The organism is Klebsiella sp. M041 (genome assembly GCF_059759695.1).
Window position 1 is genome coordinate 1 of sequence record NZ_JCAXWU010000014.1, and the last position, 112,833, is coordinate 112,833.

The following is a 112,833-nucleotide window of genomic DNA, read 5'->3' on the forward strand; positions in this document are numbered from 1 at the left end:
AGCGCTGAACAAAATGACGAAAGCAGGTATGCCTGAAAGCGTGCGTATTGCCTGAAAACACAACCCGCTACGGGGGAGACTTACCCGAAATCTGATTTATTCAACAAAGCCTATGCTCTTCTTACATCTGCATGCCACGGTATGAGTAACGCACGCCTTTAATTTCTTCTCGCTTTGCAGGTACACGCCAAAGGGATTTATCGAAGTCAAACTCGTCCCAACGCGCGAAACGTAATTCACTGGAACGCACAAAAGTTAGTAAGGAAAGCTCGACAGCGGTCCATGTCATCACACGGCCACGATAAGCAGCAAGACGAGCAAGAAACTCAGGGAACCGGCTTGAGGGTAAAGCGGGGTAATGTCGCGCTTTGGATGTCGATAACGCACCGGCCATGTCATTTGCTGGATAAGAGTCGATGTAATCGTTCTGTACGGCATACCGCATAATGGCTGTGACGCGCTGTTGCAGGCGCTGAGCAACATCGTGTTAACCGCTGGCATCAACTTTTTTAATCGGAGCTAACAGGTGGCTGGTTTTGAGCTGGCGAATATCGGACGAACCGATATAAGAGAAGATATAAAGCTCAAGATAGCTAAGAATGCGCGATCGATGGTCTTCACTCCAGCGCTTGTTACTGGCATGCCATTCGCGAGCAATGGTTTCGAAAGTATATGCACCCGAATTCTCAGCCTGAGCTTCTTTCTGTTCGGCTTTTGGGTCAATGCCCTGTACTAACAGCTTTTTAGCTTCGTCGCGCTTGGCTCTTGCCTGAGCAAGCGTCACAGTAGGCCAAACACCAAAAGCAAGGCGATCTTCTTTTTTGTTTGAAGGGCGTCTGTATTTCATGCGCCAGTATTTAGAACCCTTGGCCGAAACCTCGAGATACACCCACCGCCATCGGCCATTTTGTAGTTTTTGTCTTTTGGTTTTGCGGTTTCGACCTGTCTGGCGTTGAGCTTTACTTGGGACACATTTCTAATCGAAGTTAAAATGCCCCCAATGGCATCCGGATTTCAACGGACAACCTCGGACCACTCAGGACATAAAAATCGCTGCAATCATTGATTTTTAAGGGATAATTAGACTTACTCAGAAGGTCTTGGAATAATACTTGGTGCCGAAGGCCGGACTCGAACCGGCACGTATTTCTACGGTTGATTTTGAATCAACTGCGTCTACCGATTTCGCCACTTCGGCACTGAAGGGGATGCGGAAACGTTCTGGATTATACCTGTCGGCGGCGGCCATGCAAGCGACAGCGTGTCGTCATTGCGCTAAGTGTTGAAAAAAACAGCGCTATCCTGCACGGCGTCACCTTTTACCGCCGTTCCATAGCGCGATGGCCACCAGCACCCCTCCTCTCACCCTCCCGCAAACCCAACCCCACCAGCCAGCCGTTCCCCCTTCCAGCTTAATAACACCTAAACCCCACTCACATTTATCTCAATTTTTTCTCACCTCACTCTCACCAGCATCCCCATCACAATCCCTCTCTCCCCAAACAAATCCCCACTATCCACTCCCCAACTATTCCCCCAACCCCACCCACCACCATTCCCATATATTCCAGAAAGTTTTAGACAATACCTTTTTGTTATTCACTCGCTCCGCAGCAGAATATTAATTTCATCAATATTTTTATAACTTTACATTAATGAAAAGTTTTCTTTTTGCCGTTTATTCCAGGATTTTCCTCAGGCGTGAAGGGTTCCGGTAAACACTATTTTTACTAGTCGCTGTACGAGTCTTGATGGACATATTCACTCGATGAATTAACTCAGGAGAATACTTGTGACGACGTTAAAACCTTTGCTGGCCCGCAACCGCAGCTGGGCGCTGCAGAAGTGTCAGCATGACCCGGACTATTTCGAAAAATGGGTCGACGGGCAGCGGCCCCACTCGCTGTGGATCGGCTGCTCCGACAGCCGCGTTCCCGCCGAGGTGCTCACCGGCAGCCAGCCCGGCGAGCTCTTTGTCCACCGCAATATCGCCAACATGCTCGATCCCGCCGACGACAACGTCATGAGCGTCCTGCAATATGCCCTCCACTACCTTGAGGTGGAGCGGGTGGTGCTCTGCGGCCACTACGGCTGCGGCGGCGTGCAGGCGGCGCTCTCTCTGCCCACCCTGCCGCTGGCGCAGGAGTCCTCGGCGCTGGCTCGCCGCATCGGCCAGCTGCGCCACACCCTGCATCACGAAATTGCGCAGATCGCCGATGGATGTGGTGTTGCGGCCTCCTCCGGCGCCAGCGCGGGCACCGACGCGGAGCGCTCTCGCCATGCGCTGGACGCCCTGGTGGAAGCCAACGTTCGCGCCCAGTTCGCCCGTCTGCTGGAGAGTGAGCCAGTGCAGACGGTGCTCGCCAGCGGGCGGCCGCTCAGCCTGCACGGCTGCGTCTACGATCTGGCTTCCGGCCATTTAACCACCCTCGTCGAACACCTCTCACCGCAGGAGCACGCCCCATGAACACACTTCGTCAGGACTCTCTCGCCGGCATCGTCGTCTTCCTTGTCGCCCTGCCGCTGTGCCTTGGCATCGCCCAGGCCAGCGGCTTACCGCCCTTCGTCGGCCTGCTGACCGGCATCATCGGCGGCCTGGTCGTCACCGCCCTCAGCCCCTCCCGCTTCGCCGTCAGCGGCCCCGCCGCCGGACTGGTCACCATCGTCGTCGCCGCCATCGAATCCCTGGGTTCCTTCTCCGTCTTCCTGATGGCGCTGGTGCTGGCCGGCGTGCTGCAGCTGCTGTTCGGCATTCTGCGGGCTGGGCGTTTTATCTCGCTGGTTCCCGCCAGCGTCATCAAAGGCATGCTGGCGGCGATCGGCATCCTGCTGATTATGCAGCAGATCCCCGTCGCGCTCGGCACGGCGGAAGAAACCGGGCTTGCCGATGTGGTTCAGGGCAATGCCGCTTTCTCCGTCACTGCGATTGCCGTCGCCGCGGGCGGCCTGCTGGTGCTCTGGCTCTGGGGCTCGCCGCTTATCCGTCGGGTGAAGAGCCTGCGCTGGATCCCCGGGCCGCTGATCGCCGTCCTGCTCGGCTGCGTGACCACCCTGCTGCTGACCCATTTTGCGCCGCAGCAGCTGGCCGCTCTGCCGCGGATTACCCTGCCGGCGTTCGGCAGCCTCGGCGACCTGCTGGGTGAGCTGGAGTCGCCGGCGTGGAGCGCGTGGCGCAATCCGTCGGTGTGGGTGGTGGCGGTGACCCTGGCGCTGGTCGCCAGCCTCGAAACCCTGCTCAGCCAGGAGGCGCTGAAAAAGCTGCGTCCGCAAAACCCGCCGCCTTCGCCGAACCGCGAAATGGTCGCCCAGGGCGTCGGCAACCTGCTCTCCGGCGTGCTGGGGGCGATGCCGATCACCGCGGTGATCGTCCGCAGCTCGGTGAACGTCAGCAACGGCGCGCAAAGCAAACTGTCGATCTTTATCCACGGCGTGCTGCTGTTGATCTGCGGCCTGTGGTTCAGCGGCCTGCTGACCCTGATCCCGCTCGCCAGCCTCGCCGCCGTGCTGCTCTATACCGGCTATAAGCTGGCGACGCCGCGGCTGTTCATCGAGCAGTTCCGCCAGGGGGCGGCGCAGTACGTCCCCTTCCTCGCCACCATCGGCGGGATTATCGCCTTCGGCATGCTGGCGGGGATCGGGATTGGTCTTGCCACCCAGATGGCGTTCAGCCTCTGGCGCAGCCATCGCCACTCGCTGCAGCTGGCGCGCTACGATGACCACTACGTGCTGCGCATCCAGCAGAATCTGACCTTTATGCACAATCCGCATCTGCTGGCCCTGCTGGCGAAAATTCCGGAAAAGAGCGTGGTGATCGTCGAGCACGACAGCGTCGGCTACCTCGACCCGGACGTGCAGGCGGTGCTGGATGATTTTGCCGAGAACGCCCCGCAGCGCGGCATCCGCCTTAATCAGTGGCCGCTGGCCAGCCGCTGACCTTAACGGGCGGCTGGTCCGCCCGCTTCGCTACCCCTCCGATTGCCAAGCGCCGGGGAATACCATGCTCTACACTTTCTGGGTTATCACGCCAACCCCAAGGAAATGAACATGAGCATCATTAAAAGCTACGCCGCCAAAGAAGCGGGCGCCGATCTGTCGCTGTGGGAATACGATGCCGGCGAGCTGCAGCCGGAAGATGTCGAAGTTGAGGTGGAATACTGCGGGATCTGCCATTCGGATCTGTCGATGATCGACAACGAATGGGGGATGTCGAGCTACCCGCTGGTGGCCGGTCACGAGGTGATTGGCCGGGTGGCGGCGCTGGGCAGCGCGGCGCAGGATAAAGGGCTGAAGATTGGCCAGAAGGTCGGCATCGGCTGGACGGCGCGCAGCTGCGGCCATTGCGACGCCTGCATCAGCGGCAACCAGATCAACTGTCTGGAAGGCTCGGTGCCGACCATTCTCAACCGCGGCGGCTTCGCCAATAAGCTGCGCGCCGACTGGCAGTGGGTGATCCCCCTGCCGGAGAGCATCGATCTGGCGTCCGCCGGCCCGATGCTGTGCGGCGGCATCACCGTCTTTAAACCGCTGCTGACCCACCACGTCACCGCCACCAGCCGCGTCGGGGTGATCGGCATCGGCGGCCTCGGCCATATCGCCATTAAGCTGCTGCGGGCGATGGGCGCGGAAGTGACCGCCTTCAGCTCCAACCCGGCGAAAGAGCAGGAAGTGCGGGCGATGGGCGCCGATCGCGTGGTCAACAGCCGCGATCCGGAAGCCTTAAAGGCGCTGGCCGGACAGTTTGACCTGATTATCAACACCGTCGCCGTCGACCTCGACTGGCAGCCGTACTTTGAAGCGCTGGCGTACGGCGGCAACTTCCACACCGTCGGCGCGGTAATGAAGCCGTTCCCGGTGCCGGCCTTTACCCTTATCGGCGGCGACCGCAGCATCTCCGGCTCGGCGACCGGTAACCCGTCCGAACTGCGTACGCTGATGAAGTTCGCCGGGCGCAGCAAGGTGGCCCCGACCACCGAGCTGTTCCCGATGTCGCAGATTAACGAAGCGCTGAAGCACGTTCGCGAAGGCAAAGCCCGCTACCGCGCGGTGCTGAAAGCCGACTTCTGATGGTTCTCTCCCGCCGGGCGGCCCGCTCGCCCGGCGTTTTTCCCGTCGCTTCATCAAACCGTCATCTCCCCGCCATGCCTCTGTAGTCATTGCTTCCCACAATCCGGGCTTCGATAAATGGCTGAACGAGATGCGCGTCACCATGAGAAAGACCTGGCTTCCCTGGCTGATCCTGTCGCCTTCCCTGCTGTTTTTACTGCTGTTTACCTGGTTCCCGCTGGGGCGTTCAGTATATGACAGCCTGTTTGATACCCGCATGGCCAGCGATGGCGCGCAGTACGTCGGGCTGGATAATTTCGCCCGCCTGTTTGCCGATAACGTCTTCTGGCAGTCGCTGGGCAATAACCTGCTCTATATCCTGCTGACGGTGGTGCCCGGGGTGACCCTCGCCCTCCTGCTGGCGGTCGCCCTGAGCGAGAACCATCGCGTCAACCGCTGGCTGCGCACAGCCTTTTTCTTCCCGATGATTATCCCGATGGTCAGCGCCGCCGCGCTGTGGCTGTTTATCTTTATGCCCGGCCTCGGCCTGCTCGACCACTATCTGGCGAAGCTGTTCGGGCCGATGAACAACAACTGGCTGGGGCGCAGCAACAGCGCGCTGCTGGCCCTGGCGCTGATCGGCGTGTGGAAGTTCGCTGGCTACTACATGCTGTTTTTCCTCGCCGGGCTGCAAAGTATTCCGGCCTCGACGCGGGAAGCGGCGCTGATGGAGGGGGCTACCCGCACGCAGGTCTTTTTTAAGGTCACGTTACCGCTGCTGCGCCCGACCCTGAGCTTTGTGATCACCACCGCGCTGATCTACTCCATCACCCAGATTGACCACGTGGCGGTGATGACCCGCGGCGGGCCGGACAACGCCACCACCGTGCTGCTCTATTACATCCAGAATCTCGCCTGGGATACCCACGACCTCGGCAAAGCCTCCGCCGCCACCTTCCTGACCCTGGCCGGGCTGTTCGCCTTCTCGCTGATTAACCTGAAACTGCTGGAGAAAGGAGCCCACTATGAGCGCTGACATCTCGCCGCTGCTGGTCCGCACGCCCGCCGCCGCCCATCCGCTGTGGTTGCGGCTGCGTCGCTCGTCGCCCTTTACGCTCACAGTATTAATGTGCTGCCTGGCGCTGCTGTGGATCAGCCCGTTTATCTGGATGCTGGCCACCTCGTTCAGCGCTACCACCTTCGGCGACGATATGGCGTCGCTGCTGCCGCGCCTGCCGCTGACCCTCGATAACTTCCGCGACGCCTGGAAAAGCGCCGACTGGCTGAGCCTGTATGTCAACACCATTATCTTCACCTTCGGCACCTTCTGCGTGCAGCTGTTGACCATCACCACCGCCGGGTACGTCTTCGCCTGCCACGAGTTTCGCGGCAAGCAGACGCTGTTTCTTCTGTTCCTGGTGCAGCTGATGATCATGCCGGTAGTGATGATGGTGCCGAACATGCTGACCCTGAAAACCTTCGGCCTGCTCAACACCCTCACCGGGGTGATGATGCCCTACTTCACCTCGGCGTTCGGCGTGTTCCTGATGCGTCAGGCGTTCCTCGCCATTCCGAAAGAGCTGGAGGAGGCGGCGCTGATGGAGGGCTGCCGCTGGTGGCAGGTGCTGTTCCGCGTGCTGCTGCCGATGTCCTGGCCGTCGGTGCTGGCCTTCGCCACCGTCAGCATTACCTACCACTGGAACGAGTACCTGTGGCCGCTGATGATGCTCAACGATCCCGATAAGCAGGTGCTGACCGTCGGGCTGGTCTCCTTCGCCATGGGCGCCGAATCCGGCGGCCAGTGGGGCACCATCGGCGCCGGCACGCTGATGGTCTGCCTGCCGCTGATGCTGGCGTTCATCCTTTTTCAGAAACAGTTCCTGCGGAGCTTCGGCTTCTCCGGGATCAAATAAGGAGTGATTCATGCTGTTAGCGCACATTTCCGATACCCATTTCCGCAGCCGCGGCGAAAAGCTGTACGGCTTTATCGACGTCAACGCCGCCAACGCCGAGGTGGTCTCCCAGCTTAACGCGCTGCGCGAGCGTCCGGACGCGGTGGTGGTGAGCGGGGATATCGTCAACTGCGGCCGCCCGGCGGAGTATCAGGTGGCCCGCCAGATCCTCGGCAGCCTGAACTATCCGCTGTATCTGATCCCCGGCAACCACGACGACAAAGCCCATTTTCTGGAGCATCTTCACCCGCTGTGCCCGCAGCTGGGCAACGATGCGCAAAATATGCGCTATGCGGTGGATGACTTCGCCACCCGCCTGCTGTTTATCGACTCCAGCCGCGCCGGCACCTCGAGGGGCTGGCTGACCGACGAGACCATCGGCTGGCTGGAAGCCCAGCTGTTCGAGGGCGGCGACAAACCGGCAACGGTGTTTATGCACCACCCGCCGCTGCCGCTGGGCAATGCGCAGATGGACCCGATCGCCTGCGAAAACGGCCACCGTTTGCTGGCGCTGGTGGAGCGTTTCCCGTCGCTGACGCGCATCTTCTGCGGCCACAACCACAGCCTGACCATGACCCAGTATCGCCAGGCGCTGATCTCTACCATCCCCGGCACCGTCCATCAGGTGCCGTACTGCCACGAAGACACCCGGCCCTATTACGACCTTTCTCCGGCCTCGTGTCTGATGCACCGCCAGGTCGGCGAGCAGTGGGTGAGCTACCAGCACTCGCTGGCCCACTACGCCGGGCCGTGGCTGTACGACGAAAACATCAGTTGCCCAACGGAAGAGCGCTAACCGCCATGCTCAGTCTGCAAAACATCAGTAAACGTTTCGACGGCAAGCCGGCGCTCAGCGCCCTGTCGCTGGATATTCACGAAGGCGAATTCGTGGTGCTGGTCGGCCCGTCGGGCTGCGGGAAAAGCACCCTGCTGCGCCTGCTAGCCGGCCTGGAGCCGGTCAGCGAAGGCCAAATCTGGCTGCATGATGAGAACATCACCGCCACCACGCCGCGCGAGCGCAACTTCGCGATGATCTTCCAGAACTATGCCCTGTTTCCGCATCTGTCGGTACGCGACAACATCACCTTCGGCATGAAGGTGCGCAAGGAAGAGAAAAGCAGCTGGCAGCCGCGGGTGGACAACGTGGCGCAGATGCTGCAGCTGGAGGCGCTGCTCGATCGCAAACCGGCGAAGCTCTCCGGCGGCCAGCGCCAGCGGGTGGCGATGGCCCGGGCGATTGTGCGTAATCCGCGGCTGTTCCTGATGGACGAGCCGCTCTCCAACCTCGACGCCCGCCTGCGCAGCGAAGTGCGCGACAGCATTATGGCGCTCCATCAGCAGCTGAAAACCAGCACCATCTATGTGACCCACGACCAGACCGAGGCGATGTCGATGGCCGACCGCATCGTGGTGATGAACGGCGGCCACGTGCAGCAGGTCGGGCGCCCGGAGTATCTCTACGCCAACCCGGCCAACCTGTTCGTCGCCGGATTTATCGGTTCGCCGGCGATGAACCTGCTGTCGCTGCCCTGCGCCAACGGTGAAGTACTGTTGGGAGAACAGCGTCATCCGCTGCCGCCGCGCCACCGGGATCAGACCCGCGTCTGGCTGGGCATTCGCCCGGAACATATTACCGACCGCGTGGAGGAGGGCCATCTGCGCCTGCCGGCCACCGTTCTGCAACGAGAACTGATGGGGGCCGACTACCTGCTCCACGTCAGCACCCCGATCGGCACCCTGCGCTTTAGCCGCCGCCACCGCGGCACGGTGCCGGAGAAAGGCGAGTCGCTACCGATCGGCTTCTCGCCTGGCGATGTGCATCTTTTTCATGCTGAGACCCAGCATAATTTACTGATGGAGTGTAATCATGTTTAAACCTCTTACGGTAGTCGCGGTTAGCCTCAGCCTCGCCCTGAGCGGCGCGGCGCTGGCAAAAGAGAAAATAGACTTCATGTTCCCGGCGCCGGTAGACGGCAAGCTGACCATGGAGATGACCCGCGTCATTAAGCAATTCAACGACTCCCAGCAGGATGTGGAAGTGCGCGGGATCTTCACCGGCAACTACGACACCACCAAGATCAAAGCCGAATCGGCGCAGAAGGCCGGCCAGCCGCCGGCGCTGGTGATCATGTCCGCCAACTTCACCACCGATCTGGCGCTGAAGGATGAGATCCTGCCGATGGATGAGCTGTTTAAATATGGCGATCAACAGGCCGGCGATTTTCTGCAAAAGGAATTCTGGCCCGCGATGCATAAGAACGCCCAGGTGATGGGCACCACTTATGCGATCCCGTTCCATAACTCGACGCCGATCCTCTACTACAACAAGACGATGTTCGATCGGGCCGGGATCAAACAGCCGCCGCAGACCTGGGCCGAGCTGCTGGCCGATGCCAAAAAGCTGACCGACGAGAGCACCGGCCAGTGGGGTATCATGCTGCCGTCGACCAACGACGACTACGGCGGCTGGATCTTCTCGGCGCTGGTGCGCGCCAACGGCGGGAAATACTTTAACGAAGACTATCCGGGCGAAGTTTATTACAACTCGCCGACCGCCATCGGCGCCCTGCGCTTCTGGCAGGATCTGATCTACAAGGACAAGGTGATGCCGTCCGGAGTGCTGAACTCGAAGCAGATCAGCGCTGCGTTCTTCTCCGGCAAGCTCGGGATGGCGATGCTCAGCACCGGCGCGCTGGGCTTTATGCGCGAGAACAGCAAAGACTTTGAGCTTGGGGTGGCGATGCTGCCGGCCAAAGAGCAGCGCGCGGTGCCGATCGGCGGCGCCAGCCTGGTGAGCTTTAAAGGCATCAACGAGGCGCAGAAGAAAGCGGCGTATCAGTTCCTGACCTATCTGGTGAGCCCCGACGTGAACGGCGCGTGGAGCCGCTTTACCGGCTACTTCTCGCCGCGCAAGGCGTCATACGATACGCCGGAGATGAAGGCCTATCTGCAGCAGGATCCGCGGGCGGCGATCGCGCTTGAGCAGCTGAAGTACGCCCATCCGTGGTACTCCACCTGGGAGACCGTGGCGGTACGTAAGGCGATGGAGAACCAGCTGGCGGCGGTGGTTAACGATGCCAAAGTGACGCCGGAAGCGGCGGTTCAGGCGGCGCAGAAGGAAGCCGACGCGCTGATGAAACCTTATGTGGATAAAACCGCGCTGGCGGAAGTGAAGTGACGCTTTACCCGTCATCGTCACCCTCTCCCTGAGGGAGAGGGGACGGTCCGGCGCCGGGGTTAAGATCCAGTCAGGCGGTTTGCAAGCGGGAACAGGGATTGAGAAAGGAAAAAAGCAGGCCATACCCGGTATGGCCTGAAAATGTCACAACGATTAGATCCCTGCCGTTTCGCGGATATATTTGCGCGCTTTGACGGCGTATTCGAAAGGATTGGCCAGGGCAGGATCCTGCTCGGCTTCCACCACCATCCAGCCTTTATAGCCAAAGTCGTCCAGCAGCTTGAACACCGGACGGAAATCGATCACCCCGTCGCCCGGGACGGTGAAGGTGCCTTTTTTCACGCCGTCGAGGAACGACAGGCCGTCGCGGCGCACCTGGTCGATCACCGGCGGGCGGACGTCCTTCAGGTGAACGTGGTTGATGCGCGGCAGATACTTTTTGAGGATCGCCAGCATCGGCGCTTCGCCGCCTTCGGAGTACCAGGCGTGGCCGGTGTCGAACAGCAGGAAGACGCGCTCGTCCACCAGCGACATAAACTTGTCGATTTCCGCAGTGGTCTGGATGCCGGTGCCCATGTGGTGGTGCAGACAGACCTGCATCCCCTTCTCCGCCGCCAGGCGACCAAGGGTGTTGTAGCCTTCCGCCACCCGCTGCCACTCTTCGTCGCTGAAGCACGGCTTCGCATCGCCGAGGATCGGTTTATCCAGCCCCTGAATGCTGCCGCTCTGCTCGGAGCAGCCAATCACTCTCGCGCCCATCGCATGGAGGAAGTTCATGTGATTGACGAATTCATCAATGGTTTTTTCCCGCTGGCCGTTAGCGAAAAAGGTGCTGAACCATGCGTTGCAGATCTGAATGCCGCGGATGTCCAGCATCGGCTTGAGAACCGCCGGATCGCGCGGATATTTGCTGCCGACTTCGCTGCCGGTAAAGCCGGCCAGCGCCATTTCGCTGACGATCTGCTGGAAGGTGTTTTCGCTGCCGAGCTCCGGCATATCATCGTTAGTCCAGCCGATCGGGGCGATAGCCAGTTTGACGTTATCTTTGTTCATAGTAGGGCTCCTGCCGCTGCGCCTTAGCGGCGCAGCAATTCACGTTCAATGAGTTCACGGGTTTCCACTGCCTGGTATTTCATTTTTTCCGGGTAGCCAAACAGCGAGGTGGCGACAATCGGCTCCCCGCCGACCTTGAAGGTCTGCTCGGCGAATTTCATTTCGCGCAGGGTGCGGAACAGCGCGTCGAAATCCACATCCCCTTCCCCGACGCCTACGTGCTGGTGCACCACGGCATCCACGCCCGGCGGGTTAACGATATAGCGGCAATGTTTCGTATGATTGCGGGTATCGGCAATCAGGACATGGGAGAGATCGCTCCCGGCATAGCGCAGCATGCTCGCCACGTCGCCGACGCCTTTGTCGTAGAAAAAGGTGTGCGGCACGCTGTAGACGTACTTCACGTTATCGCTGCGGAACGACTTCACGATATCGACGGTTTCATTGTTCTCTTCGCAGAAATCCCAGGGATGCGCCTGGATCTCCACGCGGATGCCTTCCCGCTCAAAAATCGGCAACAGCTCTTCCATCGAGCGATAGAACATTTCATCGCAGATCTCAGGCTGATTCGGATCGCCGGAGAACTCGGTGTTGATCACCTGAACGCCCATCTCCACCGCAATTTCCACCAGCCGTTTCCAGTTTTTCACCGCCGCCTGGCGGCGCAGTTCGTCCGGGCCGGACCAGCGGTAGACGCAGATAAACGACGACAGCTCAAGGCCGGTATCGCGCAGCGCCTGCTTGTACTCGGCCATGATCTCCCGGCTGGCGCGCGGGTGCTTGTAGAACGGGTTTATCTGTGGGTGCGGCGACTGTTCAATGTACTTGTAGCCCCACTCCGCTACCTGATGGACCATGCGGGTGATCCCGAGGTCCTTAATCACATCCACATCAAAGGCAATTTTCATCGTCGTTACCTGTGCAAAGAAGTTCCGTCGGCAAAGCGTGCTTAACGTTTGTAGAATGCCGGGCACTCAGGCAGCGTCACCTCAACCGGCTCGCTGGTTCCCTGCGCTTTAATGCAGGCGTCCGCCGCTACCGACGCCGCGTAGCCGTCCCAGGCCGACGGGCCGTGCAGCTGACCGGCTTTGACGTCGTTGATAAAGGCCTGCAGCTCGACGTCGTAGGCTTTGATAAAGCGGTCTTTCCAGTCGGTCAGAATAGCGGTCGACAGGCTGGCGGACTTGCGCATCTGGACGGCAGACGGCTCCGGCAGACGGGCAATCCCGGTCTCGCCGACCACTTCGCACTGGATGTCATACCCGTACTGGCAGTTCACGAACACCTCGACGTCGATCAGGGTGCCTTTTTTGGTTTCAAAGGAGACGATCTGCGGATCTTTCAGGCGCGCATGGGTGTGCGAGGTGGAGCGCGGGAAGCGCACCTGCACGGAACGGTAGTCATCGTTCAGCAGCCAGCGCAGCACGTCCAGCTCGTGGATCAGGGTGTTGGTGATCGCCATATCGGTGGTGTAGTTCTCGCCAACCGCCTGGTTGCGGTGGGCGCAGCGCAGCATCAGCGGCGCGCCGATATCGCCATCGTCGATCACTTTTTTCAGCGCCAGATAGCCTTCGTCGTATGGGCGCATAAAGCCAACCTGCACCAGGCGACGGCCGGCCTTCATTTCAGCATCGACGATACGGCGGCAGCCTTCCGCAGACATCGCCAGCGGTTTTTCGCAGAACACCGGCTTACCGGCGGCGATGGCGGCCAGGGTGTACTCTTCGTGGGTCGGGTCCCAGGAGGTGACCAGGATGGCATCGACATCGCTGGCGTTAATCACGTCGTGGCCGTCGGCGTAGACTTCCGCCTGCACGCCCGGCAGCGCGACCGCCGCACGGGCGTTGTCGGCATTGATATCAGACACCCCCACAACGGTGGCGCCCTGCAGAACCTGGGTGCAGCGACGGATGTGTTCTTTACCGATAGCGCCAGCGCCGATGACACCTAATTTGAGCGACATAATGGTTTTCTCCGTAAGTCTGTAGGATTCAGGGTGGATGTTCGTTTTAGTAATCACGCGCCTGGGCGCGCTTTTCATTAATCATTTGCGCAACTTTGCGGATCCGCTCTGAGAGCGCCGTCTGGGCGACCCCGACGTTCCACCAGCTGCCGTATTTGTGCACCATGGTCTTCGGCAGCACTTTAATATCAATCAGGGTGCTGACCGTTTCGCGGCGGGCGGCGTCCAGCGCGTGGCGCAGTTCGTCCAGGGTGGTGACGCGCCAGGTTTTGCAGCCGTAGCCGGCGGCGATGGTGGCGAAGTCCACCGGCACCAGACCGCCCTGCAGCTGGCCGGTTTCCGGCTGACGGTAGCGGAACTCGGTGCCGAAGCTGTCCATCCCGTGCTCCATCTGCAGGTTGTTGATGCAGCCGTTGGCCATGTTGTCGAACAGCACGACGTTGATCTTCGCCCGCTCCTGCAGGGAGGTGACCAGCTCAGAGTGGAGCATCATGAACGAGCCATCGCCGACCAGGGAGTAGACTTCGCTCTGCGGCTGCGCCAGCTTCACCCCCAGCGCCGCGTTGACTTCGTATCCCATGCAGGAGTAGCCGTACTCCACGTGATAAGTGTTTTCCGCGCGGTTGCGCCAGACGCGCTGCAGATCGCCGGGCAGGCTGCCCGCCGCCGCGACGATCACCGCCTCGGCCGGCAGCGTTTCATTCAGCACCCCGAGGACGCTGCTCTGGGTCAGGGTGGAGTCGGTGATCTGGCGGAACTCGCGATATACTGATTCGCGATCGAGATGATCGTCGATCTCCGGCACAAAGGATTTCTCCTGCCACACCGCCTGGTACACGCGCTGGGTCTCTTTTAACTGACGGCTCTGCACGCTCTCGATCTGCGCACCCCAGCCGGCCTGCCAGCCGCTGTCCGCCAGCGCCGCGTCGAGGGCGGTCATCGCTTCCCGGGCGTCCGCCAGCATGGCAATGCCGTCCAGCTTCCAGGCGTCGAAGTTGCTGACGTTAATATTCAGGAAACGCACCTCCGGGTGCTGGAAAATCCATTTCGAGGCGGTGGTAAAATCGCTGAAACGGGTGCCGACGCCGATCACCAGGTCGGCCTCTTTCGCCAGCAGGTTCGCCGCCAGACAGCCCGTCTCGCCGACACCGCCGACGTTCAGGGGGTGAGAAGAGACCACCGTCCCCTTCCCGGCCTGGGTTTCGGCAAAAGGCACTCCGTAGCGCTCGGCGAAACGGGACAGCGCTTCGCCCGCGCCGGAGTATTTCACCCCGCCGCCGCAGACGATCAGCGGTTTACGGCTGGCTTTGATGGCCGCGACGGCGTCCGCCAGCTGCGCGGCGCTGGCCGGGCGGCGGTCGAGACGGTGCACCCGGCGCGCAAAGAAGGATTCCGGGTAGTCCCAGGCTTCACCCTGTACGTCCTGCGGCAGGCACAGCGTCACCGCGCCGGTTTCCGCCGGGTCGGTCAGGACGCGCATGGCGTTGATGCAGGCGCTCATCAGCTGTTCCGGGCGGGTAATGCGGTCCCAGTATTTGCTGACCGCGCGGAAGGCGTCATTGGTGCTGATGCTGAGATCGTAGCTCTGTTCAATTTGCTGGAGCACCGGGTCCGGCTGGCGGGTGGCGAAGACATCGCCCGGCAGCAGCAGCAGCGGAATGCGGTTGGCGCTGGCGGTGCCGGCGGCGGTGATCATGTTGGCCGCCCCCGGGCCGATGGAGGAGGTGCAGGCGATAATCTGCCGGCGCAGGGCCTGGCGGGCAAAACCGGTGGCCGCGTGGGCCATCCCCTGCTCGTTGCGCCCCTGATAGACGCGCATGTCGCCGCTATCCTGCTCCAGCGCCTGCCCCAGCCCCAGGACGTTGCCATGGCCGAAAATCGCAAAAATGCCTTTCACGAACTTCAGCTCTTCGCCATCCACTTCCAGGTACTGGTTATCGAGGAACTTCACCAGCGCCTGCGCCGTTGTCAGTCTCAGTTTGCCCATGTTGCACAATCCTTATTGTTCAGTATTTGTGTGTGGCGTCGCGCCGATGCCGCCGGGGCCGTCGTTCACGTCACTGGAATACCTGTGGATTATAGGCAAACATTTTTTTCATTAAATACAAATACAGAAGAAATATTTCATTTTGCGAGAAGGATCAAACTCTCTACCCATTTCATACGTTTCACTTACATTCCTGACACGTTTTCGGGCGCTTTTTGGCCGCGCCAGACGGCAATATCCCCTTAAAAATCATAGGTAAATGGCTGTCGTTTGGCGTTTCATTTTCCTCAGGGTCGACAGAGGGGGCGATCCGCGCTAACGCGAGGCTCAGTGCGGCAGAGTGGTAGATCCCTCACACTTTTGGTTTTTTAATTTCGAACGAGTTTGCAAATGAAATATTTATTTCTCAAACTAAGGGTAACCAATAACCCTCAGGCTGTTCACGGAGTCGACGTCGGGATCCCGACCCTTCCAGGCAGCAGACACCAAAAAGGAAATCCTAGCTATGAATGCAGCAGTAAAGCGGCTCGACGTCATCTGTATAGGTCGGGTGGCCGTCGACCTCTATGCCCAGCAGATCGGTTCGCGGCTAGAAGACGTTGCCAGTTTCTCGAAATATCTGGGCGGCTCCTCCGGCAACGTGGCCTTTGGCACCGCGATTCAGGGGCTGAAATCGGCCATGCTGGCGCGCGTTGGCGATGAACACAACGGCCGTTTCCTGCGTGAAACGCTCAACCGCGCCGGGGTGGATACCGAGTATCTGATTACCGACAAATCCCGCCTGACCGCGCTGGTGATGCTGGGGATCAAGGATCAGGAGACCTTCCCTCTGATTTTCTACCGCGATAACTGCGCCGATATGGCCTTAACGCCTGACGACATTAGCGAGGAGTATATTGCCTCCTCCCGGGCGCTGGCGGTGACCGGCACCCACCTGTCGCACGCCAACACCCGCGCCGCGGTGCTGAAGGCGCTGGAGTACGCTCGCCGTCACGGCCTGCGTACCGCGCTGGATATCGATTACCGTCCGGTGCTGTGGGGGCTTACCTCGCTCGGCGATGGCGAAACCCGTTTCATTGAGTCCGGGCCGGTCACCAGCCAGCTGCAGGAAGTGCTGCATCTGTTCGATTTGGTGGTGGGAACCGAAGAAGAGTTTCATATTGCCGGGGGCAGCACCGATACCCTGACCGCGTTGAAAAATGTGCGCCATGCCACCAAAGCCACCCTCGTCTGCAAGCGCGGACCGATGGGCTGCGTGGTGCTGGAAGGCGACATCCCGGACAGCTGGGACCAGGTGCCGCTGCAGCAGGGCGTGCGCGTGGAAGTGCTCAACGTGCTGGGCGCCGGGGATGCCTTTATGTCGGGCCTGCTGCGCGGCTGGCTTAACGACGAGGGCTGGGAGCAGGCTTGCCGTTACGCCAACGCCTGCGGGGCACTGGTGGTCTCCCGCCACGGCTGCGCGCCGGCGATGCCGACCAAAATCGAACTCGATGACTACCTGCAGCGCGCCGAATCGGTGCCGCGCCCGGACGTCGACGAGCGCCTCAACCATCTGCACCGGGTGACCAGCCGCCGCCAGCAGTGGCCGGAGCTGTGCATTTTCGCCTTCGACCATCGCAAACAGCTGGCCGACCTGGCGCGGGAGACCGGGCGCGATGAAGCCTGCATTCCGCAGCTCAAGCTGCTGTTGTTGGCCGCGGCCGAAGCGGCGGCGCAGGAGGCGGGACTCGACCAGCGCAGCGGTATTCTGGCCGACGGCACCTACGGCCAGCGTGCGCTGAACGCCATTACCGGCAAGGGCTGGTGGATCGGACGCCCTATCGAACTGCCCAGCTCGCGCCCGCTGCGTCTGGAGCATGGCAACATCGGCTCGCAGCTGATCGACTGGCCGCTGGAGCATGTCGTCAAATGTCTGGTCTTCTATCACCCGGACGACCCGGCGGCGCTGCGTGAAGAGCAGGACGCTCTGCTGCTCGAGGTGTGGCAGGCCTGTAACAAATCAGGCCACGAGCTGCTGCTGGAGGTGATCCTCCCGGAAAATGGCCCGGACAAAGACGAGCGCCATTACCACACCATGCTGGAGCACTTCTATCAGCTGGGGATCAAGCCGGACTGGTGGAAGCTGCCGCCGCTCTCCAGCGCCAGCTGGCAGCAGATCACCGCCCTTATCGAGCACGAAGATCCGTGGAGCCGCGGGATCCTGATCCTCGGTCTCGATGCGCCTTCCGACAAACTGCGCGCCGGTTTCGCCGAAGCGGCCGCACACCCGATGATCAAAGGTTTCGCCGTCGGGCGCACCATCTTTGGCCAGCCGTCGCGGCGCTGGATGCAGGGCGAGCTCAGCGATGAGGCGCTGATAGAGGAAGTGAAACGCAACTACCTGACGCTCATTGGCTACTGGCGCGAAGCCCGCCGCTGATCCCCCAACGCCCGTCTCCGTCACCTTGCGGAGCGGGCGTTTTTCTGTTTCTTCGTGAAATGAATCGCGTATTTCGTCGCAATAAATGAAAAATTCGCTTCATTTGGTACACTGGAAGCCATATTCCTTCCATTTTCTCAGAGCGCACTCTATGGCCAATAACCCAACACAGCTGACCATCCTGCAGGATGAAATCAGGCGTCGCTACGATACGTTAAGCAAACGTCTGAAACAGGTCGCCCGCTATATCCTTGATAACAGCAATAGCGTGGCTTTCGATACCGTGGCCTCCATTGCGCAACAGGCGGATGTTCCCCCTTCCACGTTGATTCGTTTTGCCAACGCCTTCGGCTTCAGCGGCTTTAACGAAATGAAACAGATGTTCAAGCAGCATTTGATGGAAGAGACCGCCAACTATACCGAGCGTGCCCGTCTGTTCCGCCAGACCACCAGCGATGAGTCCAGCCCGCCGGAAACGCCGACGGAAATCCTCAATATGTTCACAATGGTGAACAACCAGGCGCTGCAGCAGCTGGCGATGCAGACCTCCAGCGATGAGCTGGAGCGCGCGGTGGCCCTGCTGGGTGAGGCGGAAAATATCTACGTCATTGGCCTGCGCCGGTCGTTCAGCGTCGCCTCCTATCTGACCTATGCGCTGCGCCACCTCGATCGCAAAGCCTTTCTGATCGACGGCCTCGGCGGCATGTTCACCGAGCAGCTGAGTCTGGTCGGCCCGAAAGACGTGGTGGTGGCGGTGAGCTTCTCGCCGTACGCCCGGGAAGTGGTCGAGCTGGTGGAGCTGGGCGCGCAGCGCAAAGCGCGGCAGATCGCCATTACCGACAGCCAGGTCAGCCCGCTGGCGGCCTTCAGCGATGTCTGCTTTGTGGTGCGGGAAGCGCAGGTGGATGGCTTCCGCTCGCAGGTTGCTTCCCTGTGCCTGGCCCAGACGCTGGCGGTTTCGCTGGCGCTGAACAGCAGTCAGGAGTCCGAGGCCAAGCAGAAGGCGTGAGATATGCCGCCTGGCGTCGGTTGCGCGGCGGCGCGGGATAAGCCGGCGGGGGATGCCGTAGGCCGGATAAGCGTAGTCGTTGTGGGCCGGATAAGGCGAAGCCGCCATCCGGCACAAAGGAGGTTGCGTGCCAGCGCTCATCGCCCGGCGGCGCTGCGCTTACCGGGCCTACGAGGTATGAGCCTGTGAGAGGACCCCGTAGGCCGGATAAGCGTAGCGCCATCCGGCACAAGACGGGTATGGCGCCAGAGGTGTCCTGCCCGGCGGCGCTGCGCTTGCCGGGCCTGGGGTATATGCGCCTGCGGGTCGCCGTAGACACTGTTTTCGGTTTGCAACTTTCCCGGCCAGACAACGCGTTTATCACGTGTAACTTCAGTGAAATTTGCGCTCCCGGTTAATCGTCTGCGTTATGCCTGGCATGGCGCAGGAAGCGCACAGGGGGCGGCCAGTCGCCGCCGCCCCCTGTCCCCCCGGGCTCCGGCCAGCAAAATCGCCGCTGCGCGGTCCCTTCGACTTATCCCGGCAGGCTTCGGGTCGGGCCGAGGCAGCGTCCGTGCAAAACACGGCCCTCAGCCCGCATCCATGCGGGCTGCCCCGGCCTTCCGGGAACGTCTCAGCGATTTTGAGGCCGTCAGCACCGGCAGTTTCAGTCGCGCAAGTGGGTAAATCAAGGACAGGTCGCACGAACCCTCCAGGCCGGGTCAGGCGCAGCCGCCACCCGGCAACACCACGGATACCGTGACTGATATCTTGCCCGTCGGCGCTGCGCTTGCCGGGCCTACGAGGTATGAGCCTGTGAGAGGCCCCCGTAGGCCGGATAAGCGTAGCGCCATCCGGCACAAGACGGGTATGGCGCCAGAGGTGTCCTGCCCGGCGGCGCTGCGCTTGCCGGGCGTGTGATATATGCGCTTGCGGGTCGCCGTAGACACTGTTTTCGGTTTGCAACTTTCCCGGCCAGACAAAGCGTTTATCACGTGTAACTTCAGTGAAATTTGCGCTCCCGGTTAATCGTCTGCGTTATGCCTGGCATGGCGCAGGGAGCGCACAGGGGGCGGCCAGTCGCCGCCGCCCCCTGTACCCCCGGGCTCCGGCCAGCAAAATCGCCGCTGCGCGGTACCTTCGACTTATCCCTGCAGGCTTCGGGTCGGGCCGAGGCAGCGTCCGTGCAAAACACGGCCCTCAGCCCGCATCCATGCGGGCTGCCCCGGCCTTCCGGGAACGTCTCAGCGATTTTGAGGCCGTCAGCACCGGCAGTTTCAGCAACAATGGTGAATAAATTAACGACAGGTCGTAAGAACGTAGGCCGGGTAAGGCGCCAGCCGCCTCCCGGCACAAAACGGCTCCGTACCCGCTGTCATCGCCCGGCGGCGCTGCGCTTGCCGGGCCTACGAGGTATGAGCCTGTGAGAGGACCCCGTAGGCCGGATAAGCGTAGCGCCATCCGGCACAGCCACGGGTACGGTGCCTGACTGCCCGGCGGCGCTGCGCTTGCCGGGCCTGGAAGTGAGATTCCGCGGAGCCTTTCGCGAAAAAACACCCGCAGCCCATAGACAAGAAGGCCGGTTAGCATCGCTAACCGGCCTTTTTTATCGGCGTCTGCGCGTCACGTTAGTCGTGGCGCGGATATTCCGGGGTGTTGATCCAGGCGTGGTCCTCTTCCCAGGTGAACAGCCATTTCCGATCCGGCCCGGCCATGACGTTCAGATAGTAACTGTCGTAACCGGCAATCGCCGCCACCGGATGGTAACCGCGCGGCACCATCACCACATCGTGGTTATAGGGCGCCATGCAGGCGTCCAGGCTGCGGTCGTCGGTGTAGACCCGCTGGAAGGCAAAGCCCTGCGGCGGATCGAAGCGGTGATAGTAGGTCTCTTCCAGCTGCGTCTCTTTGCCCGGCTGGGCGGTATCGTGCTTATGCGACGGCCACGAGCTGGTGGCCCCTTCGTCGGTGTAGACCTCGACCACCAGCAGGCAATCCGCCTCGGCGCTGTCCGGCAGAATATTATGCACCCGGCGCTGGTTGCGCCCTTTCCCGCGGTGCTCCACGCCGACGTCTTCCGGCCGAATCAGGCGTGCCGGGAAGCTGCCTTTGCCCGGCGCGCTGCACACCGCCAGCTCCAGATCGGAATCGGCGGTCACCTCGACCCGATCCTGCGGCGGCACGTATACCGACCACGGCGGGGTACGTTCAAACGGCGACATCCGTTTACCGAGATTCGGGAAATCGGCCTGCTGCGTTTTCACCGACGCCAGGCCAGCGACCAGCACCAGGCACAGCTCGCGATCGCCGCTCTCCAGCGTCACAGTCTGCCCTTTTTTCAACATCCAGACATCGAAGCCGATATAGCGCCAACCGGCGCTTTGCGGCGTAATGTGCTGGATCTGTCCCTCTTTTCGCGATTTAGCCAGTAACGACATGGCGCTCTCCTTCGCCGATTAACCTAACGTCGGCATGCTGAATTCAGATACGGTCTGCTGCCCTGCCGGCCAGCGTACGGTGGCGGTCTTCATGCGCGTGTAGAAGCGCACGCCGTCCGGCCCGTGGACGTTCAGCGCGCCAAACACTGAGCGCTTCCAGCCGCCGAAGCTGTGGAACGCCATCGGCACCGGGACCGGCACGTTCACCCCGACCATCCCCGCCTGCACGTCGTGGACGAATTCACGCGCGGTGTGGCCGTTGCTGGTGAAGACGGCGCTGCCGTTGCCAAACTCGTGGCTGTTGACCAGTTCGAGGGCGCTGTCATAGTCCGCCGCGCGCACAATCCCCAGCACCGGGCCAAAGATCTCTTCGCGCCAGATGGTCATCTCCGGGGTGACGTGATCGAACAGGGTGCCGCCGATATAATAGCCCGCGTCGTAGCCCGGCACGCGCAGTTTGCGGCCATCGACCACCAGTTTTGCCCCTTCGCTTTCGCCTTTATCAATATAGCCGAGCACTTTTTTCTGGTGAGTATCAGACACCACCGGCCCCATCTCGTTCTCTTCCTGGCCGCGCATGCAGCCCGGGCCCACTTTCAGCGCTTCCACCAGCGGCTTCAGGCGAGCGATCAGTTTGTCGGCGGTTTCATCTCCCACCGCCACCACCACCGGCAGCGCCATGCAGCGCTCGCCTGCGGAACCGAAGGCGCCGCCCATAATGGCGTTAACGGTGGCGTCGAGATCGGCATCCGGCATCACTATCGCGTGGTTTTTGGCGGCGCCGAAGGCCTGCACGCGCTTGCCGTGGGCGCTGGCGGTCTTATAGATATACTCCGCCACGCCGGAGGAGCCGACGAAGCTCACCGCCGCAATGCGCGGGTCAGTGTACAGCTGCTCGGCATCTTCATTGCTGCAGTGCACGACGTTAAACACGCCGTCCGGCAGACCGGCCTCTTTCAGCAGCTCTGCCAGACGCACGGCGGCCGTCGGCGCCAGCGCCGGCGGCTTGAGGACGAAGCTGTTGCCGCAGGCCAGCGCCAGCGGGAACATCCACATCGGCACCATCGCCGGGAAGTTGAACGGGGTGATCCCGGCCACCACGCCCAGCGGCTGCATCAGCGAGTAGCTGTCGACGCCGGTGCCGACGTCAGAGGAGTATTCGCCTTTAATCAGGTGCGGGATCCCGCAGGCGAATTCGACCACTTCCATGCCGCGGGTCAGCTCGCCCAGCGCATCCGACCACACTTTGCCGTGCTCGCTGACGATGATCCCCGCCAGCTCTTCCACGTGCTGCTCCAGCAACATTTTAAAGTTGAACAGCACGCGGGCGCGGCGCAGCGGCGTGGTGCGAGACCAGCTATCAAACGCATCGCGAGCAACCTGAATCGCCTCAGAGACTTCCTGCGCGGTCGATACCGTGACTTCGCGCACCGCTTTGCCCGTCGCCGGATCGTACACCGGCATCGTTTCGTTGCTGCTGCTGATAACGGTTTTCCCGCCAATAAAGTTTCCTGTGATCGTCATGTTCTCGCCTCATAGTGAAGAGGGCCAGCGCACGCCGGCCCGTCGCTGATTCTGCTGTGCTATAACCGTAGTAAAATGAAATTTATATTTCAACATTGTTGTGAAATGAAATTTCATTTTGGTGATAACAGTCGCATTTTCCGCTCACGCATCGCTTACGCGCTTTCCCCATCGAGCCGCGCCGCCTCGCGATACCTGGCTCCCGGTCCCGGTCGCTCCCGCCGCGGCAGCCGGGAATATTTTGCGAGGCAGCTCAAACAATCATCATTTTCATTCTTGCTTATTTTGGAATAAACGTTTTGACTGTTAGCCAATTGAACGAACCCAACCCTCTTCCGTCAGGAGTGTCCTATGGCCATCGCAATGCAACGTTTTTGTATTAACCGCAAAATCGCGCCAGCGCTCAGCATTGAAGCGTTTTTCCGTCTGGTGAACCGTCTGGGCCTGAATAAAGTCGAGCTGCGCAACGATTTACCCAGCGGGAAAGTGACCGACGATCTGAGCCATCAGCAGGTGCGCGAGCTGGCGGCGCGTTACCACATCGAGATCCTGACGATTAACGCGGTCTATCCCTTTAACCGCCGTAGCGAAGAGGTGCGGCAGCTGACCGAGTCGCTGCTGAAAGAGGCCCAGGCCATCGGCGCCAAATCGCTGGTGCTATGCCCGCTCAACGACGGCAACGAGGTGCCGGCCAGCGACACCTTAGGCGCCCTGCGCGACCTGGCGCCGCTGTTCGCCTTCTACGGCATCCACGGCCTGGTGGAGCCGCTGGGCTTTCCGCAAAGCTCGCTGCGATCGGCGCACCAGGCGCAGACGCTGATCCATGATGCCCGCGTACCGTTTAAGCTGCTGATCGACACCTTCCATCACCATCTCTACCCGCAGGCGGCGGACGAGTTCAGCCAGGTGGAGGTGGCGGACATCGGTCTGGTGCACCTCTCCGGGGTGGACGATACCCGTCCGCGCGAGCAGCTCACCGATGCCGAGCGCATCATGCTGACGCCGCAGGATCGCCTCGGCACCTGCGAGCAGGTTAAAGCGCTGGAAGCCCGCGGCTATCAGGGGGTATACGCTTTTGAACCCTTCGCCCCCGAGCTGGCGCAGTGGAGCGAAGCGGATATCGAGCGCGAAATTGAGCAGAGCATTGCGCTTATCCAGCGCCACTGCGCCTGAGGCCTCTCGCGACAGCGTGCGCGGCGCGTGACGATTTCCCCAACGCCGGACGACGAGGTTGCCTATAATCGTCGCAGGATAAATGGAGGAATCGATCATGAGCTCACCCCTGTTGATTGCGCGCACGCTGGATAACGCGCTCTATTTGCTGCCCGCGATGGCCAACCGCCATGGGCTGATCACCGGTGCGACCGGCACCGGTAAAACCGTCACCCTGCAAAAGCTGGCTGAGTCGTTCTCGGAAATTGGCGTGCCGGTATTTATGGCGGACGTCAAGGGCGACCTGACCGGCATTGCCGCCGCGGGGCAGAGCTCAGAGAAACTGCAGGCGCGGCTGGAGAAGATCGGCGTCAGCGACTGGGAGCCGCACGCCAACCCGGTGGTGCTCTGGGATATCTTTGGCGAGAAGGGCCACCCGGTTCGGGCGACGGTCTCCGATCTTGGCCCCCTGCTGCTGGCGCGCCTGCTCAATCTCAATGAGGTGCAGAGCGGCGTGCTGAACATTATTTTCCGCATCGCGGACGACCGCGGTCTGCTGCTGCTCGACTTCAAAGACCTCCGCGCCATCACCCAGTTTATCGGCGACAACGCCAAATCTTTCCAGAACCAGTATGGCAATATCAGCAGCGCCTCGGTCGGCGCCATCCAGCGCGGACTGTTGACTCTGGAGCAACAGGGAGCCGGGCACTTCTTCGGCGAGCCGATGCTGGATATTGCCGACTGGATGCGCGTCGATGCCAGCGGCAAAGGGATAATCAATATCCTCAGCGCCGAAAAGCTCTACCAGATGCCGAAGCTCTACGCCGCCAGCCTGCTGTGGATGCTCTCCGAGCTGTACGAGCGTCTGCCGGAGGCGGGCGATCTCGACAAGCCCAAACTGGTGTTCTTCTTCGATGAGGCGCATCTGCTGTTCAACGACGCGCCGCAGGTGCTGCTGGATAAAATCGAACAGGTGATCCGTCTTATTCGCTCCAAGGGCGTCGGCGTCTATTTTGTCTCGCAGAACCCGGCGGATATACCCGACGCCGTGCTCGGCCAACTGGGCAACCGCGTACAGCACGCGCTGCGCGCCTTTACGCCGAAGGATCAGAAAGCGGTGAAAACCGCCGCCCAGACCATGCGCGCCAACCCGGCCTTCAGTACCGAGCAGGCGATCCAGGAGCTGGGCACCGGCGAGGCGCTGATCTCCTTCCTCGATGAGAAAGGCAGCCCCTCGGTGGTCGAGCGGGCGATGGTTATCGCCCCCTGCTCGCGAATGGGGCCGGTCAGCGATGATGAGCGCAATGGCCTGCTGAATCACTCGCCGCTGTACGGCAAGTATGAAGAAGAGGTGGACCGCGAGTCGGCCTTCGAGATGCTGCAGCAAGGGGTGCAGGTCACTACCGAGCAGCAGTCGGCTCCGCCGGCGAAGGGTCAGCAGAGCGGGGATGACGATGGTCTGCTCGGCGGCCTGAAAGATATCCTGTTCGGCAGCACCGGCCCGCGCGGCGGCAAACGCGACGGTATCGTGCAGACCGCGGCGAAAAGCGCGGTTCGCCAGGTCACCAATCAGATCGTCCGCGGCATGCTGGGCAGTCTGCTGGGCGGCCGCAAGCGCTAAAAAAAAGCCCCCTCATCGTTGAGGGGGCTTACGTTCCGTAGCCGAGTTCGCTAGGCCTTGCGCATCATCAGCCAGAGGCTTATCAGGAAGAAGCTGGCGCTTGGCAACAGGGCGCCGATGATCGGCGGTATGCCGTACACCAGGGTCAGCGGGCCGAAAATCTGATCCAGCACGTAGAAGATAAAGCCGAAGCTAATCCCGGTCACCACCCTGACGCCCATCGGCACGCTACGCAGCGGGCCAAAGATAAACGACAGCGCCATCAGCATCATCACCGCCACCGACAGCGGCTGGAAGATTTTGCTCCACATATTGAGCTGGTAGCGTCCCGGATCCTGGCCGCTGGACTTCAGGTATTTCACATAGTTGTGCAGCCCGCTGATCGACAGCGCGTCCGGATCCAGGGCTACCACGCCGAGCTTGTCCGGCGTCAGGTTGGTTTTCCAGGTGCCGCTCACCATCTGCGACCCGGTCACCTGCTTCGGATCGGTCAGATCGGATTCATCCACCTGCGACAGGCGCCACACTTTATTCTCGCTATCGAATTTTGCCGAGGCGGCATAGCGCACCGACTGTAAACGACGCTCCGGGTTGAAGGCATAAATGCTGACGCCCCCCAGCTCATCGTTACCTTTTACCCGTTCGATATAGACAAAGTTATGGCCATCTTTCGCCCACAGCCCCTGCTGGGTGGAAAGCAGCGAACCGCCGTACATCTGCTGGGCGCGGTAGTTGCGCGCCATCTGTTCGCCCTGCGGCGCCACCCACTCGCCGATCGCCATGGTCAACAGCACCAGCGGGATCGCGGTTTTCATCACCGCCAGCGCCACCTGCAGCCGGGTGAAACCGGACGCCTGCATCACCACCAGCTCGCTGCGCTGGGCCAGCATCCCCAGCCCCAGCAGCGCGCCAAGCAGCGCCGCCATGGGGAAGAAGATCTGGATGTCTTTCGGCACGCTGAGGATGGTGTAGAGGCCAGCGCCCAGCGCATCGTAACTACCCTGCCCGGACTTTTTCAGCTGATCGACAAACTTGATAATGCCGGAGAGCGACACCAGCATGAACAGGGTCATCATGATGGTGTTGAAAATCGTCTTACCGATATAACGGTCAAGTACGCCAAACGCCTGCATCAGGCCGCTCCTTTATTAAAACGGGCGCGGAAGCGGCGCATCGGCACCGTGTCCCACAGGTTTAACAGCACCGCCAGCGCAAAATAGAGCAGGTTAATCGCCCACATCCAGATAGCCGGGTCCATTTTGCCTTTGCCGCCGTTCGACTTAATCGAGGTCTGCAGCAGGAAGAACACCAGGTAGAGCAGCATCGCCGGCAGCATCGACAGCACGCGGCCCTGGCGCGGGTTGACCACGCTGAGCGGCACCACCATCAGCGCCATAATGAAGACGGTCGCCACCAGCGTGAAGCGCCAGTGCAGTTCGGCGCGCGCACGATCGGTGTGGGTCTGCCACAGGGTGCGCATATCCATCTGTTCGGTGTCGTCCGGATCGGCGGCCACCGCCTGGTGGCCGATAATGGCCTGATAGTTATTGAAGTCGGTGATGCGGAAGTCGCGCAGCATCGCGGTGCCTTCAAAGCGGGTGCCCTTATTGAGGGTCACCACCTGCGAACCGTCTTTCTGCTGCGACAGCTCGCCGGAATCCGCCACCACCACGGAGGGGCGCGCGTTGCCTTTCGGGCGCAGCTGGGCAAGGAAGACGTCATGGAAGCGGTTGCCGTTCACGCTCTCGATAAACATGACCGCGTTACCATCGCTGGCCTGCTGGAACTGGCCCTGGGCCAGCGCGGCCATGCCGGGGTTGGCCTTGGCTTCCGCCAGCACTTCATCCTGATGGCGCGACGACCACGGCCCTGCCCACATCACGTTGACCGCCGCCACCGCGCCGGTGAACAGCGCGAGGATCATCGCCGCCTTGATCAATACGGCTTTACTCAGGCCGCAGGCGTGCATCACCGTAATTTCGCTTTCGGTGTACAGCTTGCCGAGGGTCATCAGCAGGCCAAGGAACAGACTTAACGGCAGGATAAGCTGCGCCATCTCCGGGATGCCGAGCCCCAGCAGCGAGAGCACCAGATTGGTTGGGATATCGCCATCCACCGCAGCGCCGAGGATCCTGACTAATTTCTGGCAAAAGAAAATCAGTAACAGGATGAATAGGATCGCCAACTGGCTTTTCAGCGTCTCACGAACCAGATATCTTATGATTATCACTATAAATACGCCCGTAAAAACCCGTTTTAGTGCAGGAAAATTGCTTGTTTCATGGCTTAAACGTCATTTATTCTCTTTGGTCGTCGAAAACGTCGCTAAGATTAAATGACTCATCGGTTCTGCATGTCAGGATCTTTTCTGACGAACCCAGGCCTTATTAACGTTAAGATTAACACGAAGTCACCGCAACAGCGGACATGAGTTACGAAAGCTTGCAATTATATACTCAATGGATTTCGAGTTGTAAGAAGGCAGCAGGGCTGTGGCCCCTGGCGCGCACAATGTGCCACGTCAGGGTAAGCAGGCGCAGCCGGCGCATCTGCAACTTGAAAGGCGACGAGTATAGCCGTAGCCACCACTGTTGTCTTTAAGATTCAGGAGCATAGTGCATGGAGTTCAGTGTAAAAAGCGGTAGCCCGGAGAAGCAGCGGAGCGCCTGTATCGTGGTCGGCGTCTTTGAACCACGTCGCCTCTCCCCCATCGCCGAACAACTCGATAAAATCAGCGACGGCTACATCAGCGCCCTGCTGCGTCGCGGCGAGCTGGAAGGCAAACCTGGCCAGACGTTATTGCTGCACCATGTGCCGAACATTCTGTCTGAGCGCATTCTGCTGATTGGCTGCGGCAAAGAGCGCGAACTGGATGAGCGTCAGTACAAGCAGGTCATCCAGAAAACCATCAATACCCTGAATGATACCGGTTCAATGGAGGCAGTCTGCTTCCTGACCGAGCTGCACGTCAAGGGTCGTAACAACTACTGGAAAGTTCGCCAGGCGGTGGAAACCGCCAAAGAGACGCTGTACAGCTTCGATCAGCTGAAGACCAACAAAAGCGAGCCGCGTCGCCCGCTGCGTAAAATGGTCTTTAACGTGCCGACCCGTCGCGAGCTGACCAGCGGCGAACGCGCCATTCAGCACGGGCTGGCGATCGCCGCCGGCATCAAAGCGGCGAAAGATCTCGGCAACATGCCGCCGAACATCTGTAACGCCGCCTATCTGGCCTCCCAGGCGCGCCAGCTGGCCGATACCTATAGCAAAAACGTTATCACCCGGGTGATCGGCGAACAGCAGATGCGCGAGCTGGGAATGAACGCCTACCTCGCCGTCGGCAACGGTTCGCAGAACGAGTCGCTGATGTCGGTCATCGAGTATAAAGGCAACCCGTCGGAAGACGCGCGCCCTATCGTGCTGGTCGGTAAAGGCCTGACCTTCGATTCCGGCGGTATCTCTATCAAGCCGGCCGAAGGCATGGACGAGATGAAGTACGACATGTGCGGCGCCGCGGCGGTGTACGGCGTGATGCGGATGGTTGCTGAGCTGCAGCTGCCGCTGAACGTGATCGGCGTGCTGGCGGGCTGTGAAAACATGCCTGGCGGTCGCGCTTATCGCCCGGGCGATGTTCTGACCACCATGTCCGGCCAGACGGTGGAAGTGCTCAACACCGACGCCGAAGGCCGCCTGGTGCTGTGCGACGTGCTGACCTACGTTGAGCGCTTCGAGCCGGAAGCGGTTATCGATGTCGCGACGCTGACCGGCGCCTGCGTGATTGCCCTCGGCCATCACATCACCGGCCTGATGTCGAACCATAACCCGCTGGCCCATGAGCTGATCGGCGCCTCTGAACTGGCGGGCGACCGCGCATGGCGTCTGCCGCTGGCCGACGAGTTCCAGGATCAGCTGGAATCCAACTTTGCCGATATGGCGAATATTGGCGGCCGTCCTGGCGGCGCGATCACCGCCGGCTGCTTCCTGTCGCGCTTCACCCGCAAGTACAACTGGGCGCACCTCGACATCGCCGGCACCGCCTGGCGTTCCGGTAAGGCCAAAGGCGCCACCGGTCGTCCGGTCGCGCTGCTGTCGCAGTTCCTGCTCAATCGCGCGGGTTTTAACGGCGAAGAGTGATTGCCGTCTGATGCCCGGTAGCGCTACGCTTACCGGGCCTACGGAAAGATGCCGTTTGTAAGCCGGGTAAGCGTAGCGCCGCCCGGCTTTACATTTAAATCCACAACAAGAAGCCCCATATATGAAAAACGCAACGTTCTATCTTCTGGACAACGAAGACACCGTCGAAGGCCTGAGCGCCGTCGAGCAGCTGGTGTGTGACATTGCCGCAGAACGTTGGCGCAACGGCAAGCGCGTCCTGATCGCCTGTGAAGATGAGCAGCAGGCGATTCGTCTCGATGAGGCGCTGTGGTCGCGACCACCGGAGAGCTTTGTACCGCACAATCTGGCGGGCGAAGGCCCGCGAGGCGGCGCGCCGGTAGAGATTGCCTGGCCGCAAAAGCGCAACAGCAGCCCGCGGGATATTCTGATCAGCCTGCGGCTTAACTTTGCAGATTTTGCCACCGCTTTCACAGAAGTGATAGACTTTGTCCCTTACGAAGAAAATCTGAAACAACTGGCGCGCGAACGCTATAAGGCGTACCGCATGGCTGGTTTCAACCTGAACACGGCAACCTGGAAATAATGGAAAAGACATACAACCCACAAGATATCGAACAGCCGCTTTACGAGCACTGGGAAAAGCAGGGCTATTTCAAACCGAATGGTGATGAAAGCCAGGAGAGCTTCTGCATCATGATCCCGCCGCCGAACGTCACCGGCAGTTTGCATATGGGTCATGCCTTCCAGCAAACCATCATGGATACCATGATTCGCTACCAGCGCATGCAGGGCAAAAACACCCTGTGGCAGGCGGGGACCGACCACGCGGGTATCGCTACCCAGATGGTGGTTGAGCGTAAGATTGCCGCTGAAGAAGGGAAAACCCGCCACGACTACGGCCGCGACGCCTTTATCGACAAAATCTGGCAGTGGAAAGCGGAATCCGGCGGCACCATTACCCGTCAGATGCGCCGTCTCGGCAACTCCGTTGACTGGGAGCGCGAGCGCTTCACCATGGACGAAGGCCTTTCCAATGCCGTGAAAGAAGTCTTCGTTCGCCTGTACAAAGAAGACCTGATCTACCGCGGCAAACGCCTGGTTAACTGGGACCCGAAACTGCGCACCGCCATTTCCGACCTCGAAGTGGAAAACCGCGAATCGAAAGGTTCCATGTGGCATATCCGCTACCCGCTGGCCGATGGCGCGAAAACCGCTGACGGTAAAGACTACCTGGTGGTCGCCACCACCCGTCCGGAAACCCTGCTGGGCGATACCGGCGTGGCCGTTAACCCGGAAGATCCGCGCTACAAAGATCTGATTGGCAAATTCGTGGTGCTGCCGCTGGTTAACCGCCGCATCCCGATCGTGGGCGACGAACACGCCGACATGGAGAAAGGCACCGGCTGCGTGAAGATCACCCCGGCGCACGACTTTAACGACTACGAAGTGGGTCGTCGTCACCAGCTGCCGATGATCAATATCCTGACCTTTGACGGCGACATCCGCGAAAGCGCGGAAGTGTACGACACCAAAGGCAATGAATCCGACGTCTACTCCAGCGAGATCCCGGCGGAGTTCCAGAAACTGGAACGCTTCGCGGCGCGTAAAGCCGTCGTTGCGGCGGTTGACGCCCTCGGCCTGCTGGAAGAGATCAAACCGCACGACCTGACCGTCCCTTACGGCGACCGCGGCGGCGTGGTTATTGAACCGATGCTGACCGACCAGTGGTACGTGCGCGCGGACGTGCTGGCCAAACCTGCGGTGGAAGCCGTTGAAAACGGCGACATTCAGTTCGTGCCGAAGCAGTACGAAAACATGTACTTCTCCTGGATGCGCGATATTCAGGACTGGTGTATCTCCCGTCAGCTGTGGTGGGGTCACCGCATCCCGGCATGGTATGACAACGACGGCAACGTTTACGTGGGCCGCACCGAAGACGAAGTACGCCAGGAAAATAACCTCGGCGCCGACGTGGCGCTGCGCCAGGACGAAGACGTGCTGGATACCTGGTTCTCCTCCGCGCTGTGGACCTTCTCCACTCTCGGCTGGCCGGAAAACACCGACGCCCTGCGTCAGTTCCACCCGACCAGCGTGATGGTCTCCGGCTTCGACATCATCTTCTTCTGGATCGCCCGCATGATCATGATGACCATGCACTTCATCAAAGATGAAAACGGTAAACCGCAGGTGCCGTTTAAGACCGTCTACATGACCGGTCTGATCCGCGATGACGAAGGCCAGAAGATGTCCAAATCCAAGGGTAACGTTATCGACCCGCTGGATATGGTTGACGGCATCACCCTGCCGGAGCTGCTGGAGAAACGTACCGGCAACATGATGCAGCCGCAGCTGGCGGAGAAAATCCGTAAGCGCACCGAGAAACAGTTCCCGAACGGCATCGAGCCGCACGGCACCGACGCCCTGCGCTTCACCCTGGCGGCGCTGGCCTCTACCGGCCGCGACATCAACTGGGATATGAAGCGTCTGGAAGGTTACCGTAACTTCTGTAACAAGCTGTGGAACGCCAGCCGCTTCGTGCTGATGAACACCGAAGATCAGGATTGCGGCTTCAACGGCGGCGAGAGGGTGCTCTCCCTGGCCGACCGCTGGATCCTCGCGGAATTCAACCACACCGTCAAAGCGTATCGCGAAGCGCTGGATAACTTCCGCTTCGATATCGCCGCCGGCATCCTGTACGAGTTCACCTGGAACCAGTTCTGCGACTGGTACCTGGAACTGACCAAGCCGGTGATGAACGGCGGCAGCGAAGCGGAACTGCGCGGCACTCGCCATACGCTGGTGACCGTGCTGGAAGGCCTGCTGCGCCTGGCGCATCCGATCATTCCGTTCATCACCGAGACCATCTGGCAGCGCGTGAAGGCCATCTGCGGGATCACCGCCGACACCATCATGCTGCAGCCGTTCCCGCAGTATGATGCCTCTCAGGTGGATGACGCGGCGCTGGCCGACACCGAATGGCTGAAGCAGGCGATCGTCGCCGTACGTAACATCCGTGCGGAAATGAACATCGCCCCGGGCAAACCGCTGGAACTGCTGCTGCGCGGCTGCAGCAAAGAGGCCGAGCGTCGCGTGAACGACAACCGCAGCTTCCTGCTGAATCTGGCGCGTCTGGAAAGCATTACCGTGCTGCCTGCCGATGATAAAGGTCCGGTCTCCGTGACCAAGATCGTCGACGGCGCCGAGCTGCTGATCCCGATGGCGGGCCTCATCAACAAAGAAGATGAGCTGGCGCGTCTGGCGAAAGAAGTGGCCAAAATCGAAGGCGAAATTGGCCGCATCGAAAGCAAGCTGGCTAACGAAGGCTTTGTCGCCCGCGCGCCGGAAGCGGTGATCGCCAAAGAGCGCGAGAAGCTGGAAGGCTACGCGGAAGCGAAAGCGAAGCTGATTGAGCAGCAGGCGGTGATCGCCGCGCTGTAATTGCTCGCGATAGAAAAAAGGCCGGAGCTTGCTCCGGCCTTTTTACATTACAGGAACGGCAGCATCGGAAAAAAACCGCCGCATAGTTTGTCAGATACCGTCGGCTGCGGTGGTGCCGCCGGCTGCAGATCGAGCGAATCGAACTCACCGACCATCGTCGTGTTTTCAGCAATATAGCGTAGCAAATCAATCTTGAACCAGGGATAGGCCAGCCCCAGCGTCAGCGGCGTGAGAAACGTCAACGCCAGTAAACGCGGAGCAAGACCGAAAAACGTCAGGGTGGAACGAAAATGAACGCTGTCCCCCAGCACCAGGTTATTCATCGCGTGATTACGTAAAGCCACACGAAGGTATGCCATGGATAACACGATACCGATAGTGAGGAATATATATCCCCCTAATATCGCCCCAAGATGTCGCAATGCCATAAACAGTGCCGAACCTTCACTGCACAGACCAAACATACAGCCCGTCAGCAGTTGAGCGAATGCGGAAAATAAAAAGCCAATAAAAATGATGATAAACGGCAACAAAATCGCCGTTGCCCATAAAAAAATCACCACACAACGCTTAGTACTCACATAAATATTAAATTTATTTTTGCCTAAGGTTGCGCCTTTGCCGATGAGATCAAGCCAGTGGCTGTAAACCACACCGCTGGTTATTGCCATAATAACTAGCGCCAGCAAAAGCAGAACAACGATCCCCAGCAGCATGCTATTTAGGCCATTGTAAAAGAGCCGACTTCCCAGCATGGCGAACACCACCGCTGTTAGCACGTATATCAGCAAAGGTAAGCCGAGCATAATCCACCATCCGCGCAGCAGATGACACTGAACCCCAAAGCGAATATTCGCGAAAGAGGTCATCGTCGCATGGTAGCTTAACCCCTTAATTATCATTACCGGCAGCAGGATAAGAAATGCCAGCGTCTCCAGCCCTTCGCTACCGGGAGAGAAAATGGCAAGCGCTAAGCTGAGTAAAACCAGCACGACAAATATCAATAGCCAGCTGAGTAAAATCGTGATACCGCGCCCGTGATAGGCAAAGCGGGCGCCATTAACCTCCATATTCTCACAAAGATAACGGCGACTCCGTACCCATGCCCATGGAATAAATAACCCACAAGTTATTACAGAAAAAATAATATTAACCAGACAAATAATAAAATAGCGCCCGGCCTGACCATGAAAAACAAAAGAATGGCCAGAACGCTGCAATTGCCCTGAAATCATACTCATAAAAAAGTCGTCCTTGTACTTTAAACCATATATAAAAATAATAAATAATGCGCATCGGCATTAAGCGAGCAGAATATATTATTTTGAATTTTCCCGGCAATACATTTCACGCGCACCTTGCGCCTGTAAACGAATAATGGTATTAAAGAAATATATGGTTATTTAAGCTAAAATTGAGTGATTCTATGAATCTTGCCGCGCCACAGACCTTTACTTTACGCCGTATCGCGGTACAGGATAACGCTGCGATAGCGGCCGTCATCCGCCAGGTATCCGCAGAATATGGCCTGACCGCCGATAAAGGCTATACGGTCGCCGACCCGAATCTCGATGAACTGTATGAGCTGTACAGCCAGCCGGGCTCCGCATACTGGGTGGTGGAGAAAGAGGGTGAAGTGGTTGGCGGCGGCGGCGTCGCGCCGCTCGCCTGCAGCGAGCCGGATATCTGCGAGCTGCAGAAAATGTATTTCATGACCAGCGCCCGCGGCCAGGGGCTGGCGAAGAAGCTGGCGCTGCTGGCGCTGGACTACGCCCGCGAGCAAGGGTTTAAACGCTGCTATCTGGAAACCACCGCCTTCCTGACGGAGGCGATCGGCTTATATGAGCATCTTGGCTTCGAACATATTGACGGTCCGCTGGGCTGTACCGGCCACGTGGACTGCGAAGTGCGGATGTTGAAAACGCTGTAACGAATCACTACCCTGGGCCTCCCCGGTAGCCCGGCTAAGCGTAGCGCGAGCCGGGGTATGTCCCGGATGGCACCGCTTGCACCTTACCCGTGCTCGCGGTGCCGTTTTTTTGTCGGGTGGCGGCTAACGCCTTACCCGACCTACGGCCCGTACCATGGCGAGCTGAAGCTCTCAACGCTATCTCTCCCCCCATGGCTACTGAGACTGCCGGCGTGAGTGGCGACCGGGGCGACGGGAGCCGAACAGCGTGGGCTACGCCGCCGCCGGCACGCCGCTGTGAAAGCGGAACTCGGCCTCCGGACGAAGGATCAGCGCCGCTTCCGCCTCGCCGAGCTGGCGGACCCGTTCGCTGATATCTTCTCCGGCAATCTTCTGCGCCAGATCCAGGTAGTCCTGATAGTGACGCGCTTCCGAGCGCAGCAGCGACAGATAGAACTTCTGCAGATCGTCGTCCAGCCACGGCGCCAGCGCCGCAAAGCGCTCGCAGGAGCGGGCCTCGATATAGGCGCCGCAGATAAGCTTATCGATCAGCATCACCGGCTCATGTGAGCGCACCTCCCGTCGCATGCCGCGGGCATAGTTGCTGGCGGTGATTTTGACGTAGGGGATATCGCGCGCCAGCATCATCTCCCGCACCTGCCAGAAGTGATGCAGCTCCTCTTTAATCAGCAAAATCATGCTGTCCAGCAGTTGACGGCCCCACGGGTCGTCGGTCTGCGGCATGGCGCTTTTGTTGATCCGCTTATGCAGGGCGACAAAATCCGGCTCTGGCCCCCGGCGGTAGGTGAAGTCTTCATACGGCTTCAGGCAGGCCAGCAGCTCGTCGGCGTCGGCTTTATCCGCGACGTAGCGACGCACCAGCAGCATGGCGTTCTGCGCCGCTTTCAGTTCGCACACCATATGGTCGGTCAGCAGCAGCGGCAGGTTTTCCGGCTTGCGGGCTTCGTCAATCCACGCCTGCGGCGTCGGGCAGTGCAGGAAGTTGATAATCGGGGAGAGTATCTGCGGGTAATCCATGGAGGTTCCTTGCTATACGGCGGCTGGCGCCGCCGTATCATCTACATCTTCTGCGACTTAGTGACGAACACCATCGTCGTCTTCATCGACAAAATCTTCGTCATCCTCGCCGTCTTCTTCACCGTTCGGGTCCTCATAGTAGGTGCCCCAACCGTCATACTCGACGTCAAATTTTTCTGCCAGCGTCATCAGCTGTTCCACCTGGGCATCGATCAGTTCTGCGTTCAGGGCGCATTCGCTCAGAATATCGCAGCAGATGACCACTTCACCCTCTTCCACTTCCAGCTCTTCGGGCTCGGTCACTTCGTAGCCCAGCTTAAACGCTTCCACCGCCACTTTCTCCAGGGTTTCGAAATCGTCTGCAGAGAGGTGATGCTCAATCGTGTACAGTGCGTCCGGATCGCTGCCATCTTCCAGCAGCTCTTCGATAATCAGACGCGTCTCTTCACGCTGTTCTTCCAGGTGTTCCGGGTTTGCCATGGCTCGTTCCTCATAATGTGCGGCAGTTATCCCTATTGTCACATACCGCCGTCATTGCCTCCACTTCTCAGTGAAAGATTTCGATCACAGACTTGCAAATGAATATTCATACATATAAATTGAATTTTAATTCAATTAGTGGCCTATGCCAGGTGAGGGAACCATGTCTGCGTTTTACCAGAAGCATTTTTTAAAGTTACTCGATTTTACGCCTGCAGAAATCACCGCCCTGCTCGAGCTGGCGGCAAAGCTGAAAGCCGATAAGAAAAACGGTATCGAAGTCCAGAAACTGGCAGGGAAAAACATCGCGCTCATCTTCGAAAAAGACTCAACCCGTACACGATGCTCTTTCGAAGTTGCCGCATACGATCAGGGCGCCCGCGTGACCTACCTGGGGCCCAGCGGCAGCCAGATTGGCCATAAAGAGTCGATCAAGGACACCGCCCGCGTGCTCGGACGGATGTACGACGGCATTCAGTACCGCGGCCACGGCCAGGAAGTGGTGGAGACCCTGGCGCAATACGCCGGCGTGCCAGTGTGGAACGGCCTCACCAACGAGTTCCACCCTACCCAGCTGCTGGCGGACCTGCTGACCATGAAAGAGCACCTGCCGGGCAAAGCCTTTAACCAGATGACGCTGGTCTACGCCGGCGACGCGCGCAACAACATGGGTAATTCGATGCTGGAAGCCGCGGCGCTGACCGGTCTGGATCTGCGCCTGGTGGCGCCCTCGGCCTGCTGGCCGGAGGCCGCGCTGGTGGAAACCTGTACCGCGCTGGCGAAACAGCAGGGCGGTAACATCACCCTGACGGAAGATATCGCCGCGGGGGTGCAAGGCGCCGATTTTATCTATACCGACGTCTGGGTCTCAATGGGCGAGGCGAAGGAAAAATGGGCCGAACGTATCGCCCTGCTGCGCGACTATCAGGTTAACAGTGCGATGCTGGCGCTGACCGGCAACCCGCAGGTCAAATTCCTCCACTGCCTGCCAGCGTTCCATGATGACCAGACCACGCTGGGCAAACAGATGGCTGCCGAATACGGCCTGCACGGCGGCATGGAGGTGACTGACGAGGTGTTTGAGTCGGCGGCAAGCGTGGTCTTCGACCAGGCGGAAAACCGGATGCACACCATCAAAGCGGTGATGGTGGCGACGCTGAGCAAATAGTCCTTCGCTCGCCGTCAAATCCCGGATCGCTTGGCGCGTATCCGGGATACCGCTCGTCAGGACGCTTTGTCACGCCATCAGCATCTTCACCACCGCTTTGCGCACCTTCGCCGGGGCGCCCACGGTGCACAGCGGTTTATGCACTTCGCCGGGATAAAACACCACAAAGTCCCCTTCGTTAAGAATCACCGTTTGCTCCTGCGCCCCCTCCGCCAGGAAAGCGATGTCTTTCTCCGCCAGCCAGTCGGTCTGCGGCTCTCCTGCCGGCAGGGTGCTGAAGGTCATCCCCTCGCTGCCGCGGAGCACAATCTGGATATCGAGATAGCGGGCATGATATTCCGCGCGACGCGCGGCCTGCGGCTCGGTGGTGTCCTCGGAAATCAGATAAAACAGGTTGTTGCCGTCGATATCATGTTTACCCAGCGGCGTCGCCTCGCTGACATGGGCGATAACGTGTTCGATAGCCTCGCGCAGCGCGGCAGGCAGCCATGGCTGCAGATGGTGGATATTGCCAATAATCATCGCTTACCTCGAATATAAAACAACATTTCATTTTTGCGTTTTATACCCCCATCGTCGCTGCCATACCAGTGCAGTTTCACGGTTCTTTGCGCTGGCGCACTTTTCTGCAGGCAAACGATTACCTGTTTGTGAATGAATCGCTTGATCGTCATAACGGTCTGCGTATAATGCCAGTCGTTTTGCCGGGAGGAAGCATGGCCAATTGCGTACGACATTCTGTCTTAGCGCGTCTCAATGCAGACGCTGGCCTGCCGTTTTTCTTTCCGTTGCTCATTGGATTCCCGAAGCCCCTTATTTAAGGGGCTTTTTTTTTGCCCAGGCGTCAGGAGATAAGCATGGCTAACCCGCTATATCAAAAACATATCATTTCCATAAACGATCTCAGCCGCGAAGACCTCGAACTGGTGCTGGCGACGGCGGCAAAGCTGAAAGCTAATCCACAACCCGAGCTGCTGAAGCATAAGGTTATCGCCAGCTGTTTCTTTGAAGCCTCGACCCGCACCCGCCTCTCTTTTGAAACCTCGATGCACCGCCTGGGGGCCAGCGTGGTCGGCTTCTCCGACAGCGCCAACACCTCGCTGGGCAAAAAAGGGGAAACGCTGGCGGATACCATCTCCGTCATCAGCACCTACGTTGACGCCATCGTGATGCGTCATCCGCAGGAGGGCGCCGCCCGTCTGGCGACCGAATTCTCCGGCGGCGTGCCGGTACTGAACGCCGGCGACGGCGCCAACCAGCACCCGACCCAGACCCTGCTCGACCTGTTCACCATTCAGGAGACCCAGGGCCGCCTCGAAAACCTCAACGTGGCGATGGTCGGCGATCTGAAGTATGGCCGTACCGTCCACTCCCTGACCCAGGCGCTGGCCAAATTCAGCGGCAACCGCTTCTACTTTATCGCCCCGGACGCGCTGGCCATGCCGCAGTACATCCTCGATATGCTGGATGAAAAAGGTATCGCCTGGAGCCTGCATAGCGCCATCGACGACGTGATGGCGGAAGTGGATATTCTCTACATGACCCGCGTGCAGAAAGAGCGTCTGGATCCGTCGGAATACGCCAACGTCAAAGCGCAGTTCGTCCTGCGCGCCGCCGACCTCGAAGGGGCACGCGCCAATATGAAGGTGCTGCACCCGCTGCCGCGCATTGACGAAATCACCACCGATGTCGATAAAACGCCGCACGCCTGGTACTTCCAGCAGGCCGGTAACGGCATCTTCGCCCGCCAGGCGTTACTGGCACTGGTACTGAATAGCGAGCTGGCACTGTAAGGGGAAATGAGAGATGACACACGACAATAAACTGCAGGTAGAAGCGATCAAACGCGGCACCGTGATCGACCACATTCCGGCGCAGGTCGGCTTTAAGCTGCTCACCCTGTTCAAACTGACCGAAACCGACCAGCGCATCACCATCGGCCTGAACCTGCCCTCCGGCGAGATGGGCCGCAAAGATTTGATTAAAATCGAGAACACCTTCCTGACCGACGAGCAGGTTAACCAGCTGTCGCTGTACGCCCCGCAGGCGACGGTAAACCGCATTGATGATTACGAAGTGGTGGGCAAATCCCGCCCGAGCCTGCCGGATCGCATCGACAGCGTGCTGGTGTGCCCGAACAGCAACTGTATCAGCCACGCCGAACCGGTTTCTTCCAGTTTTGCAGTGAAAAAACGCGCTGATGACATCGCACTCAAATGTAAATACTGCGAAAAAGAGTTTTCTCATTATGTGGTGCTGGCCAACTAAATGCGGTTGGTATTGGTGGTAGGCCTCCCTATAATGGCTACCACCCTACGCTTCGTCCTTCAGGCGGCGTCTGCGCCCGGCGGCACAGCGCTTACCGCCTGGCGGCCACCTGAATGATTTTGCGTAACATTACTCAGTTCATCTGGAGATAACATGAGCAAAACTATTGCGACGGAAAATGCACCAGCAGCGATTGGCCCCTACGTTCAGGGCGTTGACCTGGGCAGCATGATCATCACCTCTGGCCAGATCCCGGTCGACCCGAAAACCGGCAGCGTTCCGGAAGACGTATCCGCGCAGGCGCGCCAGTCGCTGAACAACGTGAAAGCCATCGTTGAAGCCGCAGGCCTCACCGTCGGCGATATCGTCAAGACCACCGTTTTCGTCAAAGATCTCAACGATTTCGCTACCGTTAACGCCACATACGAAGCGTTCTTCACTGAGCACAACGCCACCTTCCCGGCGCGCTCCTGCGTTGAAGTGGCGCGTCTGCCGAAAGACGTGAAGATCGAGATCGAAGCCATCGCCGTGCGTCGCTGATCGCGAACTCCGGCATGAAAAAAGGCAGCCCGCAGGCTGCCTTTTTTACGTGGGTCATCCGCAGACCTTCCCCTCACTGCCAGCCGTAGCGGCGGCTGTAGAAGCCTTTGACCGTTTGGGTCAACACCATATAGCCCGCCAGGATCGCCACCAGCCATGGGAAGTAGCTCAGCGGCAGGGCCTGCAGCTGCAGATAGCCCGCCAGCGGCGAGAACGGCAGCGCGATCCCCACCGCCATCACCACCAGGGTCATGGCGAACAGCGGCCAGGCGGCGCGGCTCTGGACGAACGGAATGCGCCGGGTGCGGATCATGTGCACGATCAGCGTTTGCGACAACAGCCCTTCAATAAACCAGCCGGACTGGAACAGGGTCTGCATCTCCACGGTATTGGCGTGGAACACCCACCACATCAGGCCGAAGGTGAGGATGTCGAAAATCGAGCTGATCGGGCCGAAGAAGACCATAAAGCGTCCGAGGTCGGCCGGGTTCCAGCGCTGCGGCTTGCGGATCTGTTCATCGTCGACATTATCGAACGGGATCGCCACCTGGGAGACATCGTACAGCAGGTTCTGAATCAACAGGTGCAGCGGCAGCATCGGCAGAAACGGCAGGAAGGCGCTGGCCACCAGCACGCTGAAGACATTGCCGAAGTTGGAGCTGGCGGTCATTTTGATGTACTTAAGCATGTTGGCGAAAGTGCGGCGGCCTTCGATCACCCCCTCCTCCAGCACCATCAGGCTTTTCTCCAGCAGAATGATATCCGCCGCCTCGCGGGCGATATCCACCGCGCCGTCGACCGAGATGCCGATGTCCGCCGCGCGCAGCGCCGGGGCGTCGTTGATGCCGTCGCCCATAAAGCCCACCACGTGGCCTTCGCGTTTCAGCAGCGTCACGATGCGCTCCTTATGCAGCGGCGCCAGGCGGGCGAAGAGCGTGGTGCGTTTCGCCAGCGCCGCCAGCTCGTCGTCGCTCATGGCTTCAATCTGGCTGCCAATCACCACTTCGCCGGCATCCAGCCCCACTTCATGGCACACCTTCGCCGCCACCAGCTCGCTGTCGCCGGTGAGGATCTTCACCGTGATGCCGCTGGCTTTTAACGCTTTCAGCGCCGGGGCGGTGGTCTCTTTCGGCGGATCGAGGAAGGCGATGTAGCCTTCAAGGATCAGGTCCGACTCATCGGCGCGCTGGTAGTCGCCTTCGCGGGCCGGCAGGTACCTGGTCGCCACCGCCACCACCCGCAGCCCCTGCCGGTTGAGGGTGTCAGTGACCCGGCGAATGCGGCGCAGCATGGTGTCGTCCAGCGGCACGATATCGCCGTTGTAGCGCACCTGGGTTGAGACGTTGAGGATCTCCTGCAGCGCCCCTTTGCAGATCAGCTGATGCGCGGCGTCCTCCTCTTTCACCACCACCGACATGCGGCGGCGTTCGAAATCGAAGGGGATCTCATCCACTTTCTGCCAGCGCGCCGCCAGCCCGCGGGCGGCCTCCAGTTCAACGCCCTCCAGCACCGCGGTGTCGAGCAGATTTTTCAACCCGGTCTGGTAGTGGCTGTTCAGCCAGGCGGCATGCAGTACGCGCTCGCTGACCTTGCCGGAGACGTCGGTATGGTTCTCCAGCACAATCTTATCCTGAGTCAGGGTGCCGGTTTTATCGGTGCAGAGGATGTCCATCGCGCCAAAGTTCTGAATGGCGTCGAGGTGCTTCACGATGACCTTTTGCTTCGACAGCTTTACCGCCCCGCGCGCCAGCGTCGAGGTGACGATCATCGGCAGCATCTCCGGCGTCAGGCCGACCGCCACCGACAGCGCGAACAGCGCCGCCTCCCACCAGTCGCCTTTGGTATAGCCATTGATCAGCAGCACCACCGGGGCCATCACCAGCATAAAGCGGATCAGCAGCATACTCACCCGGCTGATGCCTTTCTGGAAGGCGTTCGGCTCGCTCTCCTGCTCGCTGACGCGGCCGGCCAGTTGACCAAACCAGGTGTGGCCGCCGGTGGCGAAGACGATGGCTTGCGCCGAGCCGCTCACCACGTTGGTGCCCATAAAGCACAGGGTGTCGCACTCCAGCGGGTTCTGCTGCAGCGGATCGCGGCTGTGGGCCACTTTCTCCACCGGCAGCGATTCGCCGGTCAGCGAGGCCTGGGCGACGAACAGATCCCGCGCCTGCAGGATACGCAGGTCCGCCGGGATCATGTCCCCCGCCGACAGCCGGATGATGTCGCCCGGCACCAGCTGGTCGATAGGCAGCTCCAGCCAGCGGCTCTCCCCCTGCTCGTTGACCACCCGCAGCACGGTGGCGGTATTGCTCACCATCGCCTTCAGCGCATCCGCCGCTTTGGTCGAGCGCGCCTCCTGGATGAAGTTGAGCAGCGTCGAGATCCCCACCATCAGGGCGATCACCCCGGCGGCGAACAGATCTTCGGTGGAATAGGAGACGATGCCGAGCACCGTCAGCAGCAGATTGAACGGGTTGCGGTAGCAGGTCCACAGATGCACCCACCACGGCGAGGGCTTCTGCGCCGGGATCTGGTTGTCGCCGTGTTTGAGGATTTTCGCCGCCACTTCGCCTTCATTGAGCCCTTCAGGGTGGCTGTCAAAGGCGCGCCAGATCTCCTGGTCGTCCATCGCCGCCACGTCCAGGCACTGTTTGCCCAGCGACTCAGGAATGGGGCCGCTCGCCAGATGGCGGGCGTCCGGCAGCGGATCGCGCTGGACTAAACGGCGTGGCAGATGGCGGCTAAGCTGTGCGAACAGCTGCCGGGTATAATTTTTCAGCATAAACAGTCCCTCCGCGCTCGCGCAAGCGAACGCAGCGTTGCCGACGGGCGTAGCAAAACCTACCTGTCAGGCATGTTATTTTTATGGCAGGGACATCAAGGACGTCACTGCTTTACGCTTTCCGGTAAAGCAGTGTTAAACAGGCTTACCGGAAAGAAAGGTTGCTCCATCGAGGATGAGGAGTGGGATCGGGGTCCATAACTATCTCCGGTAATTGAATATAAACGGCGCGGATTATAGCGCCCTCGTTGAGGATTGTGTGGCAATAATGGCGATGATAAACCCGCGCAACTAAACCGAACGTAAACCAGACTTTGCTCATTGCGGTTTGGTTGAGTAGCATTAGGCTCACTTCTACCCACCCTGACGAGAATTCCGCATGCAGAACCGGCTGACCATCAAAGATATCGCGCGCTTAAGCGGCGTAGGGAAATCAACGGTATCCCGCGTCCTCAACAACGAGAGCGGGGTCAGCGAACGGACCCGCGAGCGCGTCGAAGCGGTGATGCAGCAGCACGGTTTCTCGCCCTCCCGCTCCGCCCGCGCCATGCGCGGCCAGAGCGATAAAGTGGTGGCGATTATCGTCACCCGTCTCGATTCGCTGTCGGAAAACCTCGCCGTGCAGACCATGCTGCCCGCCTTTTATGAGCAGGGTTACGACCCGATTATGATGGAGAGTCAGTTCTCCCCTGGGCTGGTGGAGGAGCATCTCGGCATGCTCGCCCGGCGTAATATTGACGGCGTGGTGCTGTTCGGTTTTACCGGCATCGACGAGGCGATGCTCGCTCCCTGGCGCGACACCCTGGTGCTGATGGCCCGCGACGCCCCCGGCTTCGCCTCGGTGTGCTATGACGACGAGGGGGCCATCACGCTGCTGATGCAGCGGCTCTACGAGCGCGGACATCGCCACATCAGCTTCCTTGGCGTACCGCACAGCGACGTCACCACCGGCGAACGCCGCCATCTCGCCTACCTCGCCTTCTGTAAAAAGCATCGCCTGACGCCCACCGCCGCCCTGCCGGGGCTGGGCATGAAGCAGGGGTATGACACCGTCGCCAGCGTGCTGACGGCCGAGACCAGCGCCCTGGTCTGCGCCACCGATACCCTCGCCCTCGGCGCCAGCAAATATCTCCAGCAGCAGGGCCGCGATGCGCTGCAGCTCGCCAGCGTCGGCAGCACGCCGCTGATGAAGTTTCTCCACCCGGAAATATTGACCGTCGATCCTGGCTATGCCGAGTCCGGACGCCGGGCCGCCCGGCAGTTGATCGAGCAGATCGCCGGCAGCGTCGATCCCCGCCAGATCGTCATTCCCGCCGCCCTCAATTAATCTCGTTCGGGCGATTTATGTGATCGTCGCCGGGTTTCGGGAACGTTCCCATTTTGCAAATCAAGCGGAACGGTTAGGATGCCCTCAAGGTAAAAACGGCATCTCTCCCCTCTGTTTTTGAGGCTTCATCATGAGCAAAGTAAACCAGCAGGACATCGATAAACTGATCGAACTGGTCGGCGGGCGCGGCAATATCGCCACCGTCAGCCACTGTATTACCCGTTTGCGCTTTGTGCTGAACGACCCGGCCATCGCCAGACCAAAAGAGATTGAGCAGCTGCGCATGGTGAAGGGATGCTTCACTAACGCCGGTCAGTTCCAGGTGGTCATCGGCACCGAGGTGGGTGATTACTACAAGGCCCTGCTGGCGACCACCGGTCAGACTTCCGCCGATAAAGAGCAGGTCAAACAGGCCGCGCGGCAAAATATGAAGTGGCATGAACAGCTGATCTCGCACTTCGCCGAGATCTTCTTCCCGCTGCTGCCGGCGCTGATCAGCGGCGGTCTGATCCTTGGTTTCCGCAACGTCATCGGCGACTTACCCATGAGCAACGGCCAGACGCTGGCCCAGATGCACCCGTCGCTGAAAACCATCTATGACTTCCTGTGGCTGATTGGCGAGGCGATCTTCTTCTATCTGCCGGTGGGGATCTGCTGGTCGGCGGTGAAGAAGATGGGCGGTACGCCGATCCTTGGGATCGTCCTGGGCGTGACCCTGGTGTCTCCGCAGCTGATGAACGCCTATCTCCTCGGCCAGCAGGTGCCGGAGGTGTGGAACTTCGGCCTGTTTACCATTGCTAAAGTCGGCTACCAGGCGCAGGTCATCCCGGCCCTGCTGGCGGGCCTGACCTTAGGCTTTATCGAGACGCGCCTCAAGCGCATTGTGCCTGACTACCTCTATCTGGTCATTGTGCCGGTCTGCTCGCTGATCCTCGCGGTATTCCTCGCGCATGCCATTATCGGTCCGTTCGGCCGCCTGATCGGCGACGGCGTGGCCTTCGCAGTGCGCCATCTGTTAACCGGCAGCTTCGCGCCGATCGGCGCCGCGCTGTTTGGCTTCCTCTACGCGCCGCTGGTGATTACCGGCGTCCATCAGACCACCCTCGCCATCGATATGCAGATGATCCAGAGCATGGGCGGGACCCCGGTGTGGCCGCTGATTGCGCTGTCCAACATTGCCCAGGCGTCGGCGGTGGTCGGCATCATCATCGCCAGCCGCAAGCAGAATGAACGTGAAATCTCAGTACCGGCGGCGATCTCCGCCTATCTCGGGGTCACCGAGCCGGCAATGTACGGTATCAACCTGAAGTACCGCTTCCCAATGCTGTGCGCGATGATCGGCTCCGGCCTCGCCGGCCTGCTGTGCGGCCTGAACGGCGTGCTGGCGAACGGCATCGGCGTCGGCGGCCTGCCGGGGATCCTCTCCATCCAGCCGAGCTACTGGCAGGTGTACGCCATGGCGATGGCCATCGCGGTGGTGGTGCCGATTATCCTCACCACCGTGGTGTATCAGCGCAAGTACCGTCAGGGCACCTTGCAGATTGTCTAACTTCTTCTTTCGGGGCGCCTTTGGCGCCCCTCGTTGCAGCAGGAAAGTACTATGAATCATCTCCCCCACTGGTGGCAAAACGGCGTTATTTATCAAATCTATCCGAAGAGTTTTCAGGATACCACCGGCAGCGGCACCGGCGACCTGCGCGGCGTCACCTCCCGCCTCGACTATCTGCAAAAGCTTGGGGTCGACGCCATCTGGCTGACGCCGTTCTACGTTTCACCGCAGGTGGATAACGGCTACGACGTGGCAAACTACACCGCCATCGATCCCTCCTACGGCACGATGGCCGATTTTGACGCCCTGGTGGCGGAAGCGAAGGCCCGCGGGATCCGCATCGTGCTGGATATGGTGCTGAACCATACCTCGACCGAACACGAGTGGTTCCGTCAGTCGCTGAATAAGGAGAGCCCCTACCGTCAGTTCTATATCTGGCGCGACGGCGAACCGGACGCCCTGCCGAACAACTGGCGCTCCAAGTTTGGCGGCAACGCCTGGCAGTGGCATGCCGACAGCGGTCAGTATTATCTGCACCTGTTCGCTATTGAGCAGGCGGATCTCAACTGGGAGAACCCGGCGGTGCGCGCCGAGCTGAAAAAGGTCTGCGAATTCTGGGCCGACCGCGGCGTCGACGGCCTGCGCCTCGACGTGGTCAACCTGATCTCGAAAGATCAGGCCTTTCCCTGCGATGCGGACGGGGATGGTCGCCGCTTCTACACCGACGGCCCGCGGGTGCATGAGTTCCTGCAGGAGATGAGCCGCGATGTCTTCACGCCGCGTCATCTGATGACCGTCGGCGAGATGTCTTCCACCTCGCTGGAACACTGCCAGCAGTACGCCGCGCTGGACGGCCGCGAGCTGTCGATGACCTTTAACTTCCACCATTTAAAAGTCGATTATCCCGGTGGGGAGAAGTGGACCCTCGCCCGCCCGGACTATGTGGCGCTGAAGGCGCTGTTCCGCCACTGGCAGCAGGGGATGCACAACCGGGCGTGGAACGCGCTGTTCTGGTGTAATCACGATCAGCCGCGCATCGTCTCGCGCTTTGGCGACGAAGGCGAGTACCGGGTGCCGGCGGCGAAGATGCTGGCGATGGTGCTGCACGGCATGCAGGGCACGCCCTATATTTATCAGGGCGAAGAGATCGGTATGACCAATCCGCACTTCAACAGCATCAGCGATTATCGCGACGTCGAGAGCCACAATATGTTTATCGAACGTGCGGCGCAGGGGCAAAGTCCGGACGAACTGCTGGCGATCCTTGCCAGCAAGTCGCGCGACAACAGCCGCACGCCGATGCCGTGGCATGGTGGCGAGAACGGTGGCTTTAGCGATGGCGAACCGTGGATCGGCCTTGGCGATAACTACCGGGAGATCAACGTCGAGGCGGCGCTGGCGGACCCTGATTCGGTGTTTTATGCCTATCAGCAGCTGATTACGCTGCGTAAAACCCTGCCGCTGCTGACCTGGGGCGATTATCAGGATCTCCTGCCTGACCATCCGTCGCTGTGGTGCTATCGCCGTCAGTGGCAGGGACAAACGCTGGTGGTCGCCGCCAACCTGAGCCGCGACCTGCAGGCCTGGCAGCCTGAGGACGCCCCGGGCGAGTGGAAGATGATCATCAGCAACTATGCCGAGACCACCCCGCGCCCGACCGGGCTGACGCTGCGGCCGTTCGAAGCGGTATGGTGGCTGCAGGCGTAAGGTGTCCCCTGCCCTCCCGAAATGAGAAGGTCATGCCTGGCGCCGGTGGCGAACGCCAGGCATTTTTGCTTATTTTCCAGCCAGATAAATTTACATTTATCGCCAGCGCCCATCATCCGTACTCTCACCTTTTTACCTTGTTCTGGGTCAATAAAATCGCAAACATCTTTGATGCAAATCACTACATATAGAACTTAAAATGCGCCCCGGCCCTACATGTTGTATTAATCGTCTATTATGTCACCATATCTTGTCGATGTCTGGCGGTGATGAGATGTGGATAAAACGGGCCGGATCTGAAGGCAAACAGCACGAGCCGTAGCGTACAGCGCCTTCGGGATAACCTCCGCCTCTGTGGATAACCTGTTCTATATATGGAGTGATCATGACACCGCATGTGATGAAACGTGATGGCTGTAAAGTGCCGTTCAAGTCAGAGCGCATTCAGGAAGCAATTCTGCGTGCAGCTAAAGCAGCGGGAGTCGATGACGCAGACTATTGCGCCACCGTCGCAGAAGTCGTTAGCCAACAAATGCAGGGCCGCGCCCAGGTCGACATCAACGAGATCCAGACCGCGGTGGAAAACCAGCTGATGTCCGGCCCCTATAAGCAGCTGGCGCGCGCCTACATTGAGTATCGCCATGACCGCGATAGCCAGCGTGAGAAGCGCGGCCGCCTCAATCAGGAGATCCGCGGCCTCGTCGAGCAGACCAACTCCGCGCTGCTCAACGAAAACGCCAACAAGGACAGTAAAGTCATCCCGACCCAGCGCGACCTGCTGGCCGGTATCGTCGCCAAGCACTACGCCCGACAGCACCTGCTGCCTCACGATGTGGTGATGGCCCACGAACGCGGCATGATCCACTATCATGACCTCGATTACTCGCCCTTCTTCCCGATGTTTAACTGCATGCTGATCGACCTGAAAGGCATGCTGACCCAGGGCTTTAAGATGGGCAACGCGGAGATCGAGCCGCCGAAGTCTATCTCTACCGCCACCGCGGTGACCGCGCAGATCATCGCCCAGGTCGCCAGCCATATTTACGGCGGCACCACCATCAACCGTATCGATGAAGTGCTGGCGCCGTTCGTCAGCGAAAGCTTTAACAAGCATCGTAAAATCGCCGAAGAGTGGCAGATCCCGGATGCCGAAGGCTATGCCCGCGCCCGTACCGAAAAAGAGTGCTACGACGCCTTCCAGTCGCTGGAGTATGAGGTTAACACGCTGCATACCGCCAACGGCCAGACGCCGTTCGTCACCTTCGGGTTCGGTCTCGGCACCAGCTGGGAATCGCGGCTGATCCAGCAGTCGATTCTGCGCAACCGCATTGCCGGCCTCGGTAAAAACCGTAAGACCGCGGTGTTCCCGAAACTGGTGTTCGCGATCCGTGACGGCCTGAACCATAAGTTCGGCGACCCGAACTACGACATCAAACAGCTGGCGCTGGAGTGCGCCAGCAAGCGCATGTACCCGGATATCCTCAACTACGACCAGGTGGTGAAGGTTACCGGGTCGTTCAAAACGCCGATGGGCTGCCGCAGCTTCCTCGGGGTGTGGGAAAACGAGAACGGCGAGCAGGTACACGATGGGCGCAATAACCTCGGCGTCATCAGCCTCAACCTGCCGCGCATCGCCCTGGAAGCGAAAGGCGACGAAGCCGCCTTCTGGGCGCTGCTGGACGAGCGCCTGCAGCTGGCGCGCAAAGCGCTGATGACCCGCATTGCCCGCCTGGAAGGGGTAAAAGCGCGCGTGGCGCCGATCCTCTATATGGAAGGGGCCTGCGGCGTACGGCTGAAAGCCGACGACGACGTCGCCGAGATCTTTAAAAACGGCCGGGCGTCGATTTCGCTGGGCTATATCGGTATCCATGAAACTATCAATGCGCTGTACGGCAACCAGCATATGTACGACAGCGAGGCGCTGCGCGAGAAGGGTGTGGCCATCGTCCAGCGCCTGCGCGACGCCGTCGATTTGTGGAAAGAAGAGACCGGCTACGGCTTTAGCCTGTACAGCACGCCGAGCGAAAACCTGTGCGACCGCTTCTGCCGTCTCGACACCGCCGAGTTTGGCGTGGTGGAGGGCGTGACCGACAAAGGTTACTACACCAACAGCTTCCACCTCGACGTGGAGAAGAAGGTCAACCCGTACGACAAGATCGATTTTGAAGCGCCGTATCCGCCGCTGGCTAACGGGGGCTTCATTTGCTACGGCGAATACCCAAACATCCAGCACAACCTGAAGGCGCTGGAAGACGTATGGGATTACAGCTATCAGCATGTGCCGTACTACGGCACTAACACGCCGATCGATGAGTGCTACGAGTGCGGTTTCACCGGCGAGTTCGAGTGCACCAGCAAGGGCTTTACCTGCCCGAAATGCGGTAACCACGACGCCTCCCGCGTTTCCGTTACCCGTCGGGTGTGCGGCTACCTCGGCAGTCCGGACGCGCGTCCGTTCAACGCCGGCAAGCAGGAAGAAGTGAAGCGCCGCGTGAAGCACCTGGGCAACGGGCAGATCGGTTAATTCCAGCTGGTTTAGCCCCTCCCCCCTCTCCCCAACGGGGAGAAGGGACCGGCTCCGTAGCCGTTTGGCCACTAAGGCGCCGTTCCCGGATCGCGGCGCAAAGCGCCTTATCCGGGCTACAACCGCGTATGCGGCTTTTCGTAGCCCGGGCGAGCGCAGCGACGCCGGGAGCCGTTCCCTTTACAAATGCACAGCACCTCCGTTTTCGCAAAGCCATTAGCGTCAGAGCAAGGCGGCAAACGAGGGAATCCCAAACAGCCAGGTGGGTTTCCTCAAATCAGTTGGCGCTGTAGCAAGGCGGCAAACGAGTAAGTCCCGGGGAGCTTACTGGAGTAAGTGACCCGGGCGAGCGCAGCCAACGCCGCTACATCGGCAAATGAGAAGAGGAAACAATGAATTACCATCAATACTACCCGGTAGATATTGTCAACGGCCCCGGCACCCGCTGCACCCTGTTTGTTTCCGGCTGCGTCCATGAGTGCCCCGGCTGCTACAACAAAAGCACCTGGCGGGTGAACTCCGGCATGCCGTTTACCGCCGAGATGGCCGACCGCATCATTGCCGATCTCAACGATACCCGCATCAAACGCCAGGGGATTTCACTCTCCGGCGGCGATCCGCTGCATCCGCAGAACGTCGCGGAGATCCTCAAACTGGTTCAGCGCGTGCGTGCCGAATGCCCCGGCAAAGATATCTGGGTCTGGACCGGCTATAAACTGGATGAGCTGAATGAGGCGCAGATGCAGGTGGTGAACCTGATCAACGTGCTGGTCGACGGTAAGTTTGTGCAGGATTTAAAAGACCCGGCGCTGATCTGGCGCGGCAGCAGCAACCAGGTGGTACATCATTTGCGATAGCGTTTAGAGCCGTTTATTCGCCTGATGATAAACGGCCGCTTTCTCTCTTTTGCCAATGGCAATAACGTAAACCACCACCACACTATCCCGTACTTGATACACCAACCGATAACCTGACGCCTTAAGCTTGATTTTGTAGCAATCCGGTTAATCACTCAGACTGGCCGATGCAATTCGCGGATTCTGCACAACCTGCTGGAGCTTATTTTTGAACTGTTTTTTGATCGTCTCGCCAAGCTTCTGCCATTCGCGCCAGGCACGCGGATCAAACGCCAGTTCATAGGTCATCCAGACTCACCTTCACCTCCGGCTGCGGGTTTTCCAGCCGCTCGCGGACGGTGCGTAATAATGCCGCTTCGCTATCGCTGATAGTCATACTTTTCACTGGCATGCGGCCATTTTCCGCAATGTATTGAAACAGCAGGCGCACCGCCTCCGTTGGCGTCATATCGAGTTTCTCCAGCACGGCATAAGCCTCTTTTTTGAGTTTATCGTCCAGTCGAACGTTGAGCGTGGCCATTATGCCTCCAGAAAGGGATATTTTGTAATGCATTATAGCATTACATTTGAATTACACTCGAATCTGGAAAACGCCTCTCAAAACCGGCTGACGCACTCCATCGCCACCGTTTTAAACTCATCGAAGCTGCGGGTCGCGGCGAGGCGGCTCATGGCGCGCTCGCGCAGGAAAGTCACGAAAATATCGTAGATCGCCATCGCCTCTTCATACTCGCGCTTGCTGATAGCGAGCAGGAAGATGATATGGGCGGTTTCATCACCCCAGACGATGCCCTGCGGGGCAATGACGGTATAGACCACCGTCTTTTTCGCCAGTAGCCCCAGGGAGTGCGGCAGCGCAATGCCATCGCCGAGCATGGTGCTGACAATCGCTTCACGCTCCACCACCGAAGCATGAAACTCGGCGTCAACAAAGCCTTCCTCCAGCAGCTGCTGACACAGCTCGGCGAACAGCGTTTGCTGATCCATCGGCGTATCGACTACCCGGAAGTGGGCGGCATCGAAGTACTTATTCAGCATCCATGGACGGGTACGGTCCACCAGCACCAGCTTGCCGATCTGATCCAGTTGATAGTCAGTGGGGAACGGCGCGATGGTCACTACCGGCTTGTCTTTTTCGCTGATCCGCACCGTGGAGATAACAAAATCCGCCTCGATCGCGTCCCGCTGTTCGTATTCGCGCTGGGAAATAGTGGCGGCGATCTCCAGCTGCGGATATTTGCGCTGCAGGATCGCCTCAATCATCCGCACCATCGCATTGCTGGTATCGCACACCAGCAGCACCTGCGGCTGACGCTGGTAGCCGATGTTGTAGTGGCGCTCCAGCCCGACGCCGATATGCAGCACCAGAAAGCCGATTTCGTTTTCGCTGATGGTGTACGGAGTATATTTGCCCCAGCTGGAGACCGCGGCGAGGGTCATATCCCAGGCCATCGGGTAGTGCTGTTTGATGTTATCCAGCAGCGGATTGGGGATCATGATCTGGTAGCGCACGCGGGTGATCATGGTCTTTATGTGGGTCAGCAGATCGGCGTGCAGCTGGGCATCGTCCAGCAGGTTGTAGTTATACTGGCTGTTGATGTAGCGCAGGATGTAGTTGACCAGCGCTTCGTCATCGTCGGCGCTGATGGTTTCCGGGTCCACCTCCTGTACCTGACGGGCGGCGATATGCACGCACAGCCACTCTTCTTCCGCTGGCGATAAAGGTTTTCCGGCCAGCCGCTGTAGCTCTCCCGCCAGATCGTGAGCGGCATCGCGGACGTTCTGCGCCACATCTTCAGCACTAAAATCCGCCAGTGGGTAGCCTTCGCTGACGCGACGCACCACCACCGCCCCGTACAGGCAGATAAAGCGCTCGCCGACGTCGGTGAGACGAATATGGCGGCGCGTGAGCGTCTCCTGCAGCACCGGCTCCAGCAGCGCAGGCACCTCCTCTGCAAAGGCCTCGGCGCCGATCGGCGGCGCGATACCGCCCTGCTGGGTTAGCTCCCACAGCAGGTCGGTGAGGCAGGCGCGAACCGATACCTCGCTACCGAACAGCTTCATGCCGTGGCGCGGGCGGGTTTCAAGGGTTAGCTGATAGCGCTGGAAGCGCTCGCGCACCTCGACCATATCGTTTTGCAGCGTGGCGCGGCTGACGAACCACTCATCCGCCAGGTCTTCCAGCTTGATCGAGAACGCCGACGTCAGAAAACGCACCAGCAGGAAAGTGATGCGATCCTGGGCGGTACGCGGGACATGCTGCGCCTTCGGCGCCGTCTCCTCCAGCGCCTGAAAGCTCGCCGGGTTATCAATTTTCAGCTGATAACCGCTGCCGCGGTTAAGGATAAACTGCGCGCCATACTGCGCCAGTAGCGCATTCAGGGCGGTAATATCGGCGCGCACGGTACGAGTGGAAACCGACAGGCGTTGCGCCAGCTCATCCTGCGGCAGCGTTTCATTCCGCAGCAGGGTGAAGAGTTGCGCTAAGCGTTGGTTGGGAAATCGCATGTCAGTTCCTTGTGGTTACGGCTCAGGGTTGGGCGGAAATCACCATCTGCGATGGGCTGCCGACCGGCGTGTAGTCTGAGACAAAGGTCAATTTGCCATCCTTCGGCGCCACGCTGAAGCGGGTAATATTATCGCTACGCTGGTTCATGACGTACAGCCACTGCCCCTGATTATCCAGGGTCAGCGTGCGAGGGTAATCTCCGCGCGTCCAGATATCCTCCTGGTGGCGCAGGCGGCCGTCGGCCTGCACCGTAAAGTGGGCGATGCTGTTATGCAGACGATTGGCGACGTACAGCTGTTTGCCGTCGTTGCTCAGCGCCAGGCCGGCGGCAAAGCTGGTGCCCTTATACTCTTTCGGCAGCGCGGAGACGGTTTTGCCTTCGCGCAGCAGACCGCTTTGCTGATCCAGATGATAGAAGGTCAGCGTCGACGCTTCCTCGTTAATCAGCCACAGACCGTCGCCCTTTGGCGTGAAGACGAAGTGGCGCGGGCCGGCTCCCGGCGACGAGGCGGCGATAAACGGCGGATCGTTCGGCGTCAGCTTGCCGCTGGCGCTATCCAGCCGATACTGATAGATCCGATCCAGTCCCAGATCGGTGGAGTAAACAAATTTCCCGCTGGGATCGGCGGCGATCATATGGGCGTGCGGGCCATTGTGATCGCTGATGGCGAAGCTGCCCTCGACGGCCGCCGCCGGGCGTTCGGCCCCTGCCGGGCCTTCATCCTGATGCCTGTCCACCGCCTCGCCCAGGCTACCGTCTTCTTTCACCGGTAGCACGGCGATGCTGCCGCTGACGTAGTTGGCCACCAGCAGCTGTTTACCGTTCGGCGTCAGGGAGAGATAAACCGGACCGGCGCCGCCGGAGGCGACCTGATTGAGTGCGGTCAGCTCGCCGTTCTTCTCAATGCGCCACGCCTGCACCACGCCTTTCTCCACCTCGCTGGCGGCATACAGCGTCTTGCCATCGCGCGAGACGGTCAGCTGCGCGGCGTTCGGCAACGAGCTCACCAGCGTCCTGTCACGTAGCGCGCCGGTTTGGCTATCAACGGTAAAGCGGTACAGACCTTCGCCATTGGGATTATAGGTGCCTACCCAGGCATAGTGAGTTTGCGCGGCGGCGGCGGCGGCAAACAGGGACAGTGAAGCGACAAGCAGATGACGAGCGACAGGCATAGCAACTCCTTGATGGTTCAGTGCGATAAGCTGCCCCTCACCCTTTGAGGGTGAGGGGCAAGGCCACTACTTCACTAACTGTTTGGTCATCTCCAGCAGCTGGCGAACATCGGCCGGGCGGGTGTTGCCGCTGGCCTTATCGATAATCGAGCTGTAGATATGCGGGATGATTTTGCTCACCCCGGCATCGAGGGCGATCTTCAGGATCTCGCTGTAGTTTTCCAGATCGATACCGCCGGTCGGCTCCAGCCAGAAATCGTGCGCGGCGCAGGCTTTGGCCACCGCCTCGAACTCGTCGCGGTGCTTCAGGCCGCCCATCGGGAAGTATTTGATGGAGCTGCCGCCCATATCTTTTAACAGCGCGATGGCGGTTTCCAGCGGCACAATCCCATCCGCCGCGCCGCTGCTCAGCGGGCCGGTGGAGATCTTCACCATACCCGGGGTGCCGGTGGGCGAGACCAGGCCGTTGACCACCGTTTCGTTCTGCCCGAGCAGCGCGCGGCTGGTGGCCACGCCGGTGAAGACCTGATTGACGTGCTGCGGCTGCACCTGGCGCGAAATCTCGCTCACCATCGCCGACTGATTCGGATCCCCTGCGCCCAGCCCGACGGAGAGGGCGTTATCAATCAGCTTCGCGTAGTCGCGCATATCGGCCACCGCGCTGGCGACGTCCGGGTAGTTTTTGGAGAGCACGCCGACCAGGACATGACCTTCCGCCGCGTCGTAGATTTCCCGGGCGTTGTCTTTGCTACCCGCCAGGACGTTCAGGCACACGCGGTCACGGTAAAAGTTTGGGGTCAGTTTCATGCTTGTTTCTCCTTGTTCAGAACTTCCGCGATACGGCGGGCGACTACCGCCAGCTGCTGGGCGTCAACGCTGCGGACATCGGCTTCGATAATGCCTTCATTCGCTTTATAGCCGCGGAAGTAGATGGCGTATTCGCCCTGCTTCAGCGCGTTAACCAGATCGCCGGTCTTCACGCCGGTCACCGCTTCGTCGAATTTGATTTCGGCGCGGGCGATATCGCGGCCGGCGCTGTCCCATACCACGCGGGCAGTGACGCCGTTGAGGGTATTGAGCTGTTCGATAAACGGCGTCATCTTCGCCACCATCTCTTCGCCGCTCTCTTTGCTTGCCGTCAGGTAGTGTTCAATGGCGCAGGTCAGGCCGAGGATCCCCTCTTTACCCACTTTCATCGCCCGGCCAATCCCCATCGACTGGCGTTTAACCCACTCGACGTACTGCGTTTTGCCGATCACCAGCCCGCTGGTCGGCCCTTCAATCGCTTTCGCGCCGCTGTAGATCACCAGGTCGGCGCCCATGCGGTAGTAGCCCTGCAGATCTTCCTCCGCCGCCGCGTCGACGATCAGCGGTAAATGATGCTGACGCGCCACTTCCGCGGCCTGCGCCACGTTGAGCATGCTTTTCTGCACGCAGTGGTGGGATTTGATGTAGAGGATCGCCGCGGTGCGCGGGGTGATCGCCGCCGCCAGCTGTTCGGCAGAGCATTCGTTGGCGTAGCCCGCTTCCACCAGCCTGCCGCCGCCCAGCGCCACCATGGTGCCGACCGGCGCGCCGAAGTTGACGTTGTGGCCCTTCGGCAGGACGATTTCGTTATGCTCTATCGGCGTGACGTGCAGGTTCTCCAGCAGCCAGTCGCTGTCTTTCACCAGCACCGCCGCTACCGACTGGGCAATCCCTGCCGAGGCGCAGGAGACCACGGTCGCCCCTTCCACGTCCAGCAGCCTGGCGATGTACTCGCCGGTTTTATTCACCAGATCTTTCATTTCAAAGTACTGGTTCATGCCGGCCATCGCGGCGTCCACCACTTCCGGACGCGGCGTGGAAACGCCCAGCGCCGTCATCCGGCCAGAAGTGTTAATAACTTGTTTTAAATGGTATTTTTCAAAAATCGAAGGCATGTTCCGCGCTCCCTTGTTCGGTCAGATAGCCTTTGCCCGCGCGGATCGCGGCCAGCGGCACCAAAATGTTGTCTGCCTGGAGGCTCTCTTTTTCGGCATCCACCAGCAGCGTTGGCTGGCGCTCCAGGCGAAATAGCGTGAGATCGGCGTCGAAACCCACTTCCAGCCGCCCTTTACGCGACAGGCGCAGCCCCTCGGCAGCGCTGACGGTCACGCAGGCAATCACCTGCGACAGGGTCATGCCGATGGCGAGAAATTTCGACATCACCAGCGCCAGCGAACGCACCGGGCCGTCGATGCGGTTACGGCAGTAAATATCCGAGCTGATGGTGTGCGGCAGAATGCCCAGCGCAATCGCCCGGCGCGCCACTTCAAAGCTGAAGCTGGCGGTACCGTGGCCGACGTCGAGGCGCACGCCGCGCTGCAGGGCGCGAGTAATCGAACTGCGCAGTTCGCCGGCAGGATTCAGAATGCGGTTCGGTTTGCCGTTATAGCAGTGGGTAATGATGTCGCCGCGGCTCAGCAGATCGGCGATTTCATCGAGGTTCGGCGGATTGTTGCCAATGTGCACCATCAGCGGCAGATCGCCGTTTTCCTGCTGAATCGCCTTGGCGCGCGCCAGCGGCGTAATGCCGTTTTCTCCCACCACGCTGCTGCTCATCCGCGCCTTCAGACCAACGATAAAATCGGGATGACGCTGCACCGCCTGCTTCACCGCCTCGGCGTCAATATTGGTCATATTGGCCAGTTCATTCTGGGCAATCAGCCCGACGCGGGAGATATTGAGCAGGGCATAGACTTCCGTCGCCGCTTTACGGGTCAGTTGATAGAACTCATCGACATCGTCGGCGCCGGTGCTGCCGGCATCAATCACGGTGGTGACGCCGGTGGCGATACCGACGCTGTCCGGCTCATCGTGATAAATTGGCGAATTCGGGTAGCAGTGAACGTGGGAGTCAATCCAGCCGGCGCTGACGTAGCTGTTGCCCTGCAGATCGAGGGTTTTGCGGGAGGGCGCGCTAATCTCGCCCAGCGCCGCGATTTTCCCGTCCTGAATGGCGATATCAGTCAGGGTATCGTCGACGAGGCGCGCGCGGCGCAGGAGTAAATCAAACATAGCTATCTCCTGATGAAAGAGTGTATCTGTTGCCGGATGGCGGCGTACCACCTTATCGGGCCTACCAATCGCGCTGACGTGTAGGCCCGATAAGCGCCGCGCCATCGGGCGATTAGCTAATCGCCACCGGGAAAATGGAGCCGAGGATCATCGCGCCGAGGATGGCGCCGCCGGTGATCGGTTTCTGCCAGATGTAGAACAGCAGGGCGCCAACCAGCGAGCCGATCCCGATAGGAATCGAGGCGGTCATTGCGCTGAGGATGATCAAGGGGCCGAGGAAGCGGCCGGAGGCATTACCGGCCCCCATCATCACGTCGGCGCCGTAGGTGGAGTCGCTCTGGTTGATGGTGAACTTACGCGCCAGAATGATGATGTAGCCCACCGCCAGGCCGAGGATCAGGCCGGTTGCCAGCGAGGCGGCGAAGTTCGCCACCGGGAAGACAAAGCCCGCGCCGAGCAGCAGCGCCGGGACGCCAAGACCGATCCCGGTCTGAATAGCGCCGCCGATATCGAGGATCCCCACCAGCGACCCTTCGATGATGCGGGCGAACAGGAAGCTGGCGCCAAACGCCGCCACCGCGCCGTAAACGCCGGTATCAATCCCCGACTTCAGCATCGCCACGAAGGCGACTTCGTTAAAGGCGCCGATGCCGTACAGGTAGTACATGTGGGTCCCGGCGAAGACGCCGGAGGAGAGCAGGCCAACGAAGATCGGGAACGACCAGTCGGCATACCAAAAACCTTTATTCTGTTCCATTATCAGGCTCCCGTTACTTGCCGCTGAGTGAGTTGTGGATCATGTCCAGCCAGTTCGGCACGGTCAGATGGAAGGATTCGATCATCTTCATGTCGAAGCCGCGGAAGAAGCCGCTGAGGACGAACAGGGCGACAATGGCCACCATCATCACTTTGGTGACCCGGTTCCAGCCGCTCTCTTCAACGCCTTTGCCGATCAGGATGCCCAGCACCAGCCCCGGTACGGCGTTGCCCATAATCAGCTGCGCCGCGCCGCCGAAGATAGTCGCCCAGAAGCCTGATTTTTTACCGGCGTCGATCGCCGCCAGCCAGAAGATCACCGGCATCACGGTGTTCACCAGCAGGTTTGCCGCCGGGACCAGTACCTTAACCGCGGTCACCTGCAGCGCTTCCGGTACGGACGAGGCGGTGAGGTTAAGGAAGGCGACGACGATCATGCCGATGATGCCGCAGGAGATGGCCATTTTTTTCGGATCGTGCAGCGTTTCGCCGACGTTACGATTTTTCAGCATTAGCACCGCCGCGCCCCAGTTGGGGATAATGCGGTGGTCAACATCCTGGGTGAAGGAGCCTGCTGCAACGGAAGAGGCCCAGGCGTTAAAGAAGAAACCGAGGCCAAAGGAGAAGTGGGAAGCCGGATCGCCCTCACAGGAGTTCAGCTCGCCCAGGGTTCGAAACGCCCCCATCCCCTGGGTGGTAGGGGCATGAAACATGCGTGCCGCTCCGGCGCCCACGCCGACGCCGACCAGGCCGCCGATGATAAGCGATTTTATTAATATTATCAGGAACATAGTCAGACCCTTTGCTAACAATCAGGTTTGCGTGACGAAATCCACTTTATCGAGATCGATGGCGGTCACGTTGACGGTGACGTCCAGCTCCACGCTGTAGGTCCGTCGTTCACGGCGCAAAAAGAAAAACAGGAAGGCCTCTTTTCGTACCGCTTCGCGCGCATGAACAACCGTCACGTCCTGTGGCTCAATACGCAGCAGAATGTGCGATGACGTTTTCATCACCGCAGCCTGCACATGGTTCAGGGCATCGGCGAAGGCCCGTGATTTGCTTTCGCCTTTGCCGGCAACCCTCACCGTGGTGGTGAATTGCTCTTTCATACTTATGCGCCGTATTTCTTTTTCCAGGCCTCTACCAGCCGCTCGCCCAACTCTTCTTTATCCATAAAGCCGAAGCCCAGCACGTTGCAGCCTTCGTTGATGGCAGTGACGCCCTCTTCCACGGAACGCATGCCGTATTTCGCTTTGTAGCCGTATTTGGTCTGGGCGGTGATGGCGCCGGCGCCGCCGCTGCCGCAGAAGGAGATGCCGAAGGTGGCGTTTTCCGCTTTCATCATGTCGCCAAGCTTCATGTCGGCAGCAACGCCAGGGACGACCACTGCACGTGCGCCGGCTTTCTCTGCGCCTGCGGCGACTTTTTGGCCTTTACCCAGACGGTCGCCAATAACTACGGTGATTTGTTCCATGTTTTGCTCCTTACAGGTTTTCTTTTGCGACTTCGAAATGGACGGAGAGCAGCCAGGCCTCTTCATCAGGCAGGTTGCCGAACTGCGCGACCACTTCGCGGGCCAACGTCATTGAATCTGGTGAAATCTCTTCGAACAGGCTGGCATCCACTTCCGGCAGCGGTTCCCCGCTGATTGACCGGTGGGCCATCGCCCGCACGTGGGAGGTCAGCATTTGCTCCTGAACGTCGTTAGGGACGATGCCGTGACGGCTTAACAGGGCAAAAACCTGCTGCAGCATCTTGTCAGCCAGGCGTTCGGTCTGCGCTGCCTGCTCCCCTACGTCGTGTATTACCGCTCCGTTATTCACTTCTGATACCCCGCTGATGTCTCTGGGAATCAAAGTAGCGCCGGGGGATGGGAGTTTGTAGCGAGTTGTTTTCCACTTCGAAGTGGAAAGGGAGACGGCAGGCGTGATCGACCCCACACATTCACTGGAAAAATGAAAAAACAGCAATTATGGCGTGAGACGTATCACAACAATGCGCGTGAATGCGCAGTCCGCGGCTGCGGAAAGGCCGGAAAAAGAGATCGAAAAGTGTGATATCGGTAGGCTTTCAGGCGGGAGACATCGGCTGACGCCTCCCGAAAACGGCAGTTAGCGGTACTTCTTATGGTAGGTGTTGCGGGTGGTTTTAAACTCCTCCGCGGCGGCCTGCGCCTCTTTCACCTTGCCTTCATTCGCCAGCTTCAGCGCGCCGTCGATCTGGCCGATCAGAATATCCAGACCGTGACGGTAATCTTTCATCTCAGCGCTGTCGGCCGCTTTGCCTTCCAGCTTCGGCGGCGTCTCTTTCTGGGCATCAACCGCGGCGGTACGCATCTTATTCAGCGCCGCTTTCAGTTCGCCGGCGTCGGAGGTTTTCTGTACCACTTGCAGATTTTCTGCCAGAGTGTCCATGTCTTCGCCCAGGTCGGCGAAGGCCGAGACTGAACCGAGCGCAAAAGCAGAGACAGCCAGCATCGCTAACATTTTTTTACGCATTGCTCACTTCCTTTTTATTATTTAAGCAAACAGGTGTTATTGCCCGGCGATTTTCATCTCCGGCAGCAGCACAGAACCGCACTGAATGTTGCTGCGCGTTTCAATATCATCGCCGATGGTCACGATATTACGCCACATTTCTTTCAGATTTCCTGCAATGGTGATCTCACTGACAGGATATTGAATTTCGCCATTTTCTACCCAGAAGCCGGATGCGCCGCGTGAGTAGTCGCCAGTGACGCCACTGACACCCTGCCCCATCAGTTCGGTAACCACAAGACCGGTGCCCATCTCTTTAAGCATCTTTGCAAAACTCAGGCCGCGGCCGTTGATGCGCCAGTTATGGATGCCGCCAGCGTGGCCGGTGCTTTTCATCCCCAGCTTGCGAGCGGAGTAGTTGGTCAGCAGCCACTGGGTCAGCACGCCGTCTTTGACGATATCGCGACGCTCGGTGCGCACGCCTTCGCTGTCGAACGGCGTGGAGGCCAGTCCTTTACGCAGGTGCGGATGCTCTTCAATGGTCAGCCACTCCGGCAAAATTTGTTTGCCCAGCGAATCGAGCAGGAAGGTGGATTTGCGGTATACCGAACCACCGGCAATCGCTCCGACCAGGTGGCCAAACAGCCCGGTCGCCACTTCATTGGCGAAAATCACCGGCGCCTTCATGGTCGACAGCTTACGCGGCGCGAGGCGCGACAGGGTGCGGCGGGCGCACTCTTCCCCGACCCATTCCGGGGACTGCAGATCCTCGATCGCCCGGCCAATGGTATAGGCGTAGTCGCGTTCCATGTCGCCGTCATCTTCCGCGATCACGCAGCTGGAAAGGGAGTGGCGAGTCGAACAGTAGCTCTGCAGCATGCCATGGCTGTTGCCGAACACTTTGATGCCGTAGTGGCTGTTAAAGCTGCCGCCTTCGGTGTTGGTGATGCGTTTATCGGTCTTCAGCGCCGCTTGCTCTGCGCGGGCGGCCAGTTCGATGGCCTCATCCGGGGAGACCTCCGCCGGGTGGAACAGGTCCAGATCCGGGGCGTCAAAGGCCAGCAGCTCTTTATCCGCCACGCCGGCGAAGGGATCCGGGGAGGTGTAGCGGGCGATATCCAGCGCCGCCTGCACGGTGCGGGCGATGGCGTCCGGGCTGAGATCGGTGGAAGAGGCGCTGCCCTTGCGGTTCTGGTGGTAAACCGTGATGCCTAACGCCCCATCGCTATTGAATTCTACATTCTCCACTTCGCCATAGCGGGTGCTGACGCCGATGCCCGTCGTCTTGCTGACGGAGACTTCCGCGCCATCGGATTTACCTGCCGCCAGTTCCAGCGCCGTGGTCACGGCCTCTTCCAGCGTCTTACGTTGCTGGGCAACTTGAGAGATCACTTTCATTGCTAATGCCATAATGTAAGAAGGAGTTAACTGAAGTCTAACAGAGAACCGTTTTTCAGTGCGCGCCTTAACTGGTAACATTAGCCTCTTTTTTTAAGGAGCCTGAGATGACAAAGCAGCCCGAAGACTGGCTCGACGACGTTCCCGGTGATGATATCGAGGATGAAGACGATGAAATTATCTGGGTCAGTAAGAGTGAAATTAAGCGTGACGCGGAAGAACTGAAGCGTCTTGGCGCGGAACTCGTTGACCTGGGGAAAAACGCGCTGGATAAAATTCCGCTGGATACTGACCTGCGCGACGCCATCGAACTCGCCCAGCGAATCAAAAAAGAGGGTCGCCGCCGCCAGCTGCAGCTTATCGGTAAGATGCTGCGCAATCGCGATGTCGATCCGATTCGTCAGGCGCTGGATAAGCTGAAAAACCGCCACAACCAGCAGGTTGCGCTGTTCCACAAGCTGGAGCAGATCCGTGACCGACTGATTGACGACGGGGATGACGCCGTAGCTGAAGTGCTGAACCTGTGGCCAGATGCTGACCGTCAGCAGCTGCGTTCCCTGATCCGCAATGCGAAGAAAGAGAAAGAAGGCAACAAACCGCCGAAATCCGCGCGCCTGATCTTCCAGTATTTGCGCGAACTGGCGGAAAACGAAGGCTAATTCCCGCCGCTTTTGCCGCACAAGTCACCCGGATGGCGGCGCGCTGCGCCTTATCCGGGCTACTCCGCTGTTTCCGGCGTTGTGCCGGATGGCGGCTACGCCTTATCCGGCCTACGAAAGGCTGCTTAACCTGATTTATCAAACGCTTGCTCAACACCGTAGGCCCGCGCAAGCGCAGCGCCGCCGGGCAAACTGTATCCGGCGCCGTTTCCGGCGTTGTACCGGATGGCGGCTACGCCTTATCCGGCCTACCTTCCCCAGCTACAACGCCAACATCGCGCCAGCAGGGGGTTCCCGCTGCATCTCCTGAGTCCCCCTAATCCGCACAACGATACTTTTGTTTATTGCCTCACCACCGCTGAATCGTTAAAGCTAAAAGCAATGCAGATCACATCTTGTGGTGATAATTAAGCATGGTTTAGCACAATAATACGACGATCATCGCATTTAACATCTTAAAAACGGCCACTTTCTCACCAGGTGAGGCGCTTCACATTTTAATCACCCCCATGCCGGTAGATTTCACACGTCAATGACACAATCGATTCAGCAAAAAGGGAATAAAATGAAAAAGACATTGGTTCTGACGGCTATCGCTCTGCTGGTTTCTGGCTCCGCCGCGGCAAAAACATGGGTGCTGACGAATGCTGAAGAGGGCATGGATAAAGGAAACTGGCAGATCGGCAGCGATCAGCTGAAGGTGAAAGACCATGCGTTCAGCATTGAGCAGAAAGTCCTGCACGGCGGCAAGCAGGAAGGCAGCAAAATCCTCACCATTCGCAGTAAAGACGGCCTGACCATCACCCTCAGCCCGACGCGCGGCATGAACTTGCTGCGAGTGGAAGGCTTCGGCAGCCGGATGGGTTGGGATTCGCCGGTCAAAGAGGTTGTTAACCCGGCGTTTATCAACCTGGAGAGTCGCAACGGGCTCGGCTGGCTGGAAGGGTTCAACGAAATGATGGTCCGCTGCGGCTATGAGTGGACCGGCCATCCGGTGACCGCGGACGGGCAAATTTATACCCTGCACGGCAAGGCAGGCAACACGCCGGCCTCTCTGGTGGAGGTAGAGGTGGCCGACAGCGCGCCGTATGAAATTCGCGTCCGCGGGCTGGTGAAAGAGAGCACCTTCAAAAAAGCCGATCTGCAAACCATGACCGAGCTGCGCTATATCCCGGGCAGCAACAGCTTCAGCCTGCACGATGTCTTAACCAATCACGCCGACTATCCGCATGATTACCAGATCATCTACCACAGCAACTTCGGCACCCCGATTCTGGAAGAAGGCGCGCGTTTCCTCGCCCCGATGTCCAGCATCAGCCCGTTCAATGATTACGCTAAGAGCGGATTAAAAACCTGGCAAACCTATCAGGGGCCGACCAAAGACTTTGACGAGATGGTGTTTAATATTCAGCCGCTGGCCGATGAAAATCACCAGACGCTGGCCGCCGTGGTCAACAAAGCGGGCGATAAAGGAGCCTCCATTCAGTTCGACACCCGCCAGCTGCCGGTCCTGACGCTGTGGAAAAACACCGACACCGTCAAACAGGGCTATGTCACCGGTATCGAGCCGGGGACCAGCTACGCCTATCCGGTGACCATTGAACGCGAGCAAAAACGCGTAAAACAGCTGCAGCCGGGCGCCAGCGCGCAGTTTGATCTGACCTACACTCTGCTGCATGACAGTGCCCAGGTGGCCGCCGTCGAGCAGAAAATCGCGCAGATTCAGGGCGACAATAAAGTGGCGGAGAACGACACGCCGATCGCCAAAGAGTAAACATACCCCAGCCGAACGCCCGGAGCGGTACGCCGCGCCGGGCTACGCCCGCCCCATCACCTCGCGCCCGAGATCCCGGGCAAACTGCTGATACTGTCGCTCATCGATCGGCTGCGGGTAGCTCAGCACCAGCAGCTCATGATCCGCGATGCCCTGATGATAGGTCGGATGACGATGCGCCCAGGGGTTAGCGTGGAATCCCATCGACTGATAAAAGCGCAGCCGTTTATGGGCGATCTCGCTGCTCAGCGGATCGATTTCCAGAATGGTCAGCGGCGCGCGCGTCAGGATCTGCGCCAGCAGCTGTTTACCATAGCCGCGGGAGCGCAGCGTATCGTCGATCGCCAAATGTTCGACATAACAGTAGCCGGCAAACTGCCAGCAGCCGCTGAGGCCGATAAATACGTCCTCATCGAACCACGCCTCCAGCGCGTAGTGCGCGTTGCTCAGCGCCTGACGTTTGGCCTCGCTTTCGCGCTGCTCGTGCCAAGGAAAGGCGCGCGCGTAGAGCGCGTCCAGCATGGCGAAATGGGGCGAGTCGGTAGAAAGTACGCTTTCGCGGGTAAGCATCACACCATCCCTGTTGGTAAAAACAAAACTGCCCTCACGCGGAGGGCAGTGACCGGAGGCGGGACGTTACTCTGTCGCGGCCGCTTTTTGCGCCAGTTTATCCAGCAGCTTTTGATGAATGCCGCCGAAGCCGCCGTTGCTCATCACCAGGATATGGTCGCCAGGATGGGCGGTTTTGACCACCATCTCCGCCAGGGTATCGACGTCGGCGCTCCAGTGAGCCGGCTGGACGCAGGCTTCCGCCACTTCCGCCACCTGCCACGGGATATGCTGCGGCTGCAGGAGGAACACCTCATCGGCGCGGCCAAGAGACGGCGCCAGATCGTCCTTGCAGACGCCCATTTTCATGGTGTTAGAGCGCGGCTCCAGCACGGCGAGAATGCGCGCGGTGCCGCCCACTTTGCCGCGCAGCGCCTGCAGCGTAGCGAGGATGGCCGTCGGATGATGAGCGAAATCGTCATACACGGTGACGCCGTTGGCTTCGCCGCGCAGCTCCAGGCGACGGCGGGCGTTGATAAAGCTGCCCAGCGCGTTCGCGGCATCCGCCGGCAGTACCCCGACGTGACGCGCCGCGGCAATGGCCATCAGGCCGTTATGCATATTATGCTCGCCGACCAGCGCCCACTTCACCTCGCCGACCTTTTCACCGTCGAACAGCACTTCCCACTGCGAGGCGTCAGCGTTCAGCTTATTCGCCTGCCAGTGGCCCTGCTCGCCCACCAGCTCCTGCTCGCTCCAGCAGCCCATCGCCATCACCTGCTTCAGGTTGATGTCGTTCTCCGGCAGGATAATTTTGCCTTTGCCCGGCACGATGCGCACCAGATGGTGGAACTGCTTCTGAATCGCCTTCAGGTCGTCAAAGATATCCGCGTGGTCGAACTCAAGGTTGTTGAGGATCAGCGTCCGCGGGCAGTAGTGAACAAATTTGGAGCGCTTGTCGAAGAAGGCGCAGTCGTATTCATCCGCTTCAATGACGAAGAACGGGCTGTCGCCCAGGCGCGCAGAGACGTCAAAATTGCCCGGCACGCCGCCGATCACGAAGCCCGGCTGGTAACCGCAGGCTTCAAGGATCCAGGTCGCCATGCCGGCGGTGGTGGTTTTGCCGTGGGTCCCGGCGACGGCCAGCACCCAGCGATCGCGCAGCACGAAGTCGTGCAGCCACTGCGGGCCGGACATATAGGGAATATTGTTTTCCAGCACCGCTTCAACGCACGGGTTGCCGCGAGTCATGGCGTTACCGATGATCACCAGGTCCGGCCGGGGCTCCAGCTGGCTGGGGTCATAGCCCTGAATTAAATCGATCCCCTGGTTTTCCAGCAGGGTGCTCATCGGCGGATAGACGTTAGCATCCGACCCCGTTACCTCATGACCGAGGGAGCGCGCCAGCATGGCCAGGCCCCCCATAAACGTGCCACAGATTCCTAAAATATGAATGCGCATTCGTCATTTCCTTCTCTTATCCGGGGCACATTTTACCCATATCCCGGGCCCTGGCGAAATGCATTTCAGGCGAATCTGTATTTTGCTGGCGCGATTCACTAGTGCGCACTTTTTTGATTCTTTGTTAAGATTGTTGCGTTCGTTTTACTCAACATAAAAATGCAGGGAACGAGTTATGAAAACGTTAGGTGAGTTTATTGTTGAAAAGCAGCACGAGTTCTCCCACGCCACCGGTGAGCTGACTGCTTTGTTGTCAGCAATAAAGTTGGGCGCCAAGATCATCCACCGCGATATCAACAAGGCCGGTCTGGTCGATATCCTGGGTGCCAGCGGTGCAGAAAACGTTCAGGGCGAGGTGCAGCAAAAACTCGATCTGTTCGCGAATGAAAAATTAAAAGCCGCACTGCGAGCACGCGATATTGTTGCCGGGATCGCCTCTGAAGAAGAAGATGAGATTGTCGTCTTCGAAGGGTGTGAACACGCCAAATACGTGGTGCTGATGGACCCTCTGGATGGCTCCTCTAACATCGACGTTAACGTCTCTGTTGGTACGATCTTCTCTATCTACCGCCGCGTGACGCCTGTTGGCACGCCGGTGACAGAAGAAGACTTCCTGCAGCCGGGTAACCGCCAGGTCGCCGCCGGCTATGTGGTTTACGGTTCCTCGACGATGCTGGTGTATACCACCGGCTGCGGCGTCCACGCCTTCACCTACGACCCGTCCCTCGGCGTCTTCTGTCTGTGCCAGGAGCGCATGCGCTTCCCGGAGAAGGGCAATACCTACTCCATTAACGAAGGCAACTACATCAAATTCCCGCAGGGCGTGAAGAAGTACATTAAGTACTGCCAGGAAGAGGACAAAGCGACGCAGCGTCCTTATACCTCACGCTATATCGGCTCGCTGGTGGCGGACTTCCACCGCAACCTGCTGAAAGGCGGCATCTACCTCTATCCAAGCACCGCCAGCCACCCGGACGGCAAGCTGCGCCTGCTGTATGAATGCAACCCGATGGCCTTCCTCGCCGAACAGGCGGGCGGTAAGGCCAGCGATGGTAAAGAGCGTATTCTGGATATTGTTCCGGAAAGCCTGCACCAGCGCCGCTCCTTCTTCGTCGGCAACAACCACATGGTGGAAGACGTCGAGAACTTTATTAAGTCGTTCCCGGACGCCTAAGCGCCCTGCCCACTCCTCCCGCGCCTGCGGGAGGATCCTCTCTCTTAGCGACTCCCCGCCCCGCTCACCCGCGTGACCGCCGCATTCTGCCGGTTTTCCCACAGCACGGTCAGCCCACGCTGCAGCGCGATAAAGATAAACAGCAAAATGCCGATGGCGATTTTGGTCCACCATGAGCTGAGGGTGCCGTCGAAGTTGATGTAGGTCTGAATCAGCCCCTGGATCGCCACCCCGAACAGGGTTCCCAGCACAGTGCCGACGCCGCCGCTAAGCAGCGTGCCGCCGATCACCACCGAGGCAATGGCGTCCAGCTCCACGCCGACGCCCGCCAGCGCATAGCCCGCCTGGGTATAAATGGAAAAGACGATCCCGGCCAGCGTCGCCAGCCCGGTGGAGAGCATATAGATACGGATCGTGGCGCTGCGGGTGGAAATCCCCATTAAATTCGCCGACGTCGCGTTGCCGCCAATGGCATACACCTGGTTGCCGAAGCGGGTGCGGTGGGCGACAAAAATACCGGCCACCACCACCAGCAGCATCAGCAGCCCCATGGCGCTGAGGCGTCCGCCGCCGGGAATAGTCCATGCCAGCCCGGACAGGGTGTCGTACACCGGGTGGTTAATCGGAATCGACTCCTCTGACACCAGATAGCTCACGCCGCGCAGGAAGAACATGCCGGCAAGGGTGATGATAAAGGCCGGGATCTTCAGGGCGTCAATCAGCAGCCCCATAAACGCGCCGAAGGCGCAGCCCATCACCAGCACCAGCGGAAACGCCACCAGCGGTGATATTCCCCAAAAGCCAATCGCTTTGGCGAGAAAGACGCCGGTGAAGGCGATCACCGACCCGACAGACAGATCGATCCCGCCGGAGAGGATCACGAAGGTCATGCCCACGGCGATGATCCCGAGGAAGGCGTTATCCGTCAGGATATTGCAGATCACCCGCGTCGAGGCAAAGCCGGGGAATTGCGTCAGGCAGTAGAGATAGCCCAGCACAAACACCGCGAGGGTGATCATCAACGGTAAATTACGTTTTATCATGGCCGCGTACCCCTTTCAGTAAACCGATAAAGCGCGGCGACTGGACAATCAGTACGCACAGCACCACCACCGCTTTCACCACCTGGTTGAGCTCCGGCGGGAAGCCGGAGAGCAAAATCCCGGTGTTCATTCCCTGGATAATCAGCGCCCCCACCACCGACAGCAGCAGGTTGAAGCGCCCGCCCATCAGCGAAGCGCCGCCGATGACCACCGCCAGAATGGCGTCCAGCTCAAGCCATAGCCCGGCGTTATTGGCATCCGCGCCGCGAATGTCCGCCGCCACGATGATCCCGGCGATCGCCGCGCAGACGCCGCTCAGGACATAGGCCAGCATCACCACGATGCGGGTATTGACGCCGGCGTTTTTCGCCGCGCGGATATTGATCCCTACCGCTTCGATAAACATGCCCAGCGCCGTTTTGCGGGTAAACAGCCAGAACAGCAGCAGGGTCGCGGCGGCGATGATCACCGGCGTCGGAAACAGGAGGAACGATCCGCTGCCGAGCCACGCCAGCGCCGGGGAATCAAAGGTGACGATCTGCCCGGCGGTGATCAACTGCGCCACCCCGCGTCCGGCCACCATCAGGATCAGCGTCGCCACAAAGGGCTGGATCTTAAGGACCGCCACGAGAATGCCGTTCCACAGCCCGGCCAGCGCGCCCGCCGCCAGCGAGGCCAGCAGCACCACCGGCAGGCTGTGACCGGCGACGGTCATCGAGGCGGCCGTCGCGCCGGCTATCGCCATCACCGCCCCCACCGACAGGTCGATGCCGCCGGTGGCGATCACCAGCGTCATGCCGATGGCCAGCAGCGCCACCGGGGCGGCGCGGTTGAGAATATCGATTGGGCTGCCAAACAGGCGGCCATCCTGGAGCACCACCTGATAAAAATGGGGCGCCACCAGGCTGTCGACCAGCAGAACCAGCAGCAGGGCAATGATCTGCGGGGTGCCCTTCGGCCAGGTGAAGCGTCGCTTCTCCGGGCCGGTTTGCGAAAGAGATCGAGGCATCATGGGTTACTCCTTATGCCGCAATTGCGTTCATGATCGCCGGTACAGAGAGCTCGGCGAGCGGGATCTCGGCCACCTGCCGGCGATCGCGCATGATAATGACCCGATCGGCGTAACCCACCAGCTCCTCCAGTTCAGAGGAGATGACCAGCAGCGCCAGGCCATCGGCGCAGAGGGTTTCAATCAGGCGAATGATTTCCGCATGGGCGCCGACGTCGATGCCGCGGGTCGGCTCATCGAGGATCAGGAACTGCGGTTTGGTCAGCAGCCAGCGGGAAAGCAGCACCTTCTGCTGGTTGCCGCCGGAGAGAAACTCGATCGGCTGCTCCGCGCTGGGGGTGCGGATCCCCAGCTGGCGAATAAAGCGCTCGGCGATCTCGTTCTGTTCGCGCCGGGGTATCGGCCGCAGCCAGCCGCGCTGCGCCTGCAGGGCGAGGACGATATTTTCCCGCACCGAGGCGGCGGCGATAATGCCGTCGGTTTTGCGATCCTCCGGACAGAAGCCGATCCCGAGGCAGGAGGCCTGATGCGGAGAACGCAGGGTTTGCGGTTTGCCTTTGATCCACGCCTTCCCGCTGTCCGCCGTTTTAATACCGAAGATCACCTCGGCGGTTTCTGTGCGGCCGGAACCCAACAGGCCGGCGAGGCCAACGATTTCGCCCGGACGCACCTGCAGGTCGAACGGGGCGATGGTGCCTTTTTTACCGTAGCCTTCAAATGCCGCCACCGGCTTATCGCTCAGCAGGGTTCGGCCCGCCCGCTGCAGGGCGTTGTGGTCCAGTTCGCGGCCCAGCATCATTTTCACCAGCTCAATCTGCGGCAGTTCGCGGGTCTCGCGGCAGCCGACGAAGCTGCCGTTGCGCAGCACGGTAATGCGGTCGCTGACCGCATAGACCTGGTCGAGAAAATGGGTGACGAAGATCAGGCTGACGCCGTTATCCCTGAGCTGGCGCATCAGGGTAAACAGCATCTCCACCTCCTGGGTATCGAGGCTGGCGGTGGGCTCGTCGAGGATCAGCACCTTGGCCGACAGGTCGATGGCCCGGCAGATAGCGACGATCTGCTGCATCGCCACTGAAAAGCGGTTCAGCGGCTCGCGCACATCGAGGGAAAAGCCGTAGGAGGCCATCAGCGCCGTCGCCCTGGCCTCCATCTCTTTCCGCCGCAGCAGGCCAAACCGCCGCGGCTCACGGCCGATGAACAGGTTATCCGCCACCGACATATTGGGCAGCAGGTTCACTTCCTGGTAGACAGTGCCGATCCCCAGCTGCTGGGCATGGGCGGTATTTTTCGGGGAAATGGTCTGGCCTTCCAGCCAGATAGTGCCGCGATCGGCATGGTAAACGCCGGTAAGCGCTTTGATCAGCGTCGATTTCCCGGCGCCGTTTTCGCCCAACAGGGCCATGATTTCGCCGCGCCGCAGGCTAAAGTTGACGTTATCCAGCGCCTTAACGCCGGGGAAGAATTTACTGAGTCCTTCGGTGCGAAGGATCTCCTGGTGTGCCTCGGCGCTCATAATCGATATCACCTTCAAATGATGTCAGGTTGCCCCGGTTCGCGCTGTGCTTGCCGGGGTTGCTGGAACGCTGCCTGTTACCCTCTCCGGCTGAGGAGAGGGTCGGGATGAGGGGCTATTCACTCAGTAGCCCATATTTTTCTTCTTCTCTAACTCTTCTTTCGCCGTATCCGGCAGATACAGCGTCGATTTGGTAATGGTCAGCTTCTCCGGCAGGGTGCCGTCTTTTTTGTATTTCTCCAGCGCATCAAACGCCGGGCCGGCCATATTTGGCGTCAGCTCGACGCTGGCGTTGGCTTCGCCGGCGATCATCGCTTTATAGATATCCGGCACGCCGTCGATGGAGCCGGTCAGAATATCTTTGCCCGGCTTCAGGCCAGCTTCTTTAATGGCCTGGATGGCGCCGATGACCATATCGTCGTTATGAGCGAATACCATGCAGATGTTTTTGCCGTTATTCTCAGCCTTGATAAAGCTCTCCATAACCTCTTTCCCTTTGCTGCGGGTGAAGTCGCCGGACTGAGAGCGGATGATTTTGATATTCGACGCTTTGGCGATGGCGTCAGCGAAGCCTTTCTTACGGTCGATGGCCACGCTGGCCCCGACGGTGCCCTGCAGTTCCACGACGTTACACGGCTTACCGTCGACGGTTTTCACCAGCCAGTCGCCAATCAGCTGACCTTCCAGCACGTTGTTGGCGGTCACGGTGGTCATGTAGAGATCTTTATCTTTCACATCAATGGAACGGTCGAGGAGGAAGACCGGGATTTTGGCCTCTTTCGCCTCTTTCAGCACCGGCTCCCAGCCGGTAGCCACCACCGGCGCAATGAAGATCGCGTCTACCCCCTGGGCGATAAAGGAGCGCACCGCTTTGATCTGGTTTTCCTGTTTTTGCTGACCATCGGCGATCTTCAGCGTGATACCGCGCTTGGCGGCTTCCTCTTTCGCGACGCTGGTTTCTGCCGCACGCCAGCCGGATTCAGAACCGACCTGCGAAAAACCTACGGTTAGCGGGGCAGCTATCGCCATAGACGACATAGCTGCGGAAACTGCTGTGACAAGAAGTAAGCGCTTCCACATAAGGATATCCTCGTAGGGTTATTGTTGGTTAAAGTCTCGCCTGCGGACAAACTATAGACAATCGGTGATGTAACTGAATGCGTTACATCACACTTCAAAAAAGTAAATGAGATGTTAATGACGGCCCCATTGCCCAGCGGAGAGCCGATAAGGCTTCGCAGGGAGCGCGGCTGTTGCGGTTTATGACGTTTTTTTAAGCGGTTTGATAAATCAATCACATGCAATGAAAACGGTTACATAAATTTATTCATGATGTGGCTATGTTTATGGATTTTCATGCCATTATTGCGCGCAAAATTCAGAGCACTCCACGGCGAGATCGGGAAAAAGAAGCGAAGACATTCGATGTGAGTTGGCTATAATACCGAGCACTTGTTTGCCATACATTTTAAAGGAAACAGACATGAGCTTACTCAACGTACCTGCGGGCAAAGATCTGCCGGAAGACATCTACGTCGTGATCGAGATCCCGGCGAACGCAGATCCCATCAAATACGAAGTCGACAAAGAGAGCGGTGCACTGTTCGTTGACCGTTTCATGTCCACAGCGATGTTCTATCCGTGCAACTACGGCTACATCAACCACACCCTGTCCCTGGACGGCGACCCGGTTGACGTGCTGGTCCCGACCCCGTACCCGCTGCAGCCGGGCTCCGTGATCCGCTGCCGTCCGGTTGGCGTTCTGAAGATGACCGACGAATCCGGTGAAGATGCGAAACTGGTTGCGGTACCGCACACCAAGCTGAGCAAAGAATACGATCACATCAACGATGTGAACGACCTGCCGGAACTGCTGAAAGCCCAGATCACTCACTTCTTTGAGCACTACAAAGATCTGGAAAAAGGCAAGTGGGTTAAAGTCGACGGTTGGGACAACGCAGAAGCGGCGAAAGCGGAAATCGTTGCCTCTTTCGAGCGCGCTAAGCAGAAGTAATTCTGTCTCAGGCAGGGTCATACCCTGCCTGATTGCGGCACGGATAGCCGCGATAACACCATGGAGGGTGTCCCGTGAAAAGCGTTCGCTATTTCACTCTTAACTTTTCTGGCTTCACAACCGCCGCCTCTGAAAAACAGGGGTATCTGCGCCTTATCGCCGGCGACCATGTCTTTTATACCGATAAACGCTATTTTAACGCCCCCTCGCTTTTTGACCGCCTGAAGACCCATCAGCCTCTGTATCTCGGCGCCCGCCGCCTGGACAACGGCAGTTACTGGATCCACTGGCTCAGCGATGGTGAAACGCTCCTTGAGCCCAGTCAACGCGTCAAGCGCTGGGCCCGGCCGCTGCTGATTATCAGCCTGCTGACGCTCATCGTCTCCCTTATTCCGCTCCTGGTGAGCGCCTCAGAATGGGCAAAGTTCGGCTGCGGCATTATCGCGGTACTGGCCTTCATCGCGCTGTTAACCGGGCTCTGCGAGCGGCTGTTCCACCCGGCGCTAAAACGGCACCCCGCCATGCGCGATCTGCTGGCGAAGATGGCGCAGGCCCGCCGCCGCGACTTTTCTTTTTGCCAGCCGCTACCCGCAACGCCGCGGGCCGTCCGCCGGTCTGCGATGCCTTTTACGCATGCCCTGCCGGAACGCTATGCGGTTAAGACAGACATCATCACCGATACCCACTTTAAGAAGTGGTATGCGGGCAATCCTACGCGGGAATATCACGGCCTCGGGATACAATGCGGTTCCCTGCCGCTGGCCTTCTGGTGGCAGGCTGGCTGCGCTAATTTCGCGCTGCATCCTGTTCTCTATCGTCGTCAGCCACCGTTTCTTGCCACTGGCGATCGTATCGTCGCCGTATACGAGCGCGACAGCCGGGCGATCCATGCGCTATACAATGCCAGCGACGGCGCGGCTTATGTAAAAAACCATCCGCTCTATCCTGGACGCAGACAGCTGTCGCTGCTTTATTACCTGTTTTACGGCCTCGCGCTGGTGATGTATCTGCTATTTCTCGGGGTAGAAATCATCAGCGCCCTTCAGTCAGGCCGGCGCGTCTGGTGGCAGGTTCAGGATTCACTGGACATGCTGTCCTTACTGTTACTCTGCTTTGGCGGGATACTGGCGGTACTGGAGCTGATTGGCCCAACGGCCTGGTTATTGTCACACCGGGTGGCTGACTGGCTGAAGCTGCGATCGGCGATGCGGCGTTACCTGCGGGAGGCAGCCCCCCAAACCACGCCCGAGGAGGTCATGTAATGTTCAGCACCTCAACACGACGATTATTATTCCACGCGCTGACGACGCTGGCTTCCACGATGTGGCTGGCGAGAGATTATCTGCCGCTCTGGTAAGAGGCGGGCGCAGAAAAAACAACGCCACCCGAAGGTGGCGCTGTCGTGGTTAATACTGGTCGCGATCCAACCAGTTGCCGTTCGCTATCAACGTACAACCCTCAACGGAACGTTGATAGACATACATCCATGCGCTGCCGTAAGGCGTCTGAATCAGGTGGCGCGCATACTCGCCCCCCTTGGTGCGGAGCGCATCCAGTTCGGCCAGCGTCGATGCATCAATACGATAAACTTCACCATGTACTGTGCCTTCGCCGGGCACCGCGCCTGGATAGTGGCCCAGGCTGTACAGCTGATAATCGTCGACACTATGAGCGCCCAGCCACTGGGCGTTGGTCATCCAGTGGCTGTTGCCTTGTTTGCGTCGTAAACTGCCGTAAACAAATATTCGCATTGCTAAAACTCAAACTGATAGAGCAAATCGAGCGCCTGGTCGATGCCAGACACCGCTTCCACATATAGCTTAGGCATCAGGCGATAACGTAAAGTCAGCGTCGCCAGGGAATCGAAGATACCGACCCCGTATTTTACCTGCAGACCCGGCAGTACATAGCCGCTGACCACCACCTGGGAAGAGTCGCCTACCCCTTCGGTGTCCAACGCCAAATTGCTTACGCCAAACGTCTCGCCGATTTTACCCACAACCTGACCACTTTGTGCAACCCCCATACCAATAAGCATTGAGGTCATCGCGGCGCTATCGCTCTGTCCGCTGCTCAAACCCTGGCCGCGCAGCAGATAAGAGAGCGCTTCCTGCTGGGACATAACCGGGTCGGAGAAGATCTCCGCTTTCGGCTGATCGGCGGAGCCGGTGACGCGAACGCCGGCGATCACGTCGTCTTCGGTGGCATCCGGGTTACGAATCGCTTCGATATTCAGCAACGGCTGATCCGGCGGACCGGAGAACAGCAGCTCCCCTTTGCGCACAATCAAATCCTGGCCATAGGCGTGGAAGCGGCCGTCCGGAATATTGATCTGCCCGTTGAGTCCCAGCCCCTGCTTATCCTGCGCCACTTTCAGATCGCCGGTCAGACGCGCTTTCAGACCGAAGGCTTCCAGACGAACGTTGTTGCCGACGTGGATCGTCAGGTTGCTGTTGATCGGGATCCCGGCGCTCTGCTGCTTAATCGGCTTGAGGTTTTTGTCGAGCATCACTTCGTCCGACGACACGCCGACCGCGCTCTCCGGCACCTCGTTGACCACGATCCGCGCCCAGGGCACATCCACCTTGCCATCGAGGTTGAACAGGCTTGGCGTGGCGGTAAACACCACGTCCGGCGATACATCGAGACGGACCATCGGCGGCACTGTGATCCGCACCCGGCTGCCCTTCGCCGCAATCTGCGCCCGCCAGTTATCGATCTGCGTCCAGTCGGCGTTCCCGCTAAGGGCGATTTGCCCCTGACGGGTGTTCACCGTCCCCTGCAGGGTCGAGCGCGTGCCGTTGAAGTTCATCGCCAGCTGGCTCGGCTGCATATCAAACGGCATAAAGTTACCGTCGATATCCACCCCGCTTAGCTGCATCTGGCCGAACAGCTGCGGACTTTTCACGTTGCCGCCCAGGCGCAGACGGGCGTTGAGCCGTCCCTCCGCCTTTTCACCGCGGGCGAAAATCGGGTTGATCATCGCCAGCGAGAAGTTGCTGATATTGACGTTGCCGCCGAGGTTACGCCGCCCCTGCGGGTCAGTGACCTGCACCTGCCCATCCAGCTGGCCATTGTTGGTCAGGCGGATAAGCCAGCCCAGCTCCGCGCGATTGTTGTGCAGATCGGCGCTGAGGTTCAGCGTATCGAACGCCACCGGCAGCGGGGCGTCATTGACCACCTGGGTCACTTTGACGTTGCGCCCGCTGAGGGTCACTTTGCCCTGCGGCAGTCCCTCTTTGGTGGTGTCCCAGCTGACATCGGCATTACCGGTAAACACGCCGCTGGCCTGGGTCGCCTCCGGCATAAACGGCTTAAGCATCGCCAGGTCGAAGCGGTTGAGATTCACCCGCGCCCGCCCGCTGGCGCCCGCGTCAATGGTCTCAGGCACGCAGAGCTCGGCGTTCGGGTTGGTCCAGCAGTGTGGCCCGATGCTGATTTTCTGCTCCTGGTTACGGTAGTCCAGCGCAATACTGCGCGTCAGCGCTACCGGCCCTACCGGCGTCTGGAAGCGGGTATCGCTTAGCGCGCCTCTCCAGCGCTCGGCCTGACGATCGAAGCTACCCGCCAGCGCCAGCTGGCCGGAAACCGGATCGCCCTGCACCCGCAGTCGCAGCTCATGCTGCTTCTCAGTGCCTTTGGCATTGAGCTGCACCAGGCTGATATTCACCCCAGGCTGGCTGATGCGATCCACCCGCACGTCCAGGTTGCCGCCAATCTGATCGGTGGATTTCACATCCCCTTTGACGTTAACCTGGGCGATGCTCAGCTCCTGCCAGCGCAGCGCCCGGGCGGTGATGTCCGCCAGCAGCTGCGGCGCATCGACAGTGCCGCGCACTTTCACCAGCCCCTTCGCCGTCCCGCCGAGCCCCGGCAGCGCATTATCCAGGTGCGGCGCATCGATGGTGGCGTCGAGATTCAGATCCTTCACCCCCAGCTCGCCTTTGATATCGGCGCTGTTCGGGCCTAACGCCAGATGCAGCCCCGGGATCTTCCACTGCAGATAGCTGTTGCCCTGCAGCGAGCCGGAGACATCCACCTTGTTCTGTTTCACGTTGCCGGTAATTTTCAGCTCCGGCACCGACATCTGCCAGCTGCCGCCGTACAGGCTGCCCTGGGTCTTGATCCTGCCGTTGAGCTTCGACGGCCAGTCCGGCACCTCTTTGGCGGTGTTGATGCCGTCGAGGGTCAGCTCGCCGCGCCAGCTGATCGCCTGCTGCCAGTCGAGGAGCGCCTTCAGCTCGGTTTTCCCTTCGAGGGCATTGACCGTCAGCTTGTCGAGATTGATCTGCCGCTCATTGCCTTTGGCGTTGAGGGCGATTTTCGCCGGCGGCAGCGACTGGCCTTTCACCGCGGTGGAGAAGGCCAGCGCGTAGTCGGTCATTTTGCCGCTGAACTGCAGCTGGACGTCGTCGGCCTGGAACTGCTTCTCGCCGCTGAACGGCCAGGCGAGCTGCTTGCTCTTCAGCTCCATATTGAGCGGCAGCCCGGCCTCCGCCAGCTGCGCGTCCGCCCGCAGCGTGGCCGCTACCGGCCCGCTTAAGTCCACCCCGACCTTAAGCGTTTTACGTATCTCGCCGCCCACCTTCAGCTGCACTTTCTCCCCTTTCATCGGGTCGACGTTCAGCGTTCCGGCGAGGGTGATGTCTACCGGCCAGTTATCCTGCAGCTGGGCGCTGCCCGAGGCGGTGACTTTGCCCTGATCGGAGTCGATGTCGAGGGCGTCGAGCTTCATCTGCCCGTCGATACTGCTGACTTTCAGCAGCAGGTTATACACGGTGATATCGGTATCGCCGGTGAGGCGCAGCTGTTCGCCGCGGAACGCCTCAATATTGAGGTTCAGCGGCAGATGGACGTCGGTCATCGCCGGCAGCACCGGCTGCGAGAAGAGGTCGGTCATCGTCTCGCCGAGCGGTTTTTCCTGCGGCTGCGGGTTGTCGATTTTCGGTTCAACCACCTGCTCCTGCGCCACTTTCGCCACCTTCGGCAGGGCGATCAGCAGCCCTTGCAGCGAGGTCGGCGTCAGGGTCAGGTTTTTCTCCTGCCAGTTCAGGCCGGTGGAAAAATCGCGCACAGAGACCGCGGTATCGTCGATTTTGACGTTGACGTTATGCAGCGCGACGCGGCTGAGGGCGATCGGATAAGGGGTGGAGAGATTCAGCGGCCCGCTGTCCTCTTCCTCGACCGGCGCAGAGGGCGGCATCTTCTTCGTATCGACGGCGACGTAAATATCGCGCAGCGAGATGTCGTTCACACACAGACTGCTGTCCCACAGGCAGCGCAACCTGACGCTGAGATGAAACTGGCCGGCGGTGACCGCCACGCCAGGCTGCTCATAGCGGACATTATCGAGGGTTAAATCACGCCAGCCGCCGGTCACTTTGCCGATTTCCAGCCCCGGTACCCAGCGATCCGCCGCTTTGAACACCAGATGCAAGCCGGTGGTGGTGCCCACCAGGAACCCGACGGTGCCCAGCAGGAGGACCAACACGATTAAGACGCCGAGGCTTATCTTCTTCCATAAACTCATAATTCAGGCCCCAGACCGATGTAAAACTGTAAACCATGCTCTTCTTTGTCGCCGATTGGCCGGGCGATATCCAGCTTGATCGGCCCCACCGGCGACTGCCAGCGCACGCCCACCCCGGCGCCGGTTTTGAAATCACTTTCGCGAATATCGCTGACCGCTTCGCCGCTATCGACAAACACGGCGCCCCACCATTTGCCGCTGACGTTGTACTGATATTCCAGCGAGCCGGTGGCCAGCTTCGAGGCCCCGATCAGCTTGCCGTCATCGTCCTTCGGCGAGATGGATTTGTATTTATAGCCGCGAATACTGCGATCGCCCCCGGCGAAAAAGCGCAGGTCCGGCGGCACCTTGTCAAAGTTGTCCGCTTCGATCCAGCCCAGGTTGCCGCGCACCACAAAGCGGTGGCGGTCATAGAGGGTACGGATCCAGACATCCTGGGCCTGCATCACGATGAAGTTGATGTCCGAGCCCCACATGGTGTTGGAGTAGTCCACCGAGTAGCGCTGGGAATCGCCCCAGGTGGGCATCAGGCCGCCGCGGGAGCGAGTGCGGTTCACCGAGACCCCGGGGTAAATCAGCATGGTGGTGTTGGTGACGTTCGCCTGGGTAAAGTGGTCCAGGCTCCAGCGCAGGTTGATCGCCCGCTGCCAGCCGCTCGACATCTCCCAGAAACGCGACAACCCAAGGGTGGTGGAGTCAGCCTGGGTGTCATTGAGATCGGTACGCTTAAAGCCGCCCTGCATCAGATAGTACTGCTCGAGCGGGCTCTTGAGCAGCGGGACTTTATAGGTGAAGTCGAACTGCTGCTCCGGGGCGGAGAGGCTGACGCTGGAGGTCAGGCTGTGGCCATAGGAGTTCATCCACGGTTTTTTCCACGTGGCTTTTACCCGCGGACCGACGTCTGTGGAGTACCCTACCCCGGTTTCCACGGTGTTCTCTTTGCGTGGCGAGACAACGCCCTGCAGAGGCAGCACCTTGGTTTTCCGTGACTTAGCAAAATCAGGCGCCACCACCACCGAACTGAACCACCCGGTCGCCGCCAGGCGGCGGTTTAGCTCGGCCAGGTCCTGAGAGGTGTAGTAGTCGCCCTCTTTAAACGGTACGAGGTTTTGCAGGTATTCATCACGAATTTGCGATCCGGAGAAGGTGACGTGGCCAAAGCGATAGCGTTCGCCGCTGTCGTAATCGATATCCCAGAACGCCTGATGGCGATCGAGGGAGACCCCCAGCTGGCTTTTATTGAACTCGCTGTCAAAGTAGCCTTTGCGCAGGGCGACGCGGGTCAGGGAGCTCTTGAAACCGTCGTAATCGCCGTGGTTGAGCACCGTCCCGATGGCCGGGCGGGTTTTCAACAGCGCCAGATAGTCGCTGTCGGTGCGGGCGCCGCCGCGCAGAATCACCTCGGTGCCGCCAATGCGCACCGGCTCACCCGGGGTCACTTTGGCGATCAGCACCTGACGGCCCCTTTTCGGCGGCGGACGAAGATCAAATTCAATCGTCGGCTCGTAATACCCCAGCGCTTTCAGACCTTCGCGAATGGCGTCATCGACGCGCGCGCGAAAGCGACGATCCGGCGTGACCTCATCACTCTGGATGGTGGAAAGCTGGGCGCGAACGTTTTTCTCCAGCTCCCCGGATAATCCTTCAACCTGCAAACGCACATTCGCTGCGCTGGCGATCCCGCTGACCAGCAAAAGGCTGGTGACACATAACTGGCGGATTTTTAGCACATTTTCTCCTGAATATCCCTGTTTCCCCCTACAGGAAACACTGGCGCCGCTCCACGGCTTAACAAAACCCTAACAACGTAGGGTTGAAAAAGTGGCAATAACCCAAATAATTCTTATGTATTAATCTAGACGTATTACGCGTATTTATTGTGTTAAAAGACACGCTTCGTTACAACCTTAACGACGATTTCTGTATTGAGAGGCCCACCGTGAGTCTATTTGATAAAACGCATCTTGTCGCCCAGGCGGATGCGCTGCCTGGACGTAATACCCCGATGCCTGTGGCGACGCTCCACGCAGTTAACGGCCACTCGATGACCAACGTCCCGGCGGGGATGGAAGTCGCGCTGTTCGCCATGGGCTGCTTCTGGGGAGTTGAACGTCTGTTCTGGCAATTGCCGGGGGTTTACAGCACCGCCGCCGGCTACACTGGCGGCTATACGCCCAATCCGACCTATCGTGAAGTGTGCAGCGGCCAGACCGGTCACGCGGAAGCGGTTCGCGTGGTCTACGATCCGCAGGTCATCAGCTATGAGCAGTTATTGCAGGTGTTCTGGGAAAATCACGACCCGGCGCAGGGAATGAGACAGGGTAACGACCACGGCACCCAGTACCGTTCGGCGATTTACCCGTTGACGCAGGAACAGACGGAGGCGGCAAAGGCCAGCCTCGCGCGCTTCCAGGCGGCGATGAACGACGCGCACGATACCCGGCACATCACCACCGAGATCGCCACCGCCAAGCCGTTCTACTATGCCGAGGACGATCACCAGCAGTATCTGTATAAGAACCCGCACGGCTATTGCGGCATCGGCGGCATTGGCGTCTGCCTGCCGCCTCAGGCGTAATTCTGATTTCCGCCTCAACAGCGAGGCGGTTAATGAACGCTCTGGCGGCTTTACATTCCCTTACGCTATACTACCCAGTGTGACAGCCGGTCCAGCGCCTTCGGACCGGTTTTTTATGTATTCCACATTTGAGTTATCAACTTCCCTTCCGAGGATCTGACCTCAACGGTCAGAAAAGATATGTTAAACAGTATTTTAGTAATACTCTGTCTGATAGCCGTCAGTGCCTTTTTTTCGATATCGGAAATCTCACTGGCCGCCTCACGTAAAATCAAACTGAAACTGCTGGCCGATGAAGGCAACGTCAACGCACAGCGGGTGCTGAAGATGCAGGAGAACCCGGGCACCTTCTTTACCGTTGTGCAGATTGGCCTTAACGCCGTCGCCATTCTGGGCGGTATAGTGGGCGACGCGGCCTTCTCCCCGGCGTTTTATAGCCTGCTCAGCGGGTATATGTCACCGGAGCTCTCCGAGCAGCTGAGCTTCATCATCTCTTTTACCCTGGTCACCAGCTTGTTCATCCTGTTTGCTGACCTGACTCCGAAACGCATCGGTATGATTGCGCCCGAAACCGTGGCCCTGCGCATCATCAACCCGATGCGCTTCTGCCTGTTAGTCTTCCGCCCGCTGGTGTGGTTGTTTAACGGCATGGCTAATATGATCTTCCGCATCTTCAAACTGCCGATGGTGCGGAAAGACGATATCACCTCCGACGATATCTATGCCGTGGTTGAGGCCGGCGCGCTGGCCGGGGTGCTGCGCAAGCAGGAGCATGAGCTGATTGAGAACGTGTTCGAGCTGGAGTCCCGCACCGTTCCTTCCTCCATGACCCCGCGTGAAAGCGTCATTTGGTTTGATTTGCATGAAGACGAGCAGAGCCTGAAGAATAAAGTGGCCGAGCATCCGCACTCGAAGTTCCTCGTCTGTAATGAAGATATCGACCATATTATCGGCTACGTCGATTCCAAAGATCTGCTGAACCGCGTGCTGGCGAACCAGAGCCTGGTGCTGACCGGCGGCGTGCAGATCCGCAACACGCTGATCGTCCCGGATACCCTGACCCTCTCCGAAGCGCTGGAAAGCTTCAAAACCGCCGGGGAAGACTTCGCGGTGATCATGAATGAATATGCGCTGGTGGTCGGGATCATCACCCTTAACGACGTGATGACGACTTTGATGGGCGATCTCGTCGGCCAGGGGCTGGAAGAGCAGATCGTCGCTCGCGATGAAAACTCGTGGCTGATCGATGGCGGTACGCCGATTGATGACGTGATGCGCGTGCTGGATATCGACGAGTTTCCGCAGTCCGGGAACTACGAGACCATCGGCGGCTTTATGATGTTTATGCTGCGTAAAATCCCCAAGCGCACCGACGCGGTGAAGTTCTCCGGCTATAAGTTCGAGGTCGTGGATATCGACAACTACCGTATCGACCAGCTGCTGGTGACCCGCATCGATAACAAGCCAACGGTGCTGGTGCCCAAGCAGTCGGAAGCGGCGGAAAGCCAGAACGCCTGAGCGTCATCTTTTCTCTCTCTTAAGGGCGGATGATCATCCGCCCTTTTTATTGCCCGAATGTGAAGCGGCTCACGCCCCTCTGCCGATAGCAGATTATTACTGCTCCATAGCGAAACGTTCATGACTCCCCCGTGCGCAAAAAGGTAACGTTGCTCGCGTCTACACGATCATATTCCTGAATAAAGGAAGCGAGGGTTACCATGATAACGTCGAATAAAAATTACTTTATCAGCTGTCTGTTTTTCCTGTTTTTCTTTATAGGCTGGGGATGCTGCTACCCCTATTTATCACTGTGGTTAACGGAAACCATCGGTATTAACTACACGGACGTCGGTCTGGTTTATTCTTTCACCGCCATTGTGGCCGTCTGCGTTCAGCCATTATTCGGTTTTATATCGGATAAGCTGGTGTATCGTAAGAATTTGATGTGGATGCTGGCGATCATTATCACCTTATTCGCCCCATACTGGATCTATGTCTTCGCGCCTCTGTTAAAAATAAATGTGTTCCTCGGCGCACTGGCTGGCGGCCTCTATATTGGCATGGCCTACGGCGCAGGCTGCGGGATTTGCGAAGCCTACATCGATAAGGTCAGCCGCGCCTCCGGCTTCGAATTTGGTCGGGCGAGGATGTTCGGCGGCATCGGCGCCGCGATCGGCACCTTTGCGGCAGGGAAGCTCTACGGCATCGATCAGAACATGATTTTCTGGCTGGCCAGCGCGGCAGGTGTCTGCCTGCTGGTGATTGTCTGGAAAATGCAGATCAGCACCCATCAGCAGCAGGGGCTACTGTCTGGCAAAACGTCTCCGGTCACCCTCCGCGATGCCGCCTCGCTGCTGAAAATTAAAAAATTCTGGTTCTTCGCGCTCTATGTGATTGGCGTGGGCGCGGTCTATGAAACCTATGACCAGCAGTTCGCTATCTACTACAGCCACTTCTTTGAGAGTAAAGCCCGGGGCGCAGAAGTCTTCGGTTATTTAACGACAGGGCAGATTTTCCTTGATGCCGTCGTCATGTTCTTTGCGCCGTGGTTTGTGAATAAAATCGGCCCCAAAAATGCGCTGTTATACTGCGGGCTGATTATGAGCTTGCGCATTATCGGTTCCGCGTGGGCTATTGGCCCGATATCCATCAGCCTGATTAAACTTCTCCATGGATTCGAAAGCTCGGTGTTACTCGTCGCGGCGCTTAAATATATTACCGCTAACTTTAACCCCCTGCTTTCTGCGACGGTTTACTTAATTGGTTTTCAGTTTTCAAAAAGCTTTAGCTCTATTTTCCTCTCCACCGGCATCGGCCATATGTACCAGAGAATGGGCTTTACCAGCAGCTATATCGTGCTGGGAAGTATCGCACTGTGCTTCACGCTCATTTCGTTTATCACGCTGGATAAAGCGCGCGTGTTCTCTTCACAACCTGTGCCCGCGAATTAATGTCAGGAGGTAGTCTGCATGTCTCAGTTATTTTATGGCGTGGCGTATTACGATGAATATATGCCGGAAGATCGGCTGGCCAAGGATATTGCCTTAATGCGCGAAACCGGCATTAACGTAGTGCGTATCGCCGAGTCCACATGGAGTACGCTGGAGCCGAAAGAGGGCCAGTACAATTTCTACCATATCGACCGGGTGCTGGCGGCGATGCATGAGGCCGGCATCGCGGTCATCGTCGGGACGCCGACCTACGCGGTCCCGGCCTGGCTGGCGGCGAAACATCCCGATATTCTGGTCACCACCGTCACAGGGCAGCAAAAGTATGGCCCACGGCAGATCATGGATATCGTCAACCCGACCTTTCGCCGCTATGCCGAAAAAATTATCCGCACGCTGATGGCGCATGTGCAGCACCATCCGGCAATTATCGGCTGGCAACTGGATAACGAAACCAAGCATTACGACAATATCGGCCGCTATATGCAGGAGGGCTTTGTGCGCAGCCTGCAGGAGAAATATCCTGACCTCCGGCAGCTAAATCACGATTTCGGTCTGGATTACTGGAGCAACCGCATTGACCGCTGGCAGGATTTTCCGCCGGTGGAAAATACCATCAACGCCAGCCTCGCCTGCGCCTTTTTCCGTTATCAGCGCCAGCAGGTCACCGAGTATCTGGCCTGGCAGGCGGAGATCGTGCGCGAGTACGCCCAGCCGCACCAGTTCGTCACCCACAACTTCGATTTTGAATGGCGCGGTTACTCTTACGGCGTGCAGCCGCGGGTCGACCATTTTGCGGCAGCGCAGGCACTGGATATCGCCGGTGTTGATATCTATCACCCGAGCCAGGCGCACCTGACCGGGCGGGAAATCGCCTTCGGCGGCGCCATCACCCGCTCGCTTAAGCCGGGCCAGAACTACTTCGTGCTGGAAACGCAGGCGCAGGGTTTCGCCCAGTGGACTCCCTTCCCGGGCCAGCTGCGCCTGCAGGCGTTCAGCCATATCGCCTCCGGCGCCGCCATGGTCTCCTACTGGCATTGGCATTCGATTCATAACGCCTTCGAAACCTACTGGAAGGGGCTGCTCAGCCACGACTTCTCGCGTAATCCGACCTGGCAGGAGGCCACCACTATCGGGGCTGACTTTGCCCGCCTGTCGCCGCAGCTGGCGGAGCTGAAGGCCGAAAACGACGTTGCGCTGCTGATAAGCAATGAGGCAATGGACGCCCTTAACCAGTTCCGCCCCGGCGACGCCGAGGGCAATATTTATAACGATATTTTCCGCCGCTTCCACGATGCGCTGTATGACCACAATATCAGCCTCGATATCATCCACGACGTCAACGAGGAGACCTCTCGCTACCGGGTGCTGATCGTTCCCGGACTGTACGCTGCCGATGATGGCCTGCTGGCGCGTATCAACCACTATATCGCCGAGGGCGGCAGAGCGCTTATCGGCTTTAAATCGGGCTTTAGCGATGAAAACGTCAAAGTGCGCCGCAGCGCGCAGCCTGGGATCCTGCGGCAGAGCTGCGGCGTCAGCTACAGCCAGTTCACCCTGCCGGAAGGGACCACGGTAAGCTCATGCTGCGCGGATATTGATTGCCGCAACGACAATCAGGCTGAGCTGTGGATGGAGCTGCTGACGCCCGATGCCGGGACCCGCACTCTGCTGCGCTATCAGCATCCGGCATGGGGCGAGTACGCGGCCGCCACCGAAGCGGATTATGGCCGGGGACGAGCGATGTACGTTGGCTTCCTGCCGCAGAAGCGATTGATTAGCCAGCTGTTTGATGTACTCACTGCCGATCTCGCATTGCGCTCGCGCACTTCCGCCTATCGCTACCCATTAGTGGTCAAAAAGATGCGTAATCGTGCCGGGAAAACCATCCACTTCCTGTTCAATTACTCTGGCGAGACGCTCGATTTCGGTAGCGAAACGGCGGGGAACGACCTGCTGAGCGGGGAAACAGTGCGCTGCGGCCAGCCGTTGCGCCTCAGGGCATGGGAATTTACTATCATCGAAAGGTAATGACGCTGCGACGCTCAGGTGGGGGAGAGAATGGAACTTGATATCAATGAGCTACTTAATTTCTCGCCATTGATGAAAACCTTTACCTTCAATGCCTGGGTTGTCGCGGGCTTCACGCCGATAACCCGCGGCTCCAAACTGGACTACTACATTAATCGTCCGCAGGGGATGAAAGGTTACATCATCAATCTGACCCTGCGTGGCCAGGCGCGGGCGAAAGCGGGCGATGGCTTTCTTCTGTGTCGGGAAAACGATCTGCTGCTGTTTCCCCCCGGCGTGCCTCATCATTACGGCAGAGACGAACACAGCGAGTATTGGGACCATCTCTGGATCTACTTTATTCCCCGCCCCTACTGGATAGACTGGCTAAAATGGGACCAAACCACGCACGGCATCGGCAAAACGACCGTTGCTGACCCCGACCAGCTCCAGCACCTGCGCGATCTGTTCCATGAAGTGATACGCCACCACTCGGCCTCCGCGCCGCTGTCGGAAGCGCTGGCGATGAACGCCCTGGAAAGGTTGATCCTCCGCTGTTTTCAGCAACAGCCCATCAGCAACCGCCACGCCCACGATCCGCGAATTAACGCCGTCTGCGACTACCTTAACGCCCATATCGCGCAAGAGGTAAAAATCGAGACCCTGGCGGCGATGGTATTTATCTCTCCTTCACGTCTGGCGCACCTTTTCAAAAATGAGCTGGGGCAGACGGTTTACGCCTGGCGGGAAGCTCAGCGCATCAACCGCGCCAGGTGGCTCATTCAGAGCACCACACTCCCGCTTAACAAGATTGCCTTATCGGTGGGTTACAGCGATCCGGTCTATTTCACCCGCTTGTTTCGTAAACACAACGGCATTCCACCGGGGGAGTATCGCAAACGCTATGCGGAGATGAAGGGCTGAAAACATCAACGGCCCCCATCGGGAGCCGTCTTTTACCTACTACGTACTGCTACGTGTCAGGTTATGCCATCTCAGTTTGCAGACGCAACACCTGACGATTGACTTCGGACATCACTGACAGATGCAGCTTGTCCTTGACCTTCGGGATAAGGATTTTGCCCTTATCAAATTCAAATGCGCCAACGTCCTTGATGTACAACCGTCCACGAAACAGGATCTTCACGTACTTCGCCACTTGCAGCGGATTGTAGCGTTGGAAAATTTTCATTCTTCTCTCCTGCCAGGGTTACGCTCCTGTGGTGCCACAGTTAGCCCACGTATCGGGAGCGCAAATTTTAATGCCCTAAAACTATAGTCCAGAATCTCAGAGGGACCCAGTGTGTATAAGTTTATTTACCGTTTGATGACAATAATTCAGAATTTTCGTTTCGGACATACGATGAAGTAAGTATAAGTCGCCGTTTTTCGACTAATTTGTGCGTCAACACGCAAACTGGCATCCTCATTGCGGGTAATCGTCGCCAATCGCACTTATCATTAAACGAGACCAAGTGGTCGGATCACCTGCACAAAAATGATTAAGGATTCCGCATGACCCTACGTAGCATACTGGCCGCCTCGTTACTCCTCTTCCCGCTGCTGGCCTCAGCGCATAACTTTGTCGACGGCCAGCGCGTGGCGCCGGTCGGCGTCGCGGATCGGGGCGAACTTATTCTGGATAATGATAAGTTTAGCTATAAAAACTGGAATAGCTCGCAGCTGGTGGGAAAAGTGCGAGTCATCCAGCACATCGCTGGTCGCTCGTCAGCAAAAGAGAAAAATGCCAACCTGATCGAGGCAATTAAAGCGGCGAGCTTCCCACACGATCGCTATCAGACCACCACCATTGTCAATACCGACGATGCCATTCCGGGCACCGGCATGTTCGTGCGCAACAGTATCGAGAGTAATAAACAGCTCTTCCCGTGGTCGCAATTTATCGTCGACAGCAACGGGCTGGTGCGAAAAGCCTGGCAGCTGGACGAGAAGAGCTCCGCGATTGTGGTGCTGGATAAGAGCGGGCGCGTACAGTGGGCCAAAGACGGCGCGCTCACCCAGCAGGAGGTGCAGCAGGTGATCGACCTGCTGCGTAAGCTGCTTAATAAATAGAGACCCGGAAGCCGGGGTTGAGGAAGGATTCACGCGGCGTGTAGTCGAGGGTTTTCCCCTGCCAGTCGTGAACATGCGCCCCGGCGGCGACCGCGACCGCATGGCCGGCGGCGGTGTCCCAGGTGCTGGTCGGCCCGAAGCGCGGATAGAGCTGGGCCTGACCTTCCGCCACCAGGCAGAACTTCAGCGAGGAGCCGATAGAGGTGGTCTGGTGCTCGCCCAGCTGCTCAAGGTACTCCTGCAGCTCGGGATCGTTGCCATGGGAGCGGCTGATCACCACCAGCGGCGGGCGGGCATCGCGGACCTGGATCTGCTTGCGCACGCCGCACTCTTCTTTCCAGGCTTTGCCTTTTTCCGCGCTGTACATCACCTTCATCACCGGCGCGTAGACCACGCCCAGCGTCGGCTTGCCGTTTTCAATCAGCGCGATATTGACAGTGAACTCGCCGTTACGCTTAATAAATTCTTTGGTGCCGTCCAGCGGGTCGACCAGCCAGTAGCGCTGCCAGTGCTGACGCACTTCCCAGGCCGGCGGGTCCTCTTCCGACAAAACAGGAATGGTGGCATCCAGCGCCTGCAGGCCGCTGACAATGACTTTATGCGCCGCGATATCCGCCGCCGTGACCGGAGAATCATCTTTCTTGCTGGCGACGTTGATCGGTTGGTTTCCATCGTAAACTTCCATGATGGCATCGCCCGCGTTCCGTGCAAGCTGACATACTTGTTCTAACATTCTCCACCTCGTCTGGTTACAGTGGCGTTAACTCGTTGTTTTATTTATATCGCATCACCGCAAGTTCCGCTATCTGTGATAACGATGGCGGTTTCGCTGCCCACTTTTCTGGCAAGATTCACATTTCTGTAAGCAACAGAATATAAATACATTTTCTTCTGTGCTATCGCTCATAAAAAAAGGACGCCTCTGATGATTAAGTTTAGCGCAACGCTCCTGGCCACGCTGATCGCCGCCAGCGTCAGCGCCGCAACGGTCGACCTGCGGATCATGGAAACCACCGATCTGCACAGCAATATGATGGACTTTGACTATTACAAAGATGCCGCCACGGAGAAATTCGGCCTGGTGCGTACCGCCACCCTGATCGAACAGGCGCGGGCAGAAGCGAAAAACAGCGTACTGGTAGATAACGGGGATGTGATCCAGGGGAGCCCGCTGGGCGACTACATGGCCGCCAGGGGGCTGAAAGAGGGCGATGTTCATCCAGTGTATAAGGCGATGAATACCCTGAATTATGCCGTCGGCAACCTGGGCAACCATGAATTCAACTACGGCCTCGACTTCCTGCACAAAGCGCTGGCCGGGGCGAAATTCCCCTACGTGAACGCCAATATCATCGATGCCAAAACCGGCAAACCGCTGTTTACGCCGTACCTGATTCAGGATACCCCGGTTCAGGACAGCGACGGTCAATCCCACACCCTGCGCATCGGCTATATCGGCTTTGTGCCGCCGCAGATCATGACCTGGGATAAAGCCAATCTTAGCGGCAAAGTGACGGTCAACGACATTACCGAAACCGCGCGCAAATATATCCCGGAGATGCGGGCGAAAGGCGCTGACGTGGTCGTGGTGGTCGCGCACTCCGGCCTCTCCGCCGACCCGTATCAGGCGATGGCCGAGAACTCGGTCTACTACTTAAGCCAGCTGCCCGGCGTTGACGCCATCATGTTCGGCCACGCCCATGCGGTGTTCCCCGGCAAAGACTTCGCCAACATTAAAGGCGCGGATATCGCCAGAGGGACGCTGAACGGCGTGCCGGCGGTAATGCCGGGAATGTGGGGCGATCACCTCGGGGTGGTCGATCTGGTGCTGAACAACGACAGCGGAAAATGGCAGGTGACTCAGAGTAAAGCGGAAGCGCGGCCAATCTACGACGCGGTGGCGAAGAAATCGCTGGCGGCGGAAGACGGCAAGCTGGTGGCGGTGCTGAAAGCCGATCACGACGCCACTCGCGAGTTCGTCAGTCAGCCGATCGGCAAGTCCGCCGACAACATGTACAGCTATCTGGCGCTGGTGCAGGACGACCCGACGGTGCAGGTGGTCAACATGGCGCAAAAAGCCTACGTCGAACACTACATTCAGGGCGACCCGGATCTGGCGAAACTGCCGGTGCTCTCCGCCGCCGCGCCGTTTAAAGTCGGCGGGCGTAAAAACGATCCGGCGAGCTTCGTGGAAGTGGAAAAAGGCCAGCTCACCTTCCGCAACGCCGCCGACCTCTATCTCTACCCCAACACCCTGGTGGTGATGAAGGTCAGCGGGAAAGAGGTCAAGGAGTGGCTGGAGTGCTCCGCCGGGCAGTTTAACCAGATAGACCCGGCCAGCAGCAAGCCGCAGTCGCTGATCAACTGGGACGGCTTCCGCACCTATAACTTCGACGTGATTGACGGAGTGAACTACCAGATCGACGTTAGCCAGCCGGCCCGCTACGACGGCGAGTGCCAGATGATCCATCCGCAGGCAGAGCGCATCAAGGGCCTGACCTTCAATGGCAAACCGGTCGATCCGCAGGCCACTTTCCTGGTCGCCACCAATAACTATCGCGCTTATGGCGGTAAATTCGCCGGCACCGGCGAAAGCCATATCGCCTTTGCCTCACCGGATGAAAACCGTTCGGTGCTGGCGGCGTGGATTGGCGCGCAATCGAAGAAGGATGGCGCGATCCATCCGGCGGCGGATAACAACTGGCGCCTGGCGTCGATCCACAGTAAGACGCCGCTGGATATTCGTTTTGAGACCTCGCCTGGCGACAAAGCCGCGGCGTTTATCAAAGAGAAAGCCCAGTATCCGATGCGCCAGGTGGCCGCCGATGATATCGGCTTCGCCATTTATCAGCTGGATTTGAGTCAGTAATGCCTGTTCCCCGGTGGCGCTGCGCTTACCGGGGCTACAGGGAGTGATACATTTTCACTCCCCGTGGCTCGCCAGCACCGCGGGCAGATTAACCTCGATCCAGTCCGCCAGGGCGGCCACCTTATCGCTCACCTGCAGACCGAGCGGCGTCAGGCTATATTCAACGTGCGGCGGCACCACCGGATAAGAGACGCGGTCGATAAAACCATCCTGCTCCAGGGCCTGCAGCGACTGCGCCAGCATCTTTTCGCTGACCCCGCCCATTTTGCGCCGCAGATCGCTGAAGCGATGGGTCCCCTCGCGCAGCGCCACCAGAATCAACACGCCCCAGCGGCTGGTGACATGTTTAAGCACATCGCGCGACGGGCACTGTTCCGCAAACAGATTGCCGTTGCGCAGTTTATCGCTCAGCGTCGGTTCGGCCATTTTCATACTTACCTTTTTGTACGTACTTACTAAAAGTTAGTTAAGGTGTTAGCTTACCACAACTGCCAATAAACACGAAGGAGAAGCCCCATGATCGCCCTTACCGGTGCCACCGGCCAGCTTGGCCACTACGTTCTGCAAGACCTGCTTAAAACCGTCCCTGCCAGTCAGATTGTGGCGATTGTCCGCAACCCGGCCAAAGCCCAGGCGCTCAGCCAGCAGGGCGTCGTCGTCCGCCAGGCCGACTATAGCGACGAAGCGGCATTGACCGCCGCGCTGCAGGGCGTGAATAAACTGCTGTTAATCTCCTCCAGCGAAGTCGGCCAGCGTGCCGTACAGCACCGCAACGTCATCAACGCCGCCAAAGCCGCTGGGGTGACATTCATCGCCTATACCAGCCTGCTGCACGCCGACACTTCGCCGCTGGGCCTGGCCGCAGAGCATATTGAAACCGAGCAGATGCTGGCCGACTCTGGCATCGCTTACGCCCTGCTGCGCAATGGCTGGTATACCGAAAACTATCTGGCCAGCGCGCCGCCGGCGCTGGAGCACGGCGTGTTTATCGGCGCCGCCGGCGAAGGTAAAATTGCCTCCGCTACCCGCGCGGATTATGCCGCCGCGGCCGCCCGCGTTATCGCCGGTGAAGGCCATGCAGGGAAAGTTTACGAACTGGCGGGCGATAACGCCTGGACGCTGAGCGACCTGGCTGCCGAGCTGAGCACGCACAGCGGGAAAAACGTGGTCTATCAGAACCTCAGCGAAGCCGACTTCGCCGCCGCGCTGAAAAGCGTCGGCCTGCCGGCGGGTCTGGCGGATATGCTGGCGGACTCCGACGTCGGCGCCTCGAAAGGCGGGCTGTTTGACGACAGCCACACCCTGAGTACATTGATCGGCCGTCCGACCACTTCCCTTGCCGAAAGCGTGAAAGGCATGCTGTAACCGCCCCTCTCAGCTTTTGCGGTTGCGTCCCGGCGGTTCCTCTCTCATATTGAAGAGATCAACCGTCGGGAGGCAGGCATGCAGGGCGTACCACCCCAATTTAGTGATGAAAAAGATCGTGCGCGCTTTCGCCATCTCGAACAGCTGCCCGGGGTGGAGCTTTACCACGCCCATATCTCCCGCTACGCCTTTGAACCTCATACTCACGAAGCCTTCGGCATTGGCGTGATTGAGCAAGGCGCCGAGCGCTTTCGCTACCGTGGCAGCCAGCATATCGCCGCCGCGAACGCCATTGTTACCATGAATCCCGACGAGCTGCACACCGGCGAAGCGGAAACCGCCGACGGCTGGCGCTACAGGATGATTTATCTGGAGCCGGACCGTCTGGAGGCCATCACCGGGGTGCGCGACTGGTGGTTCAGCGAGGTGGTCCGCGAGGATCCCCTGCGGTCCCGGCGGATTGGCCAGCTAATATATGGCCTGTGGCACAGCGACGATGCGCTGGCCCAGCAGGGAATGCTGCTCGACCTCATCGACACCTTCCGCCCTCTGGCCCACCATGCCTCGGCGCAGGGCGAGACAGGACATCGCTTCGACCGCGTGCGCGACTACCTGCACGATAACTATATGCGCCCCATCACCCTCGACGAGCTGGCTCAGGTGGCGGCGCTTAGCCCGTACCACTTTCAGCGCCAGTTTAAAGCCCACTATCATGTGACGCCCCATCAGATGTTGATGGCCATCCGCCTGTGGCGCGCCAAGGCGTGTCTCACCCACGGCATGCCCGCCGCCGAGGTGGCGATAGCCGTCGGCCTTACCGACCAGTCTCATCTGACCCGCGCCTTCACCCAGCGTTACGGCATTACGCCGGTACGCTATCAGAAGCAGGTCGCCAGGCGCTGATGCGCAATCTCATACAATATTCCCGCCCGCCCTCCTTCTACACTGCAGACAACCGTGATGACAATGGATGCAATGATGATTAGTGGTGTGTTGTACGCCCTGCTGGCGGGGCTGATGTGGGGATTAATCTTTGTCGGGCCTTTGCTGGTGCCCGAGTATCCGGCGATGCTCCAGTCGATGGGACGCTATCTGGCGCTGGGTCTGATCGCCCTGCCACTGGCATGGCTCGGGCGCGCGCGTTTGCGCCAGCTGAGCCGGAACGACTGGTGGACCGCGCTGGGTCTGACGATGATGGGAAATCTTATCTATTACGTCTGTCTGGCGAGCGCCATTCAGCGCACCGGGGCGCCGGTCTCCACCATGATTATCGGCACGCTGCCGGTGGTATTGCCGGTCTTCGCCAATCTGCTCTACAGCCAGCGCGACGGAAAGCTGCCGTGGCGGCGCCTGTTTCCGGCGCTGGTCTGCATCGCCGTCGGCCTGATCTGCGTTAACGTCGCGGAACTGCGCCAGGGGTTGCCTGATTTTAGTCCGTGGCGCTACGGCTCCGGCATTGCGCTGGCGCTGGGGTCGGTAGTCTGCTGGGCCTGGTATGCGCTGCGCAACGCCCGCTGGCTGCGGGAGAATCCGCATCAACCGCCGATGATGTGGGCTACCGCTCAGGCGCTGGTGACGCTTCCGGTTTCGCTGGCCGGTTATCTCGCCGCCTGCGCCTGGCTGCACGGTCAGCAGGCCGGGTTCCCCCTGCCCTTCGGCCCGCGCCCGGCGGTGTTCATTACGCTGATGCTGGCCATCGCGGTGCTCTGCTCATGGGTCGGCGCGCTGTGCTGGAATATTGCCAGTCAACGGCTGCCGACGGTGATCCTCGGGCCGCTTATCGTTTTCGAAACCCTGGCCGGGCTACTGTATACCTTTCTGTTGCGGCAAAGTTTACCACCGCTGCTGACCCTGAGCGGTATCCTGCTGCTGGTGCTCGGCGTGGTCTCCGCCGTACGCGCCAGGCCGGACAAACCGACGTTGCAACCGCTGACGCACGAAAAAAAGTAGCCGGGCCCTCTTAAGGGGTATTCCCTCGCCATAAAGATGCATTTAAAATGCACCTTATATTCCTGATGACGAGGTAACTGCTATGGCTTTCCGTGACCAACCTTTAGGCGAGCTGGCGCTGTCCATCCCCCGCGCCTCCGCCCTGTTCCGTCAATACGATATGGACTACTGCTGCGGCGGCAAACAGACGCTGGCGCGCGCCGCATCGCGTAAAGCGCTGGATGTCGCGGTGATTGAAGCCGAGCTGGCGAAACTGGCCGAGCAGCCCGTCACCCACGACTGGCGCGCGGCGCCTCTCGCGGAGATTATCGACCATATCATCGTTCGCTATCATGATCGGCACCGCGAACAGCTGCCGGAGCTGATCTTGCAGGCCACCAAGGTGGAACGGGTCCATGCCGATAAACCGAACGTGCCGAAAGGGCTGACGAAGTACCTGACCATGCTGCAGCAGGAGCTCTCCAGCCACATGATGAAAGAGGAGCAGATCCTGTTCCCGATGATCAAACAGGGGATGGGCGCCCAGGCCGGGGGCCCCATCAGCGTGATGGAAAGCGAGCATGACGAAGCGGGTGAACTGCTGGAGGTGATCAAACATATCACCCATAACGTGACGCCGCCGCCGGAAGCGTGCACCACCTGGAAAGCGATGTATAACGGTATCAACGAGATGATTGACGATCTGATGGAGCACATCAGCCTGGAAAATAACGTGCTGTTCCCGCGTGCCCTCGCAGGAGAATAACGAAAAAGGCGCCCGCAGGCGCCCTCGACATTGTCCGTCTTATTTGGCCACTCCGGGTGGCCTTTTTTATGACGGTCCGTTGCAAGCAACGTTAAAATGTTCTTTTATTTCGCCAGACGTTTTTTGCCGGCAAACAGCCAGCCCGCACCCAGCAGAACGAACCACAGCGGGGTGACCATCAGCGCTTCACGGGTGTCATCTTCGAGGGTCAACAGCACCAGTACGAAGACGAAGAAGGCCATGCACACCCAGCACATTAATTTGCCCAGCGGCATCTTATATTTGGACTTCTCGTGCAGCTGCGGACGCTGTTTACGGTAGACCAGATAAGAGCAAAGGATAATGGTCCAGACGAACATGAACAGGATCGCCGACACCGTGGTGATCATGGTGAACGCGGCGATCACGCTCGGGTTGACCATCAGCATCACCACACCGCCCAGCAGGCACATGCAGGAGAAGGTTAAGCCCTTCGCCGGCACCGCACGCTTCGACAGCTTGGCGAACATCTTCGGCGCCTGACCATCCTGCGCCAGACCGAACAGCATACGGCTGGTGGAGAAGACGCCGCTGTTGGCCGATGAGGCTGCGGAAGTCAGCACCACGAAGTTAATCAGGCTCGCCGCCGCCGGCAGACCGACCAGCACGAACAGCTCAACGAACGGGCTCTTGCTCGGCACCACGGAGCTCCACGGCGTCACCGACATAATCACAATCAGCGCGAAGACATAGAACATAATGATACGCAGCGGGATGGAGTTAATCGCCCGCGGCAGGGATTTTTCCGGGTCTTTGGTTTCGGCCGCGGTGGTACCGACCAGCTCAATCCCCACGAAGGCAAACACCGCAATCTGGAAGCCGGCAAAGAAGCCGCTCAGCCCTTTCGGGAACCAGCCGCCGTCATTCCACAGATGGGCGAAAGAGGCTTCGACGCCGGTCGGCGATTTAAAATGCATCATGACCATCACCAGGCCGACCACGATCAGCGCCACGATGGCGACGATTTTGATCATCGCGAACCAGAACTCCATTTCGCCAAACATTTTGACGGTGGCAAGGTTCAGGCCCAGCAGCAGCAGAATCACCGCCAGCGACGCGACCCAGTCGGAGAGTCCGGGAAACCAGAACTGCGCGTAGGCAGTGATCGCCACCACGTCCGCCATCCCCGTCACCACCCAGCAGAACCAATAGGTCCAGCCGGTAAAGTAGCCCGCCCAGGGGCCCAGCAGATCGGCCGCGAAGTCGCTGAAGGATTTATATTCGAGGTTCGACAGCAGTAATTCGCCCATGGCTCGCATAACGAAAAACAGCATAAAACCGATAATCATATAAACAAAAATAATGGATGGCCCGGCAAGGCTGATGGTTTTGCCAGAACCCATAAATAATCCAGTGCCGATCGCCCCGCCAATTGCAATCAGCTGAATATGTCGGTTTGTGAGATTTCGCCGTAGCGACTGTTCAGTCGGCTCCTGCTCGACAGCAGCGACTTTAACCTGATCTACCATGTGATTTCTTCCTGTTGTACCTGTCTGTGTTGTTCAGGCTCTGATGGCCTGTCGTCTGTCATTAACCCCAGCAAGGGCTAGTCGATATTAGGTAAGAATCGGAGGGATGAATACTATGATTTAGATATAATGTTAATTTTATGTTTAAAGTGAGTGTTATATCACTCATCTAACGCGAAATAGCTCACAAAAATACACCCATACGCGATGAATGCAAAACATAATTCCAATTAATTTTTAACTTAAGGATTTTACGCTATTTTTGTGGCTTCCCCCGCCGCTGGGGAAGAGGAAGCCTCTGCTGTTTAGATAATATCCAGCAGTTCAACTTCGAAGATCAGAGTGCTGAACGGAGGGATCGACGCGCCAGCGCCGCGCTCGCCGTAGGCGAGGTTGTGCGGGATGGTCAGTTCCCATTTGGAACCTACCGGCATCAGGGTCAGCGCTTCAATCCAGCCGCCGATTACGCCGGTCACAGGGAACTCTGCCGGTTCGCCGCGGGCGACGGAGCTGTCGAAGACGGTGCCGTCGATCAGTTTACCGGTGTAGTGCACGCGTACGCGGTCGGTACGGGCCGGGATCGGGCCTTCGCCCTGGGTCAGCACGCGGAACTGCAGACCGGACTCGGTGCTGTTCACCCCCTCTTTCTCGCGGTTTTCATCAAGGTATTTCTGGCCGTCAGCGGCCATCGCCTGGAAACGCTCGCGACGCACGGCGTCGGCGCGCTCGTGGATTTCACGCAGCGCACGGTGGACGGCTTCTACCGGCACCTGCGGCTGGTTACCTTCCAGCGCATCGGCGATACCCGCCACCAACGCTTCCGGCAGCAGCCCCTGCAGGCCGGATTCGCTCAGCTGTTGTCCAACCTGCAAGCCGATACCGTAACTTGCCTGCGCTTCGATAGTGTCAAAAGTTGGGGTTGCCATCTTTGTTCCTTTTTTGGGTGATAAACATCAAGAGAAAAGCGTCCGGAAGCATAACAGCCATAGCGAAATGGGTAAAACTTTGTCGGCGGATGATGACAAATCTCAGCGAAAAAGAAACAATAGGCGGCATCAGGTTAACTTCACTTTGTTCCGGTCATCAGGACGTTAGCCATCTATACTCATAGGCAGGATAAAAATATGCGGAGCAGGAGGAAAGCCATGCCCGGGCGCTTTGAACTGACATCTACCCTGGCGAAAATCTGGCACGCCCCGGATCATTTTCGCCTCCTGGACCCACTGCCCCCGATGCACCGCCGGGGAATTATCGCTGGCTTCCTGTTGGTGATTATCGGCATTCTGCTTCCCTCAGACGATAGCCAAAACCCGGCGTCCACCAGCCGTGAAGCAAACCTGAATCTGCAGTCGCAGTCCCAACCGCAAGCTGGCGGCAATCAGGCCGTTCCGCTGCCGCCGATCACCAATACGCCTACCGTGAGCGATGCCGACCAGATGGCGCCGGTCGCCCCGGAGCCGATTCAGGATGAGCAGCCGGATCAGGCGCAGACGCAGCAGCCCGCCGCCTCCCAGCCCTATCAATCCTCATCGCAGCAGTCCGCGCCGGGTATTGAACAGCAATGGCGGACCTATCGCATCGAGTCAGGCAAAACCCTGGCCCAGCTGTTCCGCGATCATGGGCTGCCGGCCACCGACGTTTACGCCATGGCGCAGGTTGAAGGCGCAGGTAAACCATTAAGCACGTTGCAGAGCGGACAGACGGTGCAGATTCGGCAGAACGCCAACGGCGTGGTCACCGGGCTCACTATTGATACCGGCAACGGACAGCAGGTGCTGTTTACCCGCCAGTCGAACGGCAGCTTTGTGCGTGCGCGCTAGCAGCGAAGACGACAGCGAGCGTTACGCCGCCGCAAAATGAAGGGCGCTAAAAAGCAAAACGCCGGCACAAGGCCGGCGATTTGTTGTTACCAGAACGTCAGAGGCCGATTACTCAGCAACCACGTTGATGATAACTTTAGCGAATACTTCGCTGTGAACCTGGAAGTCCACTTCGTGCTCGCCAACGTTACGCAGAACGCCGTTCGGCAGGCGAACTTCGCTCTTAGCAACTTTAACGCCTGCTGCAGTGACAGCGTCAGCGATGTCGCGAGTACCGATGGAACCGAACAGTTTACCTTCGTCGCCAGCTTTAGACGCGATGGTTACGGATTCCAGGGCGTTGATCTGCGCAGCACGAGCTTCAGCAGCTGCCAGAACGTCAGCCAGTTTGGCTTCCAGTTCAGCGCGACGTGCTTCGAAGAATTCAACGTTTTTCTTGGTAGCAGGAACAGCTTTACCCTGCGGGACCAGGAAGTTACGAGCATAGCCCGCTTTAACGTTAACCTGATCACCCAGGCTACCCAGGTTTGCTACTTTATCAAGCAGAATAACTTGCATTACCTTATCCTCTCAAAGTCGTATTAATGGACCGTGACCGATTACTGATGACGATCAGTGTACGGCAGCAGGGACAGGTAGCGAGCGCGTTTGATAGCGCGAGCCAGCTGACGCTGGTATTTTGCACGGGTACCGGTGATACGGCTCGGGACAATCTTACCGCTTTCGGTGATGTAGTTTTTCAGCGTAGCGATATCTTTATAGTCGATCTCTTGAACGCCTTCCGCGGTGAAACGGCAGAACTTGCGACGACGGAAATAACGTGCCATATGGCTAGTCTCCAGAATCTATCAATTCAATCTGCTCGGCATGCAGAACCATTTTGCTCAAGCCGTTCTTTGCCTTATGGCAAGAGATGAACCCTCGAACGGTTACTGCGCTACCGACCGTTATACTGTGAGTAATGGCCTGGTTCTCGTGACCGCTAATAATAACGGGCATCTGACACCATGCCTGCCGGTGAAAACCGGCTTCCTCCTGCACTGAACGATGCTCAAGCACGAACTGGCAGTGAGGAATTCCTGACGGGCTGACCTTACGAAGTGGAGTCCTGCAAATAATGCCGGACAGCTCCAGACGGTTGGTCATCAGGATTACTCTTCAGAATCCCCAGCTTCAGAATCATCTGCGGTTTCGTTGGCGAAATCTTCGCGACGCTCACGGCGCTCGTCTTTCGCTTTAACCATCGGAGATGCTTCGGTAACAGCGTGCTTAGTACGCATTACCATGCTGCGGATAACGGCGTCGTTGAAGCGGAAGTTAGTTTCCAGCTCATCGATCGCTTCCTGCGGCGCTTCAACGTTCAGCAGAACGTAGTGAGCTTTGTGCAGTTTGTTGATCGGATAAGCCAGCTGACGGCGGCCCCAGTCTTCCAGACGGTGGATCGTACCTGCTGCTGCAGTGATTGCACCAGTGTAACGTTCGATCATGCCCGGAACCTGTTCGCTCTGGTCAGGATGGACCATAAAAACGATTTCGTAATGACGCATCGAATTGCTCCTTACGGATTATTCAGCCTCCTGTCTGGGTCAGCCGCGGCCCATGGAGGCAAGGAACGTGTTAAAGGGCGGCTGAAAAATTGACGCGTCATTCTAATGGCGGCCCCCCAGGAACACAAGCGCATTTGCACAAATAATTCGCACTAAGCGCCAAGTGGCGCTAAGTGGGTGATTTAAAATTAACCAGCAAAGGAAGCGGCATTTTTTTGAACAACTGCATCAGAAAAGGTCGCGATACGCCGTTCAATCAGCGATTACACTTAAATCAGAAACCCAATGACCACAGGAGAGCCCCGAGTCAGCGTCAGGACTGTCAGTCAGGAGCGTAGTATATGAAACTGAAAATCATCGCCATGATGGCTGCGCTTTTCTTCAGCGCCAACGCGTTGGCAGCTATCCAAATCACCGAACGACAGGCCCGCAACATGGACGATGTGCAGAGCCTCGGCGTTATCTATATCAATCACAATATGGCCACTGAGCACGAGGCCGAACAGGCCCTTAGCCAGTTGAGCGATGCGCAGGGGGCGAAATATTTTCAGCCCATCCTGATGCACGAACCAGAAACCAACGGCCCGCTTCGCGCCAGCGCGGTGATTTACCGCTAATGTCGGGCCCATTCTTCGCCTCTCCTCGCGAGGGGCGAAGCGCAACCCTCACCTAAACGCAATTGAGAATAATTTTATAAACCAACTTATCAGCGTCATCGCAACCTGATTTAATCATCAGTCTATTTTTTGATAATCAGGAGTAATGGATGGTTCCGCGTTTCGCCACCTTAGGCCGCATCCCCAAAGGCGTTTGGGTACTCGGCGGCGTCAGCCTGCTGATGGATGTGTCGTCCGAGATGATCCACAGTCTCTTACCGCTGTTTATGGCCACCACCCTCGGCGCCAGCGTGATTATCATCGGTCTTATCGAGGGGCTGGCGGAAGCCACCGCTCTGATCCTGAAAATCTTCTCCGGCGCGATCAGCGACTACGTCGGTAAGCGCAAAGGGCTGGCGCTGCTGGGCTACGGCCTGGGCGCGCTCAGCAAGCCGCTGTTTGCCATCGCCCCGACCGCCGGCGTGGTGTTTAGCGCCCGCATGATCGACCGCGTAGGCAAAGGCATTCGCGGCGCGCCGCGCGACGCGCTGGTCGCCGACGTCACCCCACCAGAGATCCGCGGCGCCGCCTACGGGCTACGTCAGGCGCTGGATACCGTTGGCGCCTTTCTCGGCCCGCTGCTGGCGGTGCTGCTGATGTTTATCTGGGCCAACGATTTTCACGCTATATTCTGGGTGGCGGTTATTCCCGCCGTGCTCTCTATTCTCCTGCTGGGTTTTGGCCTGCAGGAGCCAAAATCCGCCATCGACCATCAACGCAGTAATCCGCTGAAGCGCGAAAATCTGCAAAAGCTCTCCGCCGCCTACTGGTGGGTGGTCGCCATCGGCAGCATCTTCACCCTCGCCCGCTTCAGCGAAGCCTTTCTGGTGCTGCGCGCCCAGCAGATGGAGATCCCGCTGTTTACCATTCCGCTGGTCATGGTGGCGATGAACCTGGTCTACAGCGTTACGGCCTACCCGTTCGGCAAGCTCTCTGACAGCATGAGCCACAGCAAACTGCTGCAGTGGGGACTGCTGGTGCTGATCCTCGCCGATATCGTGCTGGCCCTCAGCGCCCACTGGAGCACGCTGCTGGTCGGGGTCGCGCTGTGGGGAATTCACATGGGGATGACCCAGGGGCTGCTGGCGGCGATGGTCGCCCATACGGCGCCGCCGGCGCTACGCGGCACGGCGTTCGGTATGTTCAACCTGATGAGCGGCCTGGCGCTGTTGCTGGCCAGTACCGGCGCAGGCGTGCTGTGGGAAACCTTCGGCGCCGCTTCGACGTTTTACGCTGGCGCGATAATTTGCGTGGTCACGCTCATCGGCATGCGCGCTATGCCGTCGGCTTATCGTCAGGGCTAAAAACGGCTCCGGGGCCAGACCAGTTGCTTCACCGTGACGGTGAAAGCCCCGGAGCGCGTCGTTTACTTCTGCCCGTAGTAGGCGTTCGGCCCGTGTTTACGCAGAAAATGTTTTTCCATCAGCCAGCTGTCAATCGGCTGCAGCCGCGGATTAATGCCGCGGGCAATCCACGCCATGCGCGCCACCTCTTCCATCACCACCGCATTGTGCACCGCCTCGTGGGCGTCTTTCCCCCAGGAGAACGGCCCGTGCTGATAGACGACGATCCCCGGCGTATGCAACGGGTTTGCCTCGCCCAGCGTTTCGATAATCACCTCCCCGATGTTCAGCTCGTAGCCCTCATCCACCTCCTGCGCGCTAAGCGCCCGGGTGCAAGGGATATCACCGAAAAAGTAGTCCGCATGGGTGGTGCCGAGCGCCGGGATCGCCAGCCCCGCCTGCGCCCAGGCGGTAGCGTGCGTCGAATGGGTATGCACCACCCCGCCAAGGCCGGGATAACGGCGATAGAGCGCCAGATGGGTAGCGGTATCAGAGGAGGGGCGTCAGCGTAATCCGCGTTTAAAGATGCTGCTGAAAAAAGGCGACCGTCGTGGCCAGCGCCTCCGGGGTGATGCGATGGCGGACGCCTTTCTGCCAGACGCAGGTCAGCCTGGCGGCAAGATCGCTCTGCCTGAGCGCCTGCTCAAGCCGGAAGGTCTCTGCCGGCGGCACCACGTCGTCGGCATCGCCATGCCAGAGCAGCAGCGGCCGCCGGGCGAGCGACGCCAGCTGATGACTGACATCCCACTCGCTGAGGCTGTCGCCATCAAAGCCAGGCGAGGGAAACAGGGTTTGCGACAGCGAACGAAAATAGCCCGACCCCATCAGGCAGGCGACGCTGTTCAGCTCGGGATGATGCGTCATGATACCCAGGGCCGTCATTCCCCCCATCGACGCCCCCGCCACCGCCAGTCGCTCTCCTTCCAGCCAGCCTTCGGCGATAATCGCCTCGCGCAGCGCGGGAAACTCTCTGAAATTCTGCTGCAGGATCGGCCAGAAGCGCTGCATCCGCCCGGTCTCATCACCGTGATAGCGCGCGCCATGCTCCGGCGCGTCCGGCATAATCACCCGGAAACCCGCCTGGGCCAGCGCCACCGCAAAGTAGCTGTAAACCAGTTTTGACGAAGTAAAGCCATGATAAAAGACGATACAGGGCAGTGGCTTATCCAGACTCTCCTGCGGGCAGGCATGCAAAATTTCGCCACCGCCGAGGTTGCGCATTTCTAGTGCAATCATTTATCGTCTCCCTTCTCTATGGTGGTTAGGCGGCATGGGAAAATGCATTCACCAGGCAACCCCGTTTGCTACGATTCATAATGTTGAGAACCCGGTTACGCTTTCACAACATTTTCATTCGAAAATCGCGTCAGAGATAACAGTTCGGGAACATTCCCCGGAAATCCTGTTAAGGCTACCACTACACTATCACTATCAGGAAACGAGATATGGTTATGCGCAGGTTTTGTCCGTGGTTACTGGCTATCGTCCTCAGCGGGTGTAGCGCTCTGCAGGGAACGCCGGAAGCCCCGCCGCCCGCCACCGACCATCCGCAGGAGATCCAGCGCAACCAGACGGCTGGCCTGCAGAAAATGGCCACGGTGAGCGTACTGATGTACGGTTCGCCGATGGATGTCGAAGCGGCGCTGAAGGCCAAAGCAGAAGCGGCCAAAGCCGATTACTACGTCATCATCATGATCGATGACACCATGGTACCCGGCCAGTGGTATTCGCAGGCGATCCTCTATCGTCGATGACGAGACGGCGTCTTTAAATCTGCTTTACACAGCTTTGCGTCCATTCACGTTCTCCTGTGCATAATAACGTTCGGCCAGCCACCTGGCAGGACGTTAGCAACGGACTGCCCTTGGGACTACGTGAAATGGAGCTGACGATGAAACGATCTTTTACCCTATCCAGCCTGCTATTAACCACTGCGACGGCCAACACCTCCGCGCAGTCAGCCGAATTCGCCAGCGCGGATTGCGTCACCGGCCTGAATGAAATCGGTCTGATCTCCGTCGCTAATCTTTCCGGCAGTCAACAGGATGTGGAGCACGCCATTGCCCGCAAAGCGGACGAGCAAGGCGCCTCCTGGTATCGCATTATTCAGATGTACGAGGAACAACAGCCGGACAGCTGGCGCGTGCAGGCCATTCTCTACGCCTGAGGCGCCTGGCGCCCGCGCCCCATGGCCCGCAGCAGCAGGTCGTCGAGGGTCGGCGCGTCAAGACGTATGCCGCCGCGCGTGTCGAGCATCATCCGGCACCAGGCTTCGGCCAGCGGCGGCGAAGCGAAACGCAGCATCTGCGCCCCCGCCCCCAGACGATAGACCAGCCGGGCAATCTCTCTGCCCTGCTCTTCGGCGGGTCGTTTCAGCAATTGCTGCAGCTGACGCCATGCGCGGTCGAGATGGCGGTTCTGTCCTTTCACCTCCGCACACTCCGCGGCCAGCAGCTCCATCGCCGCCGGCTGCTTGCTCAGCACCCGCATCACATCGAGGCACATAATATTGCCGGAGCCTTCCCAGATGCTGTTGACCGGCATCTCGCGATACAACCGCGGCAGCTCACTCTCCTCGCAATAGCCGATCCCTCCCAGGACTTCCATCGCCTCAGCGACGAACGGGATGCCGGCCTTGCAGATGGCAAACTTGGCCGCAGGCGTAAACAGACGCGCCCAGGCGCTTTCCCGGGCATCATCCCGACGGTCCCAGGCCCGCGCCAGACGAAACAGGAACGCGGTTTGTCCTTCAAGACGGAGCGCCATTTGCCCCAGCAGCTGGCGCATCATCGGTTGATCGACCAGATTTTTACCGAACGCCTGGCGCTGTAACGCATGATACAGCGCCACCGAGAAGGCCCGGCGCATCAGGGCATGGCTACCCAGCGCGCAGTCAAAGCGGGTCAGGCCGCCCATCCTGAGGATCTGCCGCACGCCGTCGCCCTCGTCGCCCACCAGCCAGCCGCAGGCGTCATAAAACTCCACTTCGCTACTGGCGTTGGAGCGGTTGCCGAGCTTTTCTTTTAAGCGCTCCAGCCGCACGCCGTTGCGCTGTCCGTCGGGCAGCAGGCGCGGCACAAAGAAGCACGACAGGCCCGCAGGCGCCTGGGCCAGCACCAGGTGGGCATCGCTCTGCGGCACCGAGAAGAACCATTTGTGTCCCACCAGCCGGTAAAACCCTTCCGCCGTTTTCTCCGCGCGGGTGGTATTGCTCAGCACATCGGAGCCCCCTTGCTTCTCGGTCATCCCCATGCCAATCAGCAGGCCGCGCTTCTGGCCGCCTGGCGCGAGGTGGGGATCGTAACGGTCGCTCAGCAGCGGCGACAGCCAGTCGCCAAAAGGCGCGGGCAGGGCGTGCTGCAGCAGAGGCGTCGCGGCGAAGGTCATGGTAATCGGGCACAGCGTTCCGGCCTCTACCTGGGCGTGGAGCAGAAAGCGAGCGGCGCGCGCGACAAACGCGCCTTCACGGGCATCCTCCTGCCAGGCGAGATTATGCACCCGGTTCGCGCACAGCCCCTGCATCAGCAGGTGCCAGGCGGGGTGGAAGCGAACGTCGTCCAGTCGGGCGCCGGTGGCGTCATAGCGCAGCAGCTCCGGCGGGTTGCTGTTGGCCAGGCGTCCCAGCTCCAGCGATTCTGCGGTCCCCAGCTGCTGGCCAATGCTGGCGAGCAGATCGCCATCCCAGCCGGCGCCTTCACGGACCACCGCTTCACGCAGGGCGGTATCAGACAGGAACAGATTGCTGTTATTCAGCGGGGTCGGTTGATTAAAAACGGTGTGCGTTTGCCAGTGCATCGTGTCTCCCTCCATCAATGGCGATAACCATAAGTATGGTTATCCAGGGAGATACTCGCCCGCGAGAGCGGTCACAAAAAAGCCATCCCGGAGGATGGCTTTTCAGTTCCGTCAGCGGATCAGCTTAGCTGCGCTGGCGTACCGCCTCAAACAGGCAGATGCCAGTGGCCACCGAGACGTTCAGCGAAGAGACGCTGCCCGCCATCGGGATGCTGATCAGCTCATCACAGTGCTCGCGGGTCAGGCGGCGCATACCTTCGCCTTCCGCGCCCATCACCAGCGCCATCGGCCCGGTCATTTTACTCTGGAACAGCGTATGGTCGGCTTCACCTGCGGTTCCGACGATCCAGACGTTCTCCTCCTGCAGCAGGCGCATGGTGCGCGCCAGGTTGGTGACGCGGATCAGCGGGACGTTCTCCGCCGCGCCGCAGGCCACTTTCTTCGCCGTCGCATTCAGCTGCGCGGAACGATCTTTCGGCACAATCACCGCGTGCACGCCGGCAGCATCGGCGCTGCGCAGGCAGGCGCCGAGGTTATGCGGATCGGTCACGCCGTCAAGGATCAACAGGAACGGCTGATCGAGCTGCGCCAGTAGATCCGGCAGATCGTTCTCCTGATACTGACGCCCCGGCTTCACGCGGGCAATGATCCCCTGGTGTACCGCGCCTTCGCTCTTCTCATCGAGGAACTGGCGGTTGGCCAGCTGAATCACCACGCCCTGCGCTTCCAGCGCGTGGATCAGCGGCAGCAGACGCTTATCCTCACGGCCTTTCAGAATATAAACTTCCTGAAAACGCTCAGGTGCGCGCTCCAGCAGTGCCTGCACCGCATGGATGCCGTAAATCATTTCACTCATTGATGTACTCGTTTTAGGTTCTGTTATCCACCCTTCACCCCGTCCTGCGTCAGCAGACTTCAGAGTGAAGGGTGGTCAATCACTCGGCGCTCTTCTTCTTTGCCGCGCGCTTGGCTTTGGTCGCGGCGGCGATTTTCTGCGTTTTCGCCGACGGTTTTTTCGCTTTCTTCTCGCCTTTCGGCTTCGCTTTCGCCTGGTCTTTTTCTTTGCGGAACGCGCTGTCCGGCTCGAAGTTCACCTGCTTACCAACCTGACGACGACGGCCGCCCGGTTTGCCGGAGGTGCTCTTTTTCGCTTTCTCACGGGCGGTTTTGCCGACATTACGCGGCGCGCGCTCGCTGGAGATCAGGGTAAAGTCGATTTTACGCTCGTCCATGTTGACCGCTTCCACACGGACTTCCACGCGGTCGCCCAGGCGATAGGTCTGCCCGCCGGACTCGCCGATCAGACGCTGCCCCACCTGGTCGAAACGATAGTAATCGTTATCGAGGGAGGAAACATGTACCAGGCCGTCGATAAACAGATCGTTGAGACGAACGAAGAAGCCAAAGCCGGTCACGCTGGCGATAACCCCGGAGAAGATATTGCCTACCTGATCCTGCATGAAGTCACACTTCAGCCAGTCGGAGACTTCGCGCGTCGCTTCATCGGCGCGACGTTCGGTCATCGAGCAGTGCTCGCCCAGCTGCAGCATCTCTTCCATGCTGTAGTGCCAGCCGCCGGTCTCCGTGCTATTGCCTTTATGCCCCTGCTCTTTGGCCAGCAGATATTTGATGGCGCGGTGCAGCGACAGATCCGGGTAACGACGGATCGGCGAGGTGAAGTGGGCATAGGACTGCAGCGCGAGGCCAAAGTGGCCGCGGTTTTCCGGATCATAGACCGCCTGCTTCATCGACCGCAGGAGCATCGTCTGCAGCATTTCCGCATCCGGGCGATCGGCGATGGAGGTCAGCAGTTCGGCGTAATCGCGCGGCTCCGGCTTGTTGCCGCCCGGCAGTTCCAGACCCAGTTCCGCCAGCACGCTGCGGAACGCGGTAATCGCCTCGGTGCTCGGCTTATCGTGAATACGGAACAGCGCCGGCTCCTGCGCCTTCTCAACGAAGCGCGCAGCGGAGATGTTCGCCAGGATCATGCACTCTTCAATCAGCTTGTGCGCATCGTTACGCTGGGTCTGTTCGATACGCTCGATACGGCGCTCTGCGTTGAAGATGAATTTAGCTTCTTCACTTTCAAATGAGATACCGCCACGCTCTTCGCGGGCGCCATCGAGCACCTTGTAGAGGTTATGCAGTTCTTCAATATGCTTCACCAGCGGCGCGTAGTGCTCACGCAGCTCCTGGTCGCCCTGCAGCATATGCCACACCTTGGTATAGGTCAGGCGAGCATGTGAACTCATCACCGCTTCATAGAATTTATAACCGGTCAGACGGCCTTTTGACGAAATCGTCATCTCGCACACCATGCACAGGCGATCGACCTGCGGGTTCAGCGAGCACAGACCGTTAGACAGCACTTCCGGCAGCATCGGCACCACCTGCGACGGGAAGTAGACCGAGGTTCCGCGGCTGCGCGCTTCAGCGTCCAGCGGCGTCCCTGGACGCACGTAGTAGCTGACGTCGGCAATGGCTACCCACAGGCGCCAGCCGCCGCCGCGTTTCTTCTCGCAGTACACCGCGTCATCGAAGTCGCGGGCATCTTCGCCGTCAATGGTGACCAGCGGCAGGGAGCGCAGATCGACGCGCCCGGCTTTCGCCTCTTCCGGCACCTGCTCTTTCAGGCCGGAAACCTGGTTTTCTACCGCCGGCGGCCAGACGTATGGGATTTCATGGGTGCGCAGCGCCATATCGACGGCCATACCGGTACCCATGTTGTCGCCCAGCACTTCGACGATTTTCCCCACGGCTTTGGTGCGACGGGTCGGGCGCTGGGTCAGCTCGACCACCACCACGTAGCCCATCCGCGCGCCCATGATCTCTTCCGGCGGGATCAGGATATCGAAGCTCAGGCGACTGTCGTCCGGGACGACGAAGCCGACGCCAGCGTCGGTAAAGTAGCGGCCAACAATCTGGCTGGTTTTCGGCACCAGGACGCGGACAATGCGCGCTTCGCGGCGGCCCTTGCGGTCCGCGCCCAGCGGTTGGGCCAGCACCTGGTCGCCATGAATACAGGTTTTCATCTGCTCTGACGACAGGTAGAGATCGTCTTTGCGCCCTTCAACGCGCAGGAAACCATAGCCATCACGGTGGCCGATAACGGTTCCTTTGAGGAGATCAAGGCGCTCCGGCAGCGCATAGCACTGACGGCGGGTGAAGACCAGCTGACCGTCGCGCTCCATCGCGCGCAGGCGGCGGCGCAGCGCTTCGGTTTGCTCTTCGCCCTCGATATTTAACTCGATGGCCAGCTCATCGCGGCTGGCAGGCTTTTCCCGTTTGGTTAAATGTTCGAGGATAAATTCCCGGCTCGGGATTGGGTTCGCGTACTTCTCAGCTTCGCGTTCCTGGAATGGATCTTGTGACATATCGGTTCCTCCGTTGTCATCTCCGGCAGAGTGGCGTCACTCCACCAGCAATAATTTATAAAGCGGTTGATTCTTCTCAACCAAATCAGCCAGCGTATAGTTATCCAGTTCCTTGAGAAAACTCTGCGCGGCTTCAGCTAGCGCCTGTTTCAAACGACAGGCTGGTGTAATGTGGCAAAACTCGCTGCTGCAGTTGACCAGCGATAAGGGTTCAAGGTCGCGCACCACGTCACCGACGCGGATCTGTCCTGCTGGTTTGCCGAGGCGAATGCCCCCGTTCTTCCCCCGCACGGCAGTTACGTAGCCCATGCGACTTAACTGATTGATTATTTTAACCATATGATTACGGGAGACGCCATAGACCTCGGTCACTTCCGAGATACTGGTCATCCGTCCTTCCGGCAGCGACGCCATATAAATCAGCGCCCGTAGTCCGTAATCGGTGAAACTCGTTAACTGCACATAAACCTCAGGGAAAAGAAAACAGGGTATGTCGAGCGACATCATTATTATTGATGATAAACCAGCCAGCGCTCAGGCCGCTAATTTATTTGAAATGGGGCGGGCGAACAGCAAAAACAAGGGCGCCCGAACGGCGCCCCTTGCGAGTGATTATGCGTCGAACGGGTCGCGCAGAATCATGGTCTCGGTACGGTCTGGACCGGTAGAGATGATATCAACCGGAACGCCGGTCAGCTCTTCAATACGCTGGATGTAGTTCAGCGCTGCCTGCGGCAGGCCGCTGCGCTCTTTCACGCCGAAGGTGGTTTCAGACCAGCCCGGCATGGTTTCGTAGATAGGCTCGATACCTTCCCAGTTGTCGGCTGCCAGCGGAGTGGTGGTCACTTCGCGGCCATCCGGCATACGGTAGCCAACGCAGATTTTCACTTCTTTCAGGCCGTCGAGGACGTCCAGTTTAGTCAGGCAGAAGCCGGACAGGGAGTTAATCTGCACCGCGCGACGAACCGCGACGGCGTCCAGCCAGCCGGTACGACGACGACGACCGGTGGTGGCGCCGAATTCGTTACCCTGCTTGCAGAGGAACTCGCCGGTTTCATCAAACAGCTCGGTCGGGAACGGACCCGCGCCTACGCGAGTCGAGTAAGCTTTGATGATACCCAGAACGTAATCCACATAACGCGGGCCCAGGCCGGAGCCGGTCGCCACGCCACCCGCGGTGGTGTTGGAAGAGGTTACGTACGGATAAGTACCATGGTCGATATCCAGCAGCGTGCCCTGCGCGCCTTCGAACATCACGAAATCGCCACGTTTACGCGCCTGATCCAGCAGGTCGGAAACGTCTACCACCATGCCGGTCAGGATGTCGGCAATCGCCATCACATCGTCCAGCACTTTCTGGTAGTCAACGGCTTCTGCTTTGTAGAAGTTCACCAGCTGGAAGTTGTGATATTCCATCACTTCTTTCAGTTTATCGGCGAAGGTTGCTTTATCGAACAGATCGCCAACGCGCAGACCGCGACGAGCGACTTTATCTTCGTAAGCCGGGCCGATGCCGCGACCGGTGGTGCCGATCGCCTTCGCGCCGCGCGCTTTTTCACGCGCCACGTCCAGCGCCACGTGATAGTCAAGGATAAGCGGGCAGGCTTCAGAGAGCAGCAGACGCTCGCGAACCGGGATACCACGGTCTTCCAGGCCCTTCATCTCTTTCATCAGCGCAGCCGGAGACAGCACGACGCCGTTACCGATGATGCTGGTGACGTTTTCACGCAGAATGCCTGATGGAATAAGATGGAGAACGGTTTTTTCACCGTTGATTACGAGAGTATGGCCGGCGTTGTGACCACCCTGGTAGCGCACAACATATTTAGCCCGTTCTGTCAGGAGATCGACGATCTTCCCTTTACCTTCGTCACCCCATTGGGTGCCCAGTACGACGACGTTGTTACCCATTTTTCAAAATCACCGTTTGCTTAAAAATGGATTCTACCATCGCTTTTTCAGAGTTACAGCACTTTTTGCATCCAAAATAAGGCAAATCCGACCACTTTTTGATCAGCCAATCGATTTCCTCAACATGTAGTAGATCACAATCCCGGCAACCACAAGTCCGCCGCCAAAGCGCCGCAATAAATTATCCGGGAGCTGGCTCAGGCTGGCGACCATCTTGCGCCAGGCGCGCGGATAAAGTAGCGGGCCAAGCCCTTCGAGTACTAAAACCAGCGCCAGCGCCAGCCAAATGGTGGAGTTCATCGTCAACCCTAATTGAAAAGTATCATCGCCGCCTTCGCAGGCGTCATCGGCCAGCATAGTGAATTCATGCACTCATTTCACATTGTCCCGTATTTCAGCTTCATTATGAACCAGCAAAGCGAAACATAATTCACAACTAATTGTATTGATGGATATTTTTTAAACTGTAACTATGCTGCCGCGTACTACAACCCGGTACGTCTACATAATCAGGAAGATTATCATGAGAGAATTAACCGCATTTGAAATCGAAAATGTGAGCGGCGCAGGCTGGTTACAGGATGGCATGGCCTCCTTAGGTAGCAAGGTCGGCGCCGCCGTATGGACGATGGGCACCGATGTCCTGAGCATCAACCTGCCGCTGATTGGCACCATTAATCTGGCCGATCTGGCGCCGGACCTGGGCAAAACCCTGGGCGAAAGCGTTGGCTCATCTATCGGCGGCACCATCGAAAGTACGCTGGCGGGCCTGCCGGTGATCGGCGGCCTGCTGAACAAGCTGCTCGGCAACTAATTCATGCCGTCGTAGCATAAAAAAGGCGCCTGTCTCAGGCGCCTTTTTGCATTAACCACTGTAGGTTACCGTCATCTTCGACTTATTTACGCACCGAATCCGGTGAACGCATATAGCGGAAGAAATCGCTATCCGGGCTCAGGACCATGACATCCTGATTGCTCTGGAAGCTCTTCTCATAGGCGCGCAGGCTACGAATAAAGGAATAGAAGCCCGGATCCTGGCTGAACGCGTCGGCAAACAGTTTTGCCGATTCCGCATCGCCTTCACCACGCAGGATACGGCCCTGGCGCTCGGCTTCCGCCAGCGTCTTGGTGACTTCATAGTCCGCGGTCGCGCGCAGTTTTTCCGCCTCTTCCTGACCCTGTGAACGGTGGCGACGAGCAACCGCTTCACGCTCCGCGCGCATACGGTTGTAGATCGCT

At 59.0% G+C, this 112,833-nt stretch carries 103 protein-coding genes, 1 tRNA gene and 3 pseudogenes (1 of these 107 only partly in view); 50 read left to right on the plus strand and 57 right to left on the minus strand.

The window, feature by feature from the left end:
* Positions 1-124: 124 nt before the first annotated feature.
* Positions 125-906: pseudogene (locus AC6CWS_RS18355) on the minus strand (tyrosine-type recombinase/integrase); the annotation flags it as partial.
* A gap of 207 nt (positions 907-1,113) precedes the next feature.
* Positions 1,114-1,198, minus strand: a tRNA-Leu gene (locus AC6CWS_RS18360).
* Between the two features lie 594 nt (positions 1,199-1,792).
* Between AC6CWS_RS18360 and AC6CWS_RS18365 the strand changes: the two genes are divergently transcribed.
* The 8 genes from AC6CWS_RS18365 to AC6CWS_RS18400 all read left to right on the plus strand — a co-directional run bounded on the left by AC6CWS_RS18365 (position 1,793) and on the right by AC6CWS_RS18400 (position 10,173).
* Positions 1,793-2,467 carry a carbonic anhydrase gene (locus AC6CWS_RS18365; protein WP_044525229.1) on the plus strand — a complete coding sequence of 225 codons (675 nt, stop codon included), beginning with the start codon at positions 1,793-1,795 and terminating at the stop codon, positions 2,465-2,467.
* Positions 2,464-3,933, plus strand: a complete 1,470-nt coding sequence (locus tag AC6CWS_RS18370; protein ID WP_044525228.1) for a SulP family inorganic anion transporter — start codon at positions 2,464-2,466, stop codon at positions 3,931-3,933. Before AC6CWS_RS18365 ends, AC6CWS_RS18370 begins: the two co-directional genes overlap by 4 nt.
* A 111-nt stretch (positions 3,934-4,044) precedes the next feature.
* Entirely contained in the window at positions 4,045-5,064 is a 1,020-nt protein-coding gene (ahr, locus tag AC6CWS_RS18375) for an NADPH-dependent aldehyde reductase Ahr (RefSeq protein WP_032454679.1), read from the plus strand.
* Positions 5,065-5,194: 130 nt separating this feature from the next.
* On the plus strand, positions 5,195-6,079 hold the full coding sequence (locus tag AC6CWS_RS18380) for a carbohydrate ABC transporter permease (protein WP_004146807.1): 885 nt from the start codon (positions 5,195-5,197) through the stop codon (positions 6,077-6,079).
* Positions 6,069-6,956, plus strand: a complete 888-nt coding sequence (locus AC6CWS_RS18385) for a carbohydrate ABC transporter permease (protein ID WP_065882692.1) — start codon at positions 6,069-6,071, stop codon at positions 6,954-6,956. The genes AC6CWS_RS18380 and AC6CWS_RS18385 overlap by 11 nt, the downstream gene beginning before the upstream one ends.
* A gap of 10 nt (positions 6,957-6,966) precedes the next feature.
* Positions 6,967-7,791, plus strand: a complete 825-nt coding sequence (gene gpdQ / locus AC6CWS_RS18390) for a glycerophosphodiester phosphodiesterase GpdQ (protein WP_065882693.1) — start codon at positions 6,967-6,969, stop codon at positions 7,789-7,791.
* 5 nt (positions 7,792-7,796) lie between these two features.
* Positions 7,797-8,870: an ABC transporter ATP-binding protein gene (locus AC6CWS_RS18395; protein WP_065882694.1), complete on the plus strand. Its 1,074-nt coding sequence runs from the start codon at positions 7,797-7,799 to the stop codon at positions 8,868-8,870.
* Positions 8,863-10,173: an ABC transporter substrate-binding protein gene (locus AC6CWS_RS18400; RefSeq protein WP_049013625.1), complete on the plus strand. Its 1,311-nt coding sequence runs from the start codon at positions 8,863-8,865 to the stop codon at positions 10,171-10,173. The genes AC6CWS_RS18395 and AC6CWS_RS18400 overlap by 8 nt, the downstream gene beginning before the upstream one ends.
* 153 nt (positions 10,174-10,326) lie before the next feature.
* On the opposite strand, the gene iolE is transcribed toward AC6CWS_RS18400, so the two are convergent.
* Genes iolE through iolD form a run of 4 tightly spaced genes read right to left on the minus strand, consistent with a single transcriptional unit; the run spans position 10,327 to position 15,176 of the window.
* Positions 10,327-11,226 carry a myo-inosose-2 dehydratase gene (iolE, locus tag AC6CWS_RS18405; protein ID WP_032454673.1) on the minus strand — a complete coding sequence of 300 codons (900 nt, stop codon included), beginning with the start codon at positions 11,224-11,226 and terminating at the stop codon, positions 10,327-10,329.
* 23 nt (positions 11,227-11,249) lie between these two features.
* Positions 11,250-12,134 (minus strand): sugar phosphate isomerase/epimerase family protein, encoded by an 885-nt coding sequence (locus AC6CWS_RS18410; RefSeq protein ID WP_004152193.1) that lies wholly within the window; start codon positions 12,132-12,134, stop codon positions 11,250-11,252.
* A gap of 41 nt (positions 12,135-12,175) precedes the next feature.
* Entirely contained in the window at positions 12,176-13,189 is a 1,014-nt protein-coding gene (iolG, locus tag AC6CWS_RS18415; RefSeq protein WP_065882695.1) for a bifunctional inositol 2-dehydrogenase/D-chiro-inositol 1-dehydrogenase, read from the minus strand.
* A 46-nt stretch (positions 13,190-13,235) separates the two neighbouring features.
* Positions 13,236-15,176, minus strand: coding sequence for a 3D-(3,5/4)-trihydroxycyclohexane-1,2-dione acylhydrolase (decyclizing) (gene iolD, locus AC6CWS_RS18420; RefSeq protein ID WP_023291779.1), 1,941 nt, complete (start codon positions 15,174-15,176; stop codon positions 13,236-13,238).
* 505 nt (positions 15,177-15,681) lie between these two features.
* Between iolD and AC6CWS_RS18425 the strand changes: the two genes are divergently transcribed.
* Entirely contained in the window at positions 15,682-17,595 is a 1,914-nt protein-coding gene (locus AC6CWS_RS18425; protein ID WP_065882696.1) for a bifunctional 5-dehydro-2-deoxygluconokinase/5-dehydro-2-deoxyphosphogluconate aldolase, read from the plus strand.
* Between the two features lie 151 nt (positions 17,596-17,746).
* Positions 17,747-18,604, plus strand: a complete 858-nt coding sequence (locus AC6CWS_RS18430; RefSeq protein WP_004206536.1) for a MurR/RpiR family transcriptional regulator — start codon at positions 17,747-17,749, stop codon at positions 18,602-18,604.
* A gap of 1,607 nt (positions 18,605-20,211) precedes the next feature.
* Here AC6CWS_RS18430 and iolB read toward each other — a convergent pair.
* Both iolB and AC6CWS_RS18440 read right to left on the minus strand, forming a co-directional pair.
* The gene (gene iolB, locus AC6CWS_RS18435; protein ID WP_023291777.1) at positions 20,212-21,021 is read right to left on the minus strand and encodes a 5-deoxy-glucuronate isomerase; all 810 of its coding nucleotides are present in this window, start codon (positions 21,019-21,021) and stop codon (positions 20,212-20,214) included.
* An 18-nt stretch (positions 21,022-21,039) separates the two neighbouring features.
* The gene (locus AC6CWS_RS18440; protein WP_023291776.1) at positions 21,040-22,545 is read right to left on the minus strand and encodes a CoA-acylating methylmalonate-semialdehyde dehydrogenase; all 1,506 of its coding nucleotides are present in this window, start codon (positions 22,543-22,545) and stop codon (positions 21,040-21,042) included.
* Between the two features lie 351 nt (positions 22,546-22,896).
* Here AC6CWS_RS18440 and AC6CWS_RS18445 point away from each other — a divergent pair, with 351 nt between their 5' ends.
* On the plus strand, positions 22,897-23,718 hold the full coding sequence (locus tag AC6CWS_RS18445; protein ID WP_048296518.1) for a TIM barrel protein: 822 nt from the start codon (positions 22,897-22,899) through the stop codon (positions 23,716-23,718).
* A gap of 97 nt (positions 23,719-23,815) precedes the next feature.
* A complete protein-coding gene (locus tag AC6CWS_RS18450) occupies positions 23,816-25,318 on the plus strand; it encodes a helicase HerA-like C-terminal domain-containing protein (protein ID WP_048336515.1) in 1,503 nt (500 codons plus the stop codon).
* 50 nt (positions 25,319-25,368) lie between these two features.
* On the opposite strand, the gene lptG is transcribed toward AC6CWS_RS18450, so the two are convergent.
* Together lptG and lptF are read right to left on the minus strand one after the other, a co-directional pair.
* On the minus strand, positions 25,369-26,451 hold the full coding sequence (gene lptG / locus AC6CWS_RS18455; protein ID WP_002886956.1) for an LPS export ABC transporter permease LptG: 1,083 nt from the start codon (positions 26,449-26,451) through the stop codon (positions 25,369-25,371).
* Entirely contained in the window at positions 26,451-27,548 is a 1,098-nt protein-coding gene (lptF, locus tag AC6CWS_RS18460; RefSeq protein ID WP_023291773.1) for an LPS export ABC transporter permease LptF, read from the minus strand. Before lptF ends, lptG begins: the two co-directional genes overlap by 1 nt.
* A gap of 389 nt (positions 27,549-27,937) precedes the next feature.
* On the opposite strand from lptF, the gene pepA reads away from it, so the two are divergent.
* The 3 genes from pepA (at position 27,938) to AC6CWS_RS18475 (ending at position 32,869) form a co-directional block, all read left to right on the plus strand.
* Positions 27,938-29,449 (plus strand): leucyl aminopeptidase, encoded by a 1,512-nt coding sequence (gene pepA / locus AC6CWS_RS18465; protein ID WP_004206531.1) that lies wholly within the window; start codon positions 27,938-27,940, stop codon positions 29,447-29,449.
* Positions 29,450-29,570: 121 nt separating this feature from the next.
* Positions 29,571-30,014 carry a DNA polymerase III subunit chi gene (gene holC / locus AC6CWS_RS18470; protein WP_048296514.1) on the plus strand — a complete coding sequence of 148 codons (444 nt, stop codon included), beginning with the start codon at positions 29,571-29,573 and terminating at the stop codon, positions 30,012-30,014.
* Positions 30,014-32,869, plus strand: a complete 2,856-nt coding sequence (locus AC6CWS_RS18475) for a valine--tRNA ligase (protein ID WP_065882697.1) — start codon at positions 30,014-30,016, stop codon at positions 32,867-32,869. Before holC ends, AC6CWS_RS18475 begins: the two co-directional genes overlap by 1 nt.
* Before the next feature lie 47 nt (positions 32,870-32,916).
* Here AC6CWS_RS18475 and AC6CWS_RS18480 read toward each other — a convergent pair whose 3' ends face one another.
* A complete protein-coding gene (locus AC6CWS_RS18480; RefSeq protein ID WP_074442624.1) occupies positions 32,917-34,110 on the minus strand; it encodes a YjgN family protein in 1,194 nt (397 codons plus the stop codon).
* Between the two features lie 185 nt (positions 34,111-34,295).
* On the opposite strand from AC6CWS_RS18480, the gene AC6CWS_RS18485 reads away from it, so the two are divergent.
* Positions 34,296-34,799: a GNAT family N-acetyltransferase gene (locus AC6CWS_RS18485; protein WP_032454663.1), complete on the plus strand. Its 504-nt coding sequence runs from the start codon at positions 34,296-34,298 to the stop codon at positions 34,797-34,799.
* A 252-nt stretch (positions 34,800-35,051) separates the two neighbouring features.
* Here the strand turns inward: AC6CWS_RS18485 and miaE are convergent, their stop codons facing one another.
* Positions 35,052-35,816: a tRNA isopentenyl-2-thiomethyl-A-37 hydroxylase MiaE gene (gene miaE, locus AC6CWS_RS18490; protein ID WP_023291769.1), complete on the minus strand. Its 765-nt coding sequence runs from the start codon at positions 35,814-35,816 to the stop codon at positions 35,052-35,054.
* Between the two features lie 57 nt (positions 35,817-35,873).
* Complete coding sequence (gene rraB, locus AC6CWS_RS18495) at positions 35,874-36,296, minus strand: ribonuclease E inhibitor RraB (protein WP_023291768.1); 423 nt, start codon at positions 36,294-36,296, stop codon at positions 35,874-35,876.
* A 98-nt stretch (positions 36,297-36,394) separates the two neighbouring features.
* Here rraB and argL point away from each other — a divergent pair, with 98 nt between their 5' ends.
* On the plus strand, positions 36,395-36,490 hold the full coding sequence (gene argL / locus AC6CWS_RS18500) for a putative translational regulatory protein ArgL (RefSeq protein WP_370736902.1): 96 nt from the start codon (positions 36,395-36,397) through the stop codon (positions 36,488-36,490).
* A complete protein-coding gene (argF, locus tag AC6CWS_RS18505) occupies positions 36,460-37,464 on the plus strand; it encodes an ornithine carbamoyltransferase (protein WP_032454662.1) in 1,005 nt (334 codons plus the stop codon). Before argL ends, argF begins: the two co-directional genes overlap by 31 nt.
* A 69-nt stretch (positions 37,465-37,533) precedes the next feature.
* On the opposite strand, the gene AC6CWS_RS18510 is transcribed toward argF, so the two are convergent.
* On the minus strand, positions 37,534-37,986 hold the full coding sequence (locus tag AC6CWS_RS18510) for a YhcH/YjgK/YiaL family protein (protein WP_065882698.1): 453 nt from the start codon (positions 37,984-37,986) through the stop codon (positions 37,534-37,536).
* 194 nt (positions 37,987-38,180) lie between these two features.
* Between AC6CWS_RS18510 and AC6CWS_RS18515 the strand changes: the two genes are divergently transcribed.
* From AC6CWS_RS18515 to ridA, 5 genes are all read left to right on the plus strand, one after another.
* Positions 38,181-38,285 (plus strand): pyrBI operon leader peptide, encoded by a 105-nt coding sequence (locus AC6CWS_RS18515; protein ID WP_002886930.1) that lies wholly within the window; start codon positions 38,181-38,183, stop codon positions 38,283-38,285.
* Positions 38,260-38,319 (plus strand): pyrBI operon leader peptide, encoded by a 60-nt coding sequence (locus tag AC6CWS_RS18520; protein ID WP_227650304.1) that lies wholly within the window; start codon positions 38,260-38,262, stop codon positions 38,317-38,319. The genes AC6CWS_RS18515 and AC6CWS_RS18520 overlap by 26 nt, the downstream gene beginning before the upstream one ends.
* Before the next feature lie 2 nt (positions 38,320-38,321).
* Entirely contained in the window at positions 38,322-39,257 is a 936-nt protein-coding gene (pyrB, locus tag AC6CWS_RS18525) for an aspartate carbamoyltransferase (RefSeq protein WP_004206522.1), read from the plus strand.
* Positions 39,258-39,270: 13 nt separating this feature from the next.
* Positions 39,271-39,732, plus strand: coding sequence for an aspartate carbamoyltransferase regulatory subunit (gene pyrI, locus AC6CWS_RS18530; RefSeq protein WP_002886927.1), 462 nt, complete (start codon positions 39,271-39,273; stop codon positions 39,730-39,732).
* Positions 39,733-39,885: 153 nt separating this feature from the next.
* Positions 39,886-40,272, plus strand: coding sequence for a 2-iminobutanoate/2-iminopropanoate deaminase (gene ridA, locus AC6CWS_RS18535; protein ID WP_002886926.1), 387 nt, complete (start codon positions 39,886-39,888; stop codon positions 40,270-40,272).
* 73 nt (positions 40,273-40,345) lie between these two features.
* Here the strand turns inward: ridA and mgtA are convergent, their stop codons facing one another.
* Together mgtA and mgtL are read right to left on the minus strand one after the other, a co-directional pair.
* Positions 40,346-43,054 (minus strand): magnesium-translocating P-type ATPase, encoded by a 2,709-nt coding sequence (mgtA, locus tag AC6CWS_RS18540; RefSeq protein WP_049013636.1) that lies wholly within the window; start codon positions 43,052-43,054, stop codon positions 40,346-40,348.
* Between the two features lie 145 nt (positions 43,055-43,199).
* Positions 43,200-43,397, minus strand: a complete 198-nt coding sequence (gene mgtL, locus AC6CWS_RS18545) for a mgtA regulatory leader peptide MgtL (RefSeq protein ID WP_080901601.1) — start codon at positions 43,395-43,397, stop codon at positions 43,200-43,202.
* A gap of 36 nt (positions 43,398-43,433) precedes the next feature.
* Between mgtL and treR the strand changes: the two genes are divergently transcribed.
* The 5 genes from treR to nrdG all read left to right on the plus strand — a co-directional run bounded on the left by treR (position 43,434) and on the right by nrdG (position 51,018).
* Positions 43,434-44,381, plus strand: a complete 948-nt coding sequence (gene treR, locus AC6CWS_RS18550; RefSeq protein ID WP_004206520.1) for a trehalose operon repressor TreR — start codon at positions 43,434-43,436, stop codon at positions 44,379-44,381.
* 130 nt (positions 44,382-44,511) lie between these two features.
* Entirely contained in the window at positions 44,512-45,930 is a 1,419-nt protein-coding gene (gene treB / locus AC6CWS_RS18555; RefSeq protein ID WP_023291762.1) for a PTS trehalose transporter subunit IIBC, read from the plus strand.
* Between the two features lie 51 nt (positions 45,931-45,981).
* Positions 45,982-47,637, plus strand: coding sequence for an alpha,alpha-phosphotrehalase (gene treC / locus AC6CWS_RS18560; protein WP_044525203.1), 1,656 nt, complete (start codon positions 45,982-45,984; stop codon positions 47,635-47,637).
* A 385-nt stretch (positions 47,638-48,022) separates the two neighbouring features.
* Complete coding sequence (gene nrdD, locus AC6CWS_RS18565; protein WP_065882699.1) at positions 48,023-50,161, plus strand: anaerobic ribonucleoside-triphosphate reductase; 2,139 nt, start codon at positions 48,023-48,025, stop codon at positions 50,159-50,161.
* A gap of 392 nt (positions 50,162-50,553) precedes the next feature.
* A complete protein-coding gene (gene nrdG, locus AC6CWS_RS18570; RefSeq protein WP_012969085.1) occupies positions 50,554-51,018 on the plus strand; it encodes an anaerobic ribonucleoside-triphosphate reductase-activating protein in 465 nt (154 codons plus the stop codon).
* 3 nt (positions 51,019-51,021) lie between these two features.
* On the opposite strand, the pseudogene AC6CWS_RS18575 reads toward nrdG, so the two are convergent.
* The 14 genes and pseudogenes from AC6CWS_RS18575 to pmbA all read right to left on the minus strand — a co-directional run bounded on the left by AC6CWS_RS18575 (position 51,022) and on the right by pmbA (position 62,385).
* Positions 51,022-51,306: pseudogene (locus AC6CWS_RS18575) on the minus strand (type II toxin-antitoxin system RelE family toxin).
* On the minus strand, positions 51,296-51,538 hold the full coding sequence (locus AC6CWS_RS18580) for a type II toxin-antitoxin system RelB/DinJ family antitoxin (RefSeq protein ID WP_023291757.1): 243 nt from the start codon (positions 51,536-51,538) through the stop codon (positions 51,296-51,298). Before AC6CWS_RS18580 ends, AC6CWS_RS18575 begins: the two are co-directional and overlap by 11 nt.
* Before the next feature lie 77 nt (positions 51,539-51,615).
* On the minus strand, positions 51,616-53,526 hold the full coding sequence (locus AC6CWS_RS18585; protein WP_065882700.1) for a BglG family transcription antiterminator: 1,911 nt from the start codon (positions 53,524-53,526) through the stop codon (positions 51,616-51,618).
* Positions 53,527-53,548: 22 nt separating this feature from the next.
* Positions 53,549-54,700 carry a lactonase family protein gene (locus tag AC6CWS_RS18590; RefSeq protein WP_023291755.1) on the minus strand — a complete coding sequence of 384 codons (1,152 nt, stop codon included), beginning with the start codon at positions 54,698-54,700 and terminating at the stop codon, positions 53,549-53,551.
* Positions 54,701-54,766: 66 nt separating this feature from the next.
* Entirely contained in the window at positions 54,767-55,507 is a 741-nt protein-coding gene (gene dagF, locus AC6CWS_RS18595) for a 2-dehydro-3-deoxy-phosphogluconate aldolase (protein WP_004206507.1), read from the minus strand.
* On the minus strand, positions 55,504-56,622 hold the full coding sequence (locus AC6CWS_RS18600) for a DgaE family pyridoxal phosphate-dependent ammonia lyase (RefSeq protein WP_032454655.1): 1,119 nt from the start codon (positions 56,620-56,622) through the stop codon (positions 55,504-55,506). Before AC6CWS_RS18600 ends, dagF begins: the two co-directional genes overlap by 4 nt.
* Positions 56,606-57,739, minus strand: a complete 1,134-nt coding sequence (locus AC6CWS_RS18605; RefSeq protein WP_065882701.1) for an amidohydrolase/deacetylase family metallohydrolase — start codon at positions 57,737-57,739, stop codon at positions 56,606-56,608. The genes AC6CWS_RS18600 and AC6CWS_RS18605 overlap by 17 nt, the downstream gene beginning before the upstream one ends.
* Positions 57,740-57,851: 112 nt before the next feature.
* Positions 57,852-58,496, minus strand: a complete 645-nt coding sequence (locus tag AC6CWS_RS18610) for a DUF4310 family protein (protein WP_004206504.1) — start codon at positions 58,494-58,496, stop codon at positions 57,852-57,854.
* Between the two features lie 13 nt (positions 58,497-58,509).
* Positions 58,510-59,286 (minus strand): DUF4311 domain-containing protein, encoded by a 777-nt coding sequence (locus tag AC6CWS_RS18615; protein WP_065882702.1) that lies wholly within the window; start codon positions 59,284-59,286, stop codon positions 58,510-58,512.
* Positions 59,287-59,307: 21 nt separating this feature from the next.
* On the minus strand, positions 59,308-59,607 hold the full coding sequence (locus AC6CWS_RS18620) for a DUF4312 family protein (protein ID WP_004206503.1): 300 nt from the start codon (positions 59,605-59,607) through the stop codon (positions 59,308-59,310).
* A 2-nt stretch (positions 59,608-59,609) separates the two neighbouring features.
* On the minus strand, positions 59,610-59,972 hold the full coding sequence (locus tag AC6CWS_RS18625) for an SFCGS family glycine-rich protein (protein WP_004206501.1): 363 nt from the start codon (positions 59,970-59,972) through the stop codon (positions 59,610-59,612).
* A 10-nt stretch (positions 59,973-59,982) separates the two neighbouring features.
* Positions 59,983-60,321 carry a PRD domain-containing protein gene (locus AC6CWS_RS18630; protein ID WP_004206500.1) on the minus strand — a complete coding sequence of 113 codons (339 nt, stop codon included), beginning with the start codon at positions 60,319-60,321 and terminating at the stop codon, positions 59,983-59,985.
* A 288-nt stretch (positions 60,322-60,609) separates the two neighbouring features.
* A complete protein-coding gene (cybC, locus tag AC6CWS_RS18635; protein ID WP_065882703.1) occupies positions 60,610-60,996 on the minus strand; it encodes a cytochrome b562 in 387 nt (128 codons plus the stop codon).
* 36 nt (positions 60,997-61,032) lie between these two features.
* Entirely contained in the window at positions 61,033-62,385 is a 1,353-nt protein-coding gene (gene pmbA / locus AC6CWS_RS18640; protein ID WP_065882704.1) for a metalloprotease PmbA, read from the minus strand.
* Positions 62,386-62,480: 95 nt separating this feature from the next.
* Here pmbA and yjgA point away from each other — a divergent pair, with 95 nt between their 5' ends.
* Entirely contained in the window at positions 62,481-63,032 is a 552-nt protein-coding gene (gene yjgA / locus AC6CWS_RS18645; protein WP_004206498.1) for a ribosome biogenesis factor YjgA, read from the plus strand.
* Between the two features lie 565 nt (positions 63,033-63,597).
* Complete coding sequence (locus tag AC6CWS_RS18650) at positions 63,598-64,806, plus strand: aldose 1-epimerase family protein (RefSeq protein WP_023291750.1); 1,209 nt, start codon at positions 63,598-63,600, stop codon at positions 64,804-64,806.
* 42 nt (positions 64,807-64,848) lie between these two features.
* On the opposite strand, the gene AC6CWS_RS18655 is transcribed toward AC6CWS_RS18650, so the two are convergent.
* Both AC6CWS_RS18655 and mpl read right to left on the minus strand, forming a co-directional pair.
* Complete coding sequence (locus tag AC6CWS_RS18655) at positions 64,849-65,376, minus strand: GNAT family N-acetyltransferase (RefSeq protein WP_023291749.1); 528 nt, start codon at positions 65,374-65,376, stop codon at positions 64,849-64,851.
* Between the two features lie 66 nt (positions 65,377-65,442).
* Positions 65,443-66,816, minus strand: a complete 1,374-nt coding sequence (mpl, locus tag AC6CWS_RS18660) for a UDP-N-acetylmuramate:L-alanyl-gamma-D-glutamyl-meso-diaminopimelate ligase (RefSeq protein WP_065882705.1) — start codon at positions 66,814-66,816, stop codon at positions 65,443-65,445.
* A gap of 175 nt (positions 66,817-66,991) precedes the next feature.
* Here mpl and fbp point away from each other — a divergent pair, with 175 nt between their 5' ends.
* Positions 66,992-67,990 (plus strand): class 1 fructose-bisphosphatase, encoded by a 999-nt coding sequence (gene fbp, locus AC6CWS_RS18665; RefSeq protein ID WP_065882706.1) that lies wholly within the window; start codon positions 66,992-66,994, stop codon positions 67,988-67,990.
* Between the two features lie 44 nt (positions 67,991-68,034).
* On the opposite strand, the gene yjfF is transcribed toward fbp, so the two are convergent.
* The 4 genes from yjfF to ytfQ form a co-directional block, all read right to left on the minus strand.
* Entirely contained in the window at positions 68,035-69,033 is a 999-nt protein-coding gene (gene yjfF, locus AC6CWS_RS18670) for a galactofuranose ABC transporter, permease protein YjfF (protein ID WP_002886825.1), read from the minus strand.
* A complete protein-coding gene (gene ytfT, locus AC6CWS_RS18675) occupies positions 69,020-70,045 on the minus strand; it encodes a galactofuranose ABC transporter, ATP-binding protein YtfT (protein WP_023291747.1) in 1,026 nt (341 codons plus the stop codon). The genes yjfF and ytfT overlap by 14 nt, the downstream gene beginning before the upstream one ends.
* 10 nt (positions 70,046-70,055) lie before the next feature.
* Positions 70,056-71,558, minus strand: coding sequence for a galactofuranose ABC transporter, ATP-binding protein YtfR (ytfR, locus tag AC6CWS_RS18680; protein ID WP_032736727.1), 1,503 nt, complete (start codon positions 71,556-71,558; stop codon positions 70,056-70,058).
* Between the two features lie 123 nt (positions 71,559-71,681).
* Positions 71,682-72,638 carry a galactofuranose ABC transporter, galactofuranose-binding protein YtfQ gene (gene ytfQ, locus AC6CWS_RS18685; RefSeq protein ID WP_008807147.1) on the minus strand — a complete coding sequence of 319 codons (957 nt, stop codon included), beginning with the start codon at positions 72,636-72,638 and terminating at the stop codon, positions 71,682-71,684.
* A gap of 403 nt (positions 72,639-73,041) precedes the next feature.
* Between ytfQ and ppa the strand changes: the two genes are divergently transcribed.
* Both ppa and AC6CWS_RS18695 read left to right on the plus strand, forming a co-directional pair.
* Positions 73,042-73,572 (plus strand): inorganic diphosphatase, encoded by a 531-nt coding sequence (ppa, locus tag AC6CWS_RS18690; RefSeq protein WP_002886766.1) that lies wholly within the window; start codon positions 73,042-73,044, stop codon positions 73,570-73,572.
* Between the two features lie 74 nt (positions 73,573-73,646).
* A complete protein-coding gene (locus AC6CWS_RS18695) occupies positions 73,647-74,834 on the plus strand; it encodes a hypothetical protein (RefSeq protein ID WP_065882707.1) in 1,188 nt (395 codons plus the stop codon).
* Positions 74,835-74,978: 144 nt separating this feature from the next.
* Here the strand turns inward: AC6CWS_RS18695 and AC6CWS_RS18700 are convergent, their stop codons facing one another.
* Genes AC6CWS_RS18700 through tamA form a run of 3 tightly spaced genes read right to left on the minus strand, consistent with a single transcriptional unit; the run spans position 74,979 to position 80,832 of the window.
* Positions 74,979-75,323, minus strand: a complete 345-nt coding sequence (locus tag AC6CWS_RS18700) for a gamma-glutamylcyclotransferase family protein (RefSeq protein ID WP_002886724.1) — start codon at positions 75,321-75,323, stop codon at positions 74,979-74,981.
* 2 nt (positions 75,324-75,325) lie between these two features.
* Positions 75,326-79,102 (minus strand): autotransporter assembly complex protein TamB, encoded by a 3,777-nt coding sequence (tamB, locus tag AC6CWS_RS18705; RefSeq protein WP_065882708.1) that lies wholly within the window; start codon positions 79,100-79,102, stop codon positions 75,326-75,328.
* Entirely contained in the window at positions 79,099-80,832 is a 1,734-nt protein-coding gene (tamA, locus tag AC6CWS_RS18710; RefSeq protein WP_023291743.1) for an autotransporter assembly complex protein TamA, read from the minus strand. Before tamA ends, tamB begins: the two co-directional genes overlap by 4 nt.
* 209 nt (positions 80,833-81,041) lie before the next feature.
* Between tamA and msrA the strand changes: the two genes are divergently transcribed.
* The 5 genes from msrA (at position 81,042) to araC (ending at position 87,562) form a co-directional block, all read left to right on the plus strand.
* Positions 81,042-81,680, plus strand: a complete 639-nt coding sequence (gene msrA, locus AC6CWS_RS18715) for a peptide-methionine (S)-S-oxide reductase MsrA (RefSeq protein ID WP_102004665.1) — start codon at positions 81,042-81,044, stop codon at positions 81,678-81,680.
* A 180-nt stretch (positions 81,681-81,860) separates the two neighbouring features.
* Positions 81,861-83,198 (plus strand): polyamine export protein PaeA, encoded by a 1,338-nt coding sequence (paeA, locus tag AC6CWS_RS18720; RefSeq protein WP_023291742.1) that lies wholly within the window; start codon positions 81,861-81,863, stop codon positions 83,196-83,198.
* Positions 83,199-83,398: 200 nt separating this feature from the next.
* A complete protein-coding gene (locus tag AC6CWS_RS18725; RefSeq protein ID WP_032454642.1) occupies positions 83,399-84,631 on the plus strand; it encodes an oligosaccharide MFS transporter in 1,233 nt (410 codons plus the stop codon).
* A gap of 18 nt (positions 84,632-84,649) precedes the next feature.
* Positions 84,650-86,659 (plus strand): beta-galactosidase, encoded by a 2,010-nt coding sequence (locus AC6CWS_RS18730; RefSeq protein WP_065882709.1) that lies wholly within the window; start codon positions 84,650-84,652, stop codon positions 86,657-86,659.
* A 30-nt stretch (positions 86,660-86,689) separates the two neighbouring features.
* Positions 86,690-87,562 (plus strand): arabinose operon transcriptional regulator AraC, encoded by an 873-nt coding sequence (araC, locus tag AC6CWS_RS18735; RefSeq protein ID WP_023291739.1) that lies wholly within the window; start codon positions 86,690-86,692, stop codon positions 87,560-87,562.
* A gap of 61 nt (positions 87,563-87,623) precedes the next feature.
* Here the strand turns inward: araC and AC6CWS_RS18740 are convergent, their stop codons facing one another.
* Positions 87,624-87,830, minus strand: a complete 207-nt coding sequence (locus tag AC6CWS_RS18740; protein WP_002886707.1) for a DUF1107 domain-containing protein — start codon at positions 87,828-87,830, stop codon at positions 87,624-87,626.
* A 323-nt stretch (positions 87,831-88,153) separates the two neighbouring features.
* Here AC6CWS_RS18740 and AC6CWS_RS18745 point away from each other — a divergent pair, with 323 nt between their 5' ends.
* Positions 88,154-88,711 (plus strand): YtfJ family protein, encoded by a 558-nt coding sequence (locus AC6CWS_RS18745; protein ID WP_023291738.1) that lies wholly within the window; start codon positions 88,154-88,156, stop codon positions 88,709-88,711.
* Here the strand turns inward: AC6CWS_RS18745 and cysQ are convergent.
* Positions 88,701-89,444, minus strand: a complete 744-nt coding sequence (gene cysQ / locus AC6CWS_RS18750) for a 3'(2'),5'-bisphosphate nucleotidase CysQ (protein ID WP_023291737.1) — start codon at positions 89,442-89,444, stop codon at positions 88,701-88,703. The genes AC6CWS_RS18745 and cysQ overlap by 11 nt on opposite strands.
* Positions 89,445-89,636: 192 nt before the next feature.
* Between cysQ and AC6CWS_RS18755 the strand changes: the two genes are divergently transcribed.
* Positions 89,637-91,580 (plus strand): bifunctional 2',3'-cyclic-nucleotide 2'-phosphodiesterase/3'-nucleotidase, encoded by a 1,944-nt coding sequence (locus tag AC6CWS_RS18755; protein WP_080901603.1) that lies wholly within the window; start codon positions 89,637-89,639, stop codon positions 91,578-91,580.
* A gap of 54 nt (positions 91,581-91,634) precedes the next feature.
* Here AC6CWS_RS18755 and AC6CWS_RS18760 read toward each other — a convergent pair whose 3' ends face one another.
* Positions 91,635-92,006, minus strand: coding sequence for a winged helix-turn-helix transcriptional regulator (locus AC6CWS_RS18760; RefSeq protein ID WP_032429258.1), 372 nt, complete (start codon positions 92,004-92,006; stop codon positions 91,635-91,637).
* A 90-nt stretch (positions 92,007-92,096) separates the two neighbouring features.
* Between AC6CWS_RS18760 and AC6CWS_RS18765 the strand changes: the two genes are divergently transcribed.
* The 4 genes from AC6CWS_RS18765 to ytfE all read left to right on the plus strand — a co-directional run bounded on the left by AC6CWS_RS18765 (position 92,097) and on the right by ytfE (position 95,640).
* On the plus strand, positions 92,097-92,945 hold the full coding sequence (locus tag AC6CWS_RS18765; protein ID WP_023291734.1) for an SDR family oxidoreductase: 849 nt from the start codon (positions 92,097-92,099) through the stop codon (positions 92,943-92,945).
* Between the two features lie 78 nt (positions 92,946-93,023).
* Positions 93,024-93,848, plus strand: coding sequence for an AraC family transcriptional regulator (locus AC6CWS_RS18770; RefSeq protein ID WP_080901604.1), 825 nt, complete (start codon positions 93,024-93,026; stop codon positions 93,846-93,848).
* A gap of 75 nt (positions 93,849-93,923) precedes the next feature.
* Positions 93,924-94,895 carry a DMT family transporter gene (locus tag AC6CWS_RS18775; RefSeq protein ID WP_044525189.1) on the plus strand — a complete coding sequence of 324 codons (972 nt, stop codon included), beginning with the start codon at positions 93,924-93,926 and terminating at the stop codon, positions 94,893-94,895.
* A gap of 82 nt (positions 94,896-94,977) precedes the next feature.
* Positions 94,978-95,640 carry an iron-sulfur cluster repair protein YtfE gene (gene ytfE, locus AC6CWS_RS18780; protein ID WP_048296476.1) on the plus strand — a complete coding sequence of 221 codons (663 nt, stop codon included), beginning with the start codon at positions 94,978-94,980 and terminating at the stop codon, positions 95,638-95,640.
* Between the two features lie 104 nt (positions 95,641-95,744).
* Here ytfE and cycA read toward each other — a convergent pair whose 3' ends face one another.
* Together cycA and bamJ are read right to left on the minus strand one after the other, a co-directional pair.
* Positions 95,745-97,148, minus strand: a complete 1,404-nt coding sequence (gene cycA / locus AC6CWS_RS18785; protein ID WP_080901605.1) for a D-serine/D-alanine/glycine transporter — start codon at positions 97,146-97,148, stop codon at positions 95,745-95,747.
* A gap of 305 nt (positions 97,149-97,453) precedes the next feature.
* Positions 97,454-98,074 (minus strand): BamJ family beta-barrel-assembly machinery protein, encoded by a 621-nt coding sequence (gene bamJ, locus AC6CWS_RS18790; RefSeq protein ID WP_002886687.1) that lies wholly within the window; start codon positions 98,072-98,074, stop codon positions 97,454-97,456.
* A 219-nt stretch (positions 98,075-98,293) separates the two neighbouring features.
* Between bamJ and AC6CWS_RS18795 the strand changes: the two genes are divergently transcribed.
* Positions 98,294-98,968, plus strand: a complete 675-nt coding sequence (locus tag AC6CWS_RS18795) for a LysM-like peptidoglycan-binding domain-containing protein (RefSeq protein ID WP_023291729.1) — start codon at positions 98,294-98,296, stop codon at positions 98,966-98,968.
* Between the two features lie 108 nt (positions 98,969-99,076).
* Here AC6CWS_RS18795 and rplI read toward each other — a convergent pair whose 3' ends face one another.
* From rplI to rpsF, 4 genes are read right to left on the minus strand one after another with little or no spacing between them, the layout of a single operon-like run.
* Positions 99,077-99,526 (minus strand): 50S ribosomal protein L9, encoded by a 450-nt coding sequence (rplI, locus tag AC6CWS_RS18800; RefSeq protein ID WP_004206464.1) that lies wholly within the window; start codon positions 99,524-99,526, stop codon positions 99,077-99,079.
* 41 nt (positions 99,527-99,567) lie between these two features.
* Complete coding sequence (rpsR, locus tag AC6CWS_RS18805; protein ID WP_000135199.1) at positions 99,568-99,795, minus strand: 30S ribosomal protein S18; 228 nt, start codon at positions 99,793-99,795, stop codon at positions 99,568-99,570.
* Positions 99,796-99,799: 4 nt separating this feature from the next.
* On the minus strand, positions 99,800-100,114 hold the full coding sequence (gene priB / locus AC6CWS_RS18810) for a primosomal replication protein N (RefSeq protein WP_002885722.1): 315 nt from the start codon (positions 100,112-100,114) through the stop codon (positions 99,800-99,802).
* Positions 100,115-100,119: 5 nt separating this feature from the next.
* Positions 100,120-100,515, minus strand: a complete 396-nt coding sequence (gene rpsF, locus AC6CWS_RS18815; RefSeq protein WP_008807174.1) for a 30S ribosomal protein S6 — start codon at positions 100,513-100,515, stop codon at positions 100,120-100,122.
* 341 nt (positions 100,516-100,856) lie between these two features.
* Between rpsF and AC6CWS_RS18820 the strand changes: the two genes are divergently transcribed.
* Entirely contained in the window at positions 100,857-101,132 is a 276-nt protein-coding gene (locus tag AC6CWS_RS18820; protein ID WP_004206463.1) for a YdgH/BhsA/McbA family protein, read from the plus strand.
* 149 nt (positions 101,133-101,281) lie between these two features.
* Positions 101,282-102,475: an MFS transporter gene (locus AC6CWS_RS18825; RefSeq protein WP_023291728.1), complete on the plus strand. Its 1,194-nt coding sequence runs from the start codon at positions 101,282-101,284 to the stop codon at positions 102,473-102,475.
* A 62-nt stretch (positions 102,476-102,537) separates the two neighbouring features.
* Here AC6CWS_RS18825 and AC6CWS_RS18830 read toward each other — a convergent pair.
* Both AC6CWS_RS18830 and yjfP read right to left on the minus strand, forming a co-directional pair.
* Positions 102,538-103,017 (minus strand): annotated as a pseudogene (locus AC6CWS_RS18830) (class II aldolase/adducin family protein); the annotation flags it as partial.
* Positions 103,018-103,033: 16 nt separating this feature from the next.
* Entirely contained in the window at positions 103,034-103,750 is a 717-nt protein-coding gene (gene yjfP, locus AC6CWS_RS18835; protein ID WP_023291719.1) for an esterase, read from the minus strand.
* Positions 103,751-103,959: 209 nt separating this feature from the next.
* Between yjfP and bsmA the strand changes: the two genes are divergently transcribed.
* A complete protein-coding gene (gene bsmA / locus AC6CWS_RS18840; protein ID WP_023291718.1) occupies positions 103,960-104,268 on the plus strand; it encodes a biofilm peroxide resistance protein BsmA in 309 nt (102 codons plus the stop codon).
* Positions 104,269-104,405: 137 nt separating this feature from the next.
* Complete coding sequence (gene yjfN / locus AC6CWS_RS18845; RefSeq protein ID WP_004206450.1) at positions 104,406-104,681, plus strand: DUF1471 family protease activator YjfN; 276 nt, start codon at positions 104,406-104,408, stop codon at positions 104,679-104,681.
* On the opposite strand, the gene AC6CWS_RS18850 is transcribed toward yjfN, so the two are convergent.
* From AC6CWS_RS18850 to AC6CWS_RS18875, 6 genes are all read right to left on the minus strand, one after another.
* Positions 104,672-106,309, minus strand: coding sequence for an isovaleryl-CoA dehydrogenase (locus tag AC6CWS_RS18850; protein ID WP_072421238.1), 1,638 nt, complete (start codon positions 106,307-106,309; stop codon positions 104,672-104,674). The genes yjfN and AC6CWS_RS18850 overlap by 10 nt on opposite strands.
* 124 nt (positions 106,310-106,433) lie before the next feature.
* Positions 106,434-107,165 (minus strand): 23S rRNA (guanosine(2251)-2'-O)-methyltransferase RlmB, encoded by a 732-nt coding sequence (gene rlmB / locus AC6CWS_RS18855; RefSeq protein ID WP_002885669.1) that lies wholly within the window; start codon positions 107,163-107,165, stop codon positions 106,434-106,436.
* 79 nt (positions 107,166-107,244) lie between these two features.
* Positions 107,245-109,683 carry a ribonuclease R gene (gene rnr, locus AC6CWS_RS18860; protein WP_023291716.1) on the minus strand — a complete coding sequence of 813 codons (2,439 nt, stop codon included), beginning with the start codon at positions 109,681-109,683 and terminating at the stop codon, positions 107,245-107,247.
* A gap of 36 nt (positions 109,684-109,719) precedes the next feature.
* Positions 109,720-110,145, minus strand: a complete 426-nt coding sequence (gene nsrR / locus AC6CWS_RS18865) for a nitric oxide-sensing transcriptional repressor NsrR (RefSeq protein WP_002885667.1) — start codon at positions 110,143-110,145, stop codon at positions 109,720-109,722.
* Positions 110,146-110,295: 150 nt separating this feature from the next.
* A complete protein-coding gene (locus AC6CWS_RS18870; RefSeq protein WP_012543110.1) occupies positions 110,296-111,594 on the minus strand; it encodes an adenylosuccinate synthase in 1,299 nt (432 codons plus the stop codon).
* 102 nt (positions 111,595-111,696) lie between these two features.
* Complete coding sequence (locus AC6CWS_RS18875; protein WP_002885664.1) at positions 111,697-111,894, minus strand: DUF2065 domain-containing protein; 198 nt, start codon at positions 111,892-111,894, stop codon at positions 111,697-111,699.
* A 223-nt stretch (positions 111,895-112,117) separates the two neighbouring features.
* Here AC6CWS_RS18875 and AC6CWS_RS18880 point away from each other — a divergent pair, with 223 nt between their 5' ends.
* Positions 112,118-112,408, plus strand: coding sequence for a hypothetical protein (locus AC6CWS_RS18880; RefSeq protein WP_080901606.1), 291 nt, complete (start codon positions 112,118-112,120; stop codon positions 112,406-112,408).
* Between the two features lie 82 nt (positions 112,409-112,490).
* On the opposite strand, the gene hflC is transcribed toward AC6CWS_RS18880, so the two are convergent.
* Positions 112,491-112,833, minus strand: the 3' end of a protein-coding gene (hflC, locus tag AC6CWS_RS18885) for a protease modulator HflC (RefSeq protein WP_004192484.1). 662 nt of this gene lie beyond the right edge of the window; only the last 343 of its 1,005 coding nucleotides appear in the window; its start codon lies off the right edge, out of view; its stop codon occupies positions 112,491-112,493.

Excerpts from the sequence above, each read along its gene's own strand:
- rplI (WP_004206464.1), bottom strand. The coding sequence starts at position 99,526 with ATGCAAGTTATTCTGCTTGATAAAGTAGCAAACCTGGGTAGCCTGGGT.
- bsmA (WP_023291718.1), top strand. The coding sequence starts at position 103,960 with ATGGTTATGCGCAGGTTTTGTCCGTGGTTACTGGCTATCGTCCTCAGC.
- cycA (WP_080901605.1), bottom strand. The coding sequence starts at position 97,148 with ATGGTAGATCAGGTTAAAGTCGCTGCTGTCGAGCAGGAGCCGACTGAA.
- AC6CWS_RS18880 (WP_080901606.1), top strand. The coding sequence starts at position 112,118 with ATGAGAGAATTAACCGCATTTGAAATCGAAAATGTGAGCGGCGCAGGC.
- AC6CWS_RS18385 (WP_065882692.1), top strand. The coding sequence starts at position 6,069 with ATGAGCGCTGACATCTCGCCGCTGCTGGTCCGCACGCCCGCCGCCGCC.
- AC6CWS_RS18730 (WP_065882709.1), top strand. The coding sequence starts at position 84,650 with ATGTCTCAGTTATTTTATGGCGTGGCGTATTACGATGAATATATGCCG.
- AC6CWS_RS18650 (WP_023291750.1), top strand. The coding sequence starts at position 63,598 with ATGAAAAAGACATTGGTTCTGACGGCTATCGCTCTGCTGGTTTCTGGC.
- iolD (WP_023291779.1), bottom strand. The coding sequence starts at position 15,176 with ATGGGCAAACTGAGACTGACAACGGCGCAGGCGCTGGTGAAGTTCCTC.
- treR (WP_004206520.1), top strand. The coding sequence starts at position 43,434 with ATGCAGAACCGGCTGACCATCAAAGATATCGCGCGCTTAAGCGGCGTA.
- AC6CWS_RS18395 (WP_065882694.1), top strand. The coding sequence starts at position 7,797 with ATGCTCAGTCTGCAAAACATCAGTAAACGTTTCGACGGCAAGCCGGCG.
- mgtA (WP_049013636.1), bottom strand. The coding sequence starts at position 43,054 with ATGCTGAAAAATTATACCCGGCAGCTGTTCGCACAGCTTAGCCGCCAT.
- AC6CWS_RS18440 (WP_023291776.1), bottom strand. The coding sequence starts at position 22,545 with ATGACGATCACAGGAAACTTTATTGGCGGGAAAACCGTTATCAGCAGC.
- AC6CWS_RS18745 (WP_023291738.1), top strand. The coding sequence starts at position 88,154 with ATGACCCTACGTAGCATACTGGCCGCCTCGTTACTCCTCTTCCCGCTG.
- AC6CWS_RS18585 (WP_065882700.1), bottom strand. The coding sequence starts at position 53,526 with ATGCGATTTCCCAACCAACGCTTAGCGCAACTCTTCACCCTGCTGCGG.
- AC6CWS_RS18825 (WP_023291728.1), top strand. The coding sequence starts at position 101,282 with ATGGTTCCGCGTTTCGCCACCTTAGGCCGCATCCCCAAAGGCGTTTGG.
- AC6CWS_RS18770 (WP_080901604.1), top strand. The coding sequence starts at position 93,024 with ATGCAGGGCGTACCACCCCAATTTAGTGATGAAAAAGATCGTGCGCGC.
- ytfR (WP_032736727.1), bottom strand. The coding sequence starts at position 71,558 with ATGAGCGCCGAGGCACACCAGGAGATCCTTCGCACCGAAGGACTCAGT.
- nrdG (WP_012969085.1), top strand. The coding sequence starts at position 50,554 with ATGAATTACCATCAATACTACCCGGTAGATATTGTCAACGGCCCCGGC.
- AC6CWS_RS18725 (WP_032454642.1), top strand. The coding sequence starts at position 83,399 with ATGATAACGTCGAATAAAAATTACTTTATCAGCTGTCTGTTTTTCCTG.
- ppa (WP_002886766.1), top strand. The coding sequence starts at position 73,042 with ATGAGCTTACTCAACGTACCTGCGGGCAAAGATCTGCCGGAAGACATC.
- fbp (WP_065882706.1), top strand. The coding sequence starts at position 66,992 with ATGAAAACGTTAGGTGAGTTTATTGTTGAAAAGCAGCACGAGTTCTCC.
- AC6CWS_RS18605 (WP_065882701.1), bottom strand. The coding sequence starts at position 57,739 with ATGTTTGATTTACTCCTGCGCCGCGCGCGCCTCGTCGACGATACCCTG.
- cysQ (WP_023291737.1), bottom strand. The coding sequence starts at position 89,444 with ATGTTAGAACAAGTATGTCAGCTTGCACGGAACGCGGGCGATGCCATC.
- AC6CWS_RS18760 (WP_032429258.1), bottom strand. The coding sequence starts at position 92,006 with ATGGCCGAACCGACGCTGAGCGATAAACTGCGCAACGGCAATCTGTTT.
- miaE (WP_023291769.1), bottom strand. The coding sequence starts at position 35,816 with ATGGATTACCCGCAGATACTCTCCCCGATTATCAACTTCCTGCACTGC.
- AC6CWS_RS18870 (WP_012543110.1), bottom strand. The coding sequence starts at position 111,594 with ATGGGTAACAACGTCGTCGTACTGGGCACCCAATGGGGTGACGAAGGT.
- AC6CWS_RS18380 (WP_004146807.1), top strand. The coding sequence starts at position 5,195 with ATGCGCGTCACCATGAGAAAGACCTGGCTTCCCTGGCTGATCCTGTCG.
- priB (WP_002885722.1), bottom strand. The coding sequence starts at position 100,114 with ATGACCAACCGTCTGGAGCTGTCCGGCATTATTTGCAGGACTCCACTT.
- iolG (WP_065882695.1), bottom strand. The coding sequence starts at position 13,189 with ATGTCGCTCAAATTAGGTGTCATCGGCGCTGGCGCTATCGGTAAAGAA.
- AC6CWS_RS18590 (WP_023291755.1), bottom strand. The coding sequence starts at position 54,700 with ATGCCTGTCGCTCGTCATCTGCTTGTCGCTTCACTGTCCCTGTTTGCC.
- pmbA (WP_065882704.1), bottom strand. The coding sequence starts at position 62,385 with ATGGCATTAGCAATGAAAGTGATCTCTCAAGTTGCCCAGCAACGTAAG.
- ahr (WP_032454679.1), top strand. The coding sequence starts at position 4,045 with ATGAGCATCATTAAAAGCTACGCCGCCAAAGAAGCGGGCGCCGATCTG.
- AC6CWS_RS18625 (WP_004206501.1), bottom strand. The coding sequence starts at position 59,972 with ATGGAACAAATCACCGTAGTTATTGGCGACCGTCTGGGTAAAGGCCAA.
- AC6CWS_RS18775 (WP_044525189.1), top strand. The coding sequence starts at position 93,924 with ATGATTAGTGGTGTGTTGTACGCCCTGCTGGCGGGGCTGATGTGGGGA.
- dagF (WP_004206507.1), bottom strand. The coding sequence starts at position 55,507 with ATGAAACTGACCCCAAACTTTTACCGTGACCGCGTGTGCCTGAACGTC.
- AC6CWS_RS18425 (WP_065882696.1), top strand. The coding sequence starts at position 15,682 with ATGAATGCAGCAGTAAAGCGGCTCGACGTCATCTGTATAGGTCGGGTG.
- pyrB (WP_004206522.1), top strand. The coding sequence starts at position 38,322 with ATGGCTAACCCGCTATATCAAAAACATATCATTTCCATAAACGATCTC.
- nrdD (WP_065882699.1), top strand. The coding sequence starts at position 48,023 with ATGACACCGCATGTGATGAAACGTGATGGCTGTAAAGTGCCGTTCAAG.
- rraB (WP_023291768.1), bottom strand. The coding sequence starts at position 36,296 with ATGGCAAACCCGGAACACCTGGAAGAACAGCGTGAAGAGACGCGTCTG.
- paeA (WP_023291742.1), top strand. The coding sequence starts at position 81,861 with ATGTTAAACAGTATTTTAGTAATACTCTGTCTGATAGCCGTCAGTGCC.
- ytfT (WP_023291747.1), bottom strand. The coding sequence starts at position 70,045 with ATGATGCCTCGATCTCTTTCGCAAACCGGCCCGGAGAAGCGACGCTTC.
- yjfP (WP_023291719.1), bottom strand. The coding sequence starts at position 103,750 with ATGATTGCACTAGAAATGCGCAACCTCGGCGGTGGCGAAATTTTGCAT.
- araC (WP_023291739.1), top strand. The coding sequence starts at position 86,690 with ATGGAACTTGATATCAATGAGCTACTTAATTTCTCGCCATTGATGAAA.
- AC6CWS_RS18430 (WP_004206536.1), top strand. The coding sequence starts at position 17,747 with ATGGCCAATAACCCAACACAGCTGACCATCCTGCAGGATGAAATCAGG.
- AC6CWS_RS18580 (WP_023291757.1), bottom strand. The coding sequence starts at position 51,538 with ATGGCCACGCTCAACGTTCGACTGGACGATAAACTCAAAAAAGAGGCT.
- AC6CWS_RS18515 (WP_002886930.1), top strand. The coding sequence starts at position 38,181 with ATGGCCAATTGCGTACGACATTCTGTCTTAGCGCGTCTCAATGCAGAC.
- AC6CWS_RS18410 (WP_004152193.1), bottom strand. The coding sequence starts at position 12,134 with ATGAAAATTGCCTTTGATGTGGATGTGATTAAGGACCTCGGGATCACC.
- pepA (WP_004206531.1), top strand. The coding sequence starts at position 27,938 with ATGGAGTTCAGTGTAAAAAGCGGTAGCCCGGAGAAGCAGCGGAGCGCC.
- AC6CWS_RS18820 (WP_004206463.1), top strand. The coding sequence starts at position 100,857 with ATGAAACTGAAAATCATCGCCATGATGGCTGCGCTTTTCTTCAGCGCC.
- yjgA (WP_004206498.1), top strand. The coding sequence starts at position 62,481 with ATGACAAAGCAGCCCGAAGACTGGCTCGACGACGTTCCCGGTGATGAT.
- AC6CWS_RS18615 (WP_065882702.1), bottom strand. The coding sequence starts at position 59,286 with ATGTTCCTGATAATATTAATAAAATCGCTTATCATCGGCGGCCTGGTC.
- AC6CWS_RS18450 (WP_048336515.1), top strand. The coding sequence starts at position 23,816 with ATGAGCTCACCCCTGTTGATTGCGCGCACGCTGGATAACGCGCTCTAT.
- gpdQ (WP_065882693.1), top strand. The coding sequence starts at position 6,967 with ATGCTGTTAGCGCACATTTCCGATACCCATTTCCGCAGCCGCGGCGAA.
- mpl (WP_065882705.1), bottom strand. The coding sequence starts at position 66,816 with ATGCGCATTCATATTTTAGGAATCTGTGGCACGTTTATGGGGGGCCTG.
- AC6CWS_RS18600 (WP_032454655.1), bottom strand. The coding sequence starts at position 56,622 with ATGCCTTCGATTTTTGAAAAATACCATTTAAAACAAGTTATTAACACT.
- treB (WP_023291762.1), top strand. The coding sequence starts at position 44,512 with ATGAGCAAAGTAAACCAGCAGGACATCGATAAACTGATCGAACTGGTC.
- ytfQ (WP_008807147.1), bottom strand. The coding sequence starts at position 72,638 with ATGTGGAAGCGCTTACTTCTTGTCACAGCAGTTTCCGCAGCTATGTCG.
- ridA (WP_002886926.1), top strand. The coding sequence starts at position 39,886 with ATGAGCAAAACTATTGCGACGGAAAATGCACCAGCAGCGATTGGCCCC.
- AC6CWS_RS18510 (WP_065882698.1), bottom strand. The coding sequence starts at position 37,986 with ATGATTATTGGCAATATCCACCATCTGCAGCCATGGCTGCCTGCCGCG.
- AC6CWS_RS18620 (WP_004206503.1), bottom strand. The coding sequence starts at position 59,607 with ATGAAAGAGCAATTCACCACCACGGTGAGGGTTGCCGGCAAAGGCGAA.
- AC6CWS_RS18370 (WP_044525228.1), top strand. The coding sequence starts at position 2,464 with ATGAACACACTTCGTCAGGACTCTCTCGCCGGCATCGTCGTCTTCCTT.
- iolB (WP_023291777.1), bottom strand. The coding sequence starts at position 21,021 with ATGTCGTTACTGGCTAAATCGCGAAAAGAGGGACAGATCCAGCACATT.
- AC6CWS_RS18475 (WP_065882697.1), top strand. The coding sequence starts at position 30,014 with ATGGAAAAGACATACAACCCACAAGATATCGAACAGCCGCTTTACGAG.
- AC6CWS_RS18610 (WP_004206504.1), bottom strand. The coding sequence starts at position 58,496 with ATGGAACAGAATAAAGGTTTTTGGTATGCCGACTGGTCGTTCCCGATC.
- AC6CWS_RS18480 (WP_074442624.1), bottom strand. The coding sequence starts at position 34,110 with ATGAGTATGATTTCAGGGCAATTGCAGCGTTCTGGCCATTCTTTTGTT.
- AC6CWS_RS18700 (WP_002886724.1), bottom strand. The coding sequence starts at position 75,323 with ATGCGAATATTTGTTTACGGCAGTTTACGACGCAAACAAGGCAACAGC.
- pyrI (WP_002886927.1), top strand. The coding sequence starts at position 39,271 with ATGACACACGACAATAAACTGCAGGTAGAAGCGATCAAACGCGGCACC.
- AC6CWS_RS18485 (WP_032454663.1), top strand. The coding sequence starts at position 34,296 with ATGAATCTTGCCGCGCCACAGACCTTTACTTTACGCCGTATCGCGGTA.
- rpsF (WP_008807174.1), bottom strand. The coding sequence starts at position 100,515 with ATGCGTCATTACGAAATCGTTTTTATGGTCCATCCTGACCAGAGCGAA.
- treC (WP_044525203.1), top strand. The coding sequence starts at position 45,982 with ATGAATCATCTCCCCCACTGGTGGCAAAACGGCGTTATTTATCAAATC.
- yjfN (WP_004206450.1), top strand. The coding sequence starts at position 104,406 with ATGAAACGATCTTTTACCCTATCCAGCCTGCTATTAACCACTGCGACG.
- AC6CWS_RS18755 (WP_080901603.1), top strand. The coding sequence starts at position 89,637 with ATGATTAAGTTTAGCGCAACGCTCCTGGCCACGCTGATCGCCGCCAGC.
- AC6CWS_RS18655 (WP_023291749.1), bottom strand. The coding sequence starts at position 65,376 with ATGCTTACCCGCGAAAGCGTACTTTCTACCGACTCGCCCCATTTCGCC.
- cybC (WP_065882703.1), bottom strand. The coding sequence starts at position 60,996 with ATGCGTAAAAAAATGTTAGCGATGCTGGCTGTCTCTGCTTTTGCGCTC.
- argL (WP_370736902.1), top strand. The coding sequence starts at position 36,395 with ATGAATATTCATACATATAAATTGAATTTTAATTCAATTAGTGGCCTA.
- ytfE (WP_048296476.1), top strand. The coding sequence starts at position 94,978 with ATGGCTTTCCGTGACCAACCTTTAGGCGAGCTGGCGCTGTCCATCCCC.
- AC6CWS_RS18765 (WP_023291734.1), top strand. The coding sequence starts at position 92,097 with ATGATCGCCCTTACCGGTGCCACCGGCCAGCTTGGCCACTACGTTCTG.
- iolE (WP_032454673.1), bottom strand. The coding sequence starts at position 11,226 with ATGAACAAAGATAACGTCAAACTGGCTATCGCCCCGATCGGCTGGACT.
- AC6CWS_RS18400 (WP_049013625.1), top strand. The coding sequence starts at position 8,863 with ATGTTTAAACCTCTTACGGTAGTCGCGGTTAGCCTCAGCCTCGCCCTG.
- rlmB (WP_002885669.1), bottom strand. The coding sequence starts at position 107,165 with ATGAGTGAAATGATTTACGGCATCCATGCGGTGCAGGCACTGCTGGAG.
- holC (WP_048296514.1), top strand. The coding sequence starts at position 29,571 with ATGAAAAACGCAACGTTCTATCTTCTGGACAACGAAGACACCGTCGAA.
- AC6CWS_RS18740 (WP_002886707.1), bottom strand. The coding sequence starts at position 87,830 with ATGAAAATTTTCCAACGCTACAATCCGCTGCAAGTGGCGAAGTACGTG.
- tamB (WP_065882708.1), bottom strand. The coding sequence starts at position 79,102 with ATGAGTTTATGGAAGAAGATAAGCCTCGGCGTCTTAATCGTGTTGGTC.
- rpsR (WP_000135199.1), bottom strand. The coding sequence starts at position 99,795 with ATGGCACGTTATTTCCGTCGTCGCAAGTTCTGCCGTTTCACCGCGGAA.
- mgtL (WP_080901601.1), bottom strand. The coding sequence starts at position 43,397 with ATGCTACTCAACCAAACCGCAATGAGCAAAGTCTGGTTTACGTTCGGT.
- bamJ (WP_002886687.1), bottom strand. The coding sequence starts at position 98,074 with ATGGCAACCCCAACTTTTGACACTATCGAAGCGCAGGCAAGTTACGGT.
- AC6CWS_RS18795 (WP_023291729.1), top strand. The coding sequence starts at position 98,294 with ATGCCCGGGCGCTTTGAACTGACATCTACCCTGGCGAAAATCTGGCAC.
- argF (WP_032454662.1), top strand. The coding sequence starts at position 36,460 with ATGTCTGCGTTTTACCAGAAGCATTTTTTAAAGTTACTCGATTTTACG.
- AC6CWS_RS18850 (WP_072421238.1), bottom strand. The coding sequence starts at position 106,309 with ATGCACTGGCAAACGCACACCGTTTTTAATCAACCGACCCCGCTGAAT.
- rnr (WP_023291716.1), bottom strand. The coding sequence starts at position 109,683 with ATGTCACAAGATCCATTCCAGGAACGCGAAGCTGAGAAGTACGCGAAC.
- lptG (WP_002886956.1), bottom strand. The coding sequence starts at position 26,451 with ATGCAGGCGTTTGGCGTACTTGACCGTTATATCGGTAAGACGATTTTC.
- yjfF (WP_002886825.1), bottom strand. The coding sequence starts at position 69,033 with ATGATAAAACGTAATTTACCGTTGATGATCACCCTCGCGGTGTTTGTG.
- AC6CWS_RS18445 (WP_048296518.1), top strand. The coding sequence starts at position 22,897 with ATGGCCATCGCAATGCAACGTTTTTGTATTAACCGCAAAATCGCGCCA.
- AC6CWS_RS18875 (WP_002885664.1), bottom strand. The coding sequence starts at position 111,894 with ATGAACTCCACCATTTGGCTGGCGCTGGCGCTGGTTTTAGTACTCGAA.